Origin of the sequence: Allosphingosinicella sp. (genome assembly GCF_036403745.1) — a bacterium.
GTDB lineage: Bacteria > Pseudomonadota > Alphaproteobacteria > Sphingomonadales > Sphingomonadaceae > Allosphingosinicella.
This window is the reverse complement of sequence record NZ_DASWQI010000031.1, coordinates 55,325-166,804: the sequence shown is the minus strand read 5'-3', so window position 1 is coordinate 166,804 and position 111,480 is coordinate 55,325. Positions and strand designations below refer to the sequence as shown.

Below are 111,480 nucleotides of genomic sequence, written 5' to 3'. Positions count from 1 at the left end.
AGGACTAAATGCCCATCCGTCCTGGGCCTCAGTCCCCGCTCACTCGCCGAGCAGGAAGCTCTTCTCGCGCTCGGCGTCGTCGCCGGTCTCGCCGCCGCCGAAGAGCTTGTTGGCGATTTCGGCGACGTGGCGGCCCTGGAAGCGGGCGCCGTCCAGCTCGTTGGCGCTGGGGCGGCGGGAGCCGTCGCCGCCGGCAATGGTGCTGATGCCGTAGGGGCTGCCGCCGGTCAGTTCGTCGAGCGTCATCTGGCCGGCGAAGCTGTAGGGAAGGCCGACCTGGATCATGCCGAAGTGGAGAAGGTTGGTGTGGATCGCCATCAACGTCGTCTCCTGGCCGCCATGCTGGGTGGCGGTGGAGGTGAAGGCGGAGCCGACCTTGCCGTTGAGCGCGCCGCGCGCCCACAGCCCCCCCGCCTGATCGAGGAAGTTCGCCATTTGCGAGGCCATGCGCCCGAAGCGGGTGCCGACGCCGACGATGATCGCGTCGTAGCGCTCGAGATCGGCGATGGCGGCGATCGGCGCCTCCTGGTCGAGCCGGTAGCCGGACGCGCGGGCGATCTCCTCCGGCACGAGCTCGGGCACGCGCTTTACGTCGACCTCGGCACCGGCGGAGAGCGCGCCCTCGGCAATGGCGTGGGCCATGTCTTCGATATGCCCGTAGGCGGAATAATAAAGGACGAGGACCCGACTCATCGCACTCACCTTTCGCTGTTCGTAAGGGCCAACGACTGCCTCGCGCCCCGGCTCCCCCGAAGAACGCGGTCCGTGCGCCTGATGCGATCAGGCGCTGCCCTCAGGGCAGCTTCTTCGCCGTCACCAGATAGTCGAGGGACTTGTCGTCGGAGAGGTGGAAGCCGCGGGCGGGGCCCCAGGCGAGGCCGTGGCAATCCTCCAGCGCGAGGCCGGCATCCTCGAGGAGGGCGATCAGTTCCTCGGGCGAGAGGAACTTCTCCCAATCGTGGGTGCCGCGCGGGATGCGGCCGGTGCCTTCGCCGACGAGGATCAGCATCAGGCGCGAGCGGGCGGTGCGGTTCGGCGTGGAGAGGATGAGGAGGCCGCCGGGCCTGAGCGCGCGAGCGAGGCCGTCGATGAAGCCGCGCGGGTCGGAGACATGCTCGACCACTTCCAGCGACGTGACGAGATCGTAGACGCCCGGCTCCAGCGCCTCGACGCTGCCGACCCGGTAGTCGATGGCGAGGCCCTGGCCGAGGGCATGGGCGCGGGCGGCGGCGATGTTCTCGGGCGCGGCGTCGACGCCGGTGACCTCGGCGCCGAGGCGGGCGAGCGGCTCAGCGAGGAGGCCGGCACCGCAGCCGACGTCGGCGGCCTTGCGCGCCTTCAGGGGCCGCAGGTCGCATTCGTCGAGGCCCCAATGCTGGTCGATGCGGTCGCGTATGTAGGCGAGGCGGACCGGATTGAGCTTGTGGAGCATCGCCGAGGAGCCCTTCGGATCCCACCAGTCGGCGGCCATGCGGCCGAAATGCTCGGCCTCCTTCGGGTCGATCGTGCCGGTTGCCGTGCTCATCGCCTCCACCTATCAGGACCCCCCTCCCCGCCCAACGCAAAAAGCCGCCGATGGACCATTTCGAATTGCAGGACGGCGTGCTGCACGCCGAGGACGTGCCGCTCCCAATCATCGCCGATGCGGTCGGGACGCCGGTCTATGTCTATTCGAGTGCGACCTTGGTGCGGCACGCGCGGGTGCTGCGGGCGGCGCTCGCGGGGCTCGACGACCCGCTCATCGCTTATGCGGTCAAGGCCAATCCCAACGCGGCGGTGCTGGCGACGCTGGCGGCGGAGGGGCTCGGGGCCGACGTCGTCTCGGGCGGCGAGTATCGGCGCGCGGTGGCCGCGGGGGTGGCACCGGGGCGGATCGTATTCTCCGGCGTCGGCAAGACCGCCGAGGAAATGCGCCTCGCCCTCGATGGCGGCCTCTTCCAGTTCAACCTCGAATCCCTTTCCGAAGCCGAGATGCTGTCCGACGTGGCGGTGGAGATGGGGCGCGCCGCTAAGGTCGCGTTCCGGATCAACCCCGACGTCGCCGCCGGGACCCACGCCAAGATCACCACCGGCACCGCCGACAACAAGTTCGGCATTCCCCTCTCGGAGGCGCCTGCGGCCTATGCGCGGGTGGCGGCGCTGCCCGGGCTGCGGATCCAGGGCGTCGCCGTCCATATCGGCAGCCAGCTCACCAGCCTCGCTCCGCTCGAGGCCGCGTTCCGCAAGGTCGGGACGCTGATCGACGCGCTGCGGCGGGAGGGGCATGCGATCAGTGTCGCCGATCTCGGCGGCGGGCTCGGAGTGCCGTACGATGCCGGGGCGGCCTCGCCGCCGTCTCCGGAGGACTATGGCGCGATGGTGCGGCGGGTCGCCGCCGGCTGGGGCGTCAAGCTGGTGTTCGAGCCGGGGCGGCTGATCGCGGGCAATGCCGGGGTGCTGCTGACGCGGGTGATCCGCGTCAAGCCGGGCGTCACCCATCCCTTCCTCGTCCTCGACGCGGGGATGAACGACCTGCTGCGGCCGACGCTCTATGACGCTTGGCACGGCATCGAGGCGGTGGCGCCGCGCGGCGGGCGCACGGTCGCGAACGTGGTCGGACCGGTCTGCGAGACCGGCGACACCTTCGCGACGGCGCGCGACATGGACGCGGTGGAGGCCGGCGACCTCGTCGTCTTCCGCACCGCCGGCGCCTATGCCGCGGCGATGGCGAGCACCTACAATAGCCGCCCGCTGACGCCGGAGGTGATGGTGAAGGGCGGCGAATGGGCCGTGGTGCGGCCCCGGGTCGATGTCGAAAGCCTGATCGCCGCCGACCGGCTGCCGGACTGGCTGTAGCCTTCACCGGCATCCAGTCCTCCCTGTGAGGCGAAGCCTCATGGGGAGGGGGACCGTGTGAAACGCGGTGGAGGGGCCCCCGGACTCAGCAAGGCCCCTCCACCACCCTTCGGGCGGTCCCCCTCCCCATCAGCTGCGCCGACAGGGAGGACGAGGGCGGTTGCGCCAACCTCACCAGCCGCTAAAGCCGCCGGCAATGGCGCGGATCGTGATGAAGTTCGGCGGGACCTCGATGGCCGGGATCGAGCGCATCCGCCATGTCGCCTCGCTAGTGAAGCGCGAGGTCGAGGCGGGGAACCAGGCGGCGGTGGTCGTCTCCGCCATGGCCGGGGAGACCGACCGGCTGATCCAGTTCTGCCGCGAGGCCTCGTCGCTCTACGATCCGCGCGAATATGATGTGGTGGTGGCGTCGGGCGAGCAGGTGACGAGCGGGCTGCTGGCGATCACGCTCCAGGGCATGGGGCTCAACGCCCGCTCCTACATGGGCTGGCAGCTGCCGATCCGCACCTCCGGCCACGCCACCGGCTTGATAGAGGGCATCGACGCGCAGGTCCTGGAGCGGGTGTTCGACGAAGGGGGCATCGCCGTCATCCCCGGCTTCCAGGGCGTCACCGAGCATGGCGACGTGACGACGTTGGGCCGCGGCGGCTCCGACACGTCGGCGGTGGCGCTGGCGGCGGCGGTGAAGGCCGACCGCTGCGACATCTACACCGATGTCGACGGCGTCTACACGACCGACCCGCGCATCGTGCCGCGGGCGCGCAAGCTTCCCGCCGTGACCTATGAAGAGATGCTCGAACTCGCCAGCGTCGGCGCCAAGGTGCTGCAGACCCGCTCGGTCGGGCTGGCGATGCGCGAGAAGGTGCCGATCCGCGTCCTCTCCTCGTTCGAGGACCGGCCGGGGACCTGGGTGGTCGGCGACGACAGGATTGGGGACTTCGACATGGAACGCCAGCTCATCACCGGCATCGCCTACGACAAGAACGAGGCGCGCGTGACGCTGACCGCGGTGCCGCACAAGGCGGCGTCGGTGGCGGCGGTGTTCGCGCCCTTGGCCGACGCCGGGATCAATGTCGACATGATCGTCCAGTCGGTGCCGCGCGAGGGGCAGGAGAGCGACCTCACCTTCACCGTGCCGACCGCCGCTTTGCCCCAGAGCCGCGCGATTTTGGAAGAGCGGCAGGGGGCGATCGGGTTCGCCGAGCTGCTGAGCGACGTCAACGTGGTGAAGGTCAGCGCGGTCGGCGTCGGCATGCGGTCGAACGCCGGCATCGCCGCGCAGATGTTCGAGGCGCTGGCCGGGCGCGGCATCCAAATCCTCGCCATCAGCACGTCGGAGATCAAGGTCTCGGTGCTGATCCCGGAGGAATATACCGAGCTTGCGGTACGGGTGCTGCACACCGCCTACGGGCTCGACGCGGAGGAGGCCGAATGAGCCGCAACGACATCGATCGGAACGTGGGTGGAAGCGGCGCTCCCGCGGCCCAAGCGCCGGGGAACGCCGCGTCCGAAGGCCATGACCGCCTGCGCCGGCTGATGAAGCGGGGGACCGATTTCCTCGGCTGCGAGGTCGCCGTGCTCGGCGGGGCGATGAGCTGGATTTCGGAGCGGCACCTGGTCTCGGCGCTGTCGAACGGGGGGGCGTTCGGGGTGATCGCTTGCGGGGCGATGAATCCGGAGCTGCTCGACACCGAAATTGCCGAGACGAAGAAGCGCACCGAGCGCCCGTTCGGCGTCAACCTCATCACCATGCACCCGCAGCTTTCCGACCTGATCGACGTCTGCACCCGCCACCGCATCGGCCATGTCGTCCTCGCTGGCGGACTGCCACCGCCCGGATCCATCGACCGGATCAAGGGCAGCGGCGCCAAGCTCATCTGCTTCGCCCCTGCGCTCGCTCTGGCCAAGAAATTGGTCCGCTCCGGCGTCGATGCTCTGGTCATCGAGGGCATGGAGGCGGGCGGGCATATCGGCCCGGTCTCGACCTCGGTGCTCGCCCAGGAAATCCTCCCGCCGCTCGCCGCCGACATTCCGATCTTCGTCGCCGGGGGGATCGGCCATGGCGGGCTCATCGCCGGCTATCTCGAGATGGGCGCGGCGGGCGTGCAGCTCGGCACGCGCTTCGTCTGCGCGAGCGAATGCATCGCCCATGCCAACTTCAAGAAGGCGTTCATCCGCGCCTCGGCCCGCGACGCCATCACCAGCGTCCAGATCGACCCGCGGCTGCCGGTGATCCCGGTCCGCGCCTTGAAGAACAAGGAGATGGAGAGCTTCGCGGCCAAGCAGCGCGAGGTCGCGCAATTGCTGGACGAGGAGAAGGTCGAGATGGCCGAGGCCCAGCTCCAGATCGAGCATTATTGGGCGGGCGCCCTGCGGCGGGCGGTGATCGAGGGCGATGTCGAGAGCGGTTCGGTGATGGCCGGCCAGTCGGTCGGCATGGTGAAGGAAGAGGCGCCCGTCGCCCGCATCCTCGAGCAATTGATGGACGAAGCCGCCCACGCCCTGGAGCGGCGCTCGGTGCACGCCTGAACGGGAGCGAGAAACGAATGGACATGCTGGACCGCCGCCTTTTCCTGCTGACCGGCGCCGCCGGGGGCGCCTGCCTCGCCATGCCGGGATGGGCGGGCGCGCAGCCCGCCGGCCGTTCGCCGGAGCTGGCGCGGCTGTTCGATCAGTTGTTCCAGGAGCAGCTGCGGCTGCGGCCGGAATCGGCGACGCAGCTGGGGCTCGACAAGGGGGCGAATGCGAATCTGCGGGCGAGGCTCACCGACGAAAGCCCGGCGGGGCGGGCGGCGGCGAAGGCGCAGACGCAGGATCAGCTCAAGCGGCTGCTGGCGATCGATCCGAAGACGCTGTCGCCGGCGGAGCGGGTGGATTGGGAGACGGTCGTCTATACCCGCCGCGCGTCCGCCGAGGTGCAGAAGTTCGACTTCGGCGGCTTCGGCTACGGCCCCTCCCCTTACGTGGTGAGCCAGCTGACCGGCGCCTACCAGTCGGTGCCGGACTTCCTCGACACCAAGCACCCGATCGAGACCCGCGCCGACGCGGAGGCGTTCCTGGCGCGGCTGTCGGCGTTCGGCGACCAGCTCGACGCCGAGACCGCGCAGATGCGGCACGATGCCGGCGTCGGCGTCATCCCGCCGGACTTCATCCTCGACACCGCGCTCGACCAGATGGCGAAAACGCGGGTGCCGGCGGCGGAGGCGACTCCGGTCCGGTCGATCGTCCGCCGCGCCGCCGCCAAGGGGCTCGGCGACAGCTACGGGCGCGATGCCGCGCGGCTGTGGGACGGGAAGATTCTCCCCGCGCTCGACCGGCAGATCGCGCTGGCGCGGTCGCTGCGCGCGAAGGCGGTGCACGATGCCGGCATCTGGCGCTTCCGCGAGGGGGCGGCCTTCTACGAGACGGCGCTCCACAACACGACCACCACCCGCCTCAGCCCCGCCGAGGTCCACAAATTCGGCCTCGACCAGGCGCGCGCGATCTCGGCGCGGCTCGACACCTTGCTGAAGGCGCAGGGGATGAGCCGCGGCACGATCGGCGAGCGCATGGCGGCGCTCTACAAGGACCCGCGCCAGCTCTACCCCAACACCGACGAGGGCAAGGCACAGGCGATCGCTTATTGCAACGCGCGCCTGGCGGCGATCCGCCTGCGCCTGCCGACCATGTTCAGCCGGCTCCCGACCTATCAGTTCGAAGTGCGGCGGGTGCCGGTTCAGACCGAGGCGGGCGCCGCCTCCGCCTTCTCGCAGGCGCCGGCGATCGACGGCTCGCGCCCCGGCCTTGTCTATTTCAATCTCCACGACAGCGCGGAGTGGCCGAAATTCTGCCTCGCCACGACCGTCTATCACGAAGGCCTGCCGGGCCATCAGTTTGAAGGCGGACTGGCGCTTTCGAACAAGGGGCTGCCGATGATCCGCAAGGCGGGCGGCTTCTCCGGCTATGGCGAAGGCTGGGCGCTCTACGCCGAGCAGCTCGCCGACGAGATGGGGATGTACGACGACGATCCGCTCGGGCGGCTCGGCTATCTGAAGTTCCAGCTGTTCCGCGCCAATCGGTGCGTCGTCGACACCGGCATCCACCATCTGCGGTGGAGCCGCGAGCAGGCGATCCGCTATTTCGTCGAGCAGGAGGGCGAGGCGCCCGGCTTCGCAACGCGGGAGGTCGAGCGCTATTGCTCCACGCCCGGCCAGGCGTGCAGCTACAAGCTCGGCCACTCGGTGTTCGTGCGGCTGCGCGACAAGGCGAAGGCGGCGCTCGGGCCCCATTTCGAGATCAAGGCGTTCCATGACGCGGTGCTGGGCATCGGCCGCGTCCCGCTCGACATCCTCGAAGCCGAGGGCGATCGCTGGATTGCGGCGCAGCGGACTTAGCGACATCGCCTAAATACGGTAAGCGGCGGAACCGGTAACGGCCGGGGCCGTTACGATCGGGTCGCTCCTCCTCCCGGGGAGGATGGAGCATGGGCGGGCAAGGGCAGATTTTGGCAATCGACAGGACAGACGATTCGCGCTTTCGGCTGCTCATCGACGCGGTCACCGATTACGCGATCTACATGCTCGACAGCACCGGCCGGGTGATCAGCTGGAACCCCGGCGCCCAGAAGTTCAAGGGCTATACCGAGGAGGAAATCCTCGGCGAGCATTTCTCCCGCTTCTACACCGAGGAGGATCTCGCGACCGACCTCCCCACCCGCGCGCTGCGCGCCGCGGCGGAAGAAGGGCGGTTCGAGGCCGAAGGCTGGCGGGTCCGCAAGGACGGCCGGCGCTTCTGGGCCCATGTCGTCATCGATCCGATCCGGACGGCGTCGGGCGAGCTGATCGGCTACGCCAAGATAACCCGCGACTTGACCGAGCGCCGCGCCGCCGAGCGCGCGCTGCGGGAGAGCGAGGAGCGTTTCCGGCTGCTGGTCGAGAGCGTCGCCGACTATGCCATCTACATGCTCGACCCGAGCGGCATCGTGTCGAGCTGGAACCTCGGCGCCCAGCGCTTCAAGGGCTACGATACCGAGGAGATTGTCGGTCAGCATTTCTCCCGTTTCTACACCCCTGAGGACAAGGCGACCGAGCTGCCGAAGCGCGCGCTGGCGACGGCGGAGCGTGAGGGCAAGTTCGAGGCGGAAGGCTGGCGGGTCCGCAAGGACGGCACCCGCTTCTGGGCCCATGTCGTCATCGATTCGATCCGCGACGACCACGGCCGGCTGCTCGGCTTCGCCAAGATCACCCGCGACCTGACCGAGCGGCGCGAGGCGCAGCGAGCGCTGGAGCAGGCGCGCGAAGCCTTCTTCCAGGCGCAGAAGATCGAGGCGGTCGGCCAGCTCACCGGCGGCGTCGCCCACGATTTCAACAATTTGCTGATGGCGATCCTGGGCAGCCTCGAGCTGGTCAGGAAGCGGGTGCCCGAGGATCCACGCGTTACCCGGCTGATCGACAACGCCTATCAGGCGGCGCAGCGGGGCGCCTCGCTGACCCAGCGCATGCTCGCCTTCGCCCGGCGGCAGGAGCTGAAGCTGGCGCCGGTCGACGTGCCCAATCTGGTACGCGGCATGGCCGACCTCCTCGACCGCTCGCTCGGGCCAACGGTCATTATCGACACGCGCTTCCCGCTGTCGATCAGCCCCGTCATGGCCGACGAGAACCAGCTCGAGCTCGCCATCCTCAACCTTTCGATGAACGCGCGCGACGCGATGGGCGACGGCGGCCACATCCTCATCTCCGCGCAGGAAGCGGCGATCGGCGACGATGATCCGGCGGGGCTGCCCCCCGGCCGTTACGTCGTCGTCTCCGTCAAGGACGACGGCCAGGGGATGGACGACAGGACCAGATCGCGCGCCACCGAGCCTTTCTTCACCACCAAGGGCGTCGGCAAGGGCACCGGCCTCGGCCTGTCGATGGTGGAAGGCCTGACCGCCCAATCCGGCGGCAAGCTCACCATCGAAAGCCAGGAGGGCGAAGGCACCAATATCCGCCTCTGGTTCCCCGCCGCGACCGTGAACCGGGAAGCGCAGCGCACCTTCCGCCGCGCCCCGGCCGAAGCGGAGGCGGAGGAGGCGCGGCCGATCGCGATCCTGACGGTCGACGACGACGCGCTGGTGCTTTTGAACACCGCGGCGATGCTCGAAGATCTGGGGCACGTCGTCCATCAGGCCGCGTCGGGCGCCGAGGCGCTCGCTTTGGTCGACAAGCACGACATCGACCTGCTCCTCACCGACTTCGCGATGCCGCAGATGAACGGGGTGGAGCTCGCCGAGGCGGTACGGGCGCGGCGCCCGGACCTTCCGGTTCTCCTCGCCACCGGCTTCGCCGAGCTTGGCGAGGGCGCATCGCCGCACATGCCCCGGCTGGCCAAGCCCTTCACCCAGGCCGAACTCGCCCGCGCCATCGCCCATGCGGTCGATCCCGAGCAATCGGGCCGCGTCGTCGCCCTCCGCGCGAGCTGAGCCGCCCAAAAAGCTCCCGTTCATTTAGCTTGCCAGCGCGCGCTAGGGCGGCTGCCCCATTCCGAAACAGCGGGATAATCTTCGTTGTGCACTCAGACTGGCGTGCTACTCGGCGGATCGCGAGAGCATGTAGCGCATGTGCGTCTCCATCGACGCCCGGCAGCCGGGGAATTAACCTGCCGGGCGTCACTCTTCTCGTTACTTTGGCATTTAAATAACTAGGCCGCGCTCGTCCCGATTGTGGACGGCGAAAACAGGCCACTTGGCGCGCTGCCGAAACTGAGCTTTTTCGATGCATGCCTTCACGGCGCATCAGGAGAAAGACACCATGCGTACTCTCAGCAACATCGAACTCACCGCCGTCAGCGGCGGCTGCTGCTACACGCCCCCGCCCCCGCCGTGCAGCTGCGACTGCGACACGGGTCACGGCAAAGCGAAGAAGGGCAATAACGGCTTCGGCAATGGTGCCGACGCGAACACCGCGGCTCCTGGAAATTCCGGGAAGACGGGTGGCGGCAAGGAAGGTAGCGTCGGCGATTCGCGCGGACCGCGCTAAGCCTGTCTTTCACGTACGGCGAACGCCGCTGGTCGAAAGGCCGGCGGCGTTTTGGCGCTCTAGGTGCGCCATCACGCCGTCTCCTTCCCGTACTAAAATTCTTGTGCCGCGTAGTCGGGCGCGGGGACAGAAAAAGGCGATGCCGCCGGCGCTCCCCTCGCCGACGGCACCTCCCCACCGCTCTCTACCCTGTGAGAGCGCCCTTAGCTCGTGATCAGCGCCGGAGCGCCGGAGAGGAATTGCGCCGCGAGCAGGATCGCGGTGACGAGGGCGAGGCCGGTCATGCCGGTTGCAACGCGCAGGCTGTGCATGGTCCTTCCCCCTTTCCCGATCCGGTTGCATCGAATTCCTTGTCCCTGTTGTGCGCCCGCCGGCGTGTCCGCTCCACGGGAAGGTGCGGCAAATGTCCGCCGCCACGGGCCGCGGCGCGGTTTCGTCGATGCTGAGAGTTGACGGAATGTACGGTTTTGTGCGCACATGCGGGAATGTCGGGGGATCTTCAGAGCGAACACAGCCAGGCCGTCGCGCTTCGCATCCGCGAGGAGCTGGCGCGGCGGCGCCTCTCGCGCCAGTGGCTGGCCGACGAGGCGCGAATCAGCCTGTCCACCCTCGAGAAGGCGCTGTCGGGCCGCCGCCCCTTCACGCTCGCGACGGTGGTGCGGATGGAATCGGCGCTCGGCATCGATTTGAGGACCAACGGCGGCGCCGCGCCGGCTGCCCCGGAACCGTCCGGCCGCGGCATCTTCGCGCCGGAAGAGATGGGCGCCTATGCCCGCCCGGCCGTCGGCTGGCTCGAAGGCGAATATCTCACCCTTCGCCCCTCGTTCAGCGAGCCGGGCGCGATCTATTCCTATCGCACCCAGATCGCCTGGGACGAGGAGAAGGGGCACCTGAGCTTCAGCGAGACCAAGCGGCTCGACAGCGATTTCGAGCAGCAGGGCTTCGTCTCGTTCCCGCATCTGTCAGGCCAGATCTATCTGGTGACGAGCAGCGCCGGCCAGTACCGCGTCGCGATTCTCAACCGCCCCTCGGGCGGCGGCGCGCTCAACGGGGTGCTCACCACGCTCGTCGCCGGTTTGGGCGCGCAGCTCATCCCGGCCGCCGCGCCGATCGCGCTGATCCCGTCGAGCCGCCAGGCCGATCCGGAGCACGGCCTCGTCCGCCCCGGCAGCCGCTGCTACGACGAGTATCGCGCCTGCGTGCACCGGATCGGCGAACGCGGCTACGTCCTGTTTCCCGGCCAGGACCTGTAGAGGCGGCTAAAGCTTTCTGTTAGCGGGTGGGGATGCCGACCCCTTCCGCCTCGTCCGCCCGCGAAATCCTGACGGGCCTCCACGAGGTGATGGCGTCGCGGCTCGGCGCCCAAGCCAAGCTCAACAAGGTCGTGAAGATCATCGCCGAGGCGATGGCGAGCGAAGTCTGCTCGATCTATTTGCTGCGCGACGGGCTGCTCGAGCTTTACGCGACCCTCGGCCTCAACCAGAGCGCGGTGCACGTCACCAAGCTGGCGCTCGGCGAGGGCCTCGTCGGCACGATCGCCAAGGAGGCGGCGGTGCTCAACCTTGCCGAGGCGACCAGTCATCCCGAATTCGCCTACCGCCCCGAGACCGGCGAGGAGCTGTTCCACAGCTTCGCCGGCGTGCCGATCGTGCGGCGCGAGCGGGCGATCGGCGTGCTCTGCGTCCAGCATGCCGATCCGCGGGCCTACGACACGCTGGAGATCGAGGCGCTGCAGACGGTGGCGATGGTGCTCTCGGAGCTGATCGCCAATGCCGGCCTTGCCGACAAGGCGAGCAGCGCCACGGCCGAGGCGCGCGAGCAGGGCTCGGCGCGGCTGCAGGGCCTGCGGCTGGTCACCGGCATGGCCTGCGGCATCGCGGTCTACCACCAGCCGCGCATCCTCATCGAGCATACTGTCGCCGACGACACCGAAGCCGAGCGCGCGCGCGTCTATTCCGCCTTCCGGAAGATGCGCGAGCAGATCGACAGCATGACCAACATGGCCGAGTTCGGGACGGCCGGCGAGCATCACGAGGTGCTCGAGACGTACAAGATGTTCGCCTATGACGAGGGCTGGTCGCGGCGGATCAACGAGGCGATCGATTCCGGCCTCACTGCGGAAGCCGCGATCGAGCGGGTGCGTCAGCGCATGCAGGCGCGGATGCGTGAGATCGACGATTCGCTGCTGCGCGACCGCATGCACGACCTCGACGACCTGTCGAACCGGCTGCTGCGGATCGTCTCGGGCCGCCTCGGCACCGCGGCGCAGATGGGGCTGCAGGAGGATGCGATCCTCATCGCTCGGAACCTCGGACCGGCCGAACTGCTCGAATATGACCGGCGGCGCCTGAAGGGCGTAATCCTCGAGGAAGGGTCACTCACCGCCCATGTCACCATCGTCGCGCGGGCGATGGGCGTGCCGATGCTGGGCCGGGTGCGCGACGTCCGCCAGGTGATCGGCGAGGGCGACGAAGTGCTGCTCGACGGCAGCGACGCGGTCGCCTTCGTGCGGCCGACCCAGGCGATCGAGGATGCGTTCGAGGCCAAGCTCGTCATCACCCGCAAGCGCCGCGCCCAGCTGGCGGAGCTGCGCGACCTGCCGCCGGTGACGAAGGACGGCACCCGCATCGCGGTGATGATGAATGCCGGGCTCCGCGACGACGTCGCCGCGCTGGAGATGACCGGTGCCGACGGGATCGGGCTGTTCAGGACCGAATTCCAGTTCCTCGTCTCCGCCGCCCTCCCCCGCCGCGAGAGCCAGCAGCGGCTGTACAAGGCTGTCCTCGACGCGGCGGGCGACAAGCCGGTCACCTTCCGCACCGTCGACGTCGGCGGCGACAAGGCCCTGTCCTACATGGACACGAGCGACGGAGAGCTGGAGGAAAACCCGGCGATGGGCTGGCGGGCGCTGCGCATCGCGCTGGACCGCGACGCGCTGATGAAGGTCCAGGCCCGCGCCCTCCTCGAAGCCGCCGCCGGGCGCGAGCTCGAGATCATGTTCCCGATGGTGTCGGAGCCGTGGGAGTTCGACGCCGCCCGCGACATCGTCGAGAAGGTCCGCATGTTCCTCCTCGAGCGCAAGAAGCCGCTGCCGACCAAGGTCCGCTACGGCGCGATGCTGGAGGTGCCGGCGCTGGCCGAAGTGCTCGACATGCTGCTGCCGAAGATCGACTTCCTGTCCATCGGCACCAACGATCTGACCCAGTTCCTGTTCGCCGCCGACCGCGCCAATCCCAAGCTCGCCGAGCGCTACGACTGGCTGTCGCCGGCGATCCTCCGCTTCCTGCGCCGCGTCGTCCGCCAGAGCCAGGAGGCGGGCGTGCGGGTCGGCATTTGCGGCGAGATGGGCGGCCGGACTTTGGAGGCGATGGCGCTGATCGGCATCGGCCTCGACCGCTTCTCGATTACGCCGGTGGCGGTCGGCTCGATTAAGGCGATGATCCGCTCGCTCGACCGCTCGGCGGTAATCCCGGCGGTGGAAGCTATGCTCGACGAGCCCTGCGCCAGCATCCGCCCGGCGCTGACCCGCTGGGCCGAGGAGAACGGGGTTGCGATAGGCTGAGGCGCCAGCGTGGCGCGTTCGGTTGACAGGGGCGCACCGGACACGCGACATGACCTTGGGCGACATGTTCAAAGAGGCCGGGACAATTTGATGGCGGATTTGCTTTCCGAGCAGGCGTACGGGAACCCGGTGGGCGAGCGGCTGCGCGTCGCCCGCGAGGAAAAGGGGCTGAGCCTCGACGACGTCGCCCGCCAGACCCGCATCCCGATCCGCCACCTCGAGCATATCGAGCGGGGCGAGTGGGACGCCCTCCCCGCCATCACCTACAGCGTCGGCTTTGCCCGCTCCTATGCGACCGCCGTCGGCCTCGACGGCCCCGCCGTCGGCGCCGAGCTTCGCGAGCAGCTGAGCGGCGCGCGCAGCACCGCAGCGGGACCGGCCGCTTATTACGAGCCCGCCGACCCGGCACGGGTGCCGCCCCGCTCGATCGCCATCGTCGCCGCCATCCTCGCGGTGCTGCTGATCGCCGGCTATCTGTTCTGGCGGCACGAGGCGGTCGGCAACGCGCCCGACGAAGGGCAGATCGCCGACCGCACGACGCCAGCCGACGCGCCCCAGAACCCGGCGCCGCAGCCCAAGGCCGCGCCGGCCGGGCAGCCTGCTCAGCCCGCCGCCGCGCCCACAGGCCCGGTGGTGCTCGCCGCGACCCAGGACGTGTGGATGCGGGTGACCGACGGCAACAACCCTAAGGCGCTGTTCCAGGGCACGCTCAAGGCCGGCCAGACCTATGCGGTGCCTCCGGCCGCGCAGGCGCCGACCGTCCGCACCGGGCGCGCCGACGCCGTCACCGTCGCGATCGGCGGCAAGCCGGCGGGGCCGCTCGGGCCCCCGAACAAGACTTTGTCGGTTAGCCTGCGCGCTGCCGACATCGCCTCGCGCGGCCAGGGAGGCGCCGCGCCTGCGCCGAACGGACCCGCAGCCGCGCCCGCCGGGGGCCGCTGAGGCGAAAAGCCTCTTCAGTTCAGCGCCTTGCCGATCTAGTCTCCGCCCGGGAGTTTAGCGGGGAGAGTTATGCGTATTCAGCTTGTGGCGGCCCTGATGGCTGCGAGCATCGCCGTGCCGGTGGCGGCCCAGCGCCAGGAAACGCCGGAGAAGCGGCTCGACCGGATCGAGCAGCAGCTTCATGCCGTCCAGCGCAAGGTCTTCCCCGGCGGTGCGCCGCAGGAGATGACGCCCGAGGTGACGCCAGGAGCACCGGTCGTGGCGCCGACGGGAGTCCCTGCCACCGCGCCGATGGCCGACATCACCGCCCGCATCGACGCGCTGGAGACGCAATTGCGCCAGCTCACCGGCCAGTCCGAGGAAAACGGCCACCGGCTCGCCCTCGCCGAAGACGCGCTGAAGCAGATGCGGGAATCGACGGCCTCCCGCCTCGCCGCCCTCGAGCAGGCCCAGACGAGCCAGCAGCAGGCCGCCGCGACGCCCGCCCCGGCGGCGGTGGAGCCTCCGCCCGCCGCCAAGCCCACCAGGCGCGCCGCGGCCTCGCCGGTGAAGAAGAGTGCCGCCTCGCTGGGGGACCCGGAATGGGTGTCGGCGCAGGACGCTACACCCGCCGGCGCGGGCAGTGCGGAAGCCGCCTACAATGAGGGCTTCCACCTCTGGGAGCAGAAGAAATATCCCGAGGCGATCGGCAAGCTCCAGGCGGTGACCCGCGCCTACCCGCAGGACCGCTTCGCCAGCTGGGCGGGCAATCTCGTCGGCCGCGCCTATCTCGACGACGGCAACCCGTCCGCCGCCGCCAAGGCCTTGCTCGCCAATTACGAGGCGAACCCCAAAGGCGAGCGCGCCGCGGACAGCCTGTTCTTCCTCGGCCAGGCGCTGGTCGCGCTCAAGAAGCCCGGCGACGCTTGCAAGGCCTATGACGAGCTGAAGGACGTCTACGGCGCCGGCATGCGCGACTGGCTGAAACAGCGCCTCCCCGCCGCGCGCTCCGAGGCGAAGTGCTGAGCGGGAACTAACCCCCGTCCTTCTCCGCAGCGATGCGGTCGGCGCGTATGTCATATTCCTGCGCCATCTGGAGCAGGGTCCGCTCGACATCCTTGGCGGCGACGCGGGCGGCGAGCCAGCGGCATTTCTCGGCCTGCGTTCGCAGGAATTCGACATCTTCCGGCATTGCATATCGGCCCCGCCTTTCCCTCTCAGGCGGCCGCTCCCTTGTTCCGAAGTGCAAAAGGGCGGAGACGCCCGACGTTGCCACCGTTTCCCACCCGTAGCGGTAAGCCGTTCCACTGCCGCCGATAAGGCGAGCCGGTTTCGTGACCGTCGCTTCTCCTCTAGGCTGGAAGCCATGACCCGCCTCCGTCCCGATCCAGCGCTGCTGGAGCGCTTCACGCGCGATCTCGCCGCGCTGGGCGCGGTCGAGGGGCCACTGGCGGTGGCGGTGTCCGGCGGACCTGACAGCCTCGCGTTGCTGCTGCTCGCGGCGGCGGGGCCGATGCGCGTGCTCGCGGCGACGGTCGATCATCAGCTGCGCGCGGAAAGCCCCGCCGAGGCTGCGTTCGTGGCGGGAGTCTGCCGTGCGCTGGGCGTCCCCCACGCAACCCTGACCGTCGCCGTGACGAGGGACGGCGACGGGCTGCAGGCCGCGGCGCGGCAGGCGCGCTATGCGGCGCTTGCGCCATGGATGGACCGGCAGGGCGCGACGGCGCTCCTCACCGCCCACCATGCCGACGATCAGGCCGAGACGCTGCTGATGCGCCTGCAGCGCGGCTCAGGCGTGGGCGGACTGGCCGGCGTGCGAGCGCGAGGGGGCCTGCCGGGAAGCGGAGGGCGGCTCACTGTCCTGCGGCCGCTGCTCGGATGGCGGAGAGCCCAGCTGGCCGCCATCGTCGCGGCGGCGGGGCTGGAGGCGGTGGACGATCCGAGCAATTCCGACTGCGATTTCGACCGCGTACGCATGCGGGCGCACATTGCCGGCGCCCCGTGGCTCGACATTCCAGCCCTCGCCCGCAGCGCCGCCGCTCTCGCCGAGGCCGAGGACGCGCTCGAGGCGACGGCGTCTGCGCTGTTCACCGAGCGGGCGCGGCTGGATGGCACGCTTTGCTTCGACCCGACCGGGCTGCCCCCTGAGTTGCAGCGTCGCCTCACCCTGCGCTGCCTACGTTCGCTTGTGCCGACTGCGGCGCCACGTGGGGAGCAGCTCACGGCGCTCCTCACGGCTTTGACGAAGGGTGAGGTCATGACGCTCGCGGCGGTCAAATGCAGCGGCGGAGATAGGTGGCGGTTCGAACTGGCGCCGCCGCGCAAATCCTAAGCCGCGGCGGAGAATTTCTCGGTACAGACCGTGGGCGCGCCGCAAATGTCGGAGGGCTTGGGCGGGCGCTCGCCGTGGTCGGCGAGATGCGCGAGCGCCATCTCCATGACGAAGGTGGCGCGGAACAGCGCATCCTCCTCGTCGTCGCCCTCGCAGACCGCCTGCGGCAGGTCCGGGAAAACGATGCGGACCTTGCCCTCGCGGGTCGGCACCATGCGCACGGGGTAGCTCAGCATGCGGCTGCGCCCGCGGTCACAATGCGGTCGGACACGTCGATCCCGCCGCCGCGGGCGTTGAAGACATAGACAGCCATGGCACTCCTTGCGTGTGCCAGAACCGCTAACCTGCATTAAGGTTGCGGAAGAAACGTCCGCGCAACAAGGGCTTGGCCGCGTCGCGTCCGGAGGCCGGGTCCGGGAAGGGCGGCCGCAGTTGCGCCGGCCCCTGTTGCGCAGCATGAAGGCGGGGCCGCGCTGAACGATTTCGGAGATACGAATGCGCCCTGCTCTTGCCGCCGTCGCCGCCCTCCTCCTCGCCGCCGCCGCCGCGCCGGCCGCCGCCGCGCCAGTGGACGATTTCCACCGGCTGATGGCCGACCATTATGCCTGGCTGCTCCGCGAGAGCCCGACCTACGCCACGTCGCTCGGCGTCCACGATTACGACACGCAGATCGAGGATCTGAGCCTCGCCGCCTCCGACCGCCGCGCCCGCGAGGCGGGGGCGCTCCTCGCTCGGCTCGACGCGATTCCCGAGGCCGGCCTCAGCGCCGAGGACCGGGTCAACCGCGCAATCCTGCGGCGCATGCTAGCCGAGGGGATCGAGGGTAACCGCTTCGGGCAGCGGATGATGCTGTTCACCACCTATGCCGGGTGGCACCAGAATTTCGCCGGGCTGGCCGAGAACCTGCCGTTCCGCGGGCGCGGCGATTATGAGAGCTACCTCGCCCGGCTCGAAGCCTATCCGAAGATGAACGACACCGCGCTCGACATCACGGGGCGGGCGGTGCGGGAGGGCTATGTCCTCCCCTGCTCCGTGCTCGGCAACACCGAGAAGAGCATTTCCGGCGTCATCGCGCAGGACCCGGCGCAGTCACGCTTCTACGAGCCCTTCACCCGCCCCCGCCCCGCCGACATGAGCGAGGCGGAGTGGGCGGCGATGCAGGCGCGGGCGCGGCGGATCGTCACGGACGTGCTGAACCCGGCTTATGCCAAGCACCTTGCCTTCTACCGCACGCAATATGCGCCGAAATGCACGAAGGTCGACAGCGTCTCGGCGCAGCCGGGCGGGCGGGACTATTACGCATATCGGGTGCGGGCGGAGACGACGACCAACCTGACGCCCGACGAGATCCACGCAATCGGCCTTCGGGAGGCGGCGCGCATCCGGGGCGAGATGGACCAGGTCGCCAAGGCGGCGGGCTTTGGGAGCCGCGAGGCGTTCATCCGCGACCTCCACAGCAACCCGAAATATTTCGTCACTACGCCCGAGGCGCTGCTCAAGGAGACGGCCTTCGTCAACAAGACGGTCGACGGGAAGATGCCGCACTTTTTCGGCCGCCTCCCCCGCCTCTCCTACGGCATCCGGGCGATCCCCGCCGAGACCGCCGAGGGGACGACGACCGCTTATTACAGCCAGGGCTCGCCGGCGAGCGGCATTGCCGGCACCTATTATGTCAACACCTCGAAGCTCAACCAGCGGCCGCTGTGGGAGATACCGGCGCTGAGCCTCCACGAGAGCGTGCCCGGCCACCACAACCAGATCGCGCTGCAGCAGGAGCTCGACCTCGCCCCCTTCCGCCGCAATTTCACCTCTTTCACAGCCTTTACCGAAGGCTGGGGCCTCTATGCCGAGAGCCTCGGCGAGGAGATGGGCCTCTACGACACGCCGGCGAAGAAGATGGGCCAGCTCTCCTACCAGGCGTGGCGGGCGGCGCGGCTGGTGGTCGACACCGGCATCCATTCGAAAGGCTGGACCAAGGCGCAGGCGGTGCAGTTCATGCGCGAGAATACCGCGCTCACCGACGCCAATATCGACGCGGAGGTGAACCGCTACATCAGCTGGCCCGGGCAGGCCTTGGGCTACAAGATCGGCGAGCTGAAGATCCGCGAGCTGCGCACGCGCGCGGAACGCGCGCTGGGGACGAAGTTCGACATCCGGCGCTTCCACGATGCGGTGCTCGCGCAGGGCTCGGTGCCGCTCGACGTGCTCGAGGCGCAGGTCGACGGCTGGATCGCCGCGGAGAAAGCGCGGTGACGCTCGACCGCCGCGCGCTGCTCGCCGGGGCGCTGGCCGCGCCGCTCGCCGCGGGTGCCGCCAGGGCCGATGTGTGGGAGGATTTGAACAAGCGCGGGCTCCTCACCGATCCGGCGGGCCTCGGGCGATACCGGGAGGAAAATGCGCGGCTTCTGGCGAGCCGGGCGCCGGTCGACATCGTCTTCATGGGCGATTCGATCACCGAGAGGTGGAAGGCGAAGCGGCCGGGCTTCTTCAGGTCCGGCCGGGTGTGCCGCGGGATCAGCGGCCAGACGACGCCGCAGATGCTGCTGCGGATGATGGCCGACGTCATCGCGCTGAAGCCCCACGCGGTCCACATCATGGCGGGGACAAACGACGTCGCCGGCAATACGGGGCCGATGACGGCGGAGATGAGCGAGGACAATTTCCGGGCGATGACCGCCATCGCGCGGCAGTACCGGATCCAGGTTCAGCTCGCGTCCATCCCGCCGGCGGGGAGCTTCCCGTGGCGCCCCGCTGTGGAGACGCGGCGTCCGATCGCAACGCTCAACGCCTGGCTGCGCGGCTTCGCCCACGAGACGGGCGCGACCTGGGTCGATTACGGCGCCGTGCTCGACGACGGCCGCGGCGCGATGAAGCCGGGCCTCGCGTATGACGGCGTTCACCCGACCGAAGCCGGCTACGACGCGATGGCGGCGGTCATAGAGCCGATCCTGGCCCGCCTGCCCCACGCCCGCCGACGCCGCTGAGCGCGCTTCCTACCGCCCCGGCTCCGAATTGTTGCGGGCGCGTTCGCCGCGGGCGGTGCGGACGAGTTCGGACCAGCAGCCGGTGAAGCCGCCGGGCCCGACCGTCGAGCAGCTCTGGATGCCGGTGCGGCCGACATATTCGAGGCTTTGGGCGCGCTCGGCCCAGCTAACGTTTTCGGGATTGTCGCTCGGCGTCTGGTCGCGGAGTTCGCGGGGGATGCGATAGCGCTCGGTCTCCGGCCGGCGGGCGCAGATGACGATCTCCTCGCCGGTGCTGGCGGTCGGGCAGCGGTCGTTGCCGTAGATGACGACGCGGGCGATGCGGCCGGTGCCGCCCTGGGCGGGCGCCGATGCGGGAGTAAGCGCGGCGGCCGCAGCGGCGGCACCGGCAAGGATCGAGAGGTTCAGCGCGGCTTTCATGTCCGCCTCCTTTGCTTTCACGAAAGAAGGTGCGGCCGCGGGCTTTGTTCCCTTATTTGGGCGGCGGACCGCCCTCCTCCTCCGCCCTGGCGGCGGCGTCGATCTTGCCGAGCCGCTCCTGCCGGGCCTGCTCGATCAGCCGGTTCCAGTTGACGTCGTCGGCGTGGGCGCGCTCGTCGCGGGCCTGGCGGACCATCTGGTTGAAGCAGCCGGTCCAGCCGCCGGGGCCGGTCGCGCTGCAACTGCCGATGCCGGAGCGGCCGGCATATTCGAGCGCGGTGGCCTGGTTGGCCCAGCTCTGGTTGTTGCGGTCGTTGGGGTCGTCGCGCAGCCGCTCGGGGATGCGGTAGCGCTCGCGCTCGGGCTTCCTCGCGCAGACGACGATCTCGTCGTCGCTGCCCTTGGGGCATGGATCGCTGCCGTAGACGACGAGCTGGTTGATCTTCTCCTCGCCGGACTTGGGGGCCGCCGCGGCGGGTGCGGCGAGAAAGGCGCCGGCGGCGAGCAGCACGGCGGCGAGAACGGTCTTCATGCGCGTCAGATCCTTTTCGAGAGCGCGATGGCGAGGCGGCAGCCGGCGCGGATCGCAGCCGACAGCAAGGGATAGCCCAAAGTATCCTCGGCGCCCGAGGCGATCGCGGTGTCGCGATGCTCGAGCTCCTCCGACTGGAAGCGGGAGATGGTGGCGGACAGGTCCGGCTCCTCGGCGCCGAGCCCGGTGACCTGGGCGCCGTAATGGCGGTCGATCTCGGTCTCGACGGCGGCGGTGCAGGCCATGGCCGCGCCGGGGCTCATCAAGGCGGTGGCGGCGCCGAGCGCGTGACCGGCGACCCGCCAGACGGGCTGGAGCAGGGTCGGCCGGACGCCGCGCTCCACCATCATCTCGTCGAAGGTGCGGAGATGCTGCGCCTCCTGCGCCTGCATGCGGGCGATGAGGCCGGAGGCAGGCTTGTGCGAGCCGAGCACGGCGAGTTGGCCGCAATAGATGCGAGTAGCGCCATATTCGCCGGCCTGATCGACCCGGATCATCGAGGCGATGTCCGGCCGCTCGTCGCCGGGCCGCCAGCGTGGGCCCTTCGCCGCAATCTCCGTTCCGGTCATGCCGCGCGCGTCCGCGGTTTCTTGAGGCTCAGCCATAGGATCAGGAGAGCCGACGCCGTCGAGACGAGGAAGTTCCAGCCGGCCATCGATATCCCGAACAGCGACCATTGCACGTCGTTGCAGCGGACGATCGGCGCGTCCATGACCTGGCGGAAGATCTCGTCCGCCGTGCCGTGCGCATCCGCGGAGCAGGCGGTGAAGCCGGTGAACACCTTCATCTCCACCCCGGCATGGTAGAAGCCGATGCCGCCCGAGACGAGGATGGCGAGCGCCGCCAGCCAGACGAAGCTGCGCCCGCGGTCCGGAAAGCTCCTCAGCGCGTAGGCGAGGATGGCGGCGACGAGCGCGGCGAAATGCGCATAACGCTGCCACCAGCACATCTCGCACGGGAACAGATGGCCGAAATATTGCGACCCGTAGGCGCCGGCGAGCAGCGCCGCCGGGACGGCGAGCGCCAGCGCCTTGGCGCGGTCGAGATCGGTCATCGCAATGCCCCCGCCCCCATGCTCAGCGCCGCGAGGCCGACTTACCGCCGCCGCCCGGCGCCGCCGCAGCGCTGCGGGTCTGCAGGCGCGCCAGGGTCTGGACGGCATAATGGAGCTGATAGTCGTCGATGCCCTTCTTCTTCAGCTCGTCGGCGGTGCCGGCGAAGCGCGGATCGGGCTTGGCGTCGTCCTCGATCACGTCGTTCTTCACGCTCGCCTCGTTGATGAGGTGGCGGCGCAAATCCGCCTCGCGCAGCCGCGGCCGGTCCTTGTAATCGGGATCGGTGAGCTGCGGCACCTCGATGTCGGGAGCGATGCCGCCCTCCTGCACCGAGCGGCCAGACGGCGTGTAGTAGCGCGCGGTGGTGAGGCGCAGCGCAGTGTCCTTGCTGAGCGGCAGCAGGGTCTGGACCGAGCCCTTGCCGAAGCTGCGCTGGCCCATGACGACGGCGCGGTGGTGGTCCTGGAGCGCACCGGCGACGATCTCCGCGGCCGATGCGCTGCCGGCGTCGACGAGGACGATCATCGGCGCGCCGCGGGTCGCGTCGCCCGGCTTGGCGTAATAGCGCTCGATGTCGTTCTTGCTGCGCCCGCGCTGGCTGACGATCTCACCGCCTTCGAGGAACACGTCGGAGAGGCCGACCGCCTGGTCGAGCAGGCCGCCGGGGTTGGAGCGCAGGTCGAGGATGTAGCCGGCCGGGGCGTGGCCAAGCGCCTTGTTGATGCTGTTGATCGCCGCCAGCGCCTCCTGCGTCGTGGTGCGGCTGAAGGTGTTCACGTTGATGATGCCGACATCGTCCTTCACCTTCCACTTGACCGCCGGAAGGTCGATCTTAGCGCGGGTAAGCGTCACGTCGAACGGCTTGTCCCGGCCCGGGCGGACGATGGTGATCTTGATCGTGCTGCCGGGCGCGCCGCGCATCTGGTCGACCGCCTCGTCCAGCGTGCCGCCGTAGATGAGCTTGCCGTTCAGGTGGGTGATATAGTCGCCCGACTTGAGGCCGGCCTTGGCGCCCGGGCTGTCCTCGATCGGCGCGACGATCTTCACCGCGCCGTCTTCCATCGTGACGTTGAGGCCGAGGCCGCCATATTCGCCCTCGGTGGTCGTCATCAGCGCGCGATAGCCGCGCTCGTCCATGTACGAACTGTGCGGATCGAGGCTGTTGAGCATGCCGTCGATGGCGCCGCGGATCAGCTTCTGGTCGTCGACCTGGTCGACATAATCGGCGCGGACGCGCTCGAACACGGCGAGGAACTGGTCCATCTCGCGATAGGTCCTGACGTCGACGGCGGCGAACCCGGCCGAGGCGGCGGGAACGATGGCGACGGCGGTGACGAGGAGGAGGGAGCGGAGAAGATTGCGGGCGGCCATGGCGGGTGCAGAATCCTGAAGGGAGGGTCGGCGCGAAGCTTAGACCTTTTCTTAGCCGGGGAAAAGAAACCGGAGGTGAACGGCGCCTGAGGGAGACGGCCCTAGCGCATCGCCCCAGTCGAAGGGTTACAGGAGCGGCGCGATGGCGACGGGGCGGCCGTCGCGGCGAAGCTCGACCGAGACGGTGGCGCGGGTGGGGCCGGTGCGGCCGAGGCTCGCGCCGCGGGCGACCCGGTCGCCGGCCTTCACGGCGAGTGTGCCGAGGGCGGTGATGGTGGTGGTGAGGCCGCCGCCATGATCGAGGATGACGACGCGGCCGTAGCGCCGGAACGGGCCGGCGAAAACCACGCGCCCGGCGGCGGGGGCGATCACCTCCGATTCGGGGCTCGCCTCGAGGGTCAATCCGCGGGCGTGGACGCCGGCGTCGGACAATTCGCCGGTGCCGCTGAGCAACCGCCCCTGCACCGGCAGGCGGTAGGCCGCCGCGCCGGCCGCCGCGCCCGCGTTGACCGGCCGCGCCGGCGGTTCGGCAAGCTGCTCCAGGCGGGCACGGAGCTGGGCCTGGAAGGCGCGGGTGCCCTGAAGCTCGGCGAGGGCGCGGGCTTGCTCGCCGAAGGCCAGTGCCTTGTCGGATTCGGAGATGGCCGATTGCGCCAGCCCCTCCGAGCGCGCGCGCTGCTGTGCCTCGAGTGCGGCCAGAGCCATGCGACGCCCGCGCAGATCCTCCTCGCTGCGGCGGAGCGCACCGACCGCGAGCGCCGCCTCGCGCCGCAATTCGTCCCCCCGCGCCACTTCGGCCCGCACCCCGGCGGTGCGGGCGCGGATGACGGGGACGCTGGTCGCCAGCAGCGCGCGGACGTGGACGAGCTCGCCGAGCGAGCCGGGCTGGACAAGGGCCAAAGCCGGCGGGCGGCGCGCCAGCGTCTGGAGCGCGCCGGTGAGGCGGATGAGCGGCCCCTGCTGCTCGGCGAGCCGCGCCCGCTGCGCGCGCCGCAGATCTTCGATCAGACGGAGGCGCGCCTGCCCGGCGGTGATGTCGGCCTCGGCGGCTTCGATGCGCGCGGCGACGGCGTCAGCCTCGGCACGCGCCTTCTCGGCGGCGCCACCCGCACTTCGCGCCGCCGCTTCCAGCCGTTCGGAGCGAATCCGCGCCTCCTCGGCCTGGCGCTTGGCGGTGACGAGATCCTGCGGCGCCCCCGCCTCCTCTCCGCCCGCCGCCGCCCACGCGCCGGCCGCGGCCATCGCGAGAACGGGAAGGAGGAGGAGCCGGCGCCGCATCCCCCTACCCTTCGCGATGATAAGGATGGTTCGCAAGGATCGATGTGGCGCGGAACAGTTGCTCGGCGAGCATGGCGCGGGCGAGGAGGTGGGGCCAGGTCGCCTTGCCGAAGGCGAGAAGGAGGTCGGCCCCTGCCCTCTCCGCCTCGCCGAAGCCGTCGGCGCCGCCGATCAGGAAGCGGGCCTCGCGCCGGCCGTCGTCGCGCCAGCGCTCGAGCCGCCGCGCCAGCTCCAGGCTCGGCAGCTGCTCGCCTTTTTCGTCGAGGAGGATGGTGACGCTGTTCTCCGCCGCGGGCGGAACCCGGCCGCCGCTCTCGGGAAGCTCACTGGTCTTCACCGGCCAGGCGATGCGCTTCAGATAGCGGTCGACCAGTTCGGCCTCGGGGCTGCGGCCGATCTTCCCACGTGCGACGATGTGGAGGAGCATCGCCGGTCAGTCGACCAGGCGGCAGAGTTCGTCGCGGTGACGCCGGATGTACCCGCCCACATATTGCCTCGAGGCAAGCCTGGTGTCGTCGCGGTAGAGCCAGTCGTCGAAGGCCTCGGCCTCTTGGGTCGGGCGCTCATCGAAGGCGATGTCGGGTTCGGGCTCGGGCGCGAGTTCGCCTCGTCCCACGGCCGCATCGCGCAGCGTCCTGAGTACGTCGTCCGATAACGCCTCGAACCGCGCCCTCTCGCGCCCGCGCGCCCACGGCCGCCAGCGGCTGTGCCGGGCGGCGAGATGCTCGACGACGGCCTCGCGGTCGATCGCGAAGGGATCAAAGGTCGGCCAGCGATCGGGCTGCGGATCGTCCGGGCCGCCTGCCTGCTCCCGGAAGGCGCGGTCGAAATGCTCAAACAGTTCCGGCCACTCGAGCCTGGCGATCAGCCTGTGCGCGAGCGCGAGCGACGCGGCGAGATTGTCGACGAACTGGACGAACCCACCGTTGGACGTCTGCCCGACAAGGTCGGACCACATCATCAGCACCCGTTGCGGCTCGGTCAGAAGCGCGTTTCCGGGGTGGCCGTAGAGGTTCCATCCCTCGACCTGCATCACGGCAGGCACGTGGAGAAAGACATCCTCCCCGGTGAGCCACCACCGCTCGTGGGCAAATTCGGCAGCGGCCTCGAACCGGTCGCGCGTCATCTCGGGCCGGGTGTCGACGGCGCCGGTCACCGGCGGACGCCCTAGACGGCCGCGGAGGCAGGCGCCGCCTGCTCCTCGAAGCCCCACATCCGCTCGAGATTGTAGAAGCTCCTGACCTCGGGCCGGAAGATGTGGACGATGACGTCGTCGGCATCGATCAGCACCCAGTCGGCGACCGGCAGCCCCTCGATCCGCACATGGCGGCCGAGTTCCTGCTTGATGCGGTCCTGGAGCTTCTGCGCCATCGACGCGACCTGGCGGGTCGAGCGCCCGGAGGCGATCACCATGTAGTCGGCGATGTTGGATTTGCCCGTGAGCGGGATCGAGACAACGTCCTGCGCCTGATCGTCGTCGAGCGAGCGAAGCACCAGTTCGTGCAAAGCGTCATGGCCGTGCAGGACTGCGGCTTCGGCGGATGCTCCGGTCTGCGCCGGAGCGGTGTCGGGTGTGGGCAATGTGCCTCCTTATCCTATCGGTCTTCGCGTCACGCCGTCGCGAAGTGCCTTCGGGTTGAACGAATAATGTGGGGTTTCGTGCCAGCGGGGCAAGGCGGCGCGAAGGCCGGTGGCGGAGGTCGGATCGGGCGGCAGCCTCAGGAACACGAGTGCCGGCGGTCTCCAATCATCCCAGTCCATTGCCCCGGCTGCGGGCCGGACGAAGCGCCGCAACCAGCCCATGGCGCGAGCCGCCCGGGCCGTGCCATCATATCCCGGCCTCGTAACGACCGCAATCGGAACCGTAGCCGCGATCCGCCGCCAGTGCCGCCAGCGATGGAATTGCGCCAGATTGTCCTCGCCCATGATCCAGACGAAGCGGCGGTTCGGGAAGCGGCGGACGAGCGCCGCGATCGTGTCGGCCGTGTAGGGCGAGCCGAGCTCCCGCTCGATGGCGCTCACGCGAATGCGCAGGCCCCGCGCGGCGCGGCGGGCGGAGGCGAAGCGGGCGGCGAGCGGTGCCATGCCCTCGTCGGGCTTGAGCGGATTGCCCGGCGACACCAGCCACCACATCTCGTCCAGCCCGAGCGCCTCGATGGCACGCGCGCTGATCGCCCGATGCCCGCGATGCGCCGGGTTGAACGAGCCGCCGAGGAGTCCGGTGCGGATCAACTTGGGAACCAGTTCTCGCGCACGTGCCGGACACGCAGGATCTGGATCCGGTCCACGGCAAGGCGGTACAGGAGGATGTACGGCGTCGCTACGATCGTCTTGTTGCGCGTGCCGAAGCCGACCGCGGCACCGGAGTTCGGCCATTGCGCCAGGAAGCGCGCCGCCCCGATCGCAGCGGCGCCGACACGATCCGCAAAGCCGGGATCGATCTCCGCCAGATGCTCGTCTATTCTCGCCAGGTCGGCCTGTGCGGCCCGCGCCCATTCGACGATGATCACTCGGCCGCCGCGGAACGCCCGCGCGTGTCGACGCGGCGGGCGAACCATTTCTCCATTTCCTCCTGGCTGACGACCTCGCCGCGTTCGATGCAATCTTCACCTACCTTGATGAAGGCAGCGAAAGCGCGTGCCGCTTCTTCCCCGGCCCGGTCGAGCGCCAGCCCCTCGGGCGTGGGGTCCCGATAAGGCGGAAGGTTCACCAACGGATCGCCCGGCTCGGGCGGAAGGCACGCCGACTCCTCGTCGACGAACCGCAGCACGGCGGTGGCAACCGGATGATCGCGCGTGGTCTTCAGACGCTTGGCGAGGCGGTCGAGATCGGCCAGTGTCCCGCCTTCCAGCGAGACGGTCACCGGCTGCCGATCGGCGGACGCGGCCTTGCCTTTGGTCATGCGGCAAACCTAGGACATTCCAGCAAAAGGTTCAACGCGGGGCGCAGATGAACGGGGCCGAGGCAATTGGGGAAGCGGTGAGCGGCGGGCTCGCTGCGCGGGCTTTCGAGCCGGGTTCCGGCGAAGGCGTCGGCGAGGGTGGCGGCGCCTGCCTCAATTGCACGACGCCGCTCGTTGGGCCGCACTGCCATCAATGCGGTCAGGCGGCGCATGTGCATCGCACCATCGCCGCCTGGTGGCACGATCTGGCCCATGGCGTCCTCCATCTTGACGGCAAGATCTGGCGGACGCTGCCGCTGCTGGCGTGGCGGCCGGGCGAGCTGACGCGGCGCTACGTCCGCGGCGAGCGGGCGAAGTTCGTGTCGCCGCTGGCGCTGTTCCTGTTCTCGGTGTTCCTGATGTTCGCGGTGTTCAGCGCGCTGGGCCCCGAAGTCGGCGGCATGCGGCTGACGCCGGGAGCGAAGCGGAGCGCGGAGGAGCAGCTGCGCTCGTACGACAGCAGGATCGCGCGGCTGCAGGCGCGGCGCGCCGAGCTTGCCGCCCGCCACGCGAGCAGCGAGACTGTCGACGAGAATTTGGCGGAGGCACAGCAGGAGCGGAAGGCGCTTGCCGTCGCCATCGAAACGGCGGCGCGAACGCACAAGCCGCTCGTGACCAGCAATTTCAACACCGGTCTGCCGGGGCTCGACCATGCCCTCGCCAGGGCGAATGAGAATCCGGCTTTGCTGTTCTTCAAGCTCCAGTCCAACGCCTACAAGTTCAGCTGGGCGGTGATTCCCATCTCGCTGCCCTTCCTGTGGCTGCTCTTCCTCCACCGGCGGCGCTACCGCCAGTATAAGGGCTACGACCACCTCGTCTTCGTCACCTACTCGATCGCCTTCATGAGCCTTACCGTCATCGCGGCGGTGCTGCTGGCCAGCGTCGGCATGCCGGCGGCGGTGCTCGCAATCGCGATGATGCTGATCCCGCCAGTCCATATCTACCGTCAGCTGCGCGGCGCCTACGCACTCGGCCGGCTGAGCGCGCTGTGGCGCACCCTCGCCTTGCTCTGCTTCGCGACGGTGGCGCTGACCCTGTTCCTGATCCTGCTCCTCACGCTCGGCGTGATGCATTAGGCTGCCGGCTTGGCGGGGACGCCATCGTTATGGCGGAATCAAGTCGGGCGCATCTTCTCGTCAGGGCAACCGCGTTAACGGCAGGGATATTTATGCGCGAGGAAGGTGCGCAGGGCATCCTTCACCTGCACGTGGCTGCGCTGCGCAGGGGGGATGGTGCGGAACGAGGCGAGAAGCTCATTGCTGTTGATCGCCGCTCTGTCGCCCGGCGCGCAGAAGGCAGTTCGCCTGCCGGCGGCCCTCGCGGCCTTGATTTCGGCCTCTAGCCGGGTGCCGCTCTCCTGAATTTCGGCCTTGAGCACCTTCAGGTCGCCGGAAAAGAGCGCCATCATCCCTTTCTTCTGCAGGGCATCCGCCTTGGCCAGGAAGGTTGCGACATCCATGGCGTGGGCCGACGCCAGCGGCAGGAGCGCAAGCACGGCGCCCGCGATCACGTGTCTCTTCTTCATCGCCGAAACCCTCCCCTCACGCCCGGTGCGCGCGAGTGGAAGGGTTTTGCGCTGAACCGCGCTTGAACGGCTTTAGGCGCCTTGCGGCGCGGGATCGCCGAAGCCGCCGCCGCGGGGCCGGCGGGTGGAGGGGATCGAGGTGCCGGACGCCGGGATGAGCGGGCGCCGGTTGTTCGGGTCCTCGCGGCCGATGTCCTCGCCGCGGATCGCCTTTTTCGACTCCTCGCCGTTCAGCGTCTCATATTCGAGCAGCGCGCCGGCGAGCCGGTGAAGCTCGTCGATATGCTCGGTGAGGACGCCGCGGGCGATGCCTTCCGCTTCCTCGATCAGGTGGCGAACCTCCTGGTCGATCAGCTGAGCGGTCTGCTCCGAGACGCTCTGGCTGCGCGCGACACTGTGGCCGAGGAACACCTCCTCCTGGTTGTCGCGGTAGCGCAGCCAGCCCAATTTGTCCGACATGCCATATTCCATGACCATCGAGCGGGCCATTTCGGTGGCCTGCTGGATGTCGTTGGAGGCGCCGGTGTTGAGTTCGTCCTGCCCGTAGATGAGCTGCTCGGCGATGCGGCCGCCGAAGCAGAGGGCGAGCCGCGCCTTCATCTGCTTCATCGTCATCGAATAGCGGTCGCGCTCCGGCAGGTTCCAGGTGACGCCGAGCGCGCGGCCGCGCGGGATGATGGTGACCTTGTGCAGCGGGTCGCAGCCCGGGACGTGGAGCGAGACCAGGGCGTGGCCGGCCTCGTGGTACGCGGTCGCCTTCTTCTCGTCCTCGGTCATGACCATGGACTTGCGCTCGGCGCCCATCATCACCTTGTCCTTGGCCTCCTCGAGCTCGCGCATGGCGACGAGGCGCTTGCCCTTGCGGGCGGCCAGCAACGCCGCCTCGTTGACGAGGTTGGCAAGGTCGGCGCCGGAGAAGCCCGGCGTGCCGCGAGCGATGGTGCGCGCGTCGACGTCCGGCGCCAGCGGCACCTTCTTCATGTGCACGGCGAGGATCTTCTCGCGCCCGTCAATGTCGGGCCGGGGCACCACCACCTGGCGGTCGAAACGGCCCGGCCGGAGCAGCGCCGGGTCGAGCACGTCGGGCCGGTTGGTCGCGGCGATGATGATGATACCTTCATTAGCCTCGAAACCATCCATCTCCACCAGCAACTGATTCAGCGTCTGCTCGCGCTCGTCATTGCCGTTACCGAGCCCCGCCCCGCGATGCCGCCCAACCGCGTCGATCTCGTCGATGAAGACGATGCAGGGGGCATTTTTCTTGGCTTGCTCGAACATGTCGCGGACGCGGCTGGCGCCGACGCCGACGAACATCTCGACGAAGTCCGAGCCCGAGATGGTGAAGAAGGGCACGTTCGCCTCGCCGGCGATGGCCCGCGCCAGCAGCGTCTTGCCGGTGCCCGGAGGGCCGACGAGCAGCGCCCCCTTCGGGATCTTCCCGCCGAGCCGCGCGAACTTCGTGGGGTCCTTCAAAAAGTCGACGATCTCCTGCAGTTCCTCGCGCGCCTCGTCGATGCCGGCGACGTCGTCGAACGTCACCCGCCCCGATTTCTCGGTCAGAAGCTTGGCCTTGGACCGCCCGAACCCCATCGCGCCCGAGCCCGCATTCTTCTGCATCTGCCGCATGATGAAGAAGGCGATGCCCAATATCAGCAGGAACGGCAGCGACTGCATCAGCAGATAGACCCAGATCGACGTCTGCTGCTCGGGCTGCCCGGCGAACTGGACGTTCTTGTCCCGCAGCCGCTTGGTCAGCTCCGCGTCCGGAATGGCGTTGGTGCGGAAGCTCTCGCCCGAGGCGAGCTTGCCGGTGATCGTCTCCTTGCCGATCGCGACCTCGCGCACCGACCCGTCGTCGACCTTGTTCAGAAACTCCGAATAGGGAATCCCCGCCCCCGAAGCCGCCCGCCCGCCGCCGTCGACGATCTGCACGAACAGGATGAGCGCGAGCAATATCCCCGCCCAGATGAACAGCGACTTCATCCACGGGTTGGACGACCCGCCATTGGGGTCCTTGTCGGGCTTCTGGTTGGGGTCGTTGGCCATGATCTATCCCATGAAAGTGGTCGCTCGACGGGGACCCGGAGAAGGGGGAGCGCCCGTCGGCGGCCACTCAGTGCGTGCGCTGCCTCCTAAATAGGATTTCGCGCGGCGTTGGCAATGTAGGGGGCGGAGGTGAATGGGGGCTTACGGATTCGAATCGAAGTGGTACTTCGATCCGGCTAACGAGGGGCCCTTGCGCTTATGCCGAGGCGGGAAATGCCACCCCAACCTTTGTTTCGAGACCTGCGACGCCTTGCGCGAGAGCTCAAAGGATCAGCGGTGTATCGCGTCTTCGTTGAGCGCGTGCGCCGGTATGGCGATGCGATGTCCATCCTTGGCGACCTTGCAGAGGCCAAGCGCATGCTCGTCGCGCTGGCGCGGCACCATTCTCTCGCGAATGCGGACGCCGCAGGAGACGAGGACCGATACGTAACCTTGAGTGCTTTACTGAGTCAGGCAGTCATCCTCTACGCTCGTGCGGCCAAGTCGAAGGCAAACCATCGAACCTTTGTCCCGCTGCAGCGAAACCTACCTCCGGAATTACGGGCTGTTCACGACAATGTGGTGCAACTCCGCGACGACGCCATCGCGCACTTCGGACCCGGAGACGGTCCTGGAGGACGCCACTGGGCGCAAGAAACTGTGGTCCTCCGGATAGACGGAACGGTAGCGACCCTTGCCCTCCCCTTCTCCCACTCCGTCTATCAGGAAGATCTGGCAAAGCAGCTTGAGGTGCTGGTTGACCATTGCATCACTGCGATGTGGGGCATTTGCGGCGAACGGGCTGACCTCCTCCTTCAGGAGTGTACGCGCCTGCTTCATACCCAGCCACATTTCCAAGCACAGCTAAGTGAAGCAGAGTTCGACCTCGCTGAATTTTTTCACCATGACAAAGCCTCGATTGAGCGTTTTGTAAGCGGCCGCTCATCGGCCGGGACGCTGCCGGCACCAACCTACGCCCCGGTGAAATACCCTACCAGCTAGCAGTCTCTCCCGATCTACAATCGTGCGGCGAAGCGATGCGCATCGCGGCGGAGGGCGGCGATGCAGAGGTCGCTGCCGGTGAGTTCCCAAGCTTCGTGCTCGACGAGGAGGTCGAGCTTGGCCGCGAGAGCCGCCGGGTGCGGGGCCGGCGTGCGAAGGAGTCGCCGAAGGGCGCTGTTCAGGCGGCCGAGGCGACGGTCGTAGACGTCGTCATCTTCCGTGTGGGCGACTTCCTCAAGCTGGGCTTCAGCGCGGCGGTAGCGCGTTAAGGCGCGGTGCCATAACTGGTCGTCGGCCCGTGATGGAGCAGTAGCCTCAGACGCTGGGGCGCATGCGATGATCGGGGCCGCGCACGCGGCGCCTAGCAGCGCGCGGCGCGACAGCTTATGCTGTGCGGCAGCCATGTTTCGCCTCCTCTAGCAGGCGTGACGGGTCAGAGCCGGGACAAGGCTGCAACCTTGCCTCGGCTCGCCTTTCAGATACCTGAAATGTGGGGACAGCGCAATAGCCGGAGAAAAGAAAAAGAAGCTTGGGCGGCCGCCGACCGGGATCGGGCCGAACGTCGGGTTGCGGCTTTATCCAGAGATGGATGCGGCGATTGACGCGTGGATTGCGCGGCAGCCGGAGCCGAAACCTTCTAAGCCAGAGGCGATCCGCAGGTTGGTGGCACTGGGATTGAACAGCCCAACCTTCGAAGAGACTTGAATTCCACTCAAACGCCGGGCCGATAATTGCAAGAGCCCGGGCAGTACAGCGGAAACGGGCGTCGGGGGCCTCGGACGAGGGATACCGTCACGTTTGCTATTGCACCCCAAAAGCAATGCGACCATCGTAACGAAGCTCTTGCGTGGTCGCCGGAGGGGAGGCTGATGAACGCTCCTGACGTGGACACTGTTGCCGCAGCGCTGAGCTCGCAGAACCCGCCTACTCCATGGCAGATTGTTTTCCTACGTATCGTGGCACTCGTCGGGCTCGCCGTAGCGAATTTTTACGGTTGGATCATGATCCGTGCCGGTTTTGTGAACACCCAATATCTTCCCGATAACGGACTATTCCCTACACCTCTTGTAGCTGCGATTGTCGCTGCTTTCGTTCAACTGGGAATATTCGGGATATACTTCGCAATACCCTACCTGCGCTTTGCCGGCATCGTTACAAGGCTTCTGCTTCCACTTTCGTGGGCAGTCCTATTCTCGCTCGGCATGATATTGTCGTTCTACTCAATCACGCTGTCATCAGACAAAGGTCGGGTGTTCTCATTTGAAACGGGTCAATTAGGTGCACTGAATAAGCGGATCGTCTCACTCGATGACTCGATATCCAAGAATTTCGCCGGGTTTGTATCGAGGCAGGAGGAGCTTCGGGATGCCGCCTGCAACGGAAAGGATCAAAGCGGTATACGATACTGCGGGCGAATCTCGCGCTCGTACGCTCAGAGGCACAACGACGCCATTGACCTGTATGGTTCTTCTTTCCAGCCAGTCTCCTTCGACTCGATTGGCAAGGAGGTCGGCGTTTTTGAAGCCTGGACGCTCATCGAGGGAAACCTCGCCAAGGTCGCCCCGAAAGTAGACGCCTTCAAATCGTTCGCGAGGTGGGGCCACCTGCAATCTACCGTCTCCGCGAACGAATTCGAAGCGATCAAAAGGGAGAGCTCTAGCTACGGACAAAAATTCGACGGCAGAGCACCCGATGCGCGCTCGCTCGTCCTCCAGAGGACATTCGACAATCTCCGTGCCGTCGTTCGTAGAAATGCCAGCGCGGATGTGTATACCGGAGCTATCATATCGATACTGCCTGATGTCATGTCAGTGGTGTTTGCGTTGCTCCTGACCGTATGCGCGGCGGTCGAAGCTGGCGGCGGTCTCCAGAAGGCCATTCGCGACACAGAGAGTAGGACTAGGCTTCTCAGGCAGTGGTGGATGTCTCTAAGAGCGCACTTTCGCGAGCAGATGCGGGCATGGGAGGAATCGATCAAAGTAGACACAGCTAAACCATTTTCAGACCCGAAATAACGCATGGCCTTTCACGTAGAGGAGAGCAGGGATGGGTGCCGACAACGCCGATGACGGTCCTAAGCCGATTGACCCGGATGAAATCCTGGGCCCCGACTCAGATTCTCCAGTCGATGACACTGCCGACCGGTCTTGGGTAAGGAGGAGATCTCCCGGGCCAGACGCCGGGCCGGTGGGATCCCAGGCCATGGACGGTAATTTTGACGCCGCGGTAAGTGTGCCGCAGCACATTGAACGAGTGCGAGAACAGCTGGGAACCATTAACAGGTTTATTCAGGGAAGAGCGATCCAGAGGATACAACGCGAGCACGTAATTAAATTAGCTAGGGCCCTATTCGATTATCAGTATCAAGACATGCAACACCTTTTGTTGTTAGGGATGGACGTTCAGAAAAAACGGCGATTTGCGCAGTATATGTCTGCGACGAAGGACATCCAAGATCGAATACAGAGACAGAGCGCTGAGGCTCAACTGTCTCTTCTGAACACGATGTTTGACATGAGGCTGAAGGCGTTCGAAGCACAGCGAGATCGCGATAGTAGGATCCGGAGCGCGTATAAGCAGGGGGGAATGAGCAAAGAGCAGCATGATCGAGCGTTGGCGGACAGTAAGCAGATGACCGATGAACATGAGCAGCGCCTCAACGAGACTATGGAGGCCATGATTGAGCGGCATTCTCAGTTCCTCTTCCATACGCTGTCTCTGTTCAAGACAGATCTACTTACCAACGGGAAACTGTAACGCCGTGCAGTGTTGCCCCAGGCAGCAGCGCAGAGCACCATGAGATTCTGCAAATGTTCTTGACAGCGTCACGCTGGTGTGCCATGTTTGTGCCAGCGTCGGTAGGTGCGAGTCGCGCATGGGGGTGTAGGGGATCCCCCTCTGAAGATGCGGTTCGGCGGGGGTCGCCGGAGGGCCGAATCGGGCGGTTTCAGATTTATTTGACGGCGGTTTTGCGCAGGCGTGAGGCTGCATCGCGTCTTAGGGTTGGCGCTTCCGATTGGATGCGCTCAGAGCCTGACAGGGCAGCTCAGCGAATACGAGTTCAATCCTTGGAGCGCGCCCCTGGCAGGTGGGGCGGTTTGAAGCTTGGGTTCATTGGGTGACACCTGCGCGACCAGGTGAGGCAGGCGCGGCCGACGTAACAGGCGAGTACGAATGCCGCCGAAGCGGTTATGACTGCAGCTATGCCGAGCAGGATGATCATGGCCCTCTCATACTGTCCCTAATCGTGAGCCGCTTTTGAACCTTTGGCGCCGTGGGTTGAATCGCAGAGCGACGTCGCCCTGGTGAGGGAACGACTTACGGTACACCCTCAGTAGCTGATCCCGACGCAAGTTTGAGTTAGCCCCTTCGTCCGACCATGTGACGAAGAGAAGGTAGATGCCGGATCAATGGCGTGACGTGGCCATGCCTCGGCGGCGAGCGCATGGACCGGCTTTAGTGAAGCGGGTGGTGGTTTTCTTACCAACTGAGGCTGAGGCGGGCGCTGGGCCCCCTCCACCATGCTTCGCATGGTCCCCCTCCCCGTCCCGGGGAGGATCAAGATTTGGCAGCCGCTCCTGACCGGGGCGGCTTTTTCTTTTTTCGTGGTGGGAGGTGAGCATGGACATGGCTGAGGGGGAAGGCGTGGGCGGAGGTTTGTCTCGGGAGGAGATTGCCGCGGAGGCGGGGGATGGGGGGCGGTCGGCTGCGTCGGAGCCGGGGGCCCCTGCCCTGCCGCGGATCATTCGGAACAAGGGGCGGCTTGTGCAGGTGGCGCCGACGACACGGCGGCTGTTCGACAAGGGGGCGCGGCGGGTTTTTCTGGAGTGGTTTGCGGGGACGGGCAATCTGTCGCTGTCGGCGCGCAAGGCCGGGTTTCATTACCGGACGGTCCTGCGGCACCGGGCTGAGGACGATGTGTTTCGCGGCGAGTTCGACCTGGCGCTCGAGCAGAGCGAGGTGCGGGTGCAGGCGTGGCTCGCCGAGGCCAAGGATGCGGGGCTCGATGCCGGCGAGGCCTCCGGGTTCGATCCTTCCGGGCCGGACGAGATGGACGGGCATGCGCCCGCCAATCTGACGGCCGAGATGGCGATGCAGTGGCTGCGGGCGAACGGCCAGCGCAGGGCGCATGCGGCAGCGTTGGCGGGCGGCGGCCCTTCGGCAGGCTCGGGACGGGGGCTGAAGCGGGGGCGGGCGCCGTCGGCGGCTTCCAATGAAGAGGTGCTGGAAGCGCTGCTCAAGGGGATGCGGGCAATGCAATCCCATCGAAGTGGTACTTCGATGGGGGCCCTGGAGGAGGCATCCCACCCAAGCGGCACGGCGATCGGGAGTGGCGAGGAGCAGGGGGGCGGTGCGGCGCCTCCGGAGCGGGAGGCGGGGCTATGAGCAAGCGGACGAGGCGCGGGCGGGCGCCGGTGACGGACGCCGAGGTGGCGGCGGCGGTGCGGATGGCGGTCGCGGCGGCGGCGAATGACAATGATCCTTATGCGCTGGAGCGGTTCGTGCGGCGGCTGACGGCGCCGGTGCGGCGGGCGCTGCTGCAGATTTGGGATTGGCAGCGGCATCCCGGGCAGGTGCCGCCGGATGAGTTGGTGGGCGGGGCCGCGGCCGGGGCGCCGTGCGGGCCTCCTGGCTACTGCCCGGACTGGCGGACGTGGCTGCTGATGGCGGGGCGCGGCTTTGGGAAGACGCGGGCGGGGGCGGAGTGGGTGAGCGCGCTGGCGCGGGCGGAGCCCAGGGCGCGGATCGCGCTGGTCGGCGCTTCGGCCGAGGATGCGGCGCGGGTGATGGTCGAGGGGGTGAGCGGGCTGCTCGCGGTGGCGCGGCTGGGCGAGGCGCCGGTGTGGCTCAGGGGCGAGGGGCAGCTGGTGTTCGCGTCGGGGGCGCGGGCGTTCGTCTATTCCGGCGCCAATCCGGAGGGGCTGCGCGGGCCGGAGCATCATTATGCCTGGTGCGACGAGCTCGCCAAATGGGCGCGGCCCGACGCGGCGTGGGACAATCTGCGGATGGGGCTGCGGCTTGGGGCGCGGCCGCGGGCCTTGGTGACGACGACGCCGCGGCCGGTGGCGGCGCTGCGGGCGATCCTCGCGCATCCGGGGACTGCGGTGACGCGCGGGCGGACCGCGGACAATGACGCGCATCTCGGCGGCGGGTTCGTCGCGGACATGGTCGAGACTTATGGCGGGACGCGGATCGGGCGGCAGGAGCTGGACGGGGAGCTGCTCGAGGATGTGGCGGGGGCGTTGTGGCCGCGGGATCTGATCGAAGGGTCGCGGCAAAGTGGTACTTTGCCGCGGGAAGGGTTGAGAAGGGTCGTGGTGGGGGTGGATCCGCCGGGGTCGGTGGACGGGGATGCGTGCGGGATCGTGGTGTGTGGGGAGGATCGTGAGAAAAGGCTGTTCGTGCTGGCGGATTGCTCGGTCGCGGGGGTGCGGCCGGAAGGATGGGCGCGGGCGGTGGCGGCGGCGGCGCGGGAATGGGCGGCGGACCGGGTGGTCGCGGAGAAGAATAATGGCGGGGAGATGGTCGGGTCGGTGCTGCGGTCGGTGGACGAGCGGCTGCCGCTGAGGCTGGTGGCGGCGGTGCGGGGCAAGGCGTCGCGGGCCGCGCCGGTGGCGGCGCGGTTCGAGGCCGGGAAGGCTTTTTTGGCGGGGCGGTTTCCGGCGCTGGAGGACGAGATGGCGGGGCTGAGCTGGGGCGGGGACTATGAGGGGCCGGGGCGATCGCCGGACCGGCTCGATGCGATGGTGTGGGCGATGACGGCGCTGATGGAGGGCCGGCGGGAGGCGCGGATCACCTTTCTCTAGAGCTTGAGGGCGATCACCGCGGCGGCGATGGCGAGGAGGAAGGCGAGGATCTGGAGGAGGTGCCAGGGGGCGTAGCCGGGGCGGTCGAGGTTGGCGCGGCGGGCGCGGCGGCGCTCGGCCCAGGCGGCGAGGAACGCGAAGGCGAAGAGCGCGGCGCTGAGGCACCAGAGGAGGGTCGAGGGGGCGGGGTCCATGGGTGTTCGTACTTGGGTTGTCGCGGCGGGGCCCCTGCCCCTCCCGCGAAGGATCTAGCGGACGAGCTTGTCGACCTTGGCCTGGAGGGCGGCGAGCTCTTCGCGGAGGCGCGTGACCTCGTCGTCACGGCCGGCTGCCGGAGCGGGCGCGGGGTCGGCGGCGGCGGGCTTGGGCGCGCCGGCGGCGGCCTGGAACATCTCCATGTTGCGGCGGGCGAGGTCTGCGAAGGGGTTGGCGGTGAAGGCGCCGGCGAGCGCGTCCCTGAGCTGCACCTGGTTGCGCTGCAGCGTCTCGAGGCTGGCTTCGAGATATTGCGGCACCAGCCCCTGCATCTGGCCGCCGTAGAGGCCGATCAGCTGCCTGAGGAAATTGACCGGCAGCATGGTCGCGCCGCGCGATTCCTCGTCCATGATGATCTGGGCGAGGACGGAGCGGGTGATGTCGTCGCCCGACTTGGCGTCGACGACCTTGAACTCGCGCTTCTGGCGGACGAGCTCCGCCAAACGCTCGAGCGTGATGTAGGACGAGCTTTCGGTGTCATAGAGCCGCCGGTTGGCGTATTTCTTGATGATGATCGGATCATCGCCCGAGCCCGACGCGGCCATGGATCGTCCTCCCGATGAGCAGGCGAGCGCCCTAGCAGCAAAGCTTGCCGCACCGCAACACAGGCCGCGCCCGCTGCCGCTCTTCCTCTCTATGCTGCGCAGCGAAACCGGCGGCGATGCGGCGCGGATGCAGCGGGCGCTGGACGGGCTGCGGCGGTATCAGGAGGCCACGCGCGAGGCGGGGCCGGAGGCGCCGGCGGGGATCGCCGAGCTGATGGGGGCAACGCTTCGGGATTATGGCGAAGGGCCCCTCACCCACCAAGGGCCCCTCCACCACCCTGCGGGTGGTCCCCCTCCCCATGCCACCGGCATGGGGAGGAAGAGGATGCCCGTGGTGTTCGTGCCGTCGCTGATCAACCCGCCGTCGATCCTCGATCTGGCGCAGGACAATTCGCTGCTGCGCTGGCTGGCGGCGGAAGAGGGTGTGCGGCCGCTGCTCGTCGACTGGGGCTCGGACGTCGCGGCGCGGCGGGACCTGTCGGTGGCGGGGCATGTGACGGAGATCCTGCTGCCCCTGCTGGAGACGCTCGGCGAGCCGGCGGCTTTGGTCGGCTATTGCCTCGGCGGGACGATGGCGCTCGGCGCGGCGGCGCGGGCGCAGGCCAAAAGCGGGCCGGGCGTGCGGGGGGTTGCGACGATCGCCGCGCCGTGGCGCTTCACGGGCTTCCCGGACGAAGCGCGGGCGATGCTGGCGCAGCTGTGGTCGGCGACGCGCGAGACGGCCGAACGGCTCGGCATGCTGCCGATGGAGGCGCTGCAAAGCGCCTTCTGGAGCCTCGACCCGGCGCGCACGGTGGCGAAGTTCGAAGCTTTCGCCGGCATGGCCGAAGGCAGCGCCGAGGCGCGCGCCTTCGTGCGGCTGGAGGATTGGGCGAACGATGGGCCTCCCCTCCCCTATGCGGCGGCGAAGGAACTGTTCGAAACCTTCTTCCAGGCCGACGCGACCGGCGCAGGCGACTGGCTCCTACGGGACCCGCGCGCCCTCCCCTGCCCAATGCTAGAGATCGTCTCGACCACCGACCGCATCGTCCCCGCCGCGACGGCGGTCGGCGCGGGGGACCGGATCGAGACGGCGCGCGGGCATGTCGGGATGGTGGTGGGGGGATCGGCACGCGAGGTGCTGTGGGGGCCGCTGGCGGGGTGGCTGGAGGGGGTTGGCCCGTGATGTTCAATAGCCTTGCCGGCCAGGACCAGAGGCAGCGCGTGGTGCTGCTGCTGGGGATTGCGCTCGGCTCGATCCTGCTGTGGCAGACAACGCTCGGCAGCCTGCTGCTCTATCCCTTCACGATATTGGCGACCTGGTTTCATGAAATGGGCCATGGCATCGCCGCGATGCTCTCGGGCCGGGCGTTCGAGCGCCTGCTGATTTTCGCCGACGGTTCGGGCGTCGCTTTGTCGCTGCGCCCCGCCGATGGGTTCAGGTCGACCGATGCGCTGGTCGCGGCGAGCGGGCCGCTCGGACCGGCGATCGCGGGAGCGCTGCTGATCCTCTCCTCGCGCTCTCCCACCGCCACGCGGGGCGCCCTGACGGTGCTGGGCGTCGCCCTGTTCGCGTCCACCGCAATCTGGGTGCGGTCGTTGACGGGCTGGCTGGTCCTCCCTGCGCTGGGATTGGCGATCACCGGGCTGGCGCTGCGCGGATCCCTGCCGCTGCGGCGCTTCGTCCTCCAGCTCCTCGGCGTCGAGGCGGCGATCAGCGCGTGGCAGCAGTTCGACTATCTGTTCAGCCCGGGCGGAAATGTCGGCGGCGAGCTGCACCGATCCGACAGCGGCGCCATCGCGGACGTCCTGCTCCTGCCTTACTGGTTCTGGGGCGCGGGCATCAGCGCGGCGATCATGGCCTTGCTGTGGTGGAGCTTCAGGATGGCGTTCCGGCGGTGAAGTAGGCGCGAGGAGGAACCAATCAGCCATCTTAAAGCCTGTCCTCGATGGCGCCAGGAAGTTCCCGCAACGACGTCACGATGCGTCGGCGATGTTCCGGCAGGGCTTGCTTCAGAAGGTGCCCAAACCTCCGATCCCCCCGCCAGATGTCAGTGAACGGTAGATAAAGCGCGTGGATGAGGTCGCCCGCCGCACTCCGTTCAGGCTGATGCCCGCCGCCCTGCAGGCCCATGTTTTGCAGGATGAATGGCTCCAGGATTCTCGCGAAAACGTCCCAACTGGGTAGCCTTCGCGCTAGCGCTTCGTCGTTCTTGAACAACTCCACCAAGTCCTGCGTAAGCCCGAGATTTTCTCCGTCGTGCTCCACGTGGTTGAACAAGAGGTTCGCTGAATCGCGTGCCATCTCTCGTACCCGTTCACGAAACCAACGCTTTTCCGAGGCGTGCAATAGCGGAACAGTGGAGAGGTCGCTGCGTACCTTCAAGAAGGTGGCTTGCAGACGGCGTCCTGGCTCAGTCATGAACGCTGGAAGATCCTTGGGGCCGTCATGCTGCACAAAGTAGGCGTGAACGAACTTAGTTGGCTGGGCGACCGCCGAGAAGAGCCTCTTCGATGCGATCTCCGGCGTGATTTCATCACGAAGGAGAGCGCCCATGGATAGGTCAACATCGGTTTCCTCTAAGCCCCAAAGCTCGGCAAACTCGGCAATGCTCTCTTGAAGCCCCGCCGCCAGGTCGACCTTGCGGGCATGGGCCTTCATTTTCCTGCGCTCGGCCCGATTGCGGCTACGATCAGCGATCGTTGAGTCGAGTTGTGACCTCAGGTCATCCTTGAACGAGACAAGCGCGCCCGAGATATCGGGGTACCAGCCGTAGCCGCGCTCCAGCACCGCCACTGGCGGCTGCGGCTGTCTCAAACCTTCCGTAGCGGCAGCGCTCTGAATCTGAATGGCGAGCAGGCGCGCAAGGTAGATGAACGCATAATCGCCGCAGAGACGTTCGATGGCCTCGGCTTTTGCCATTGTCGTCTCGGGATGGCGCTCGTCGTACTGAAACAGCTCGGATAGGGTGCTCATCGAATAGCCGAAGCGGACGTGGCCCGTCTCGCGAAGCGAAATCAACCGCTCAAAGATTTCGGGAACACCCTTCTCTCCCTTTCTGCGGATTACGTCTCCGAATCTTGAGAGGTCAGCCGCGTCGAGGTAGACCGTTACGTCGCGCTTTGAAGACATCGTCATCTTATGTGGGGAGGGGAAGTCCGGCGCAACCGTGCTCGGCGGTGGTCCTTCGGTCAGATATGAACCGTGAAAACAGTAACAGTTCACATTTCTGGCCCACCCCCGAGCAGCCACCAACGGAAAAATGGATGCTGTCGCCCTTTTCAGTGAGGGATGCTCTTCACGTCTCCTGGTGTTGCAGGCATAGGAGCGCCTGAAGGGGGAAACATGCCCGTCGAGAGAGAACAATGGGCCAGGCGCCTGCCACACCTGCCGTCTTGGCGATGCCCTACCTGCAACAAGGGCAACTACTCGCTTATGCCGAACATGCCGGTCTTAGAAGAAACCGGCCCCTCCAAGCTGGGTCATAGCCACGAAGCCTGGGACCCCGATTGGATAGAAAATCGGTTTGTTGCTCTGATGCAGTGCAACCTATCGTCCTGCGGCGAAATCGCATCAGTCAGTGGTACCTCGCCCAGCGACTATTGGGAGGACTACGAAACCGGCGAAGGTGACATCCTCCACCGGTATGTACCAGCCTCCATCGACCCTTCTCCGGTACCCATTCTCATTCCAAATGGGACACCCGAGGGCGTCAGCCGCGCCATCTCGGAAGCGGCTAAGGTCCTGTGGCAAAGCGATGAGGCCGCCGCAAACAAGATTCGTTCTGCGGTTGAGCACTTGCTTGATGCAAAGAAGGTAAAAAAGATCAGCACCAAAAACACCAAGAAGACAAAGCTCAGCTTGCACGATCGGATCGTCCAGTTCCAGAAACAGGATAAAGAGAATGGGGACGTGCTCCTCGCCATCAAATGGCTTGGAAACAGCGGCAGCCATACGAGCAGCCTATCTCGCGACCAGGTGCTCGACGCCTTCGACATGGTGGAACTGGTGCTTGAGAACCTCTACGGGAAAACCAAGCAGATGATTATGAAGAAGGTCGCTGCGGTGAATAGGAACAAGGGTCCTGTTAAGCCGAAGAAGAAACCGTTCGGCTTCTGAGGTAGGCGACACTGGTGCCGGCTACCTGTCAGCTACGTGCCTCGCGCCGTGAGGGTATAAAGATCTGGCCTGAAGCCCTGCTCGGTCAGGCGCCTCGGCCTGACCATCAGCAGCGCTGCGTCTTCACGTTCCCCGCCTCGCCATAAGCGAGGATCTCGGCGTCGCGGGTCAGCAGCGGGACGTTCATTTCGCGGGCGGTGGCGACGAGGAGGCGGTCGGCCGGGTCGCTGTGAAAGGGTTCCGGGAGGAAGGAGGCGGTGATGGCGATCGCAGCGGTCAGGGGTGCGGACTTGATGATCGGTTTCGCCATCAGGGCGGAGAACCAGCCGGCGGGATCGGGACGAAATTGCACCGACGGGCGGCCGCCGGCCTTCGGACGCGCGAGCAGGCCGATCTCCCACGCCGAGATGGGGGATACGAACACGCCGTCGGCCAGGCCCGCGAAGACGATCCTCTCCACCGTCTCGTCGGCCAATTGGCCTTCGGCCAGCCAGATGGCGGCGTGCGTGTCGAGGAGGAGGGCGCGCGGCCAATCCCTCATCGGTGAAGGATCCCCTCGTCGGCATCGAGCCGCTCGTCGAAGACCGGCCGGGTGAGGTCCACGCCCGGGGAGAGGAGCACCATTCCCGCCATCGAGCCATGCAGCGCCCTCGCCTCCGCTTCCGCCGGTGAAACCGGGCTGACCACCGCCACCGGCTTGCCGCGGCGAGTGACCGTCACCTTGCTCAGCTGCCGCTGGTTGAGACGGTCGAACAGTTCGAGGCAGCGGGCCTTGAACTCCGTGACGGTCAGCGTTTCCTCGAGCCTACTCATGGTCATCTCCGATAACCAGTCATTTAAGATGACCATTTTGTCTGGTCAAGCAATGTCGATCGGAAATCGGGTGTACTTGTTCGGCCGACGCGGGAAGGCAGTCCTGCAGAATCCGGTGCCAGGCACGTAGCTGGCACGTAGCTGGCACCGTGAAGGCTGTCCTCAATGTCCTGGGCCTCCTCGTCGATCTGGAGCCGCGACAGGCCGACCTGCTCAAGCGCATCGTCGATAGTCCGCTGGTGACGCCGGATAAGCTGAAGGTCTGAAGCGGCTCGGCGGGTGTTCATATCCTGAAGATCTTCATCACTTCCGAGCTCGTCACCGTCACGCGAACGGCCGCTCGCGCCATCCATACGGGTTGGGGCTTACGGCTGGCGCAACGAACTGCGGCGCGAAGATCGCCAGGGGTTGAAGTTGACTGAGGGCCTCCCCCACCTACTGTGAAGCAATGAAAAACGTCACAGTTTCACTGGACGACGACACCTATCGCGCCGCCCGCGTCAAGGCGGCCGCGGCCCGGCGCTTGCTGGGTCGGCATCAGGTCCGATCTCGACCGATTGCGGACATTAGAATCGCCTGACATTATGGAACGATGAGCAGGCTGATCGTCGCGGGCATTGCCGCACTGGTGTGCTTCGCAGCCCTTGGATCCGCCGGCACGGGTCAGCAGCGGCGGCCGCTGAAGCTGGATCGGCGCGGCGAACCTTATGCGGAGACCGCAACGAGCTTCGATTGCAGCAAGGCGACGGGCAGGGTCGAGCGCATGATCTGCGGTGACCGGATTCTCGCCATGCAAGACGGCGCCATGGGTGAGAGTTTCGGGCTCTTGAAGCGAAACCTGCCGGCAGCGCAGCGGAGCGCAGTCGTGCAGTCGCAGCGGGCGTGGGTTGCGGGCCGCGACCGGTGCGCCGAGCGGCAGTGCGTCGAGGATGCGTATGAGCAAAGGCTGAAGGAGCTTGGACGCATGTCGGACGCGCGCCTGCGGTACTTGCGCAGGAATGTCGTTCGTGTCGGGCAGTGCGAGACGACGCGGATTCAGTCGATCGGGCCGCGACTGCAGCGCACGGAGGGCGATCCGCCAAGCGGCACGTCGGTAACCCTGACCGATGGAGTATCCGTCGTTTCCTACGACAGAATTGCCGCCATTATCTCCTCCCACGTCGGCGATCCCGCGCTTGTGTGCCTGATGTCCGTGCCTCAGGGGTGCCCGCCGGGCGACGCGCGCGGCCGGGTGTACCGCGTGACCAACCTTCGCACCCGACGACAATGGCAGCTGCCCGACGCGGAGCATGAATGCGGGGGCGCTTAAGGAGCGGCCGGGCAGGAGACGAGGCTCGCCTTGCTGGACCTCGGGACCGAGACCGAAGCGCGCCACCGCTTCAGCTTCTGGGACTGCATGATCCTCGCCGCCGCCAGGGCGCAAGGGTGCGACATCGTCTGGAGCGAGGACATGCAGGACGGCCGGATCGTGGAGGGGATGCGGGTGGGTAACCCGTTTGGGTTAGGGCGCCGATGTCCAGCAGCCTGTTACGGTGACGTACGGTGACAACGCACTTAACCCGCTGCCGCGCAGGGTACGTCTTGGCGGCGGCTCCGGGCTGGTTTGCATCGCCAGCGTCATCTCGAACTGAGTGCGCTGTCACCGAAATATCTAACCGACGCCGCGCGCGCGGGCGACGAAGGAGAAGCGCTTGCGCATCCGGAGAATGGGTTTCTCGACCAGGTGCCAGGAGAGCGCCGCGAAGAGAGCGATCACCGCGATCGCGATGGCAAGGTAGGCAGCGCCGTTGTCGAGGTTCGGCAGAGCGGCCCGCACCGCCTGCTGCAGCGGCGCCCCGTAGAGGTAGATGCCGTACGAATAGTCGCCGCTTCCGAAGCCCGGTGGAAGCGGTATCCGGCACAAGGACACATACATTACCAGGTAGGTCAGCGACACAGCCAGGAATGGGAATAGAATGGGGTAGCGGCCTATGTCGCCTCTGATGATCAACAGCATCGCCACGGGAACAAGCGCCGCGAGCAGCGCCGGTCTGTTGAAGCTTATTCTGTATCTATAGACGTAGCCCAGCACGCCCATCACGAAGGGTATCAGCAGCCCCAGACCGGATGTGGTAAGATATTTGATCGTTGGCTGGAAGATATGGAGGACTGCGGAGATACGGGGGCCGTTGATGTAGAGCACAGCTATGGCGGCGCCGAGGATGAGGCAGAAGAGGATCACCCGGCGCGTCGAGGCCAGGACATCCAGCCAAATGATCGCCGACATGATTGCGTAGCATGTGAGTTCGCAGGGAATGGTCCAGATGGACCAGTTGACCGTGCTGCTTGGGTTGGAGGTGAACACGCCGGGAAGGGTGAAGTTGATGAGGCCGATGCAGTTGGTCAGATAGCGATATGTCCCCGGGCTCGAAAAATAGTCCTTGAGGGGCAACGCCGTGAAGATCGATCCGAGCAGCACGGCACACAGGAGGACCTCGACGCAGAGGGCGGGGAATATCCGGAGGCTGCGATTGACGAGGAATTGCCGCAGGCTGAGCCGCTGCGCGCTGGCGCAAATCAGAAAGCCGCTGAGCGCGAAGAACATCGGCAGGATCGTCGGACCAAGCAGGCTGATGACGACATTGCGCGCGTCCGGCCGCCCGAACATGATCTCCCGTTCGTGCCAGAGGACGACTCCGATCGCCAGGGCCAACCGCAGGAAATCGGATCCAGGGGCCAGGCCCTTGAAAGCATCCAACCTGCTGCCGATCGTGGCCACGACGATTCCCATGCTGTTGGCGTGGATACCGCCGGAACGGGGGACTAAGTGCACTGTCCCCGAAGCCTGGCGCCGAAACCGGGTGCTCGGCGGTGCCGCCTCCTATTGCCCCATATTCCGATCAAGCCAAGGCCGTGCGTGCGGGCGGATCGTGCAGCAGGTCAGGCTGGCCACGACCGCCCCCGCCCCCGCCCCCTACGCCCTGCCGTTGGCGAAGGCGCCATCCCCGCCGCAAGCGCGCCCTGCAAGAGCTCGGTGAGGCTGCTGGCGTCGCCGGTGCGATGCTACCGCGGCTTCCGCCTATCGGAGGCAAGTGCTAGGGGCGCCGCATTCCCTCACCCCCGGCCATGGGGGTGGGGGTCCTCCCCCCGGGAGGACCCTGACAACCACCCCCATCCCCTGCAGGGAGAGGGGGGAAGATACGGAGCCTCCCATGACCGCAGCCGCCGACGACGTCGTCATCACCGCCGCCAAGCGTACGCCGGTGGGAAGCTTTCTCGGGGCGTTTGCCGCCGTGCCGGCGCATGAGCTGGGGCGGACCGCGATCGTCGCTGCCCTGACGCAGGCCGGGGTGGCGCCGGAGGAGGTTTCCGAGGTGATCCTCGGGCAGGTGCTGACGGCGGCGCAGGGGCAGAATCCGGCGCGGCAGGCGGCGATGGCCGCCGGCGTGCCGAAGGAGGTGCCGGCCTGGGGTGTGAACCAGGTGTGCGGATCGGGGCTGCGGGCGGTGGCGATCGCCAGCCAGATGATCCGCACCGGCGATGCCTCCGTCGTGGTCGCGGGCGGGCAGGAATCGATGAGCCTTTCGACGCATGCGCAGGCGCTGCGGGCGGGGACAAAGATGGGCGGGCTCGAGCTCATCGACACGATGATCAAGGACGGGCTCACCGACGTCTTCAACAACTATCATATGGGCATCACCGCCGAGAATCTGGCCGAGCAATATCAGGTGACGCGCGAGGCGCAGGACGCGTTCGCGGCCGCCTCGCAGCAAAAGGCGTCGGCGGCGCGGGCCGAGGGGCGGTTCGCCGACGAGATCGCGCCCGTGACGGTGAAGGGGCGCAAGGGGGACGTTATCGTCGAGCATGACGAATATATTCGCGACGGGGTCGAGGCGGCGGCGCTGGCGGGGCTGCGGCCGGCGTTCAAGAAGGACGGGACGGTGACGGCGGGCAACGCGTCGGGGCTGAACGACGGCGCGGCGGCGCTCGTCGTCATGCGGCGGGACGAGGCGGAGCGGCGTGGGGCGGCGGTGCTCGGCCGGATCGCGAGCTGGGCCTCGGCCGGCGTCGACCCGTCGATCATGGGGATCGGCCCGGTGCCGGCGAGCCGGCGGGCGCTGGAGAAAGCCGGCTGGGCGATCGGCGACCTCGATTTGATCGAGGCCAACGAGGCGTTTGCCGCGCAGGCGCTGGCGGTCGGCAAGGAGCTTGGGTGGGACGCGGCCAAGGTCAACGTCAACGGCGGCGCCATCGCCATCGGCCATCCGATCGGCGCCTCGGGCGCGCGGGTGCTGACCACCCTCCTCTACGAGATGGGCCGGCGCGACGCGAAGCGGGGGCTGGCGACCCTGTGCATCGGCGGCGGCATGGGGATCGCCGTCTGCGTGGAGCGGTAGGGCGCGATAAACCATTGTCGCGAAGGCGCTTCGCTGCGAAAGTGGGGGGCATTTTCCGAGGGAAGGTCCGATGCGCTTTGCCGTCCGTGCCGTACTTGCCGGCGCCTGTTTCGTGCCTGCCGCTCCAGCGCTTGCGCAGGTGCCGCCGCCAGCCTCTTCGTCGTCCGACATCGTCGTCACCGGGCGGCGGGGGCAGGAGCAGCAGGTGCGCGACTTCGTCGCCGCGCTGACGCCGGCCGAGGCCGGGGCGATCCCGCGCTTCGTCGACGAGGTCTGCCCGGCGGCGGCGGGGCTGCTCCCGGCGCAGAACGAGGCGGTGGCGGCGCGGCTGCGGCAGGTCGCCGCGGCGATCGGATTGAAGGCGGCGGCGGAGGGGTGCTCGCCCAACGCCTTCATCGTGGTGGCCGACAGCAAGCGCGCCTTCCTGGAGGCGGTGGCGAAGAAGCACCCGCAATCGTTCGGGCTGATGACTGCGCGCGACATCCGCCGGCTCGCCGCCGCGCCGGGACGGGCGGCGGCGTGGCAGATCGCCGGCGCCGTCGACCGCAAGGACCAGCCCCAGCGCTATAACGACATCTTCTCCGGCTCGCCGAGCGAGGCCTGGGAGACCGCCGCCCGCGCCCGGGGCAATCCGCGCGGCTTCGACGCCGCAGTGCTGGTGGTGGAGATGCGGGGCGTGCACGGCCTCACCGCGGGCCAGGTCGCCGATTATGCGGCGATGCGGCTGTTCGCCCACCTCGATCCGGCGCGGCTGCCCTCGGGCTCGCCACCGACCATCCTCACTGCGCTGGACGCGCCGATGGGCAGCGACGTGCCGGTGACGCTGACCGCCTGGGACGCCGGCTTCCTGCGCGGGCTCTACGCGACGTCGATCAACCGCCGCACAGCCACGCAGCGCGCCGAAATCGCCGGCAAGATTACAGAAGGACTAGCGGCGCCGGGACGCTAGCGCGCGCGCGCTCAATCCGGCCGGGGAGACTGGGCGGTGAACACCGCAAGCTGGTCCGCAAAGGCGCGCCGGTAAGCGGGGCGGGCTTCGCCGCGGGCGATATACGCTTCGAGGTTCGGGTAACTGTCCAGCAGGTCCGCTGCGGCGGGGCGGCGCAGCACCGTGACCATGAGGAGGTCGGCGGCGGTGAACGAACCGTCGAGCCAGTCGGCGTCGTCGAGCCGTGCGGAGAGGTCGGCGAGGCGGCGGCGGGCGCGCTCCTCGAGGAGCGGCGCGCGGGCCTCGAACCAGGGCTTGTCGCGCTCCATCAGCATGGCGGCTTCGCGTTCGACGATCGGCGGCTCGACGGTGTTCAGGGCCGCGAACATCCAGGCAATCGCGCGCGCGCGGGAAGTGGCCTCCTCGGGCAGGAGGCCGCGGTGCTGCTGGGCGATGTGGAGGACGATGGCGCCCGTTTCGAACAGGGCCAGGTCGCCTTCCTCGTAAGTCGGGATCTGGCCGAACGGGTGGAGCGCAAGATGGGCGGGCTGCTTCATCTCGGCGAAGGAGACCAGGCGGACGTCGTAGGGCTGGCCGACTTCCTCCAGCGCCCAGCGCACGCGCATGTCGCGGGCATGGCCGCGCCCGCGATCGGGCGAGGCTTCGAAGGCGGTGATGGCGGGGATCAAGGCGGGCTCCGGATCGGCTTGGGGTGGCATGGCAATGGCTTAGCGCGGCGGGCCGGGGACCGTCACGGCCCCTTGCGCCGCGTCGGGCGGAAATGTGCGGGGCGCGGCTGAAGATTGCGGACATGTCCCGGTGGTCCGCCGCGGCAGCATGCGGCAATTGCGGCGGCACTTCGGGGGCCGGAGTGGCGCCGCCGTGCGCCCCCGCCCCCCGCTTTTTCGGGAGGGACATATGGCGAGTTTGGCGGGCGCAGCGCCGCGGCGGAGCGCGGGCGCGGAGGAACGGTTCTTCATGACGGCGGCGGTGGCGATGGCGATCGTCATCGTCGCGGGCTTCTCGTTGAACGCGGCGATGGGGCGGTCGAGCTTCGCGGCGCCGATTTCGGTGCACGTCCACGCTTTGCTGTTTATGGGCTGGCTCGGCCTCTACCTCGTCCAGAACATGTTGGTCGCGACCGGCAACGTCGCGGTGCACCGCCGGCTCGGCTGGTTGTCGGCGGTTTGGATACCGGCGATGGTGGCGGCGGCGCTGTACGTGATCGTCGCGATGGTGCGGCGGGGCGGCGTGCCGTTCTTCTTCACCCCGCTCTATTTCCTGGTGATGGACGTGCTGATCCTGGCGACCTTCGTCGGGCTCTCGGTGGCGGCGATCCGGCTGCGGCGGCGGACGGACTGGCACCGGCGCTTGATGTTCTGCGCGATGGCGGTGTTCACCGGTAACGGGCTCGGCCGGCTGCTGCCGATGCCGTTGCTCATCCCGTGGGCGGGCGAAGCCGCGGTGGCCGCGTCGTTGGCCTTTCCAATCTGGGGGATGCTGTCCGACCGGCGCCGCAGGGGGCGCGTCCACCCGGCGTGGCTGTGGGGAATCGCCGCCATCGTCGGCGGTCAGGTCGCCGGCGAAGCCTTCGTCAGGACGCCGCTCGGAACCTCGCTTTACGCGTGGGTGGCGGCGGGGTCGCCGGGGGCGAAAGTGCCGGCCACAGCCTATCCGGCGCCACCCTTGGCCTGACCCCGCCGATACCAGCCGAGCGGGCTCAAAGTCGCTGAGGACAAGGCCTTAGGCCGGCCCCGCCCACTGTGTGTGACCATGTTGCAAACGGGTTACACCGCCTGAACTTTCGATGAACGAAGGGCCTGCAACTCTTGCACTGGCGGGCGCTATCGTCTCTCGATCAATCAGCGGCCGCGCGTGAAGCGAAGGCCGGGATAAGAGGGAATCACTCGGGATGAACAAATTAGGCCTTCTGGGCTCGAGCGCGCTGCGTTCGGCACTCTTTATCGGCATGGCGGTCGCTGGCGCGCCCGCCGCCTTCGCACAGGGCAATCCGGCGCCGAATCCGTCGCCGACCGTCCCCCCCGCTTCCGGTTCCGCTTCGGGCCAGGCCAGCCAGGTCAACAGCCCGACCCAGGCTCCGGATACGCCGACCACGACGGATCTGCATAACGGCACGGAGAACAAGGCCAACAATAACGGCAATCCGGCCGACGACACGGGCCCGGCCCAGACCATCGTCGTCACCGGTTCGCGCATCGCGCGTCCGACCCTCGAGTCGCCCGTCCCGGTGACCACCGTCAACGCCGACGACATCCTCGCGCGCGGCCAGATCAACGTCGGCGACGCCCTCAACGAGCTGCCGGCCCTTCGCGGCACGTTCAGCCAGGCGAACTCGACCCGCTTCATCGGCACCTCGGGCCTCAACCTCCTCGACCTTCGCGGCCTCGGCACCTCGCGCACCCTGGTGCTCGTCAACGGCCGCCGCCACGTCACCGCGTCGCCGGGCGACTATCTGGTCGACGTCAACACCATCCCTGACGAGCTGCTCGAGCGCGTCGACATCGTGACGGGCGGCAGCTCGGCGGTGTACGGTTCGGACGCCATTGCGGGCGTCGTGAACTTCGTGCTCAAGCGCAATTTCGACGGCATCAAGATTGCGGGCCAGGGTGGCATTTCCAGCCGCGGCGACCGCGGCGCCTACTTCGCCAGCATCACCGCCGGCCACAATTTCGCGGACGGCCGCGGCAACATCGCCGTCGCCGCGGAATATTCGCGCAACAACGCGCTGTATAACGTCGACCGCGACTATCTGACCGGCGCCTTCTCCGGCCGCAACCAGTTCAATCTTGCCGAGAACACGGCGAGCGAGACGGCGGCGGGCAACGGGATCCCGGACAACCAGTTCTTCCAGGGTGTGCGTAACGGGTCGCTCTCTAACGGCGGCCTGCTCAACGCCGTGTGCGGCATAAACGACCTAACGAACCTGGCGCGATGCCGTCAGTCGACCGCCCCGGCGACGACCACGGCGACGAACGACCCCACGGGTGCCAACCGCTTCACCACGAGCCGCGGCCAGCACTACGTCTTCCTCCCGGACGGCACGCTCGTGCTCAGCAATCCGTCGCTCGACTTCCGTGACATTACGGGCAACCTCAGCTCGAACACCGTCGGTGGTCTCGGTTCCACGCTGGAGGACACGGGTCAGCTTGAGCCGATGCTCCAGCGTATGTCGGTGAACGTCCTCGCCCACTACGATATTTCGGACGCCTTCCGTCCGTTCGTCGAGGCGAAGTTCGTTCGCATCCGCGCCAACCAGGAAGGGCAGCCGAGCTTCTTCCAGGGCTCGCTCGTGAGCTTCCTGGGTTCGCCTACGGAACTGCGGTGCAACAACCCGTTCCTGCAGGCTCAGGCACTGGCGACGCTTCAGTCGATCGGCCGCTGCGCCAACCCGGCGACCAGCACGTTCACGATGAGCCGCTTCAACGTCGACTTCGGCGGCCGCGGCGAGCTCCACAAGCGCGACACGTTCCGCATCGTCGGCGGCGTGGAAGGCAATTTCAACAACGACTGGCACTACGAGATCTCGGCCAATTACGGCCAGCTCGATACGCACCTGACGTCGACCAACAACCTGTATTTGTTCGACATCAACGGCAATTATGCCGGCTTCAACAACGCCATCGACGCCGTGCGCAATGCGCAGGGCCAGATCGTGTGCCGGATCAACGCTGTCACCGTGACCGACCCGCGCTGCGTACCGCTCAACGTGTTCGGCCAAGGCGCTCCCTCGGCGGCGGCACTCGCCTACATCAACACGACGTCGACCCGCGTCGAGCGGGCCACCGAGCTCGATCTGACGGCGAACCTTACCGGCAACACCTCGAAGTTCTTCGAGCTTCCGGGCGGTCCGGTCCGCTTCGCCATCGGCGCCGAGTATCGGCGTGAGACAGCGCGGTCGGTGTTCGACCCGCTGACGGCGAGCGGCGGTACGTTCCTCAACGCGATCCAGCCTTTCCTGCCGCCGGCTCAGACGGTGAAGGAGGCCTATGGCGAAATCGAAATCCCGCTGCTGAAGGACGTTCCCTTCTTCAACGAGCTGACGGTTTCGGGTGCGGCCCGCTACTCGGACTACAACACGTCGACAGGCGGCGTGTGGTCGTACAACGGCAACGTCTACTGGGCTCCGATCCACGACGTCCGTATCCGCGGCGGTTACTCGCGCGCTGTCCGGGCGCCGACCCAGAGCGATCTCTACTCGCCGTTCTCGCAGAACTTCGCGTTCATCTCGGATCCGTGCGACCTGGGTAATATCAACGCGGGTCCCAACCGCGCTGCGAACTGCCTCGCGGCCGGCGTCCCCGCGGGCTTCACGAACCTCCCGGCTCGCACCGCCTCAACCGGCTACCAGTCGGGCGGCAATCCCGACCTGAAGGCCGAGAAGTCGGACGGCATCACGCTCGGCGCGGTGTTCGAGCCGCGTGCCCTTCCCGGCATGTCGTTCACGGTCGACTATTACCGGATCCACGTGAAGCAGCTGATCGCCACGCTCTCGGCGCAGACGATCATCAACTCGTGCTACGATCTGCCGTCGATCAACAACCCGTTCTGCCCGCTGATCAACCGCAATCCGACCACGCACGAGTTTGTCTACCCGGCGGTCAAGTCGGGCCCGGTGAACTTCGCGCGTCAGGAGACGGAGGGCGTCGATTTCGACCTTGCATACAACCGCAAGTTCGACGGCGGCTCGCGCATTGCGATCCGCGGTATCGTCAGCCTGGTTCTCCAGCGGACGAACTTCATCTCGCCGACCGACCCGAACTTCGCCGACCGTCAGCTCAGCGAGCTCGGCGATCCGCGCTGGAGGGGTTCGTTCACGATCAGCTACGAACTGCCGAACGGCATCAACTTCCGCTATGGCCTGCGCTATATCGGCAAGCAGACGATCAGCACCTACGAAGCCCAGAACAGCTTCCAGGGCCGTCCGCCGACGAACCCGGACGTTCTGCCGGTGGTCTACTACCCGCAGGTCGTGTATCACAACTTCCGCCTCGGCGTGAACGTCGCCAAGAAGTTCGAGTGGTACATCGGCGTCGACAACGCATTCGACAAGAAGCCGCCGTTCGGCTCCCTCGGTGTGGGTGCCGGCAGCTCGATCTTCGAGAATGTCGGCCGCTACTTCTACTCGGGTTTCAAGGCGAACTTCTAAGCCGCCAAGATCCGAAACCTTCAGGGCCGCTCCTTCGGGAGCGGCCCTTTTCTTTTGCCTCGAGCCGGTGGCGCACCGCCCCTTCGCGGCCTTGCCCGGGCCGCACTTCATGCTATCGCCCCGCGGTCGCCGTCCTTCCGAGGAGCCCCCATGCGCCGTTCCGCCGTCCTGCTTGCCGCCGCCCTCCTTACCTCCGCCGCACCCGCCTGGGCCGCGCCGGCGACGCTGCGCCAATATGCCGCGCTTGCGATGGCGCCCGCTGGGGATCGCATCGCCGCCGTCGAGAGCGATGCGGCCCCCGATTCTACGGCCGCCCATCACGCCCGCATCGTCGTGCGCACGGCGTCGGGCGCCGTCGTCGAGACGATCGACCCGTGCGCAGCGTGCAGCTATTCGGGCCTCACCTTCGGCCCGGACGGCGCCCTCGCCTTCTTCGGCCGCGACAAAGGCACGACCCGGCTGCTGCTGGCGCGCCAGAGTGGGCCGGCCACCATTCTCGCCACCATCGCCGGCATCGCGCAGAGCCCGCGCTTCTCACCCGACGGGCGCCGGATCGCGCTGCTCGTCACTCTTGGCGCGCGCAAGGAAGCGGGCGCGACCCAGGCCGGCGTGCGGCAGGTCGGCGAGATCGGCGAACAGAATGACGAGCAGCGGATCGCCACCGTCCCCACGGCTGGCGGCGCCCTGACCCCCCTCTCCCCCGCCGACCGCTATGTCTACGAATATGATTGGACGCCCGACGGCGGCGCCTTCGTCGCGACCACCGCGCTCGGCAACGGCGACAACAATTGGTGGGTGGCGGAGCTCGACCGCATCGACGCCCGCACCGGCGCCGTGTCGCGCATCGCCGCGCCGAAGCTGCAGATGAATGCGCCGCGGGTGTCGCCGGACGGCCGGACCGTCGCCTTCATCGGCGGGCTGATGAGCGACTTCGGCTCGGTCGGCGGCGACGTCTATGCGGTCTCGATCGGCGGCGGCGAGCCGCGGAACCTGACCCCCAATTATCGCGGCAGCTTCACCTCCCTGCTGTGGGGCCGGGGCGGCCTCACCGCCTCGGCGCTGATCGCCGACCGGATGGCGATCGTGCCGCTCGACCCCGCGCGCGGCGCGGAGCCGCCTTCCTGGTCGGCGCCGATGTCGATCGCCGCGGGAGAGGCGAAGTTCGCGCGCTCCGAGGACGGCCGGATCGTCGCGTTCGTCGGCCAGGATTACGAGCACGCCCCTGCCCTCTTCGCCGGAGCCGCTGCCGCGCCGCGTCCCGTCAGCCACGACAATGACGGGTGGGCGCCGCTGGTCGCCGCGCGCAGCCTGTCGTGGAGCAGCGGCGGGCATGAGGTGCAGGGCTGGCTGCTCGCGCCCCGCACGGCGCCGCCGGCGGGCAAGGCGCCGATGGTGACGGTCGTGCATGGCGGACCGGCCGCGGCGAGCGTCCCGGGCTTCGTGTGGCAGGGCACCAACGCCGATCTCGCCCGCGCCGGCTATTACCTCTTCCTCCCCAATCCGCGCGGCAGCTACGGCCAGGGCGAGGCCTTCACCCGCGGCAACATGCGCGATTTCGGCGGCGGCGACTTGAAGGACATCCTCGCCGGGGTCGACGCGGCCGAGCACGCCGCGCCGATCGACGACGCCCGGCTCGGGCTGATGGGCGGCAGCTATGGCGGCTTCATGGCGATGTGGGCCAACACCCAGACCCACCGCTTCAAGGCGATCGTCGCCGGCGCGGGCCTCTCGAACTGGATCAGCTATTACGGCACCAACGGCATCGACCAGTGGATGATCCCGTTCTTCGAAAAGTCCGCCTATGACGACCCCGACGCCTATTGGGCGGTGTCGGCGATCCGCACCATCAAGGCGTCGCGCACCCCCACATTCATCTATGTCGGCGAGCGCGACATCGAGGTGCCGCCGACCCAGTCGGTCGAATATTGGCACGGCTTGCGAGAGATGAACGTGCCCACCAGCCTCGTCATCTATCCGGGCGAAGGGCACGGCATTCGCGGGCCGGAAAATGTGCTCGACCTGCGCAAACGGACCGTGGCGTGGTTCGACCGCTGGCTGGGCACAGGCGGGCGCTAGATACGCAAAAGCCGCCGGGGTGTCCGGCGGCTCGCGAAGACCTCGAAGGTCGGGAGCGGCTCTCTCTTAGAGGAGCACGGTCGCGACGATGAGGATCTGGGCGGCGATGGCAACGAGGCTCACCGCGGCCGTTTCGGCGATACGCATTTCAATTTCCTTTGGTCTTAAACGAACGCGGCAGCCGTAACGCCGCCGCAACGGACATGTGGCGGAAGCAGCAACCATTCTCAACTGCAAAGGTAGAGATAGCGAGTGCAGAAAATGCAGTTGGTTCGCGCAGAGGCGCAGAGGCGCAGAGAGGCTGCCGCGGGTGAAGACGCACTGCCCAACAACATGGCGATCAGCCCGCAAAGCGGGCTGCTCAAATGGGTGATCGGAGAATCCGTCGCTGCGACATTGACAGAAGCGGCCCCTCTGCGTCTCTGCGTCTCTGCGCGCTAACAGTGACCGAACGCCGCGCGCCGGAGCCCGAAGTGAAGTCACGCGCGGATCAGATGCTGGTGGAGCGGGGGCTGGCGGAGAGCCGGGCGAAGGCGCAGGCTTTGATCCTCGCGGGTCTGGTTTTTTCGGGCGAACGCAAGGTCGAGAAAGCGGGGCAACCGCTCCCGCCCGAGGCGCCGCTCGAGGTGCGGGGGCGGGAGCATCCGTGGGTTTCGCGGGGCGGGATCAAGCTGGCGCACGCGCTGGAGCATTTCGGGTGGGATGTGACGGGTGCAGTCGCGCTGGATGTGGGAAGCTCGACCGGGGGGTTCACCGACGTGCTGCTGCAGGGCGGGGCGGCGAAGGTCTATGCGGTCGACGTCGGGACCAACCAGCTCGCGTGGAAGCTGCGGAGCGATCCGCGCGTGATCGTGCACGAGCAGACCAATGCGCGCTATCTCACGGCCGAGACGGTGCCGGAGCCAGTGGACATCCTCGTCTGCGACGCAAGCTTCATCGCGCTGGCGAAGGTGCTCGACACCGCGGTCGACCTGGTCCGGCCGGGCGGGCGGATGGTAGCCCTGGTCAAGCCGCAGTTCGAGGCGGAGCGGCACGAGATCGGCAAGGGCGGCGTGGTGCGCGACGCGGCGGTGCACGAGCGGGTGACGGCGGCTGTGGCGGCGTGGATCGAAGGGCGCGGCTGGATCGTCGAGGGCATCACCGAGAGCCCGATCACCGGGCCGGAGGGGAACCGTGAGTTCCTGCTCGCCGCGCGCAAGCCTTGATCCGCCCCCCTGCCCGCGGCGACCGCGAAGCGGAGGCGTCATGGCCGTTGCCGATTATGAGTCCAGACCCTATCCCCGAGGCGTAATGACCGCCCTCGCCTCCCGCGGCCAGCTCAGGATGTCGTTCCTGCGCTACGCCCTCGTCACCGTGCCGGCGGTGCTGCTGCTCGGGACGCTGTCGGGCGTGCTGTCGAACTCCGGCTACGGCAACGGCTGGTTCGCCGCCCTCGCCAAGCCCGGTTTCATGCCGCCGGGCTGGGCGTTCCCGGTGGCGTGGACGATCCTCTACATCTGCCTCGGCCTCGCCCTCGCCCAGATTCTCCACGCCCGCGGCGCACGCGGGCGCGGGCTGGCGCTGGGGGTGTTCCTCGCCCAGCTCGTGCTCAACTACGCCTGGTCGCCGGTCTTCTTCGGCTTCCAGCTGATCTGGCCGGCCTTCGCGATCATCGCGGCGATGTTCGTGCTCAGCGTCGTCGCCGCTTTCCTGTTCCTGAGGATCCGCAAGGGTGCGGCTTTGCTCATGCTGCCCTATCTCGCCTGGCTGTGCCTCGCCGCCGCGTTGAACTACCAGATCGGCCGGCTGAACCCCGATGGCGGGCGGGTTGCACCGGACGCGTCGAGCACCGATATCGCCCTCTGAAAGCATTCGAGGAGACGCGGCCATGCAGTCCGAAAACCGGCTGTTCGACGATTTCGTCAAGGTGATGAACGGCGCCGCCGGCACGCTCGCCGGCATGGGGCGCGAGGCCGAGGGCGCGTTCCGGGAGCGGATGCGCGACTGGATGGGCGGTATCGACATGGTGAGCCGCGAGGAATTCGAGGCGGTGAAGGCGATCGCCGTCGCCGCGCGCGAGGAGAATCAGGCGCTGAAGGCCCGCCTCGACGCGCTCGATGCGGCGGCGGCGGCCAAGCCTGGAAAGAAATCCACAGCTTCCGGCGGTCCGGACGCTTAATCCACAACATATTGCGAACATTTGCCGTCCCCGCCCTTGCGCCTGTACAGGGCGCCGGGCAGATTCGCGCGTGAACATGGGTGGGGCAGGACGAGAGTGATGGACGTCGAGGATTTCGAGCTGGATGAGCGGGAGACAGGCTCTCCCATCGACATGCTCGAACATTATTTCGCCGCGCACGGCTGGACGTCCGAACGCTCGGGCGACGAGGAGATCGTCGCCTCGTTCCAGGGCAGCTGGGCGCAATATGAGCTGCGCGCGATCTGGCGCGACGACGACAACGTCCTCCAGTTCCTCGCCCTCCCCGACATCCGCGTCCCCGCCGACAAGCGCAACGCGGTCTACGAGACGATCGGCCTCATCAACGAGCAATTGTGGCTCGGCCATTTCGAGCTCTGGGCGAATAGCGGCCTCGTCCTCTTCCGCCACGCCGCCTTGCTCGAGGCCGAGGAACGCGGGACGCTGACGCTCGCTCATGCCGAGACTTTGGTCGAGGCGGCGATCGAGGAATGCGAGCGCTTCTATCCGGTGTTCCAGTTCGTCCTGTGGGCCGGCAAGACCCCCCACGAAGCCATCGCCGCGGCGCTGATCGAGACGCAGGGCGAGGCGTAGCCCGTCGTCCGCCGTGCCTTACGCGCAAGGCCGGAATTTTGGGCGCGCAGAGACGCAGAGGCGCAGAGAGGCCGGCGCGAATCCGTTGTCCGAGACTTCGCGACTTTTTGAGCAGCCCGCTTGCGGGCTGATCTACGGCAGCCCTGCGGATTCTAATGCATCTTCCCTGGCACAGCCCCTCTGCGTCTCTGCGTCTCTGCGCGAACCCCCTCCAATTGCCTTGATCAGCTTAAGGCTATGAGAGAGACGCACGGAATGACCCTCTCCCTCCCCGGCCCGTTCTGGCTGATCGGCTGCGGCAACATGGCCGGGGCGATGCTGGCGCGGTGGCTTGAATGCGGGCTGGATGCAGCGGACGTGACGGTGGTGCGGCCGAGCGGGGTGGCGCCGGCGCCGGGCGTGCGGACGCTGACGGCGGCGCCGGAGGACGAGGTGCCGGCGATGGTGCTCCTCGGCGTCAAGCCGCAGAAGCTCGATGAGGTGGCGCCCGCGCTCGCGCCTGCGCTCGATCCGGCGACCATCCTCGTGTCCCTCCTCGCCGGCGTCGAGATCGCCAGCCTTCGCGCCCGCTTCGCCGCGCCCAAGGCCATCGTCCGGGCGATGCCGAACACGCCGGTGCGGCTCGGCAAGGGTGTGGTCGAGCTGATCGCCGAGGGCGCCGACGCGCGCGCCCGCGCCGCGATCGACGCGCTGGTCGCGCCGCTCGGCCATGGCGAGTGGTTCGAGGACGAGGCGCTGTTCGCGCTCGCCGGCCACCTCTCGGGAGCCGGCCCCGCCTTCCTCTTCCGCTTCATCGACGCACTGGCCGGGGCGGGCGCGGCTTTGGGCCTGCCGCCCGAGCAGGCGGCGCGGCTCGCCAAGGCGATGGTCGAGGGCGCGGGCGCCCTCGCCGCCGCCGCGCCCGAAGCCCCGGCCGAACTCGCCCGCCGCGTCGCCAGCCCCGGCGGCACCACCGAGGCGGGGCTCAAGGTGCTGGATGAGGCCGAGGCGCTCCAGGCCCTTGTGCGGCGCACTCTCGACGCCTCACGCCGCCGCGGCATCGAGATGGCCGCCTCCGCGCGCGCCGCGCCGCCCCCAGCCTGACGCTCCCGCCGCGGATCAGTGCGGTGACTGGGCCCCGATGAAGGCAATCCCCGCGGTGTCTCCCTTGGCCATTGCCGATTTGATCAGCGGGAGGATGATCTCGCTCTGTCTGGGCGTGCTCTGCTTCAGCAGGGTCTCGGTCAGGGCCTGGCACTTGCGCCCCAGCGGCGACGTATGGAACAGGGCCTCCTCGCGCCGCTCGGCCGCCGTCGCCCCCGCCTCGATAGCCTTCGACGCGCGCTGCAGCGCCTCGAGGACCTTCTCGCCCGGGCGGACCTCGACGGGGATATGGGCGCTACGCTGCGGATAGGGACGGCGCAGATAGGCCGCGAAACGGGCGCGCTCGGCGACCGTGAGGTTGCTCGCGAAGAACGAAGCGGCGTCCTCCTGAAGCGTCGCCGTCAGCCCCGGCACGCCGCTCAGCGCCGCGTCCCGTGTCGCGTCGAGCGTGACCTTCGTCAGCCCCGGAAACTTGCGCTCCAACTCCTGCCACTCCGGATCGCGCTCCCGCTTGGTGCGGAGAACCACGTCGATGCCCTGTTCGACGATCGCCCGCAGCGAATGCGCAGGCGCAAAGGATTCCGCGATCGTCCGCAGATCCGCGTCGCGCAGGATCGATGCAGACGGCTCAGCGGACGGCGGCGCTGCGCTGACGGGCGCGGCAGCCGTCAATGCGATGATAAGACACGACAGCGTGCCTAAATGTCGAACCATTGGCCGCCCCCTTCTCCTGCCGCTGGCACCAAGGCTAGCAGCCGGATCGGGCGGCGGAAAGCGGCTCTTCCGGCGCGGCGCGCAAGGGCGGCGGAGGCTCGCCGGGTGCTGCCGGCCCGCGCAAGAATTGACCGGCGCCGCCCCGCGCCCTACGTCGCCTTTTGCGCGGTGCGGCCCCGTAGCTCAGCAGGATAGAGCATCAGATTCCTAATCTGAGGGCCACAGGTTCGAATCCTGTCGGGGTCACCACCGCCATCCTCGAAAGGCGCGCATGGACGAAAGACCCGATCCCGCCGACGGCGATCTCGTCGGTCCCTCGCCCAAGATCGCCGTCCCCGACGCGGTCGCCGAGGCGGTGCGCACCCTCATCCGCTGGGCCGGCGACGATCCGGACCGCGAAGGCCTGCTCGACACGCCGGCGCGCGTCGCCCGCGCCTGGAAGGAATATGCCAAGGGCTATGAGGAAGACCCGTCGCACCATCTCAGCCGCACGTTCGACGAGGTCGGCGGCTATGACGAGATCGTGCTCCTGAAGGACATACCCTTCCAGTCGCATTGCGAGCACCATCTCGCGCCGATCATCGGCCGCGCCGCCATCGCCTACCTTCCCAACGAGCGGGTGGTCGGCATCTCCAAGCTCGCCCGCGTCCTCCACGGCTTCGCGCGGCGGCTGCAGGTGCAGGAGCGCCTCACCGCTCAGGTCGCCGACTGCATCTGGGAGCATCTCCAGCCCCAGGGCGTCGCGGTGGTGATCGAAGCCAGCCACGCCTGCATGACCGCCCGCGGCGTCCAGACCCCCGGGGTGATGATGACCACCAGCCGGATGATGGGCGTGTTCCGCGACGACGAGCGCAGCCGGCGGGAAGTGCTCGCCCTGATGGGCTACTGACGCCGCACGCTTCCGATCCGCCCTACTTCCTGGCGCCGGCCCCGCCTGCCCCGGCCCTACGCGGGGGCGGAGGGGTTCCCGCACGGTTGGGAAGAGACCATTGGAAGTCGGTCTTCACGAGATCGGCGAAGATCGGATTATTAGGAGCGAGGACCCCGATCGGCCCGGGATCGTCGGTGTTCTTGGTGGTGAGGTAGGTGGCGTTCCCGGACGAGCCCGTCGGAACGAAGGCGCCCCGCATGTGGCAGTTCATGCAGTTGGTCGAGATCGGATGGCCGGCGGCGAGCTCGATATAGGGGTTGAAGTGAACGCCCCAGACAGGCGGCCGCCCGCCGTAGCTCGCCTCGGGAATGCCGTAGGTCGCCGCCATCAGATAATTCCGCCACGGACCCCTGGCGGCGGGGAGGGGCGGCCGGTCGGCGCTGTTCGCGCCCTCGTTCGGCCGGTCGCTCCAGTAGACGGATTGGAACGTCCACGCCGGCTGCTCCTTGGTGGCGATGTGCATCGCCACCATCACGAGATAGTCGCCGCTCCGGAAGCTGCGGCCGTAGGCGGCGTTGGCGGACTGATCGAGGATCGCCTTGTCGCACGGATCGAGGGATCCGACATCGGGCTTGTAGGCGTAGAACCGGTCTAGCCCGACGACCTGGGCGTCGTAGGTGTTTGCGCCCCAAAGCGTCCCGTCGGGCCTTTTCACGCCGGTAAGCGGCAGCTGGACCTTGACGATGCTCGGCCCGCCTGCGCGGTCCGGAGTGACGGCGACCGCGCGGTTCCAGATGTCCTTACGCTCGTAGCCCGCATAGCGGCCGCCGTCCTGCTGCTTGCCGGTCCAGACCGGCAGCGCCGTATAGCCGGTGGCCTTTACCGGCCACATCATCGGCTTCAGCACGACCGAGCCGGGGGCGAGCTCGACATTGCCGATCCGGTTCGGGCCGGTGAGCGGCGTACCGTTGAGGGTCTTCTTCACATTGAGTTGCTGGTTCACGATCGAGGCATAAGCGATTGGATTGTAGATCACGCCGGCGACGAGGATGTCGGTGTTGTTGGCGAACGAAGGGCCGTCGCGAAGCGTCGAGCCGGTCTTCGTGGGAATGACGCACCGCGCCGGTGCGCTTGGCACGGGATAGCTCGGCCCGGCCAGATTGATCGACGGGTCCGACGCCGCGGTGAGGGCGGCGCGCCGGGCGCCGAGCGAGGCCAGGCCGTCTCCCGTCGCGGGCCGCGCCTTGGCGCTGGCGCTCGGATCATATTGATAGGGGTATGCCTGGGTGGAGGTGCACCAGTTGCGCCACAGCGGCTCGCCCTGCACCACCTGGTTGAGCGCCGCCCACAGCGACCAGCCGTGGACGCGGGTGCGGACGACGTTGCGGCGCGCCACCCAGCCCTCGACCGTGGCGGCAGCCTGGGGGTAGTCCCAGCCCTGCGCCGGAATGTTTGCGGCCTTTGGACATGCGGCCGGATTGAAGGTCAGGGACAGCAGGGGAAGCTGGCCGCCCGCCACGCTGCCGTCGGCCCGGCCCGGACTTGTCAGCCAGAAGCCGGCCACGGCCGCGCCGATGAGGAGAAGAACGACAACGATGAGCGGCAGACGTCTGCCGCGCGCGGACATGGTTCCCACGGTCCAATCCCCCCAAACCCTGAAGGAGAAGGACTATAACATAAATTTATAACGCGCAAGGAACTGCGCGGAAGCGCCTGATCAGGCCGGGGAACAGGGGGTTTCATGAGTGCCGGGCAAACACTGCCGGTATCACGGTGCCGCCTCTTCGAAGCTCAGGCGTGCATTACCGCTTCGAGCACGGCGCGGCGGAGTTCTTCCATGCCGAGGCCCGTCTCGCTCGATGTCGCCAGCACGTCCGGATGCGCCGCCGGGCGCTTCCTCGCCTCGGCCTCGGTCGCCGCCGTCACCGCCGCCAGTTCGGACGCCTTCACCTTGTCCGACTTGGTCAGCACCAGGCGGTAGCTGACCGCCGCGTCATCGAGCATCTTCATGATCTCGCGGTCGACGTCCTTCAGCCCGTGGCGCGCATCCACCAGCACCAGCGCGCGCTTCAACGCCGCGCGACCGCGCAGATAGTCGTTCACCAGGAAGCGCCACTTCTTGACGACGTCCTTGGGCGCCTTGGCGAAGCCGTAGCCCGGCATGTCGACCAGCCGGAAGCGCAGCGGCGCGCCGACGTCGAAGAAATTGAGCTCCTGCGTCCGCCCCGGCGTGTTCGAGGTGCGGGCCAGGCCGGTGCGGTTGGTGAGCTTGTTCAAGAGCGACGACTTGCCGACGTTCGAGCGCCCGGCGAACGCCACTTCCGGCGCCGCCATGTCGGGCAGGAACTGGAGGCTCGGCGCCGATTTCAGGAACGCGATGGGCCCGGAAAACACCTTCCGGGCCAGCACGTCCAGATCCTCGTCGCCAGCCTCGTGGGGAGCCTCGGTCATCAGCGGGTGATGACCTTGGCTTCGATCGTGTCGCTGTCGCGGCCCACCCCGTAGCGCCGATTCAGCCAGCTCTGCTGCGCAAGACCGAAGAGGTTGTTGCAGACGTAATAGAGCTGCAGCCCGGCCGCGAACGGCGCGAAGATGAACATCATGAACCACGGCATGATCGACATCATCTGCTTCTGCACCGGATCGGCGGGCGGCGGATTGAGGCGGGTCTGGAGGAACATGGTGACCCCGAACAGGATCGGCAGCACGCCGATGGCGAGATAGCCCGGCGGCGTGAAATGGAGGAAGCCGAACAGGTTCACCGGCGACATCGGGTCCGGCGCCGACAGATCCTTGATCCACAAAGCGAACGGCTTGTGCCGCATCTCCACCGAGACGAGCAGGGTCTTGTACAGCGCGTAGAAGATCGGGATCTGGATGAGGATGGGGAGGCACCCCGCCACCGGATTGACCTTCTCCTCCTGGTAGAGCTTCAGCATCTCCTGCTGGAGCCGGCCCTTGTCCTCCTTGTGGCGGTCCTGCAGCACCTTCATCTTGGGCTGCAGCACCCGCATCGCGGCCATCGAGCGGAACTGCTTCTGGGCGATCGGGAACATGATCGTCCGCACGATGAGGGTGAGGCAGATGATCGCCACGCCGAAATTGCCGATATGCTCGTAGAGCCACAGCAACAGCGAGAAGATCGGTTTCATGAACCAGCGGAACCAGCCCCAGTCGATCGCCCGCTCGAGCGGCGTGCCGAGCGCTTCGGAATAACGGTCCAGCAGCCGCACCTCCTTCGCGCCGGCGAAGAGGTGGGACGTGTAGGTGAGCGCCTTGCCAGCCTGAACGACGGTGGGCGCACCCGCATAATCGGCCTGGAAGCTGCCGCTAGGACCGGGACGGAGCGCAGCCTCGACACTGCTCTTCTGGTCCGGGATCATCGCCGTCAGCCAATATTTGTCCGTGAAACCGGCCCAGCCGCCACTGGTCTGGAAGGTCTGCGGTCCCTTCGACTGGAGGTCGGAATATTTCCAGCTGTAGTTGGCTGTGCCGTTGAACACGCCCATCGGGCCGACATGCATCGTGTAGGAGCCGACATCCTTCGAGGCGCCGGCGCGGCTGACCAGCCCGTACGGCCGCACCGCCACAGCGCTCGCGCTGCCATTCGCGATCGTCTGATCGACCGAGAAGAGATAGCCGTCGTCGATCGAGATGCGCACGTCGAAGCGCTGGCCGGTCGGGTTCGTCCAGGTGAGGGTGACGGGCGTCGACGGCGTCAGCCGCGTCCCGCTCGCCGTCCAGACGGTGTTCGCATCCGGCACGGCGACGCCTTCGCCGGTCCAGCCGATGCGGGCGAAATAGGCGTCGGGGCCGCCGGCGGGGGAGAGGAGACGGATCGGCGGTGAATCCTTGGCGATCGATTCGCGGTGCTGGGTCAGCACCAGATCGTCGATCTGCGCGCCCTTCAGATTGATCGAGCCGTGCAGCCGCGGCGTGTCGATGGCGATGCGCGGCGTCTCGCCGATCACCGCGTTCCGGTCCCGCACCACCGCAGCGGCCGGCGTCGCCGACGGGCTGGCGTTCGGCTTGGGCAGCGGCACCTGCTTGCCGTTCACCGTCTTCGTTGCGGGCGGGTTGGCAGTCGGCAGCCACTTCTGGGCGAAGAAGCTCCAGCCGAACAGCACGAGCGCCGACAGCACGATCGCGAGCATCAGGTTGCGCTGCTGATTCACCTAGACTTCCTCAAAATTCATGGAACTGGTTCGAAATTCACGGGACGGGATCATAGCCCTGGCCGCCCCAGGGGTGGCAGCGGGCGATGCGGCGGGCGGCGAGCCACGACCCGCGCAGCGCTCCATAGCGCCGAAGCGCGGTGATTGCATAGGCGGAGCAGGACGGCTGGTAGCGGCAGCTCGGCGGCAGCACCCGCGAGGGGCCCTTCTGCCAGATTGTGGTGACGAGGATCAGGAGGCGGGCGATCATGCTGCGCCGAGCTTCCGCAACGCCTTGCGAAGCTCCTCGCGGAGCGCCCCATAATCGCGCTCGACACCCCCTGCCCGCCCGATCAGCACATGGTCCGCGCCGGCGATGCCCGCCTCCGGCAGCAGCTCGCGCGCCAGCGCGCGGAAGCGGCGCTTCATCCGATTGCGGATCACGGCATTGCCGATCTTCTTGGTGACGGTGATCCCGAGCCGCACGCTCGCATCGTCATCGCCCCGATCCCGGACCAGGAGGACGAAGCCGGGCATGGGGGCGCGCCGGCCGGCGTTGGCGGCCAGGAAATCGGCGCGGCGGGTGAGGATCGTGTAGGGCTTGTTCAGCCCCGGATCCGGGGAGGGCGTTACGCCGAGAGGCTCTTGCGGCCGCGGTTGCGGCGCGCGGCCAGCACCTTGCGCCCGCCGACCGTCGCCGACCTGGCGCGGAAGCCGTGGCGCCGCTTGCGCACGAGCCTGCTGGGCTGGAAGGTCCGCTTCATCGCTCATTCCTCGAAAACTGGAACTAAAAGGGCCACCCCACAGGAGGCGGCCGCCGTTGCGGGTGCCGATATGGCAGGCGCCCTCGAAAGTCAATTCCCGCCGTCCGCTCCGGCCGCCTGTTCGAGCGCCTTCCGGCGCTCCTCACGCCGCTTCGCGCTGCCGCGCCGCAGCCCCCAGTCGGCCCACGCCCCTTTCTTGGGATGCTTGCGCTTGAAGTGGACATATTTCTTCTTCGCCCAGTCGCTGTAGCGCAGCACCAAAGTCAGCCCCGCCGCGAACACGATCACCCCGCCCGGCCCGGGGATCGGCCCCACCACCGGCGTCAGGCAAATGAGCAGGCACCCAATGACGACGAGCCCCGCCCGCACCGCCGCGATGTTCGTGAGATTGCGCCACCAGCTCTTCATGGAAGGGATGTGGGGCGGCTGTATTAGCGATGCAAGACGCCTCGTCAGCCCATGTCGAACTCGCCGCCGAACGCGCTGCTGAGCACCTCGCCCAGTGCGCCCCGATTCCCGGGAAGGGTGCTGAAGCAGAGGTGGGGCCGGCCCGGCTGGACGTGGAAATGCTCCAGCGTGTCATCGCTGAGCACGGTCAGCGCCTCGGCATTGGTCTGGCCGGTGAGTTTGTCGACCTCCGCGCGTGCCCCCTCCGGCGTGCCGCAATTCACCATGTAGAAGCCGTTAGTCCCCCCGAACCAGCTCTTCACCATATATCCGCTCATCGGTCCGTCCCCCTGTTGGCGCCCAAAGTGGGCCTTGTTCAGCGGCCGGTCAAATCGCGCGACGCCCGGCATGCCTCGGCGACTGGTGCGGTTTCCGCGCGACAGGTTTCCTTCAGCGAACGGACTAAGGTCCGGATCGGTGTCCGTTCCGGATGGCCGGAGAGTAAGCGGGGGCTCGATGGTCGCGCATGTCGCCACGGTGGCGTTTCTCGGGCTTGAGGCGCGGGCGGTGGAAGTGCAGGTGCAGATTTCGGCCGGTCTGCCGAAATTCCTGGTCGTCGGCCTGCCCGACAAAGCGGTGGCGGAGAGCCGGGAGCGGGTGCATGCCGCGCTCGCCGCGATCGGGCTGTCGCTGCCGCCCAAGCGGATCACCGTCAATCTGTCGCCCGCCGACCTGCCGAAGGAGGGCTCGCATTACGATCTGCCGATCGCCCTCGGCCTGCTCGCCGCGATGGGGGCGATCGACACCGAGACGCTGGCGGGGTTCGTCGCGGTCGGTGAGTTGGGGCTAGACGGCCGCGTGGCGCCGTCGCCGGGCGTGCTGCTCGCCGCCATGCACGCCTCGGCGCGCAGCCTCGGCCTGATCTGCCCCGCCGCCCAGGGGCCCGAGGCCGCTTGGGCCGGCGACGTCGAGATCGTGGCGGCCCCCGACCTCATCGCCTTGCTCAATCATTTCCGCGGCAGCGCCGTCCTGCGCCCGCCCGAGCCGGGCGAGGCGATGCTGAACGGCATCGGCCCCGATCTTGCCCAGGTGAAAGGTCAGGAGACCGCCAAGCGCGCCCTGGAGATCGCCGCCGCGGGCGGGCACAACCTGCTGATGACGGGACCGCCGGGCGCGGGAAAGTCGCTGCTCGCCGCCTGCCTGCCGGGCATCCTTCCCGAGCTGACCCCGCCCGAGGCGCTCGAAGTGTCGATGATCGCCTCGGTCGCCGAAGCACTGACCGGCGGCAGGCTGATCCGCAACCGGCCGTTCCGCGCGCCCCACCACAGCGCCTCGATGGTCGCTTTGGTCGGCGGCGGGCTGCGCGTCCGGCCGGGCGAGGTCAGCCTCGCCCATCTTGGCATCCTGTTCCTGGACGAGCTTCCCGAATTCCAGCGCTCCGCCCTCGATTCGCTGCGCCAGCCGCTCGAGACGGGCAGCGTCCAGGTCGCGCGCGCCAACGCCCACGTCACCTTCCCCGCCCGCGTCCAACTCATTGCGGCGATGAACCCGTGCCGCTGCGGCCATCTCGGCGATCCCGCCCTCGCCTGCTCCCGCGCGCCCCGCTGCGCCGCCGACTATCAGGCCAAGGTGTCCGGCCCGCTGCTCGACCGCATCGACCTCCATGTCGACGTCCAGGCCGTCGCCGCCGCCGATCTCGTCCTGCCGCCGCCCGCCGAGGGCTCGGCGGAAGTCGGCGCCCGCGTCGCCGAAGCCCGCCGCATCCAGACCGAGCGCTACGCAGCCCACCCCGTTCGCACCAACGCCGAAGCCGACGGCGACCTCCTCGACGCCGTCGCCACCCCGGATGAGCCCGGCCGCCGGCTGATGGGCCAGGCCGCCGAAGCGATGCGCCTCTCCGCCCGCGGCTTCCACCGCGTCCTCCGCGTCGCCCGCACCATCGCCGACCTCGCCGGCAGCGACGGCGTCGGCCGGGTGCACGTGGCGGAGGCGTTGAGCTACAGACGGCAGGCGCCGCGGGCGTGAGGGGCCGCGTCGGCACTCAGGGTTTGGAGGGGGGAAGCATGAGCCGGGTTCCACGCGCCGCAGCCGTCCCCAGCGAGATGCAGGGGCGCTGGGTCGACGAAGAGGAGCCGTCCTCTGAGCTGATCATCGACGGCGGCGAGGTCACGTGCTTCGGGGCACGCGTCGATTATGACTGGAAGGAGATCCAGCATATCGACGGCGCTCTCACGGTCACCCTCGGCGTCGACGGCGAGGCGCGTCAGGACAGCTTCGCGAGAGCCAACATCACGGACCTCGTCATCGCGCCGGACGGAGCCTTCTACGGCTACAACGTAAAGTTCTCCTGCCGCTTCATTAGAGCGGAATGACCGGCGAAGCGCTGCGCCTGTTCCCCCGGCTTCGACCAGGGCATCGCCGTGGAAGCGGGTAAAGCCTGTTTCTGACGGTCTGCTTTCAACCGATTGCGGACGTCGGACTTCCATTAAGCTATCGCCGATCGAGCCCCTCTACCCCCTGGGAGCCCATATGCCGCCGCGACAATGGATTTCAGATCGCGTGGCCAGCCTTCGCGAAGACATGAGACGTCAGGGGCATGATTTGTCGCCCCTGCAGCAGGGCATCATCGAACGTGTTGCTGCGTGGGACCCGGCGTATGAACCGGCTGCGGGCAAGGACCTTGAACTGATCGAAAGTGCGATAGAGGCCGATGGTCGCTGGGCGGTGCAAGAAGAGTGGCGGATTTCAACGTGCTTCGATTCGAGCATCACGCGGTCCACTCGGAATTGCAAAGAGGTATACGAGGTGTGCGTCGAGTGCGACGGACAAAGGCTCGCATGTGCCTGTCCCACACTTGAAGGCGCTTACGCATTCATGCGCCTCTACCAGGCTTTTATCGTCGACCAATTCTACTCGCTGGGACCGCCTTGGGCCGCGACTGACCTCTTCAAGTGATGTCCGCTTCCCGCCCATTGCGGACGTTCCCGCGTCTGCCTCAGGTCCCACCGAAAGCGGAAGGATTTCTCATGATCGATCAACCTCCTGAGGAAGAGCGATCGCTGCCTTCCCTCTCTGGCTGATGGTGCGCGGGGTGAGGCGCGGCGTTTGGAATGGACGAGGGCAAGACGTTATCCGAAGCGAGCGCCCGCGGGCGTTCTGGTTGGGTATCGTGATGTTCGGCGTCATTGGCGTCACTGTCCTGACGTTCCCAATCTACTTGCTCTGGGACACCTACATGCGCCCGTAAGCTGCAAAGCGGAGAGCCGCTTGCTACGCCATTGCCGACATTGGATGACTGCGCCTTGGTTACGGCTTGCGCGGCAGGGTCGGACGCGAACATAAGGCTTGGTGTGCACGCGGGAGCGGGCGTTGAGGGTGCCGAGAAACGTCGTGACTCGAATTGCCATCTCGGCAGGTGGACCGTGACACGCTCTCGCTCGGGCAATTGCGACAAGACGCGCTTTCAGCGTCCACAGCAGCGGTTCAAGCGCTGGCGGTGGCCACCGCTTATTTCACTTGCGACGCTGCCGCCCCCTGCGTCGGAGCGCGAGGTGGCCGCGCATATTGGCGTGCTGGTGCCCCCGGACGTCTCCTGGCCGTAGCCTGAGCTCTTCCCGTAGCGGGAGGGGCTGCCCGGCTATGATCAGCGAATTGCCTTAGGCTTTCTGAAAGCGCATGCTCCCGTAATAAGGGCGCATACGGCGTGCCAGGAGATTCGATTTGGCACGGTGGAAATTGTGTCTCATGGCAGCGGGATTAGTTGCGGCGCCCATCTCCTCATCAGCTTTCGCGCACGGCGCACCGAATGATCCGGATGCGCTAACCGACGCTTCTCGAGTTCCTGAGACAGGCGTCTCACTCGCCAGACAACAAATTACCGACAACGACCTGCTTGCGGCCGCCGCGACACTGGAACGCGTGCTGCTGCTGCACCCGGACGCTGCGACTGCGCGACTGCTATATGCTTCGATATTGTGCCGCCTCGACGACAGGGCAGGCGCTGAGTTCGAAATCACCCTCATGAAGGGCCGTGCTGCGCCGGATGAAGCACGAAATGAGGTGGCGGGTGCTTGCGGGTCGGGGGCCCTCAGTTCGCCGCGTGGCGGGGCGAAAAGCTGATCATGGTCAGGACGGTCCGAATTGCCGGCCACGCCTTCGCGGCGGCGGCTGCCTTCGGCCTCATCTTCACACCAACAGTGATCGCTGCCGAGCCAAGGCCGGTGGGGATCAATGCTGCGATCCGCAATCACGTTGTGATCCGGGGCGCCGGCACAACTCAACCTCATCCCGCGATCTTGAAAGCTCGCGTGATGCTCAACGATGAGGTCCGGACCAGCCAAGCGAGCCAGCTGCAAATTTTGATGATCGATCATTCGACGTTCACCGTCGGGAGCAATGCGCGCATCTCCGTTGATCGGTTCGCCTTCAATACCGCGACGAACCTGAGGACCCTGGGGATCAGCGTCGCCCAGGGCGCATTCCGCTTCATGTCGGGACGCGCATTGGGACACCCCGGCGGTGCCGCCAGCGTGCGGACCCCAGTCGCCTCGATCGGAATTCGCGGGACGATTTTCGAAGGCGCAGTGGGCCCTGACGCAGTCCGCTTGGCCAACCAGCAGCCAGGGCTCGTCGCCATGAACCTTCACCCAAGTCTTACGAAGGCGACGTTCGTCATCCTCCGCGGGCCTGGGCCCATGAGCCAGGGCGACACCCGCGCAGGCGTGATCGACGTCATCGCCGGCGGCCGTAGGGTGACCCTCGACCGTCCGGGATCCGCCGTCTTCATTCCCGGACCCGGCGCAGAACCTATCGGTCCGTTTGAGGTGACACCGGGCACGCTGAACACCCTGCAGCGTTTACTCCGGACCACACCTGCGATCGCTGCGGAAGCCGCGGTAGCGCTCAACCAGGCCCGAACGAATGATTCGCCTCTGCCGGACGAGGGGGGAAGCCACTCCAGGAACTCGTCAAAGGGCCCTCAGGATCGCGGTCGCGGCTTCTCGACCCTGCTCCTCGGCGCAATCCCGGCCTTTATCCTCGGCCTATTTGCGCTTGGATCAGGCAACAACAACGACGTGCCGGTTAGCCCGTAGCGGTGGCCATCATGTGAGGTACAAGGTCTGCTTTCGACCTATCGCGGACATTCGCGGCAGGGCGATCGAGGAGCAGGAGGTTAGCCGACGTACAATTCTACACGCCGGTTCCGCGGCTCCGCTGTGCCCTCCGCTGTTTCGACCAGCGGCCGCGTATCTCCGTGAGCCCCGATCGTGATGGGCACGGTCACACCACGCGCCCTGAGGTAGGCCTCAACGGCCTTGGCGCGGCGGCGCGACAGCTCCAGATTGGCGCCGTCCGGACCCACCCTGTCCGCATGGCCCACGATGATCAGGTGACAGTGGGGCGGCGCCTGAACGTATCCGGCAAAAGCGTCGAGTATGGCGGCGCCGCGTTCGTCGACGCGCGCGCTGCCGCTCTCAAAAAAAACGAGGGCCATCTGGTCGATGAAGATGACTTTGCCTTCGGGCGTCCTCATCGACGAGCAGTCAAGCCAGTGGGAAGCCGGGGGCGGCGATGCTGCCTGAGCAAGGGACGCCAGCAGTAGAGCCAAAGCCTCCGTTGCCATTCGTCCCTCACTTCCCTGCTGCTCGCATGCGGTAGCGTTTGGAATGTCCGTTTTCCACCCAAAGCGGACATTCACGCGGCGAGGTCGGCGCGTCCGCTATGCGCCATAGTCGTTCATTCGAACCACTCCCTTATGCGACGGAGAGCGGACATTCTCCCGAGGGCGATCCGAACCGTCAGCTCAGGCAGTCATCGTGATAGAGGTTGGCCGACATCGGCGGTCGCCTTGTTGCCCGAGCACGATCCGCCGCGGTCTTGCGAAGATCGCGGTCTTCATCATAGCGGTCGCGCGATCATCGCCAGCGACTTCCTGCTGCGAGCTCTCCACAGGCGCGGTAAATGCTTGAGAGTTGCCGGTATTAAACGAACCGTGCCATAGCTCTTTCGCGTCGACGGGCGCAGGCGCGATAGGCCCGGTGGCAGAGCGGTGGAAGGAGCAGTGATGCCGACGACGACAGGGACGACCGCAAGCGACACCCTGACCGGCACCCCTGGCGACGACGTCATCGACGGTCTCGGCGGCAACGACACGATCTACGGCGGCGACGGCTCGGACACGATTTACGGCGGCGACGGCTACGACGTCATTCGCGGCGAGGGCGGCGACGATTTCCTCTACGGCGGCGCCGACGGGGATTATATCCTCGACGGGGCCGGCAACGACCATGTCGAAGGCGGCGAAGGCAATGACTCCTTCTACTCCGATCAGGGTAACGACCTGATCGACGGCGGCGCCGGCGACGACAGCTTCCAGGTGGAGCGCCGCAGCACCGGCGACTCAGTGACCTTGCTGGGAGGCGCCGGGGGCGATCGCTTCGACCTGCTCCAGATCGGGACGGGCGGCCTCACCGTCGATGCCGGCGACGGCGACGACGACATCTCGCTTCGGTCGAATGACGGGCATTACGCACTGACCCTGGGCGCCGGACGCGACATTCTAAGGCTTGCGGGACAATCCGTGTACAGCCCCCAAGGCGGGGTCGTCGTCGCCGATTTCGAGACGGGGGCGGGCGGCGACCGGATCGATCTTAGCGCCATCCTGACCTACGGGGTAACGGGCTGGAACAGCGACCTCAGCCCGTTCGCGACCGGGCATCTCCGGCTTCTGCAGAGCGGGAGCAACGTTCTCTTGCAGATCGACGCCAACGGCGGCGGCGATGCCTATGTGACGGTGGTGACGTTCAGCGACAGCAATGCCGCCGCCTTCACCTTCGAAAATCTCGACGGCTTCTCGCCCGATGGCACCATCCCCGCCGGCCAAGCCTTCGATGGAACGGACGTCGCCGACCAGCTGATCGGCACGGCCGGCGACGACACGATCGACGGCCTTGGCGGATCCGACACGATCTGGGGCGGCACCGGCGCCGACCATCTAAGCGGCGGCGCGGGCGACGATCAGCTCTACGGCGAGTGGGGCAACGACACGATCGACGGCGGCTCGGGCCAAGACTACATCGTCACCGGCAACGGGAACGACGTCGTCCACGGCGGGGACGGTAGCGACTTCATCAGCAGCGTCGGCACCGGAAGCGCGACTCTCGACGGCGACGGCGACGATGATTCGATCAACATCCAGCGCTGGTACGAGACCTTTGCCCAGACGGTCGTCGCGCGCGGCGGCGCGGGCAACGACAGCCTGACCGTCAACGCCTACGGCCCCAGCAATGTGTTCCTGCTGGACGGTGGGACCGGCGACGACGTCGTCACCATCGGCTGGCTTCAGGGAACTGCCGACGTCACGCTCGGCGACGGTTCCGATACGATCGCGTTCACCGATAGCCAGCAGGTCCTTCGTGACTATGGATCGGTGATCGTCCGCGACTTCCAGGCGGGGGCGGGCGGCGACAAACTCGACATGGACGGCTGGCTGGTCAGCGCCCTCACCGGCTGGGACCAATCGAGCAACCCGTTCGGGAACGGTTACCTTCGCCTCGTCCAGAGCGGCTCCGACGTGCTCTTCCAGCTGGATCGGGATGGCCCCGGCGGCGGCGCCGCCTTCCGCACCATCGTCACGTTCAAGAATGCCGACGCGTCCACCTTCGTCCCGGCGAATCTCGACGGCTTTGCCCCGGACGGATCTGCGCCCCCGGGCGTGACGATCATCGGCACCTCGGCCAGCGAAACCCTGGTCGGCACGTCAGGCGCCGACCATATCGAGAGCGGCGGGGGATATGACACCTTGCGGGGGGAGGGCGGCAACGACATCCTCATCGGCGGCGCGAGCCGGTCGTCCATCTACGGCGGCTCCGGCAACGACACGCTTTACGCCGGCGATGCCGGCGACGGGCTGAACGGCGACGGAGGCGACGACGTCGTCCACGGCGGCGCGGGCGCCGACACGATCAATATCGGCTTTGGTACCGACATCGCCTACGGCGCCGGCGGAGGCGACACCTTCTACCTCTATGCCAATCCCGGTACGTCGGTAGCTTCGGCTTACGGCGAAGCCGGCAATGATTTCTTCGACTTGCACTCCTATTATGTGGCGACCTTTTCCGCCGATGGAGGTGAGGGCGACGATCGGTTCAACGTTGGGGGCGTCAGCGGCACCACCACCCTTATTCTGGGCGCCGGCCGCGATTCGATCGGCTTCGACGGCGACCGGTTCAACAATGCGGCGGGGATTCTTCTCGTCACCGACTTCGTCGCGGGCGAAGCGGGCGACACCCTCCTCCTCCCCGCGTCGCTCGGCAAGCTGCTGACCGGCTGGTCGGGCACCGACAATCCGTTCGAGACCGGCTATGTGCGCCTGGTCCAGAGCGGCGCCGACACGATCGTCACGATCGACCAGGATGGCGGCGCCAATTGGTTCGTGCCGCTCGTCACGCTCCAGAACCTTCATGCGACCACCCTGACCGCGGCCAATCTGGGGTACGACCCTGGCTTCGTTTACGGAACCAACGCGAACGACCTGCTCGACGGAACCGGCGGGCCGGACCGCCTGGCCGGCTCCGCCGGGGATCAGTTGAGGGGCGGCCTCGGCGACGACATCTACCTCGTCGAGAGTCCCAGCGCGACCGTCACAGAGTTGGCGGGGGAGGGCATCGACACGGTATGGACTGCTCTTGGCACGATCGCCTCGATCTTCGGCCTTCCCGCCAATGTAGAGAATCTGGTCGGCACTTCGGCGGCCGGCCAGACGGTGGCGGGCAACGCCTTGGACAATTTGATGACGATGGGCGCCGGCAACGACGTGCTCGACCTGAGCTCCGGCGGCAACGACACGGCGAGCGGCGGCGGCGGGAACGATTATTTCTACTTCGGCGCGGCCTTCACCGCGGCGGACACGATCGTGGGCGGCGCGGGCGTCGATACGGTCGCGTTGCTCGGCAGTTACAATTTGACGCTGGGCGCCAACACGCTGTCCGGGGTGGAGACGTTCAGCCTGCTGAGCGGCACGGCGGCCGGCGGCACTCAGCATGTCACCTACTCGATCACTACGGTGGATGAGAACGTACCCGCCGGAGGCCGCCTCACCGTCTATGCCGGCGGGCTGCTGGCGGACGAGAGCCTGTTCTTCAACGGCTATGCCGAGACCGACGGAGCGCTCAGCGTCTACGGCGGTGCCGGGAACGACACGTTCGCCGGCGGTCCCGCCAACGACGCGTTCGTCGGCGGAGCGGGCGACGACACGATGTACGGCCTTGGCGGAATGGATTGGCTGGAGGGCGGGCTCGGCGCCGACACGATGCGCGGGGGCCCGGGCAACGACCTGTTCGTCTACAAGTCGGCCGCCGAATCGACGGCGGCGAAGACCGACCACATCCTCGACTTCGAATATGTGTCGGACCACTTCTCGCTGACCGCCATCGACGCCAACACGAACCTGGCGGGCGATCAGGCTTTCACCTTCATCGGCTCCGACCCCTTCAGCAACACCGCAGGCGAGCTTCGGGCCTACCAGTCTGGCGCCAGCTGGTTCATCGAAGGCGACGTTGACGGCGATGGCACCGCCGACCTCGTCATCCAGGTCGACACCTTCGGTCACGCGCTGGGGGCGAGCGACTTCCTGCTGTGAGGCTCGGCGGCAAGGCCGCCTATCGAGCTGCGAGGATCGGGCGCTTGCAGAGCCCAGCTGTAATGTCCGCTTCCCACCCATAGCGGACATTCGGCAATAGCGGGCCAGAGCGTCCACCGCGTCCTGCGCGTCGTCCGTACCCTCGCAGGCCTCGCGGGGAGCGACGGGTGCACGTGGCGGAGGCTTTAAGCCAGAGACGGCAGGCGCCGCGGGCATGGGCACCTTGGCTGCCCACCTTAGTGACCTCGTGCTTCGCGAGTGATAGAATGCCCCGCCGGCCGTCCCGGGCCGCGCCTGCCGCCCGGGAGCCGCAGGGGGAGAGATGCCATGGAGACGCCGCAGCCGACGCCCGTAGAGATGCCGCATGCCGAGGGCGGCATGGTGGGACGCATCAAGCGCATCCTGCTCGAACCCAAGGCGGAATGGGCGCGGATCGATGCGGAGCCGGAGACGGTCGCCGGCATCTTCACGAAATGGGTACTGATCCTCGCCGCCATTCCCGCCGTCGCCGGGCTGATCGGCGCTTTGGTGTTCGGCTACGGTGCCTTCGGCTTCGTCTACCGGCCGGCCGTGGCGGTCGCGGTCGGCGGCGCGGTCCTGCGCTATGTGCTGACCCTCTGCGGCGTGTTCGTGCTCGCCCTGATCATCGACGGCCTCGCGCCGCAATTCGGCGGGACGAAGAACCGGGTGCAGGCGATGAAGGTCGCCGCTTATTCGGCCACCGCCAGCTGGCTCGCGGGCGTGTTCGGGATCGTCCCGGCGCTCGCCATCCTCGGCCTGCTCGGGCTGTACAGCCTTTATCTCCTCTATCTCGGCCTGCCGCGGCTGATGCGGGTCGCCGAGGACAAGGCGCTGCCCTACACGTTGGTGACGCTCGGCGCGGCGCTGGTGCTGGGGCTGGTCGTCATGGCGGTCGTCGCCCCCCTCTCCGCCATGTTCATCGGCCGCTCGGTCTACGGGCCGGCGGCGGTCGCCGCGGGCGGCGGCACGGTGGCGGTGCCGGGCGGCGGCTCGGTCGACCTCACCAAGCTCCAGGAAACCGCGAAGAAGCTCGAGGCCGGCCAGCAGGCCAAGGCGGTCGCCCCGTCGGCGCTGCAGGCGCTGCTCCCCGCGGCGCTGGGCGACTATAAGCGGACCGAAATCTCCAGCGCGGGCGCCAATGCCGGCGGGATCGGCGGCTCCGAGGCCGAGGCGCGCTACGAGAATGGCGGCAATTCCATCCGCCTCAAGGTCACCGACATGGCCGCCGCCGGCGCCATCGCCGCTCTGGGAAGCGCGCTCAACGTCGAATCGAGCCGCCAGACCGCCACCGGCTACGAGAAAGCCGGCAATGTCGACGGGCGCATGACCAGCGAGAAATGGGATTCGAAGTCCCGCGACGGCAGCTACAGCGTCGTCGTCGCCAGCCGCTTCATGGTCGAGGCGGAAGGCATTGTCCCGAGCGTCGACGCCCTGAAGCAGGCCGTCGGCGCCGTCGGCATCGACCGGCTGGAGGCGATGGCGAAATAAGCGGGGGCGCCTCGTCCTCCCCGTCGCCAAAGCCGATGGGGAGGGGGACCGCGTGCAACGCGGTGGAGGGGCCTTACGGAGTCCGAGACGGCCCCTCCACCAGCTTCGCTGGTCCCCTCCCCATCGCCGGAGGCGACGGGGAGGACGAGAAGGTCAAAGCTCCCGCACCCATTCGGCCAGTTCCCAGAGGCTCGCCAGCTCGCGGTAGCGCGGATGGTCCTCGGGGGCGTCGGCCAGCTCGTGGCTCCAGGCGAGTTCGAACGGCACGTAGGCGGCCCATGCCCCAGCCTCGAGCGCCGGCAGCACGTCCGAGCGCATCGAATTGCCCGCCATCACCGCCTCGTCCGCCGCGACGCCGTAGCGGGCGAAGATGCGGCGGTAGGTCTCGGCCTGTTTGTCGCTGACGATCTCGACCCCGTCGAACCGCTCGCCTAAACCGGAGGCGGCGAGCTTCGCCTCTTGGTGGTGGAGGTCGCCCTTGGTGACCAGCACCAATCGGCCGAGCGCCACGAGCTGCTCCAGCGCGTCGGCGACCCCGTCGAGCATCTCGACAGGATGCGCCAGCATCTCGCGCCCCAGCGCCAGAATCCGCGCCACGGCCGGCGCCGGCAGCGCGTCGCCGCCAAGCTCCAGCGCCGTCTCGACCATCGACAGCACGAACCCCTTGGCGCCGTAGCCATAGGCGCCGAGGTTCCTGTGCTCGACCGCTTCCAGCCGCGCCTGCACGGCCTCGGGCAGCGCGAACTCCGCCAGCAAACCCGCCAGCGCCGCCTGCGTCCGCTTGAAGTAGGTCTCGTTGTGCCAGAGCGTGTCGTCCGCATCCAGGCAGATGAGGCGGATCGGCACCTACTGGATCCGCACTGCCTTCAGCCCCCGCGCCTTGAGCATCGCGATCACCGAATCCTGCCCGGCGAGATGCCCGGCGCCGACGGCGACGAACACCGTCCCCGGCTTCGCCATCCGCGCACTCAGCCACTCGGTCCAGCGGGCGTTGCGCTTCTTCATCAGCACGTCGCGCAGCTCCGCCGACATCTGCGTCTCGTCGTCGAAGGTGGCGGCGATGCCGGCGACGTCGCCCGCCTCCCACGCCTTGAGCATCGCGGCGAACTGCGTCTTCGCCTCGGCGGGATTGTCGGCGGCGGCTTCGAGGAATTTGTTCTGGCCGTCCTGCGAGACGCTGTCGAGAAAGCCGAACTGCTGTGCCGCGGTCTCGAACCCCTCCACCTTGCCGCCCTTCTCCTTCCACTGCGCGACGAGGTCGCGCTCGGCGCCCTTCTCGGCGTCGAGGCCGATCTCCTTCATCGTCACGTTCAAGAGGATGACCGCGGCCATCCAGCTCTTCATCCGGTCGAAGGCGACGGCCGGGACGCCGCTGCGCGCGATCGCCGCCTCGAGCGCGGGACGCTTCGCCGCCGGCACCCGCTCGACCAAGGGCGGCAGGCCCGGCGCCAGGCCGACCTTCATCAGCTCGCCCGCCACCGCCTGCTGGTCGTCGATATTGCCGACCTCGATCATCAGCTCGCCGGCCGACCCGAACGCCTTGTCGAAGGCGGGCGTCCGCCACTTCACCGCGTCGGGCAAAGCATGGATCGTCCCGAACAGATAGATGGTCGTGTCGGCATCCGCGACCTTCCACAGCGCCGGATGGGCCAGCGTCGGTGCTGCCACATGGGCGACCGGCGCCGGCGCCGGCGCCGCGCCGATCAGCCCCAACCCCGCAAACGCACCGGCGACGCGGCCGAACCATTTCCTCAACAGCATCTGTACACTCCTCGATCCTGCCCGCGTGGCGGGCTTGCCTCTCTTTGCCCCATGCGCCAAAGCGGCGCGACCCTTTGTTGCACCTGCGAAAGCCTGCACGCCGCTCCCGCCTTGGTTTTGAGATGATGCCCGATCCGACGCCGCTCAGCTTCCAGCGCCTGATCCTCACCCTCCACGATTATTGGAGCCGCCAGGGCTGCGTCATCCTCCAGCCCTATGACATGGAGATGGGGGCCGGCACCTTCCACCCCGCCACCTCACTTCGCAGCCTCGGGCCCGATCCGTGGAAGGCGGCCTACGTCCAGCCTTGCCGCCGTCCGACCGACGGCCGCTACGGCGAGAACCCCAACCGGCTCGGCCATTATTACCAATATCAGGTCATCCTGAAGCCGAGCCCGCCGGACCTCCAGGCGCTCTATCTCGGCTCGCTCGCCGCCATCGGCATCGACTTCACAAAGCACGACATCCGCTTCGTCGAGGACGATTGGGAAAGCCCCACATTGGGCGCCTGGGGCCTCGGCTGGGAAGTCTGGTGCGACGGCATGGAAGTGACCCAGTTCACCTATTTCCAGCAGGTCGGCGGCTACGATTGCAAGCCGGTGTCGGGCGAATTGACCTACGGCCTCGAACGCCTCGCCATGTACATCCAGGGCGTCGACAACGTCTACGATTTGAAGTTCAACGATGCCCCGGAAGGCGGCGCCGCCGTCACCTACGGCGACGTCTTCCTTGAGAATGAGCGCGAATTCTCCGCCTACAATTTCGAATTGGCCAACACCGACACCCTGTTCCGCTGGTTCAAGGACGCCGCCGAGGAATCCGGCCGCTGCATCGAGGCGAAGCTCCCCCTCCCCGCCTACGACCAGGCGATCAAGGCGAGCCACATCTTCAACACCCTCCAGGCCCGCGGCGTCATCTCCGTCGCCGAACGCCAGGCCTATATCGGCCGCGTCCGCGACCTCGCCAAAGGCGCCTGCCAGTCCTGGATGGAAAAGAACGGATGGGCGGCGTGAGGTTTGGTTCGCGCAGAGACGCAGAGACGCAGAGAATCCTCCGCCCTATCCCGGCGCGGAGCGCCTATCCTGCCAACCTCATTGAAATTGAAGGGCCGGCAAGCCGGCCGCAGCCTCTCTGCGCCTCTGCGTCTCTGCGCGAACCCATAACAGCCTCCGTCACGGCCGCAGCGCATGGCTGATTTCCTCCTCGAGCTCCTTTCCGAGGAAATTCCCGCGCGGATGCAGGACAAGGCGCGGGCGGATCTCGCGCGATTGTTCGAGGCGGAGCTCGGCAAGGCCGGGCTCAAGGCCGAGGCGCTCGAAACCTACGCCACGCCCCGCCGCCTCGCCCTCATCGCCCGCGGTCTGCCGCCCGAGACCGCCGCGGTGCGCGAGGAGACCAAGGGGCCGCGCGCTTCGGCGCCGCCCCAGGCGCTGGAAGGCTTCCTGCGCAAGACCGGCCTGACGCGCGAGCAATTGGAGGAGCGCGACGGCATCCTCTTCGCCATCGTCGAGAAGCCCGGCCGCGCCACCGCCGCCGTTCTCGCCGAGGCCGTGCCCGCCATCGTCCGCGCCTTTCCGTGGCCCAAATCGATGCGCTGGGGCGCCGCCTCCGCCTCGACCGAGAGCCTGCGCTGGGTCCGCCCGCTGCAGGGCATCGTCGCTTTGTTCGGCGAGGCGATCGTGCCGTTCGAGATCGCGGGCGTCAAAAGCGGTGCCGCCACCGTCGGCCACCGCTTCCACCACCCGGGCGCGATCACCATCGGCAGCGCCAACGATTATGTCGAGAAGCTCCAGGCCTGCCACGCCCTCGTCGACCAGGAAGAGCGCAAGCGCCTCATCCGCGAAGGCGCGGCCGCCGCCGCGGAGGGTGCCGGCCTGGCTTTGGTGGAAGACGAAGGCTTGGTCGCCGAAAATGCCGGCCTGACCGAATGGCCGGTGCCTTTGCTGGGCCGCTTCGACCCCGCCTTCCTCGACGTGCCGCCCGAGGTGATCCAGCTCACCATGCGCACCAACCAGAAATATTTCGCGCTCACCGTTCCTCCCCATCCCCAGGATGGGGAGGGGGACCACCCGAAGGGTGGTGGAGGGGTCTTGGCCCCGAACTTCCTCTGCACCGCCAACATCCTCGCCTCCGACGGCGGCGCCGCCATCGTCCAGGGCAACGAACGCGTCCTTTCCGCCCGCCTCTCGGACGCCAAATTCTTCTGGGAGCAGGACCTCAAAATCCCGCTCGAAGAGCAGGCGAAGAAGCTCTCGCAAATCGTCTTCCACGAAAAGCTCGGCACCGTCGCCGACAAGGTGGAGCGGGTGGCGAAGCTGGCACGCTGGCTGGTCGAGGAGGGCATCGTTAAATCCTCCCCCAGCTTGCTGGGGGAGGGGGACCATGCGCAGCATGGTGGAGGGGCCCCTCCACCGTCCGCTCGCGCGGCCGGTCCCCCTCCCCGAGACAAGCTCGGGGAGGATCGGGAGCAGCTCGCCCACCTCGCCGAACGCGCCGCCCGCCTCTCGAAGGCCGACCTCGTCACCCAAATGGTCGGCGAGTTCCCCGAGCTGCAGGGCATCATCGGCGGCCATCTCGCCCGCGCCCAGGGCGAGCCGGACGAAGTCGCCGACGCCATCCGCGACCATTACAAGCCGGTCGGCCAGGGCGACGAGGTCCCGACCGCACCGGTGACGGTGGCGGTGAGCCTGGCGGACAAGCTGGATACCATTGCTTCCTTTTTCGGCGTGGGAGTGACACCGACAGGGTCAAAGGATCCGTTTGCACTCCGCCGAGCCGCGCTTGGCGTGATCCAGCTCTTGATCGTCAATCAGTTGAGAGTCTCTCTTGAAGCCGCAATTTATAAAGCGGAGGAAACGGTCGGTTTTCAAAGAGTAAATGCTCGGGTCCAAGCCTACGCTAAGGCGGCCAAGGAAGCTCGCCGAGCGCTTGGATTGCAGTACGCCGACAAGACCATCCAGGAGGAACACGCTGGCCGACGTGAGTTTCGCGATGCCTTCAATGAGTTCTTTCTAAATGAGAGCGGTCTCCTCGACTTCTTCGCAGACCGCCTGAAGGTCCAGCAGCGCGAGGCGGGGGTTCGCCACGACCTGATCGACGCCGTGTTCGCGCTGGGCGGGGAGGACGATCTCGTGCGCCTGCTCGCCCGCGTCCGCGCGCTGCAGGCGTTCGTCGAGACGCCCGAGGGCGCCGACCTCCTCGCCGGGTACAAGCGCGCGGCGAATATCCTCAGGAAGGAAAACTGGGAAGGCTCCGGAACGGAGCAAAAACAACTTTCCTACACCCCTGAGGATGAGGAACAAAAGCTGATCGCTGCGCTCGATTCGGCTGAGCCGAAGGCCCGCGCGGCGGTCGAGGCGGAGGATTTCGAGGGGGCGATGGGCGCCCTCGCGAGCCTGCGCGGGCCGGTGGATGCATTCTTCGACAAGGTGACCGTCAATGACCCCGATCCCGCCAAGCGCGAAGCCCGCCTCGCCCTCCTCGCCCGCATGCGCGACGCGGTGCACCTCGTCGCCGATTTCTCGCGGATCGAGGGCTGAGGCCAGTCCGGGTGGGCCGGCGTGGCGGGAGAGCCGTCCCGCTGCGCGCCACGGGCATTCCTCCTGGTGTGACCTTGCTGTGACCTTAGCGCTTCGTCTCGGCCATTCGGAGGTTCTTGCGTGACCCAATACGTCTACCGCTTCGGCGGCGGCATTTCGGACGGGGCCGCGGGGGACAAGAATCTCCTCGGCGGCAAGGGCGCGAACCTGGCCGAGATGGCGTCGATCGGGCTGCCGGTGCCGCCGGGCTTCACCATCTCGACCGAAATGTGCGCCCGCTATTACGCGGAAGGGGAAGCGTTCCCGGACAGCCTGCGCGAGGAAGTGGCGAACGGCCTCACCCATATCGAGGGGCTCACCGCCAAGAGGTTCGGCGATGCCGGCGATCCGCTCCTCGTCTCCGTCCGCTCCGGCGCCCGCGTGTCCATGCCGGGGATGATGGACACGGTCTTGAACCTCGGGCTCAACGACGGGACGGTGGAGGGCCTCGCCGCCATCTCCGGCGACGCGCGCTTCGCCTGGGACAGCTATCGCCGCTTCATCCAGATGTATTCCGACGTCGTCCTCGGCCTCGACCATGGTCGCTTCGAGGAGGCGCTGGAGATCGCCAAGGAGGATAAGGGCGTCCATCTCGACACCGATCTCGAGGCGGAGGACTGGCGCAGGCTCACGGGCGAGTACAAGGTCCTCGTGGAGGAGCTGTGGGGCCGGCCCTTCCCGCAGGACGTCCATGAACAGCTATGGGGCGCGGTCGGCGCGGTGTTCGGCTCCTGGCAGTCGGACCGCGCCAAGGTCTACCGGCGGCTCAACGCGATCCCGGGCGACTGGGGCACGGCGGTCAACGTCCAGGCGATGGTGTTCGGCAACATGGGCGAGACCAGCGCCACCGGCGTCGCCTTCACGCGCAACCCCTCGACGGGAGAGCGGGCTTATTACGGCGAATATCTGATCAACGCCCAGGGCGAGGACGTCGTCGCGGGCATCCGCACGCCGCAATATCTGACGAAGTCGGCCCGAGAAGCGGCCGGCGCCAAAGCCGCGTCGATGGAGGAATCGATGCCGGCGGTGTTCGCCGAGCTGGCGCGGGTCTTCGACCTCCTCGAGCGCCATTATCGCGACATGCAGGACATCGAGTTCACTGTCGAACGCGGCAAACTCTTCATGCTCCAGACCCGCAGCGGCAAGCGCACCGCCAATGCGGCGCTGCGGATCGCCGTCGACATGGCCCAGGAAAAGCTGATCTCCGAGGAGGAGGCGGTGCTGCGCATCGATCCGCAGGCGCTCGACCAGCTCCTTCACCCGACCCTAGACCCCAAGGCCGAGCGCCACGTCATCGCCCGCGGCCTTCCCGCCTCGCCGGGCGCCGCCTCGGGCGCGGCGGTGTTCGACGCCGACACCGCCGAGAAGCGCGCGGGCCTCGGCGAGAAGGTCATCCTCGTCCGCATCGAAACCAGCCCCGAGGATATCCACGGCATGCACGCCGCGCAGGGCATCCTCACCGCCCGCGGCGGCATGACCAGCCACGCCGCCGTCGTCGCGCGGGGCATGGGCCGGCCGTGCGTGTCCGGCGCCGGCTCCGTCTCCATCGATTACAAATCGCGGCGGATGCGGGTTGGGGCGCAGGAGGTGCGCGAGGGCGAGACGATCACCATCGACGGCACGAGCGGCGAGGTGATGCTCGGTGCCGTCGCCACCGTCCAGCCCAAACTGGCCGGGGATTTCGGCACGCTGATAGCCTGGGCGGACAAGGTCCGGCGCCTGCGCGTGCGCACGAACGCCGAGACGCCGCTCGACTGCCGCACCGCCCGCGAGTTCGGCGCCGAGGGCATTGGCCTGTGCCGGACCGAGCACATGTTCTTCGACGCCGAGCGGATCACCAACGTGCGCCAGATGATCCTGGCGGAGGACGAAGCCGGCCGCCGCGCCGCCTTGCTCAAGCTCCTCCCCGCCCAGCGCGGAGACTTCGAGGAGATTTTCCGGATCATGGCGCCGCTGCCGGTGACGATCCGGTTGCTCGACCCGCCGCTCCACGAATTCCTGCCCCATAGCGAGGAGGAGTTCGCGGAAGTCGCCTCCGCCGCCGGCGTGCCGATCGAGACGCTGCGGCGCCGCGCCAATGAACTGCACGAGTTCAACCCGATGCTCGGCCACCGCGGCTGCCGGCTCGGCATCACCTATCCCGAAATCTACGAGATGCAGGCCCGCGCCATCTTCGAGGCCGCCGTCGCGGTCGCCGCCGAGAGCGGTGCCGCGCCGGTGCCCGAAGTGATGGTCCCCCTCGTCGGCACCCGCGCCGAGCTGGCGATCATCAAGGCGCTGATCGACCGGACGGCGGCGGCGGTGTTCGCAGAGCAGGGGCGCACCCTGGACTATCTCGTCGGCACGATGATCGAACTCCCCCGCGCCGCCCTGCGCGCCGGCGACATTGCCGAGGAAGCCGAGTTCTTCAGCTTCGGCACCAACGACCTCACGCAGACCACCCTCGGCGTCAGCCGCGACGATGCCGGGCGCTTCCTCACCGATTATGTCGACAAAGGGATCTTCGCCCGCGACCCGTTCGTGTCGATCGATGAAGAGGGGGTGGGCGAACTCATCGCGATGGCCGCCGAGCGCGGCCGCGCCGCCCGCCCCACCATCAAGCTCGGCATTTGCGGGGAGCATGGCGGCGACCCCTCCTCAATCGCCTTTTGCGAGCGCGTCGGCCTCGATTATGTCAGCGCTTCGCCCTACCGCGTGCCCATCGCCCGTCTCGCCGCGGCGCAGGCGGCCCTGAAGCACCGGGCGCAAAGGGAGCGGACGGGGCCCTGAGCCGGCGCTGAGCCGGCCTCAAGGGGCCGCCAATTTGCTATTTCGGGCCCGCGAGCGTACATAGGAGGACGCTACCAGTCGCAAATGAACGGTCTTTGGCGCTTTGCGGCTCCTTTTTCCTTCTCGCCTCTCGCAGCTCCGGCGGGCCGAACCTCGGTCCGCCCCAACGAAGGAAAAATCGCCATGATCACCGGCACCGTCAAATTCTTCAACGCCGACAAGGGCTATGGCTTCATCGCTCCCGAGGGCGGCGGGCCCGACGCGTTCGTGCACATCTCCGCCGTCGAGCGCGCCGGCATGCGCACCCTCGATCGCGACCAGCGCGTCTCCTACGAGCTCGAGACCGACCGCCGCGGCAAGACCAGCGCGGTCAATCTCCAGGCGGCCTGATCCGTCTCCCGTCCGCGGCTCCGGCTGCGGACGGAACCCGGCCTCCCGCTCCCCTGGGGCGGTGAGGCGGGGCGCTTGCAACGGGGATTCAGGGGCCAGACGAAGGAGCATCCATGTCCGTCCAGCATGATTTCTACACCGCCCGCGCCACCGAAGCCCGCGCCGACGCCGACAAGGCCAATCTCGCCAACGTCAAGGAGCGCTGCCTGCGCGCCGCCGAGGCCTGGGAGGCCATGGCCGCCCGCGCCCAGCGCACCGACACTCACCGCGCCACCGCCGCCGCCGCCAAGGCCGCCGGCGCCGAAGCCGCCGCCTGAGCGGCCGCTAGAGCCGCGTCACGGGCGGAATCGGCCGGCGGTGATCCAGCGCCGGCACCCGCGCGCGGACGCGGTCTACCTCCGCAAGGTCGATCTCCGCAAAGGCGAGCCCGGGCTCGCTTCCCATATCCAGCAGCACGTCGCCCCACGGCCCCACCACTAGGCTGTGGCCATAGGTCTCCCGCCCGTCCTCGTGACGGCCGGCCTGCGCCGCCGCGACGACGAACACCCCCGCCTCGATGGCCCGCGCCCGCATCAGCACGTGCCAATGCGCCTCTCCCGTCGGAACCGTGAAGGCGGCCGGGATGGCGACCACCTTCGCGCCGGCGTCCGTCAGCGCCCGGAACAGGTCCGGAAAGCGCAGATCGTAGCAGATGGAGAGGCCGAGCGGCCCCACCGGCGTCTCCGCCACCACCGCCGCCTCGCCCGGCGCATAAGCGGCGGACTCGCGCCAGCTCTCTCCGGTCGCCAGATCGACGTCGAAGAGGTGCAGCTTGTCGTACGTGGCTCGAACCGCGCCCGGATCGTCGATCAGGAAGGCGCGGTTGGCGAGGCGCGGCTCGTCGCCGCGGCGCACCGCGAGCGAGCCGAGATGCACCCAGAGGCCCGCGTTCGCCGCCGCCTCGCGCACCGCGCCGAGCACCGGATCCTCCTCGGGCAGCCTGAGGTTCGCCGCCGCGCGGGTGCGGTCGCGGTCGAGGAGTCCGCTCATCTCGGGCGTGAACAGCATCGCCGCGCCGCCGGCCGCCGCTTCCTCGACGGCGGCGACGAGCGCCCTTGCGTTCGCGTCTGGATCGATGCCGGTCCGCGCCTGAAGGAGCGCGATCCGGGTCATGCGGCCTGGAGCATCCCGTCCAGCTCTCCGGCCCGCTCGAGCGCGGCGAGATCGTCCGAGCCGCCGACGTGGCGGCCGTCGATGAACACCTGCGGCACCGTGTGGCGGCCGCCCGAGCGCTCCATCATCTCGTCGCGCTTCCCGGGCACCGAGTTGATCTCATATTCCTCATACTCGACCCCCTTCTCGCCGAGCAGCGCCTTGGCGCGGGCGCAATAAGGGCAGCCGAACTTGGTGTAGATCTCGACGCGGGCCATGTGATGCTCCTCGTGGGGTTGGGGGCGAGGTGGATTGCGGCTGGGCTGTTGTCAACGCCCGGCGGAGGCGGCGCGGCCGTTCTCGTGCAAAGCCGCGTCGCCTTTGCCCTGGGCGTCGGCGATCTTGCGCTGGGTCTTCTTGTCCGCGATCCAGCGCAGCACCATGCCGAGGATCGACGTCGCCGCGCCGGCGATCAGGCAGGCGAGGAGCAAGGGCTGCTCCTTGGCGGACTTGAGCGAGGGGATGGCGAGCAGGAAAACGCTCAGAATCGAGAGGAGGTAGCCGTTCGATTTGATCTGATGTGCCGTCATGATGCCGCACCAACGACGCTACCGGCTTTTGGATCAATCCGGCTCGACCCGGACCACCCGTGCCCAGGTCAGCACCGCCACCGAGCGGGCGCCGGCACGGCGCAAGGTGCGGGCGCAGGCGCCGGCGGTGGCGCCGCTGGTGAAGACGTCGTCGACGAGGATGACATGGCGGCCCTTGAGGCGGGGGCGATCCTCCTTGGCGACCGCGAAGACGCCCCTGACGGTCAGCGCCCGCTCGCGGCGCCCGAGCCCCTTGAGCGGCGGCGTCGCGCGGGTGCGGCGCAGGAGATCGAGCTCGGCGGGGATGCCGCTGCGGCGCGACAAAGCGGAGGCGATGAGCGCGGCCTGGTTGTAGCCGCGCTTCCAGATCCGCCATCGGTGGAGGGGAACGGGGACGAGCAGTGCCTCCCCCTCCCCGCTCCCCAGCCAGGGCAGCTGGCGGGCCATGAAGTGCGCCAGCGTCTCCGCGACGCCGGGGCGGCCGCTATATTTGAGTTTGAGCGCCACCTTCCGCGCCGTGTCCCCATAAGCGACGGCGGCGCGCAGGCGCTCGAAGGGCGGCGGATCGGCGAGGCAGCGGCCGCATTCGGCGTCGGCATCGGTCTCATAGTCGAACGGCAGGCCGCAGCGGGCGCAGCAGGGTTCGCCGAGGAAAGCGAGGCTCTGCCAGCAGGGCAGGCAGAAGAGGTTGGGCTCCGGCACGATGATGCCGCACGACGGGCAGCGCGGCGGCAGCGCGAAATCGACGACGTGCCGAAGCGCCGCGCGCCCGAGCCGCGGCAAGGTGTGAGTGACCACTTCGCGTCTCCGCCCCTGGAGAGGCCGCGACGGTAGGCTGCATCTTCGCAGGAGTGAAGGGGGTCGAGCGTCCTCGCCTCTCCCCGAAAATGGGCGAACTGACGTTAGCCGTGCGCGAGACTGCTACTTTCTGCCTCCCCATCGCCAGATGGGGAGGGGGACCATGCGAAGCATGGTGGAGGGGTAGCTGCCGCGGCATCAGCGTTTCCCGTGCGAGACGGCGAGGGCGTGTGCGCTTACCCCTCCACCACCTTCGATGGTCCCCCTCCCCGCCGCTGCGCGGCAGGGAGGCAGGGAGGGCCCCGCGCCCTCGCACCTGATCAGACGTCACTGCGGCCGAGGACGTGTCCCCTCAGCGGGGGACGAGCGCCTCGTGGATCGGTTTCACCCAGCCGTTCGCCTTCATGTCCCAGACGATGAAGTCGCTGTCGAACTGCCAATAGGCCCAGCCGAGGCCCCTGCGCTCGGCCCCGCGGGCGACAGCGGCGGTGTAGGCGGCGCGCAGGTCCATTGGCGTGCCGCCGCCGGCATAGGCGCCGAACTCGCCGAGCAGCAGCGGCCGCCCGGTGCGGCGCGCCCAGGCGGCGGCTTCGTCGAGATCCTTGTCGAGCCGCCCGCGGTCCTCGGCGCTTCCCCAGCCGACGCCGTGGACGTCGCTCAATTTGGCCCAGGACGCGCCCTGGTGGGTGAAACGGAACGGCTCGTAATAATGGAAGGTGACGAGGATGTTGCGGTCGTTCGCGGGCAATTCGAGCGTGGGGAGCTGGGAGAGGCTGTTCCACTGCGTCGGCCCGATGACCACGGTGCGGGTGGGGTTGGTGCGGCGGACGACCGCCAGAATGTCCTTCAAAAGCGCGTTCCAGCCGGCGGCGTCGAGCTTGTCGTGCGGCTCGTTGAGGAGCTCGAACAAGACAGTGCGCGGCGCGGCTCGGTAGCGCGGTGCGACCTGGCTCCAGAAGGCGCCGAGGCGGGTGCGGCACATGATTGGATCGGCCGAGCAGGGCTCGAAATCATGTTCATCCAGAATGACGGAGAGGCCGGCGGCGGTCGCGCCCTTGACCACCCAATCGAGCCGCTTCAGCCAGGCGGGGTCGAGCCGGTTCTGCGCGTCCATGTGGCGGAAGGCCTGGAGGTTGACGCGGACGAAGTCGAAGCCGCCCTTCCTGATCTCGGCGAAATGGCGCGCCTGGAAGCGGGCCTTGGCGGGATCGCGCCAGATCGGGTCGTAGCCGAGGATGTTGACGCCCCGATGGAGCGTGGGCCGGTGGAGCGCGGGCGCGGGCGCGGCGGACGCGGCGATGGCGGGCAGGAGCAGCGCGAGCGCCGCGGCGAGAAACCGCAAGAACATGTTTCGGCAAACCCCTCGGTCGAAAGCGGAAGCGCCCGAGCCATAGCGGGCGCTTCCGGATTTCGCGAGAGGGTTAGAGGCGGCCCATCAGGACGAGGATGATGATGATCAGCAGCACGAGGCCGAAGCCGCCCGACGGGAAATAGCCCCAGCCGCGGCTGTAGCCCCAGGAGGGCAGCGACCCGATCAGCACGATGATCAGGATGATGATGAGGATAGTGCCAAGTCCCATGATAGAACTCCATCGATACGCGCAGCGTCAGATGCTACGGGGGTGTAACGAGCTTGTGCCCGCCGGGTTTCCTAGCCCCGCGCCCATTCGGCACCTTCGCGCACCATCGTGAGGAGCGCGCCCGGGGCGTAGGGCTTGGTGAAGAACAGGGCCGATTCCGGATAATCGCCGCCCGCGGGGCGCACGTCGCCCGAGACGATGACGATGCGGATATGCGGCCAGCGCTCGGCGACCTGGCGGGCCAGCGCGATGCCGTCGGGCCCGTCGGAAAAACGGATGTCGGTGACGAGCACGGAGGTTTCCGGCGCCGCCGCTTCGAGCCGCTCCAGCGCCTGCTGATAGCCTTCCGCCTGAACGACCTCGTAGCCGTCGTCGGCGAGAATTTCGGCCGTGGTGCGCAGGACGAGGGGATCATCGTCGACGATCACGATCCTTCGCGCCGCTTCGCCCATCGCACTCTCCCTGGCGGTCTGAAACGCGGCCGCCCTTGAGCAACATAAATCAGGAGAGCGCGGTTTCTGTTCCGCGCGCGCCGCCGCGGCTTCAAATAAACTTGTGGATCGCCGGCCACCCCAATCAGGACCCCGGTGCGGAGGTTTCACGGTGGCATCACAAACCATTGCTTAACCTCGATCCGCCAGAAGGGACGGGCCGCGCAGGGGCTGCGGCGGGGGCGGCAACGGCGTGAAGCCCGTGTCCCCTCGAAAACACTGAGCGGGAGTAGCGGCGGCTTTGCTGCATTTCGACCCCGAAACGCTGGAGGGCGCCCTCGCCTTCGCAGCCGTGCCCGGCGGACCGCAGGATCCGTTCGTGCGCGCCGCGCTGGAAGCGGCACGGGTCGGTACGTGGCGGATCGACATGCAGACGGGCCGATCGAGCTGGGACGCGGTGACGAGCGCGGTGTTCGGGCTGGAACCGGTGGCGCGGATAAACGCCGAGCCGATGCAGTCCGTTCATCCCGACGACAAGCCGTGGGTCCGCGACAGCCTCGAACGCTGCTTCCGGCACGGCGAGCAGCACGACGTCGTCTTCCGCACGATGCGCGGCGACGGCGAAATACGCTGGGTGCGGGCGGTGGCGCAGCCGGTCGCCGCGGGCGAAGGCGAAGCGCGCTGGGTGTGCGGCACCGTCACCGACGTCACCGAGCGCAAGGCGGCGCAGGACGCGCTTGGCGAGAGCCAGCGGCGCATCGCGACGCTCCTCGGCAACCTTCCCGGCATCGCCTATCGCTGCCAGATCGAGCGGCCGTGGCGGCTCGATTTCGTTAGCGAGGGCGCCGAGGCGATCACCGGCTGGTCGGCCGGGGAATGGATGAACCACGCCATTAGCTGGGCCGACATCACCCATCCGGAAGACCGCGCCGCCCTCGTCGCAGAGGTGAAGCGTGGGGTGCGCGCCCGCAGCCGCTTCTCCGGGACATACCGCATCATCCGCCGTGACGGCGCGGTGCGGTGGGTGCACGAGACGGGCGTCTCCGTCTTCGACGCCGGCGGACGCGCAATGGCGCTCGAAGGCTATATCGCCGACGTCACCGAGCAGAAGGCGCTCGAGGAAAAGCTGCGGGCGAGCACCGAGCAGGCGCATCGCATCCTCGATTCGGTACCGCAGATCATCTGGTCCTGCGACGCCGAGGGGCGCACCACCTATATCAGCCCGCAATGGGAGGCCTTCACCGGCGTCGTCGGCAGTTCGACGAGCCTCGAATGGTCGTCCGCCATCCACCCCGACGATCTCGCCCGCGTCGAGGCGGACTGGCCGGTCAACATCGCCGCCGGCGAGCCGATCGATTATCTCTACCGCCTCCGCCACAGCTCGGGCGAATATCGCTGGATGCTGGCAAGGGCCGTGCCGCAGCGCGATGCCGACGGGCGGGTGGTGCGCTGGTTCGGCACCTCGACCGACATCCACGAAGGCGTCATGGCCGAGCAGGCGCTCAAGGAAAGCGACGCGGTCACCCGCTCGATTCTCGAATCGAGCGCGGACTCGATCAAGCTCCTCGACCTTCACGGCCGCATCCTCTTCGCCAACCGCCTCGGTCGGCGCGCCGTCAGGGTCGACGATCCCGAGGGGCGGCAGGGCATATTCTGGGTCGAGCAATTGCAGCCCGAAAACCGCGCGGCGGCGAAGCGGACGCTCGCCCGCGCCCGGAAAGGCGAAACGGCGCAGCTCGCCTTCCGCGACACCGGTCCCGACGGCGAGCCGCGCTGGTGGGACGCGGTCGCGACGCCGGTGCGCGACGGCGAGGGCAAGGTCAGCCGGCTGGTCGTCGTCTCGCGCGACATCAGCCACCAGAAGCAGTCGGAGGAGCAGGTCCGCTGGATCGCCAACCACGATTCGCTGACCGGCCTGCCCAACCGCCTGCTCTTCCAGGAGCGGCTCGACCACATGGTGCGGCCCGACGAGGGGCAGTCGCATTTCGCTTTGCTCCTCCTCGACATCGACGAGTTCAAGCGGGTCAACGACACGCTCGGCCACGATGCGGGCGACGCTTTGCTCTGCGCCTTTGCGGAGCGGCTGAAGGAAGCCGGGCGCAAGGACGACCTCGTCGCGCGGCTCGGCGGCGACGAGTTCGCCGTGATCCTGAACGGCGTCGAGACCGAGGACGAGGTCACCTCCGCCGTCGATGCGGCGATGAAGGCGCTGCGGCGGCCGTGGGTGCATGGCGGCATGGTGCTCGATTGCGACGCCAGCATCGGCGCCAGCCTCTTCCCCAAGGACGGCGAGACCCGCGCCGAGCTGATGAAGCATGCGGATATCGCCCTCTACGTCGCCAAGGCGTCGGGGCGCGGGAACCTGAAGATGTTCCACGCGCGGATGCGCGCCGAGATGCAGAACCGCATCTCGATGCTCGCCCTCGCCCGCGACGCGATCGACAAGGACTGGATAGTGCCTTTCTACCAGCCCAAGGTCGACCTTCGGACCGGCGAGATGGCCGGCTTCGAGGCGCTGCTGCGGTGGCACCATCCGGGCAAGGGCATCCAGAGCCCCGACACCATCTCCGCGGCGTTCGAGGACTTGACCATCGCCGCCGGCATCAGCGACCGGATGATCGACAAGGTCATCGCCGACATCGGCCGGTGGCGCGCCGAAGGGGTCGATTTCCGCCATGTCGCGATCAACGCCTCGGCGGCGGAATTCCACAGCGGCGACTTCGCGGAGCGGCTGCTCGATCGCCTCGCCGAGGCCGCGGTGCCGCCGCACTGCCTGCAGCTCGAAGTCACCGAGACCGTCTTCCTCGGCCGCGGCGCCGATTGCGTCGAGCGGACGCTGAAGCTGCTCAGCGCGGCGGGAGTCACCATCGCGCTCGACGATTTCGGCACTGGGTACGCCTCGCTCTCGCACCTGAAGCAATTCCCGGTCGACCTTTTGAAGATCGACCGCAGCTTCGTCCGCGACCTCGGCCACAATCCGGACGCGGCGGCGATCATCCGCGCCGTCATAAACCTCGGCCACAGCCTCGAGATCGAGATCGTCGCCGAGGGGATCGAGACGGCGGCGCAGGAAGCCCGTCTCGTCGCCCAAGGCTGCGACTATGGCCAGGGCTACCTCTATTCGCGCGCCGTCCCCGGCGCGGAGATCCCGGCGCTCCTATCGCGCCGGAACGCGCCGGAGGCCCTGCCCAAGGCGGGGTGAGCCCCCTGCCTCCCCATCGGAACGATGGGGAGGCAGAGTAGCCTCAATGCGGGATCATGCCGCCGATGGCGCGGTCGAAGAGGGATTTCTTCTTCTTGGGCGCGGGCGGATTGCCGTTCTGGTCGCCCCTCTCCTCGCCTGCCATCTGCGGCATGTCGACGCCGAGCAGGCCCATATAGGTCGACTTGGTGCGCAGCTTCACCACCCAGTCCGGATGCCAGCCGGCGGGCGCGCGGGCGGGACGGACGGGGCTGCTGAAGTTCGACTCGCCGCCGAACGCGGTCAGCGTCAGCATCGCCCCGCGGCCGCCATGGGCGACTTCGATGGGGACGGTGCAGCGATCGGTGCTGCCGGGCATGAGGACGCGCTGCTGGACCAGCCGGGCGATCTCGCCGTCGGACATATGATCCATGCCCATCGCCATCGCCTGCGTCTCGCTGGAGGTCCACATCACCATGTCGCCCCCAGCGCCCGCGCCCATCGCGGTGGCGAGCCAGGCGCGCGCGCCGGGGACCGGTCGCCAGACGAGCGGCACGGCGGCCGAGGGCGCGGCGGCGCTCGAGGTCAGCGTCACCGGCGCCAGGAAATCCTGATTCGGGCCGACGGTGAAGCGGATGTCGGGGGTGTAATTGCCCCGCACGACATGCTCGCCGACTAGCGAGCCGCCGGGCTGGATGCGCGTCGAATTGCGCTGGTTCGGCCAGTCGCCATAGGTGGCGAAGCGGCTTGGCGAGGGCGGCATGGCGGTGCGCATTGCCGCGAGGTTGGCGAAGGCGGGCGGCAGGCGGCCTTGCGAGATCGACTCGAAGTCGATCACCACCGGCTGGCCGGGCCGGGCATGCTCGCCGCAGCCCCAGTAGATGAGGATGCGGCCCTTCGGCCGCTCCATATTCTTGGGCCATGCGGTCGGCGCCTCCTCGACCGCGCGCGCCGCCTCCGGCGACACCAAAGGGAGGCTCTGCCCGGCCTGGAGACCTGCGGGCGGCAAATGCTCGGCCTGCGGCGTTCCGGCGGCGCGGCGGCTGGAGCCGAGCTGCAGGCGCAGGGTCCGCGCCGTACCGCCCATGCTGCCGCCGCGCATCATCGCGCCGATCATCGAGCCGGCGCCGCGGCCCATCATCCCGCCCATCCCGGACATGGTGTCGGCCGTCATCCAGTAGACCGCGGTGGCTTCGCCGCCGCCCGGCTGGGCCAAAGCCGCCGCGCCCGCCAGGGCCATCACGCCCGCGCCGGCCAGAATCATCCCTGATTTCCGCATCCTGTCCCCCTATTCTTAGACTCGAGTCGCTATACCATTTCGGAGGCGATCCAGAAAAGCTTTCGGCGGGGTGGAGAGAGGCGCATGATGCGGCGATGACGGCCCCGTCCTGGATCGCGGCGCTCCTCCTCCTGGCCCCACCCGCGCCAGGACCCGCGCCCGCGCCGGACCCTGTCGGACGCTACCGGCTTCAGGGCGAGCACGACGTCGCCTCAGAGCTGATCATCGCCCGCGACGGCCATTTCGAATATGCCCTCGCCGCCGGCGCGCTCGACGAGGAGGCGACCGGCCCGTGGCAGCGGGTCGGGAACGAAATCCGCCTGACGACACGGCCCAGACCGGTGCCGCCGGCCTTTTCCGCGGGGGCCGCGAAGAAGGTCGCCTTCGCCCCGCTCACCCTCCACGTCACCTGGCCGGGCGGGCGCGATGCGGTCGGGACGGACCTGCGCATCGACTTTGAAACGGGGCCGCCGCTCGTCACCTACATTGGCGGCCCGGACGGCTGGACGATGCCGGAGGAGGAGACGCGCAAGGCCGTGGCGGTGACGTTCGCGCTCGGCATGTTCGGCGTCGAATCGCAGCGCTTCCCGATCGACGCGGCGAAAGCGAACGACCTCAGCTTCCTCATCACCCCGCACGATCTCGGCAAGGTGGATTTCCAGGGGCTGGTGCTCGACGTCGAGCCGGGCCGGCTGGTGATGCACCGCGGCGAGGCGCGCATGACCTACGTCAGGGAGCATTGAGGGCTCGTCCTCCCTGTCGGCGAAGCCGATGGGGGGCATTACGGACTCCGAGCGGCCCCTCCACCATGCTTCGCATGGTCCCCCTCCCCATCGCTGCGCGACGGGGAGGACGAGGAACTCACGCCGGGAGGCCGAGCCTTTCCGCCACCGCCTTCGAATAGTTGGGCCCGACCTGGACGATGGCGCCGTCGCCCAGCACCAGGGCATTGATCGTCTTGCCCAGCCGCTGGACCTCCACAACGCCGGACGGGCGGGCGAAGGCGGAGCGGTGGACGCGGATCAGCGCCTTGGGGTCGAGCTTCTCCTCCAGCGCGCGCATCGAGATGCGGACGATGTGGCTGCGCGTCGCGGTGTGGAGCATCACGTAATCGCGCTGCGCCTCGACCCAGTCGATCGTCTCGATGGGGACGAACAGCGCGCCGGCGCGGGTCGGGACCCATAGGCCGTCCTCGTGGCGGCTTTCGGGCTCGGCCGCCAGCGCCTCGGCGCGCCCCGCCATCGTGCGCAGATACTTGCGCCGCTTGGCCCGCTCGACCGCCTGCCACAGCCGGTCGAAGCGGACGGGCTTGAGCAGATAGTCGGCCGCGTCGACCTCGAACGCGTCGGGCGCATATTGCTCGAAGGCAGTGACGAAGACGACTTCCGGCCGCTCCTCCTCCGGCAGGGTGGCGGCGACGCGGAGGCCGTTCTGCTCCGGCATCTGGATGTCCAGGATGGCGAGATCGGGCTTGAGGCGCGCGATCGCCTCCGCCGCTTCCTTGCCGTCGCGGGCGGTGCCGACCACCTCGGCCCCCTCGATGTCCTTGAAGAAGACCGCGAGCCGCTCGAGCGCCAGCGGTTCGTCGTCGACGAGGATGGTGCGCAGCATCGCTCAGGCCGCCGCGACGAGGCCGAGCCACGAGCCGAGAGTCGCCCGCTCGGCGATGGGGAGGCGGATGACAGCCGTGAAGCCGTCGTCGAACGCGATCGTCTCCAGCCGCGCCTTGCGGGCGTAGAGCACCTCGAGCCGGCGGCGGATGTTGTCGAGGCCGACGCCGGTGCCGGTCGGCTTGCCCGAGGCGGCCGAGGCGGCGCTGCGGCCATTGTCGCTGACCGACAGGATCAGCTCGCCGCCCTCCCTGCGGGCGCCGACGCGGACGATGACCGGCTGGCTGGTCGGCGCCACCGCATATTTGACCGCGTTCTCGACCAAAGGCTGGAGGATGAAGCTCGGCACGGGCAGGTCGACCACCTCCTCGCCCGCCGCGAACTCGACGGAGAGCCGGTCGCCGAAGCGGATCGCCTCGATCTCCAGATAGGTCTGCAGTGTCTCCAGCTCCTCGCCGACGCTGTTGGTGCCGTTGGTCTCGGCGGTGAGCGCGGTGCGCAGGAAGTCGCACAGCTTCGACAGCATCGCCTCCCCCTGTTTGTTGCGGCCGGTGACGATCAGCGAGGAGATTGCGTTCAGCGTGTTGAACAGGAAGTGCGGATTGAGCTGGAGGCGCAGCGCCGTCAGCTGCGCCGTCTGCGCCAGCGAGCGCGCCTCGGCGAGCTGCAGCTCGCGGTCGCGCATCGCGGCATGGGTGTGGAGGATGACGTAGATCGTGCCCAGGAGCCCGTAGAGCCACGAGAAGCTGATGAAATTGGAGACGGTGCGGTTGAGGACGTCCGGCGGAATGTGATGCTCGGCCATGAACAGCTGGATGATGTGGCCGCCGTTCACCGCGTCGAACAGCGAGAACAGGAAGGCGCATACGCAGACGGCTGCGAACACGCCGGTCACCTTGAGCCAGCTCGGCGCCTCGTTCAATCGCGCCGCCGTCCAGTAGAGCGGCAGCGACATGAAGATGCCGAAGGCGATGCACAGCAAGGTGATGCCAACCGCCAGCGGCGGCAGGTGCCCCGTCGCGACGATGATCGGCATGACGAACAGGATCGAGGTGAAGAACCAGACGCCGAGCGTCAGCTTCACCGCCTGGCGCAAGATTTCGGGGTGGCGGATCGGTTCTGTGTCCATGCTGGTCATGTCTCCAGGCTCGGCCGGCCCTTATGTCCGTGGCCGTAACATTTAGCGGGTTTGCGCCCTCTGCGCGCCCGCTTTCGTCGCACGGGAAGCGGGCTTTGCAGACAAAGGCCACCCGAACCGCCCGAAAGCGGCCGGGCGGCAGGCGCGGGGGCGACGGAAGCACGCCCCCGTTGTCGAGATCAGCCGCCGGCGCTGGGCGGGGTTGGGGCCGGAGTCGGGGGCGGAGCCGCGGGCGGCGCGGTCGCCTGGTCGACGACGAGGCGCCAGCCGCCGGCGCGGCGCTGCCAGAGGCGGAGATAATGGCCGTTGCGGTCGCCCGAGGCGTCGCGCCACGCGGCGGTGCCGTAAGTGTAAGCGAGGTCGCCCGCGGCGGAGGCGGCACCGCCGAGCGGGGCTGCGGCGATCCGGGTGGGGCCGGCGGCGAGGATCGCTCGCACAGCTATGGCGGTGGTTGCGGGCGGCGGGCCGTTGCGCAGCAGCCTGCCGTCGGGGGCGAGCGCGGCGAGGAAGGCCTTGGGTGCGTCGACCGCGAGGCCGCGGGAGAGCACCGCCTCGGCGGCGGCCACCTCGTCCCAGCCCTTGGCGCCCTTGCCGGCGCGCGACGCGGGAAGCGCGGCGACCGGGGCGTCCTTGTCTTGCGGCGAGGGCAAGGCCTGGGGGATGCCCTTGTCCATGATGAACCGCCAGCGGCCGTCCGGCTGCCGCTTCCAGACGGTCAGGAAGACGGCGTAGCGTGTCTCCTTGCCCTCGCCGGAGATAGCGGGGCCGGTGGTGAAGCCGAGGTCTCCGGAGGCGGCGACGCCCGCGTAAACCGGCCACCAGCGGATCGGCCCGAAGTCGATCTTCCCGGCCTCGATCAGCGGCTTGGCCCGCGTCGGCGCCGGCAGGAACATCTGGCCGTCCTCGCCGATGAAGGCGCCAAACGCCGCCTGCGTGCCCTTGTCCTGCGCGAGCTGCGCAAAGGCGCGCTCCGTCTCGACCAGCGACGCCACCGAAGCCGGGGCCGGCGGCGGGGCGGGCGCCGCCACGGCGAGAAGCGAGGCGGCAAAGAGGCTCTTCACTATCTGCACGGCGCGCTCCGGCGTCAGTCGAGGAAAGAGGAAAAAGGGAAGGTGACGCGGGGGATGTGCACCACCTTCCCTCCACCGCGGCCGGCGTCAGCGCGTGCCGGCAACGGCGGTGTCCTGGCGGGCGAGCGCGAGGCTGACCCGGCCCTCGGCGGCGCGGGCGAAGCCAGCGCGGCACTGGGCGATCTGGGTCGCCTCGGCGAGCGGCGCGACCTTTTCGTCGCCGCAGGCCTGGGCCGCCCCGGCGTGGACCCGGCCGCGGAAGGTGGCGAGGCCGCCGGGGCTGGCGAGATTGAGATCGCCGCTGCGGATGGCGACGCTGTACGTACCGGCGGCGGCCTGGCCCTGGGCCTCGGACGCCGTGCCCGCGAAGGCCGCGGCGAGCGCGGCAACATTGATGAGCTTCAACATGGGAAGTTCCTTCTCTGGCCGGCCTTCTCTGGCCGGAATATCCGGACCGCGTCATGCGGCGATCACCGGCCTAACCGCCCGGCCGGCAAAGGCGCGGCGGCTGCGACGGCGCCTGCGCGTGGGGCTGCAAACCCTCGCCTGTCGCGACGAAGCCACCTCTCCGCGCGACGAGTTTTCGTTTCGGGTGAGGGAGCTTTTTTGGAATCCCTTCGTACAGGAGGTGTTCAGGGTGGGTCCGGCAGCCGCCGCCCCCGATTGCTCGTCATCAAAACAGGGTTGTACGCGTGAGATTGAAGCTGTTGACCGCGGGCCTGATGGCCGGCGTCGCCACCACCCCGGTCCTTGCCCAGGCGCCCACCGCGCCTGTTCCTCGCCCCGCGCCCGCTCCCGCTCCGGCGGGGACAGCGGCGCCCGCCGCCGCCGGTGCGCCGGCCCCGGCGCCGCGTCCCGGCGCGACGCCTGCGCCGGCAGCGGCCGACACGGCCGATGACGAGGAAGATCCGGGCCAGGCGATCGTCGTCACCGGCACGCGCGAGCGCGGCGCTGTGATCAGCGACATCCCGCCGGAACTGCAGCTCGACCGCCGCGACATCCGCGCCACCGGCGCCAGCAGCATCTCGGATCTCATCTCGATCCTCGCCCCACAGACCTCGAGCACCCGCGGCCGCGGCGGCGACGGCCCCGTCATCCTCCTCGACGGCCGCCGCATCTCGGGCTTCGGCGAAGTGCGCGACCTGCCGCCGGAGGCGATCGACCGGGTCGACATCCTCCCCGAGGAAGTCGCGCTGCAATATGGCTATCGCGCCGACCAGCGCGTGGTGAACATCGTCCTGCGCCGCCGCTTCAAGGCAATAACCACGGAGCTTGGCGCCGGCATGGCGACGGCCGGCGGCCGCGACACCGAGAATGCCGAAGTCAACATGCTGCGGATCCTGAACGGCGGCCGGTTCAGCATCGACGCGCAATATCAGCATAGCGGGCGGCTGCTCGAAAGCGACCGGGACATCATCGAGACGACCCCCTCGCGTCCCTTCGCGCTGGGCGGCAACGTCGTCGGCGTCCCGTTCGGCGCCGCAATCGACCCGGCGCTGAGCGCGCTTGCCGGCCAGCCGGTCACCGCCGCCGGCGTCCCGGTCGCGGCGGGCACGGCCGGCGTGCCGCTTGGCGCGTATAACGATCCGATCAACACCACCGGCCTCGGCCGCTACCGCACCCTGTCGCCCGACAGCCAAACCTTCACCGTCAACACGTCCGTCAAGAAGAACCTCTCCGACAAGGTCCAGGCGACGGTGAACGGCCGTTTCTCGGTCGGTTCGAGTTCGAGCCTGCTCGGCCTCGGCACGGGAACGACGTTGGTGCCCCGCGGCAATCCCTATTCGCCGTTCGGCAGCGACGTCTCGGTGCTGCGCTATCTCGCGCCGGGGAGCCCGCTGGAGCGCCTCAACGACACGCAGAGCGGCCATGTCGGCGTCACCGTGAACGGCGACCTCCTGCCGTGGCGCTGGTCGTTCACCGGCAATTACGACATCGGCTATAACCTTATCCGCACCGACACCGGCTTCGACCTCACCGACTATCAGGCGCGAATCGCCGCCGGCGACCCGAACGTGAATCCGTTCGGGCCGGTGCCGCAGCGTTACCTGAATGCCTTGCCGGTAGACCGCGCCACCACCAAAACCAATGACGGCACTGCCGACCTCCTGTTCAACGGGCCGTTGGTCTCCCTGCCGGGCGGCAAGGTCAACGTCGCCGCCCACGCCGCCTTCGAGACCCACCAGCTCGACACCGACGTGCTCCGCGCCGGGCTCACCACCGCCGGCCATTTGTCGCGCGACATCGAGCGCACGCAGCTCAACATCGACGTACCGATCGCCAGCCGCCGCCTCGGCGTCTTGAGCGCGCTCGGCAATCTGTCGCTGAACGGCAACGCCCGGTTCGAGCATCATTCGGATTTCGGCACGCTGCGGACGCTGGGCGGCGGCATCAACTGGTCGCCGGTCGTGCCCCTGTCGCTGATCGCCTCGATCACTGACGAGCAGGGGCCGCCGTCGATGCAGCAGCTCGGCAATCCGGTGCTGACGACGCCGAACGTGCGCATCTTCGACTTCACGCGCGGCGAGACCGCCGACGTGACGGTGATCAGCGGCGGCAATCCGGCGCTGCGCTCCGACCATCGCCGGCTGTGGAAGCTCGGCGGCACCTTGAAGCCGATCAAGGACAAGGAGCTGTCGATCACCGCCGAATATACCAACGAGCGGATCAACGACCCGATCGCCTCCTTCCCGATCGCCACCCCGGCGATCGAGGCGGCGTTCCCGAGCCGGTTCACCCGCGATGCATCGGGCCGCCTCGTCCGCATCGACCAGCGGCCGGTCAATTTCGAGCGTTCCGAGCGCCAGCAGCTGCGCTGGGGAATCAACTTTATGGCCCCGTTCGGCAAGGCGCGGCGGCCGAACTTCGGCGGCGGCGCGGGCGGCGGCGGCGGGGGCTTCGGCGCCTTCGGCTTCGGCGGCGGCGGCGGCGGCGGTGGCGGGCGTCCGCAGGGCGCCGGCGGCCAGGGTCAGCCCACGGCTGGCGGCCAGACGGCGCAGGGGCAGCCCGCGACCGGCACGGCCACCACGGCGCAGGCCACACCTGCCACGGGTGACGCGGCCGGCGCAGGCGGCGGACGCCGCGGCGGCGGCGCTGGTGGCGGCGGCGGCGGTGGCCGCGGCGGCTTCGGTGGCGGCGGCGGCGGCGGTGGACGCGGCGGCTTCGGCGGCTTCGGTCAGGGCCGCCTGCAGCTCGCCGTCTATCATACGTGGACGTTCAAGAATGAGATCCAGGTCCAGCCGGGCCTTCCCGCGCTCGATCTCCTCAACGGCTCGGCGGTCGGCAGCAGCGGCGGCGCGCCGCGCCACCAGATCGAGTTGCAGGCGGGGCTGTTCCGCAACGGCCTCGGCGCCCGGCTCACCGGCAATTGGCAGAGCGGCACGACGGTGCGCGGCGCGGCCGCCCTGGGCGGCGTCAACAGCACGGACCTGTTCTTCTCGCCGCTGGCGACGCTGAACCTGCGCCTGTTCGCCGACCTCGGCCAGCAGGTCCAGCTGGTGCGCAAGCATCCCTGGATCCGCGGCGCTCGCATCACGTTCGCCGTCGACAACATCTTCGACACGCGCCTGCGCGTGCGGGACGCGACGGGCGCAACCCCGCTCAGCTACCAGCCCGGCTATATCGACCCGGTCGGCCGGACGGTGCGGATCAGCCTGAGGAAGATGTTCTTCTAGCCCGCAACGCGCAGGCCCGGCGCGCAATTCATGCGGCGGACCTTTACACCAGGGCGCCGCGGGGCGACGGGGACGGCGTGAGCCCGGACCTCCCCTTCGATCGCACCCTGCGCAGGCTGCGGCGCGACCGCGCAGCCATGGCGGGCGAGGAGGCCGATTATCTCTTCCGGCGCGCGGCCGACGAGATGCTGGAGCGGCTCGACCTCGTTACGCGCAGCTTTTCACGGGCGCTCGATCTCGGCACCGGCCGGGGATACCTCGCCCGGCGCCTGCGCGATCGGGGACTCGAGGTGGTGCAGGCGGACGCCGGCGTCCGCTTCGCCGCGGCTTCGAGCGGGATGCAGGGGGACGAGGACCGGCTCCCCTTTGCCGATAGCGCATTCGACCTCGTCGTCTCCGTGGCCGCGCTCGACAGCGTCAACGACTTGCCCGGCGCCCTCATCCTCGCCCGCCGCGCGCTGGCGCCCGACGGTCTGTTCCTCGGCGCCTTTGCAGGAGCGGGGACCCTTCCGCGTCTCAGGGAGGCCATGGCCGCCGCCGACGAAGCGGAGGGCGGCGCCGCACCTCGCATCCACCCGCAGATCGACGTCCGCGCCGCCGGCGACCTCCTCCAGCGCGCCGGCTTCGCCTTGCCGGTGGCCGATTCGGAGACCGTGGAGGTGCGGTACAGCGGCCTTCGCACCCTGGTCGGAGATCTGCGGGCGATGGGCGCGACGAACATCCTGGCCACCCGATCGCGGAAGCCGCTCGGCCGCCGCGCCTACGCCGCCGCCATCGCCGCCTTCGCCGCAGAGGCCGAAGCCGACGGCAAGACCCGGGAGCGGTTCGAGATTCTGCACCTGCTCGGCTGGGCGCCGGGCCCCGATCAGCCGCAGCCAGCTAGGCGCGGCAGCGCGACGGCGTCGCTCGCCGAGGCGCTGAGGCCGAAGTAGCTACAGAAGCCGCTCCAGCGCTTCGACCAGCGGCACGTCGGCCGGCGGCATGGCCAGCGCGCGCATCTCCGCCGGAGTTGCCCATTGGAGAGCCGCTGCGTCGAGCGGCCGCGGCTCTCCTTCCCACCTCCGGCACAGAAAGAGGAGCAGCAGCAGGTGCCGATCGCCGAGCGGTGCACTCGCAAAGGCGGCGGGGGCGAGCGCCGCCTCCTCCACGCCGATGCCGAGTTCCTCGCGAAGCTCGCGCACCAGCGCCTGCTCCGGCCGCTCGCCCGGCTCGACCTTGCCGCCGGGGAATTCCCACAGGCCCGCCATCGCCTTCCCCGCCGGCCGTTGCTGGAGGAGCACGCGCCCGTCGGGCCGGGCCAAGGCGGCGGCCACGACCATGAGTGTCGGATTTTTTTCCATCTTAACGCCCGATGCTAGGAATCCCTTAACCGTGCCAGCCTTATTCCTCGCTCCACTGGGTACATTGCGAACCAGGGGGATGCGAGAAGATGAGGATGCTTCGAAGGCTTCTAGGGGACCGCAAGGCCGCGACCGCCGTCGAATACGGCCTCATCCTCTCGCTCATCGTGATCGCGATCATCGGCGGCCTGTCGATGTTCGCGAACACGACGATCGGCATGTGGAACAACGTGTCGACCGCCGTCGTGACCGCAGGGTGACCCAGCGCGTGCGTGATAACCTTTTGGAAACACCCTCCCCCTAAGACGGGAGCAGCCTCGAGCGAAATGGACAGCGCGAAGGGCCGGGAGCGTGGGCTTCCAAAGCTTTGGAAACAGGAGACCAGATCATGATGAATTTCATTCGCAAGATTCGTAAGTCCGAGAAGGGCGCCACCGCCATCGAGTACGGCCTGATCGCCGCCCTCATCGCCGTTGCCGCGATCACCGCGATGCAGGGCGTCGGCTCGAGCCTCAACAAGACCTTCTCGAACGTCTCGACCTCGATGAGCAGCTAAGAGCTGATCGTCGAATAGAACGCGAAGGCGGGCGGGGCGAGCAATCGCCCCGCCCTTTTCGTATGTGCGGGGGTGGCCACTAGCTCCTCCCCGGGACGGGGAGGATCTAAGGGGTTCGTTAACCATCCGTCGCTACGCCTCAGTCCGATCCGAGGAGACGCACGTTGAAACCCTTCCCCGCCGCCGACTTCGCCACCGCAAAGCCGCGGCTGACCCGCACGCTCGCGCTGGATTTCGCCGAGCGGGCGCTGGTGCTGGCGATGGCGACGATCTTCTTTGCGCGCATGGCCTCGACGATCGGCGCCGGCAACGTCATCAATCTCCTCATCTGCGTGTCGGAAGGCCTGACCGCGGTCTTCGTCCTCATCCGCCGCCCCGGCGAGATCGCGACGGCGCCCTATGCCTGGACGATCGCCTTCATCGGCACCTGCGCGCCCTTGATGGTGCTGCCGCAGGGGATGCAGCTCATCCCGAATGCCGCGTCCGTCGCCTTGATGGTCGCGGGCCTTTGCCTCTCCATCGCCGGCAAGGCGTCGCTGCGCCGCAGCTTCGGCATCGTCGCGGCCAATCGGGGCGTCCAGAAGGGCGGCCCCTACGCCCTCGTCCGCCACCCCATCTATGCCGGCTATCTCCTCGCCCACGCCGGCTATCTCGCGGCAAATTTCTCGGCCTGGAACGTCGCCGTCTACGCCGCCACCTGGGGCGCCCAAATGCTCCGCATCCGCGCCGAGGAGGCGATGCTCGGCCAGGACGAGGCCTATCGGACCTACACGCAGTCGAGCCGCTACCGCCTCATTCCCGGCCTGTGGTGAGCCGCCCTGGCGCGCGTGTTTTACAAGGTTAACACACTTCCCCCTTGCGCGGAGCCCCTCCCCTGCCCCATTTAACCGGCAAAGATCCGGAGAATTGGGGACCATGGCCAGCACCGCCACAGCTACCGCGACCGAAACCAAGCTGACGCTCGACGCGCCGGAGCCGGTCGCGATCGTCGCGCCAGAGCAGGCGGCCGGGCTCGTGCCGATCGAGGAGGGCGTGAAGTCGAAGCTCGACGGCGTCGTCGACAAATATGTCGCCGAGCTGGTCGCCGCCGACACCAACAGCCCGGAATTCGGCAAGAAGGTCGACGAATTGACCAACATGGGCCGCAAGCAGATCGCCGAGGCCGCCAGCCATTCCAACCGCTTCCTCGATCGCCCGGTCCGCGCGATGGACAAGGAGTCCGGCATCGGCGCTGACCTCACGCAGCTGCGCCGCACCGTCGAGGAACTCGACCCGGGCAAGCAGGGCAATCTCTCCAAGCCCAAGAAATTGTTCGGGATCATCCCGTTCGGCAATCGCCTCCGGGGCTATTTCCAGAAGTACCAGACCGCCCAGACCCACATCTCGCAGATCCTGAAAAGCCTCGATAGCGGCAAGGAAGAGCTGCAGATGGACAATGCCGCCATCGCCACCGAGCGCGCGTCGATGTGGAAGACGATGGGGCAATTGGAACAGATGATCCACATCTCCAAGGCCCTCGACGCCAAGCTCGAGGACAAGGCCAACGAGCTCGACGCCACCGATCCCGCCAAGGCCAAGGCGATCCGCGAGACGGCGCTCTTCTACACCCGCCAGCGCACCACCGACCTCCTCACCCAGATGGCGGTGACGGTGCAGGGCTATCTCGCCCTCGACCTCGTCAAGAAGAACAATGTCGAGCTTATCAAGGGCGTCGACCGCGCCTCCACCACGACCGTCTCGGCGCTGCGCACCGCCGTCACTGTCGCCGAGGCGATGGCGAACCAGAAGCTGGTGCTCGACCAGATCACCGCGCTCAACACCACCACCGCCAACATCATCGACCGGACCGGCGAGATGCTGAAGGCCAATACCGGCGAAATCCACAAGCAGGCCGCCTCCTCGACCATCCCGCTCGAAACCCTGCAGCGCGCGTTCCAGAACATCTACGACACGATGGACATGATCGACACCTTCAAGCTCGAAGCCCTGGGCAGCATGAAGCAGACCGTCGACACGCTGACCGGCGAAGTCGAGAAGAGCCGCGGCTACATCGCCCGCGCCGAGGGCGTCGAGCAGAACCGCCTCGCCGCCGGCGGCGGCAGCGCCACGTCGACGCTCCTGTCGCCGATCGGAAGCTGAGACGGATGGCGAAGGAGCCGCGAAGCGTCGAGGAAACGCTGGCGAGGGCGGGCGAGCTGTTCGCGCGCTACGACCAGCGCGCCGGCGACTACGTCCAAACCGCCCGCCGGCGCTACGGCGGCAGCGCCCGCTCGGCCGGCAAGAAGCTCGCCAACATCGGCATGGCGCTGGTTGCGCTCGTGGTGGCGACCATTGCCTTCGGCCTGTTCGTCGGTCCGATCGGCTGGACCGGCCTGTTCATCGTCTCAGTGCTCACCCTCGCCATCCTCGTCCTGTTCGCGATGGTACCGGTCGAGCCCAAGCGCGTCGTCTATAGCGAGGAGCTGCCGACCAAGACTGTGGTGCGCCAGCTGAGCGCGATGCTGAACCGTGAGCGCACCGCCCTCCCCGCTCCCGCCGCCCGCCGCATCGACGCGATCGGCGCCACCCTGCCGCTCCTCGAGCAGCGCCTGACCGAGATCGACCCCTTGGACCCGCTGGCACAGGACGCGCGGCGGCTGATGGGCAAGCACCTCCCCGACCTCATCGACCGCTACGAGCGCGTCCCCGCCCCCTACCGGCAGGAGAAGGATGGCGAGGGGATGACGGTGGACGAACGTCTCGTCGCCAGCCTCGACGCCGCCCGCACCGCGTTGGACGACATGGCCGACCGCCTCTCCCGCTCCGACCGCGAGGCGTTCGAGACCCAGGGCCGCTTCATCGAAAGCCGCTATAAGGACCCCGCCGCGGGGGCGTAGGCCGCCGGCACGCGTCAGCCGTCACCCGGACTGGATCCGGGGTCCACCTTCTTTTTCCCAATCGAAAGGGAGAAGGTGGATGCCGGATCAAGTCCGGCATGACGAGCCCCGGAATAGCCGCCTTCACCCCCACCGCCGGATCGCCAGCACGAAGGCGACGAACGCCGCCGCCGGCACGAAGAAGGCCCAGGGCAGCGGCAAAGCGAAAATCCCGATAAGGCCGAGCAGCACCACCGCCGTCTCCAGCGCCGCCGGAAGCCACGGCCCCGGCGCGCCGCACGTCCCGCACGTGGGCCGCGTCGCCAGCCACGACAGCCATGGCACCGCCGGCAAGGGGCTGAGGCTGGCGCCGCACCGGCGGCACAGACGCCCGGCAAGCGCGCTCGCCCCCCGCATCCACCCCGCCAGCGCGCCGCCGAGGCCGACGCCGAACAGGAAGCCGATGGCGGTGACGAGCTTCGGCTCGAGGTCGCTCACTTCTGGGCGGCGGCGGCGAGGATGCGCTGGGCCTGGACGAGGTGCGGCCGGTCGATCATGCGCCCGTCGAGCGACAGCGCCCCGGCCTGCGGCTGCGCCTCGAACGCCGCGACCACCGCCCGCGCATGCGCCACTTCCTCGACGGACGGGGTGAAGGCGGCGTTGATCGCCGGCACCTGCGCCGGGTGGATCGCCATCATGCCGGTGAACCCGTCCCGCCGCGCCCGCGCCGCATAAGCGGCAAGCCCGTCGAGATCGCGAAAGGCCGGATAGACCGTCTCGATCGGCGCCACCCCGGCCGCCGCGGCGCCGAACAGGCACAGCGCGCGGACCATCTCATAGGGCGGCGTGTAGGACCCATCGGCCTCGCACGACGTCGCCGCGCCGACCGCGGCCGGCAGATCCTCCGCCCCCCAGGTGAGGCCGGCGAGGCGGCGCTGACCGCCATAGCTGCCGAGCTGGAAGACCGCCGCGGGAGTCTCGGTGGCGATGGCGAGGATCTGCGCCGTCGCATTGCCCGCCGCCGTCAGCCGCCGCGTCAGCTCCGCGACCGATGCCCCGCCCTCGGCCTTGGGAAGCACGATGCCGTCGGGGTGGGCGGAAAGGATGGCGGCCAGATCCTTCTCGCTCTCCGGCGTGTCGAGCGGGTTGATCCGTACCCAGAGGGGGACGGTAGCGTTGCGGTCGAGAAAGGCCGCGACGTGCCGCCGCGCCTCGTGCTTGGCGGCGGCGGCGACGCTGTCCTCGAGGTCGAGGATCAGCGCGTCCGCCCCGGCGCCGAGCGCCTTTTCCATCCGGTCCGGCCGGTCCCCCGGCACGAACAGCAGGGAGCGCAGCCTCAATGTCCCCGCCTCTGCATCAGCGCCGTCCGCTCGCAGGTGCAGACGATCTCGCCGCGCTGGTTGAGCATGCGGTGCTCGAAGGTGACGATGCCCGCGTCGGGCCGCGACTTCGAATCCTTGAGGCCGATCACCTCGGTCTCGGCGCGCAGGGTGTCGCCGATGAAGACCGGCTTGGGCATCCGCACCTTGTCGTAGCCGAGATTGGCGACGAGCGTGCCCAGCGTCGTATCCCCCACCGACAGCCCGACCATCAGCGCGAAGGTGAAGGTGCCGTTGACGACGACGCGGCCGAATTCGGTGGCGGCGGCATATTCGGCGTCGAGGTGCAGCGGCTGCGGATTGTGGGTCAGCGCCGAGATGAGGAGGTTGTCCGTCTCCGTCACCGTCCGGTGCGGCTGGTGCTCCAGCCGGTCGCCGATCGTCCACTGGTCGTAATAGCGGCCGGGCATCAAATCCTCCCCCATCTCGCTGGGGGAGAGGGACCATGCGAAGCATGATGGAGGGGCATGCTGCAGACGCGCCCCCCGCGGCCCCTCCACCACCGCCTGGCGGCGGCGGTCCCCCTCCCCGAGGCAAGCTCGGGGAGGATTTGAGGCGCGCTCCTCATACCTTCTCCACCCTAGCCAGCATCGTGCCCTCCGTCACCTGCGCGCCCTCGCGCGCGTCGAGTTCGGCGACAATGCCATCGAAGGGCGCGGCGAGGCTATGCTCCATCTTCATCGCTTCCAGCGTGACCAGCTTCTGGCCCTTCGAAACCGTGTCGCCCTGCCGCACGTCGACGGCGATGACGCGCCCCGGCATCGGCGACAGCAAGGTCCCGTCGGACGCCGCGCCACCCGCCGCGCAGCCGGCGGCGCCGGGCAAAGTGAAGGCAAAGGCCTGGCCGCCGGAGAAGACCAGCACCTTGTCCCCTTCCGCCGTCGCGACGCCCTCGAGCGGAGGATCGCCGGCCGTGTCGACCAGCTGTGTCGTCCCGCCGTGCGAGAGCGCGACGCTGCGATCCGGGGCGGCATTCAAACGAAAGCCCTGGAGCGAGACCCAAGGCTCGCCTTCCCCGTCGGCGCCGAAGTCCGACGCCAGCACAGCCGTCGCTGCGAGGTTCCACACCCCTTGCGGCGGCGCAGTGTCCGGCACCAGCCGGTCGATCCGCGCGGGAATGAAGCTCGTGTCGACGTCGCCGCTGCGGAAATCGGCATCGTCGGCTGCGCGGGCGAGGAAGGCGGCGTTGGTCCTTACCGGCCACACCTCGACGGCGTCGAGCGTGTCGACCAGCCGGTCGATCGCCTCCTCGCGCGTCGCGCCGCGGGCGATAAGCTTGGCGATCATCGGGTCGTAATAGGGGCTGATCCGGTCCCCCTCCTCGACCCCCGTGTCGATCCGCACCCCGCGGCCCAGCACGAAATGATCGAGCCGTCCGGTGGAGGGCAGGAATTCGTGGGCCGGATCCTCGGCATAGAGCCGTGCTTCCATGGCGTGGCCACGGATCGCGAGCTGGTCCTGGCGCAGCGGCAGCGGCTCGCCCGAGGCGACGCGCAGCTGCCATTCGACGAGGTCCTGGCCGGTAATCTCCTCGGTCACCGGATGCTCGACCTGGAGCCGCGTGTTCATCTCCATGAACCACACCCGGTCCGGCCGCAGTCCCTCGGACGCGTCGGCGATGAACTCGATCGTCCCCGCGCCGACATAGTCGACCGCCTGCGCCGCCTTGACAGCCGCGTCGCACACCGCCGCCCGCGTCGCCGCGTCCATGCCCGGCGCGGGCGCCTCCTCGATCACCTTCTGGTGGCGCCGCTGCAGCGAGCAGTCGCGCTCGAACAGGTGGACGACGTTGCCGTGGCTGTCGCCGAACACCTGCACCTCGATGTGGCGCGGCCGCTCGATATATTTCTCGATCAGCACCCGGTCGTCGCCGAACGAGGCTGCCGCCTCGCGCTTGCAGCTCGCGAGCATGTCCTGAAATTCGCCGGCCGAATTGACCCGCCGCATGCCCTTGCCGCCGCCGCCCGCCACGGCCTTGATCAGCACAGGGTAGCCGATTGCGTCCGACTCCGCCCGGAGCCGCTCCGGCGCCTGGTCGTCGCCGAGATAGCCGGGCGTCGTCGGAACCCCCGCCGCGTCCATCAGCCGCTTGGCCGCGTCCTTAAGCCCCATCGCCCGGATCGACGCCGCTTTGGGTCCCACCCAGACCAGCCCCGCCGCCTCGACGGCCTCGGCGAACTCCGCATTCTCCGACAGGAAGCCGTAGCCCGGATGAATCGCCGCGGCGCCGGTCTGCAGCGCGGCCGCGAGAATCTTCTCCCCAACGAGATAGCTCTCCCGCGCCGGCGACGCGCCGATATGCACCGCCGCATCCGCCTCCCGCACATGCAGCGCATGCCGGTCCGCATCGGAATAGACGGCGACCGTCCGCACCCCAAGCCGCCGCGCCGTCCGAACGATCCGGCACGCAATCTCGCCGCGATTGGCGATGAGGAGGGATCTGATCATTCTAAAATCCTCCCCGAGCTTGTCTCGGGGAGGGGGACCATGCGAAGCATGGTGGAGGGGCAACCGCAATGTTCAAGAACATCGCGCCGCGCGGCACTGGACGATCCGTTCGAAAGGCGCGCCGCCTCCGCCGAGAATTGAGCCTTCCGGAAGTTCTCCTCTGGCAGGTGCTTCGAGCCAGACCGG

The 111,480-nt window shown here is 68.1% G+C and carries 111 protein-coding genes and 1 tRNA gene (1 of these 112 running past the window's edge); 58 read left to right on the top strand and 54 right to left on the bottom strand.

Going from position 1 to position 111,480, the window contains the following annotated elements; genetic code table 11:
- Nucleotides 1-39: 39 nt before the first annotated feature.
- Together wrbA and ubiG are read right to left on the bottom strand one after the other, a co-directional pair.
- Nucleotides 40-693, bottom strand: a complete 654-nt coding sequence (gene wrbA / locus VGC56_RS04630; protein ID WP_464123536.1) for an NAD(P)H:quinone oxidoreductase — start codon at nt 691-693, stop codon at nt 40-42.
- Between the two features lie 100 nt (nt 694-793).
- On the bottom strand, nt 794-1,525 hold the full coding sequence (ubiG, locus tag VGC56_RS04625) for a bifunctional 2-polyprenyl-6-hydroxyphenol methylase/3-demethylubiquinol 3-O-methyltransferase UbiG (RefSeq protein WP_464123535.1): 732 nt from the start codon (nt 1,523-1,525) through the stop codon (nt 794-796).
- A 50-nt stretch (nt 1,526-1,575) separates the two neighbouring features.
- Between ubiG and lysA the strand changes: the two genes are divergently transcribed.
- The 10 genes from lysA (at nt 1,576) to VGC56_RS04575 (ending at nt 15,339) form a co-directional block, all read left to right on the top strand.
- On the top strand, nt 1,576-2,835 hold the full coding sequence (gene lysA / locus VGC56_RS04620; RefSeq protein WP_464123534.1) for a diaminopimelate decarboxylase: 1,260 nt from the start codon (nt 1,576-1,578) through the stop codon (nt 2,833-2,835).
- 196 nt (nt 2,836-3,031) lie between these two features.
- Nucleotides 3,032-4,270 carry an aspartate kinase gene (locus tag VGC56_RS04615; protein WP_464123533.1) on the top strand — a complete coding sequence of 413 codons (1,239 nt, stop codon included), beginning with the start codon at nt 3,032-3,034 and terminating at the stop codon, nt 4,268-4,270.
- Between the two features lie 101 nt (nt 4,271-4,371).
- Nucleotides 4,372-5,364, top strand: a complete 993-nt coding sequence (locus VGC56_RS04610; RefSeq protein WP_464123554.1) for an NAD(P)H-dependent flavin oxidoreductase — start codon at nt 4,372-4,374, stop codon at nt 5,362-5,364.
- 17 nt (nt 5,365-5,381) lie between these two features.
- Nucleotides 5,382-7,208 carry a DUF885 domain-containing protein gene (locus VGC56_RS04605; RefSeq protein ID WP_464123532.1) on the top strand — a complete coding sequence of 609 codons (1,827 nt, stop codon included), beginning with the start codon at nt 5,382-5,384 and terminating at the stop codon, nt 7,206-7,208.
- 89 nt (nt 7,209-7,297) lie between these two features.
- Nucleotides 7,298-9,274, top strand: a complete 1,977-nt coding sequence (locus VGC56_RS04600; protein WP_464123531.1) for a hybrid sensor histidine kinase/response regulator — start codon at nt 7,298-7,300, stop codon at nt 9,272-9,274.
- Nucleotides 9,275-9,602: 328 nt separating this feature from the next.
- Complete coding sequence (locus VGC56_RS04595) at nt 9,603-9,830, top strand: hypothetical protein (RefSeq protein ID WP_464123530.1); 228 nt, start codon at nt 9,603-9,605, stop codon at nt 9,828-9,830.
- 485 nt (nt 9,831-10,315) lie between these two features.
- Nucleotides 10,316-11,083 carry a helix-turn-helix domain-containing protein gene (locus VGC56_RS04590; RefSeq protein WP_464123529.1) on the top strand — a complete coding sequence of 256 codons (768 nt, stop codon included), beginning with the start codon at nt 10,316-10,318 and terminating at the stop codon, nt 11,081-11,083.
- A gap of 32 nt (nt 11,084-11,115) precedes the next feature.
- Complete coding sequence (gene ptsP / locus VGC56_RS04585; RefSeq protein WP_464123528.1) at nt 11,116-13,392, top strand: phosphoenolpyruvate--protein phosphotransferase; 2,277 nt, start codon at nt 11,116-11,118, stop codon at nt 13,390-13,392.
- 90 nt (nt 13,393-13,482) lie between these two features.
- Entirely contained in the window at nt 13,483-14,334 is an 852-nt protein-coding gene (locus VGC56_RS04580; RefSeq protein ID WP_464123527.1) for a helix-turn-helix domain-containing protein, read from the top strand.
- A 69-nt stretch (nt 14,335-14,403) separates the two neighbouring features.
- Nucleotides 14,404-15,339, top strand: a complete 936-nt coding sequence (locus VGC56_RS04575; protein ID WP_464123526.1) for a tetratricopeptide repeat protein — start codon at nt 14,404-14,406, stop codon at nt 15,337-15,339.
- Nucleotides 15,340-15,346: 7 nt separating this feature from the next.
- Here VGC56_RS04575 and VGC56_RS04570 read toward each other — a convergent pair whose 3' ends face one another.
- A complete protein-coding gene (locus VGC56_RS04570; RefSeq protein WP_464123525.1) occupies nt 15,347-15,505 on the bottom strand; it encodes a hypothetical protein in 159 nt (52 codons plus the stop codon).
- 174 nt (nt 15,506-15,679) lie between these two features.
- On the opposite strand from VGC56_RS04570, the gene tilS reads away from it, so the two are divergent.
- On the top strand, nt 15,680-16,645 hold the full coding sequence (gene tilS / locus VGC56_RS04565) for a tRNA lysidine(34) synthetase TilS (protein ID WP_464123524.1): 966 nt from the start codon (nt 15,680-15,682) through the stop codon (nt 16,643-16,645).
- On the opposite strand, the gene VGC56_RS04560 is transcribed toward tilS, so the two are convergent.
- On the bottom strand, nt 16,642-16,881 hold the full coding sequence (locus tag VGC56_RS04560; protein ID WP_464123523.1) for a type II toxin-antitoxin system HicB family antitoxin: 240 nt from the start codon (nt 16,879-16,881) through the stop codon (nt 16,642-16,644). The genes tilS and VGC56_RS04560 overlap by 4 nt on opposite strands.
- A 259-nt stretch (nt 16,882-17,140) precedes the next feature.
- Here VGC56_RS04560 and VGC56_RS04555 point away from each other — a divergent pair, with 259 nt between their 5' ends.
- Both VGC56_RS04555 and VGC56_RS04550 read left to right on the top strand, forming a co-directional pair.
- A complete protein-coding gene (locus VGC56_RS04555) occupies nt 17,141-18,898 on the top strand; it encodes a DUF885 domain-containing protein (RefSeq protein WP_464123522.1) in 1,758 nt (585 codons plus the stop codon).
- A complete protein-coding gene (locus VGC56_RS04550) occupies nt 18,895-19,629 on the top strand; it encodes a GDSL-type esterase/lipase family protein (protein ID WP_464123521.1) in 735 nt (244 codons plus the stop codon). Before VGC56_RS04555 ends, VGC56_RS04550 begins: the two co-directional genes overlap by 4 nt.
- 9 nt (nt 19,630-19,638) lie before the next feature.
- On the opposite strand, the gene VGC56_RS04545 is transcribed toward VGC56_RS04550, so the two are convergent.
- The 12 genes from VGC56_RS04545 to VGC56_RS04490 form a co-directional block, all read right to left on the bottom strand.
- Nucleotides 19,639-20,049, bottom strand: coding sequence for a hypothetical protein (locus tag VGC56_RS04545; RefSeq protein WP_464123520.1), 411 nt, complete (start codon nt 20,047-20,049; stop codon nt 19,639-19,641).
- 52 nt (nt 20,050-20,101) lie between these two features.
- Nucleotides 20,102-20,581: a hypothetical protein gene (locus VGC56_RS04540; RefSeq protein WP_464123519.1), complete on the bottom strand. Its 480-nt coding sequence runs from the start codon at nt 20,579-20,581 to the stop codon at nt 20,102-20,104.
- A 5-nt stretch (nt 20,582-20,586) separates the two neighbouring features.
- Entirely contained in the window at nt 20,587-21,150 is a 564-nt protein-coding gene (locus tag VGC56_RS04535) for a demethoxyubiquinone hydroxylase family protein (protein WP_464123553.1), read from the bottom strand.
- Nucleotides 21,147-21,635 carry a disulfide bond formation protein B gene (locus VGC56_RS04530; protein ID WP_464123518.1) on the bottom strand — a complete coding sequence of 163 codons (489 nt, stop codon included), beginning with the start codon at nt 21,633-21,635 and terminating at the stop codon, nt 21,147-21,149. Before VGC56_RS04530 ends, VGC56_RS04535 begins: the two co-directional genes overlap by 4 nt.
- Before the next feature lie 22 nt (nt 21,636-21,657).
- Nucleotides 21,658-23,007: a S41 family peptidase gene (locus VGC56_RS04525; protein ID WP_464123517.1), complete on the bottom strand. Its 1,350-nt coding sequence runs from the start codon at nt 23,005-23,007 to the stop codon at nt 21,658-21,660.
- A 126-nt stretch (nt 23,008-23,133) separates the two neighbouring features.
- Nucleotides 23,134-24,285 (bottom strand): murein hydrolase activator EnvC family protein, encoded by a 1,152-nt coding sequence (locus tag VGC56_RS04520; protein WP_464123516.1) that lies wholly within the window; start codon nt 24,283-24,285, stop codon nt 23,134-23,136.
- A gap of 4 nt (nt 24,286-24,289) precedes the next feature.
- Complete coding sequence (locus tag VGC56_RS04515; protein ID WP_464123515.1) at nt 24,290-24,712, bottom strand: 23S rRNA (pseudouridine(1915)-N(3))-methyltransferase RlmH; 423 nt, start codon at nt 24,710-24,712, stop codon at nt 24,290-24,292.
- 6 nt (nt 24,713-24,718) lie between these two features.
- Complete coding sequence (locus VGC56_RS04510) at nt 24,719-25,441, bottom strand: DMP19 family protein (RefSeq protein WP_464123514.1); 723 nt, start codon at nt 25,439-25,441, stop codon at nt 24,719-24,721.
- Nucleotides 25,442-25,452: 11 nt separating this feature from the next.
- Nucleotides 25,453-25,809, bottom strand: a complete 357-nt coding sequence (gene rsfS / locus VGC56_RS04505; protein WP_464123552.1) for a ribosome silencing factor — start codon at nt 25,807-25,809, stop codon at nt 25,453-25,455.
- 66 nt (nt 25,810-25,875) lie between these two features.
- Nucleotides 25,876-26,517, bottom strand: a complete 642-nt coding sequence (locus VGC56_RS04500; protein WP_464123513.1) for a nicotinate-nucleotide adenylyltransferase — start codon at nt 26,515-26,517, stop codon at nt 25,876-25,878.
- Nucleotides 26,514-26,795, bottom strand: coding sequence for a type II toxin-antitoxin system RelE/ParE family toxin (locus tag VGC56_RS04495; protein WP_464123512.1), 282 nt, complete (start codon nt 26,793-26,795; stop codon nt 26,514-26,516). Before VGC56_RS04495 ends, VGC56_RS04500 begins: the two co-directional genes overlap by 4 nt.
- Nucleotides 26,792-27,187, bottom strand: a complete 396-nt coding sequence (locus tag VGC56_RS04490) for a hypothetical protein (RefSeq protein WP_464123511.1) — start codon at nt 27,185-27,187, stop codon at nt 26,792-26,794. The genes VGC56_RS04495 and VGC56_RS04490 overlap by 4 nt, the downstream gene beginning before the upstream one ends.
- 77 nt (nt 27,188-27,264) lie before the next feature.
- Here VGC56_RS04490 and VGC56_RS04485 point away from each other — a divergent pair, with 77 nt between their 5' ends.
- Nucleotides 27,265-28,302: a DUF3667 domain-containing protein gene (locus VGC56_RS04485; protein WP_464123510.1), complete on the top strand. Its 1,038-nt coding sequence runs from the start codon at nt 27,265-27,267 to the stop codon at nt 28,300-28,302.
- 74 nt (nt 28,303-28,376) lie between these two features.
- Here the strand turns inward: VGC56_RS04485 and VGC56_RS04480 are convergent, their stop codons facing one another.
- Together VGC56_RS04480 and ftsH are read right to left on the bottom strand one after the other, a co-directional pair.
- Entirely contained in the window at nt 28,377-28,736 is a 360-nt protein-coding gene (locus VGC56_RS04480; protein WP_464123509.1) for a hypothetical protein, read from the bottom strand.
- Nucleotides 28,737-28,823: 87 nt separating this feature from the next.
- Nucleotides 28,824-30,797: an ATP-dependent zinc metalloprotease FtsH gene (gene ftsH, locus VGC56_RS04475; protein WP_464123508.1), complete on the bottom strand. Its 1,974-nt coding sequence runs from the start codon at nt 30,795-30,797 to the stop codon at nt 28,824-28,826.
- A gap of 276 nt (nt 30,798-31,073) precedes the next feature.
- On the opposite strand from ftsH, the gene VGC56_RS04470 reads away from it, so the two are divergent.
- From VGC56_RS04470 to VGC56_RS04445, 6 genes are all read left to right on the top strand, one after another.
- Nucleotides 31,074-31,778 (top strand): hypothetical protein, encoded by a 705-nt coding sequence (locus VGC56_RS04470; RefSeq protein WP_464123507.1) that lies wholly within the window; start codon nt 31,074-31,076, stop codon nt 31,776-31,778.
- A gap of 35 nt (nt 31,779-31,813) precedes the next feature.
- Nucleotides 31,814-32,047: a hypothetical protein gene (locus VGC56_RS04465; RefSeq protein WP_464123506.1), complete on the top strand. Its 234-nt coding sequence runs from the start codon at nt 31,814-31,816 to the stop codon at nt 32,045-32,047.
- 600 nt (nt 32,048-32,647) lie between these two features.
- Entirely contained in the window at nt 32,648-33,793 is a 1,146-nt protein-coding gene (locus VGC56_RS04460; protein WP_464123505.1) for a hypothetical protein, read from the top strand.
- A 31-nt stretch (nt 33,794-33,824) separates the two neighbouring features.
- On the top strand, nt 33,825-34,535 hold the full coding sequence (locus VGC56_RS04455; protein ID WP_464123504.1) for a hypothetical protein: 711 nt from the start codon (nt 33,825-33,827) through the stop codon (nt 34,533-34,535).
- Nucleotides 34,536-35,549: 1,014 nt separating this feature from the next.
- Nucleotides 35,550-36,164: a hypothetical protein gene (locus tag VGC56_RS04450; protein ID WP_464123503.1), complete on the top strand. Its 615-nt coding sequence runs from the start codon at nt 35,550-35,552 to the stop codon at nt 36,162-36,164.
- Nucleotides 36,165-36,226: 62 nt separating this feature from the next.
- Nucleotides 36,227-37,585, top strand: a complete 1,359-nt coding sequence (locus VGC56_RS04445) for a DNA-packaging protein (RefSeq protein WP_464123551.1) — start codon at nt 36,227-36,229, stop codon at nt 37,583-37,585.
- Here the strand turns inward: VGC56_RS04445 and VGC56_RS04440 are convergent.
- Both VGC56_RS04440 and phaR read right to left on the bottom strand, forming a co-directional pair.
- Nucleotides 37,582-37,779 (bottom strand): hypothetical protein, encoded by a 198-nt coding sequence (locus tag VGC56_RS04440; RefSeq protein WP_464123502.1) that lies wholly within the window; start codon nt 37,777-37,779, stop codon nt 37,582-37,584. The two genes, VGC56_RS04445 and VGC56_RS04440, sit on opposite strands and share 4 nt — an antisense overlap.
- A gap of 54 nt (nt 37,780-37,833) precedes the next feature.
- Nucleotides 37,834-38,385 carry a polyhydroxyalkanoate synthesis repressor PhaR gene (phaR, locus tag VGC56_RS04435; protein WP_464123501.1) on the bottom strand — a complete coding sequence of 184 codons (552 nt, stop codon included), beginning with the start codon at nt 38,383-38,385 and terminating at the stop codon, nt 37,834-37,836.
- 91 nt (nt 38,386-38,476) lie between these two features.
- Between phaR and VGC56_RS04430 the strand changes: the two genes are divergently transcribed.
- Nucleotides 38,477-39,550 carry a thioesterase domain-containing protein gene (locus VGC56_RS04430; RefSeq protein WP_464123500.1) on the top strand — a complete coding sequence of 358 codons (1,074 nt, stop codon included), beginning with the start codon at nt 38,477-38,479 and terminating at the stop codon, nt 39,548-39,550.
- Nucleotides 39,550-40,266, top strand: coding sequence for a M50 family metallopeptidase (locus VGC56_RS04425; RefSeq protein ID WP_464123550.1), 717 nt, complete (start codon nt 39,550-39,552; stop codon nt 40,264-40,266). Before VGC56_RS04430 ends, VGC56_RS04425 begins: the two co-directional genes overlap by 1 nt.
- Before the next feature lie 31 nt (nt 40,267-40,297).
- On the opposite strand, the gene VGC56_RS04420 is transcribed toward VGC56_RS04425, so the two are convergent.
- Complete coding sequence (locus VGC56_RS04420; protein ID WP_464123499.1) at nt 40,298-41,503, bottom strand: hypothetical protein; 1,206 nt, start codon at nt 41,501-41,503, stop codon at nt 40,298-40,300.
- Nucleotides 41,504-41,800: 297 nt separating this feature from the next.
- On the opposite strand from VGC56_RS04420, the gene VGC56_RS04415 reads away from it, so the two are divergent.
- On the top strand, nt 41,801-42,484 hold the full coding sequence (locus VGC56_RS04415; protein WP_464123498.1) for a DUF4145 domain-containing protein: 684 nt from the start codon (nt 41,801-41,803) through the stop codon (nt 42,482-42,484).
- Between the two features lie 106 nt (nt 42,485-42,590).
- Here VGC56_RS04415 and VGC56_RS04410 read toward each other — a convergent pair whose 3' ends face one another.
- Nucleotides 42,591-43,025, bottom strand: a complete 435-nt coding sequence (locus VGC56_RS04410; protein ID WP_464123497.1) for a type II toxin-antitoxin system VapC family toxin — start codon at nt 43,023-43,025, stop codon at nt 42,591-42,593.
- Nucleotides 43,022-43,297, bottom strand: a complete 276-nt coding sequence (locus tag VGC56_RS04405) for a type II toxin-antitoxin system Phd/YefM family antitoxin (RefSeq protein ID WP_464123496.1) — start codon at nt 43,295-43,297, stop codon at nt 43,022-43,024. Before VGC56_RS04405 ends, VGC56_RS04410 begins: the two co-directional genes overlap by 4 nt.
- A 592-nt stretch (nt 43,298-43,889) precedes the next feature.
- On the opposite strand from VGC56_RS04405, the gene VGC56_RS04400 reads away from it, so the two are divergent.
- Nucleotides 43,890-44,606, top strand: a complete 717-nt coding sequence (locus tag VGC56_RS04400) for a lysozyme inhibitor LprI family protein (RefSeq protein ID WP_464123495.1) — start codon at nt 43,890-43,892, stop codon at nt 44,604-44,606.
- Nucleotides 44,607-44,636: 30 nt separating this feature from the next.
- Nucleotides 44,637-44,843 carry a hypothetical protein gene (locus VGC56_RS04395; RefSeq protein WP_464123494.1) on the top strand — a complete coding sequence of 69 codons (207 nt, stop codon included), beginning with the start codon at nt 44,637-44,639 and terminating at the stop codon, nt 44,841-44,843.
- A 105-nt stretch (nt 44,844-44,948) separates the two neighbouring features.
- Here VGC56_RS04395 and VGC56_RS04390 read toward each other — a convergent pair whose 3' ends face one another.
- Nucleotides 44,949-46,067: an acyltransferase family protein gene (locus VGC56_RS04390; protein WP_464123493.1), complete on the bottom strand. Its 1,119-nt coding sequence runs from the start codon at nt 46,065-46,067 to the stop codon at nt 44,949-44,951.
- Between the two features lie 421 nt (nt 46,068-46,488).
- On the opposite strand from VGC56_RS04390, the gene VGC56_RS04385 reads away from it, so the two are divergent.
- A complete protein-coding gene (locus VGC56_RS04385) occupies nt 46,489-47,673 on the top strand; it encodes an acetyl-CoA C-acetyltransferase (protein WP_464123492.1) in 1,185 nt (394 codons plus the stop codon).
- A 70-nt stretch (nt 47,674-47,743) separates the two neighbouring features.
- Nucleotides 47,744-48,622 carry a hypothetical protein gene (locus tag VGC56_RS04380; RefSeq protein ID WP_464123491.1) on the top strand — a complete coding sequence of 293 codons (879 nt, stop codon included), beginning with the start codon at nt 47,744-47,746 and terminating at the stop codon, nt 48,620-48,622.
- Between the two features lie 11 nt (nt 48,623-48,633).
- Here VGC56_RS04380 and VGC56_RS04375 read toward each other — a convergent pair whose 3' ends face one another.
- The gene (locus tag VGC56_RS04375) at nt 48,634-49,320 is read right to left on the bottom strand and encodes a glutathione S-transferase family protein (protein ID WP_464123490.1); all 687 of its coding nucleotides are present in this window, start codon (nt 49,318-49,320) and stop codon (nt 48,634-48,636) included.
- A 199-nt stretch (nt 49,321-49,519) separates the two neighbouring features.
- On the opposite strand from VGC56_RS04375, the gene VGC56_RS04370 reads away from it, so the two are divergent.
- From VGC56_RS04370 to VGC56_RS04335, 8 genes are all read left to right on the top strand, one after another.
- Nucleotides 49,520-50,296 carry a hypothetical protein gene (locus tag VGC56_RS04370; RefSeq protein WP_464123489.1) on the top strand — a complete coding sequence of 259 codons (777 nt, stop codon included), beginning with the start codon at nt 49,520-49,522 and terminating at the stop codon, nt 50,294-50,296.
- Between the two features lie 274 nt (nt 50,297-50,570).
- Nucleotides 50,571-53,768: a TonB-dependent receptor domain-containing protein gene (locus VGC56_RS04365; RefSeq protein ID WP_464123488.1), complete on the top strand. Its 3,198-nt coding sequence runs from the start codon at nt 50,571-50,573 to the stop codon at nt 53,766-53,768.
- A 150-nt stretch (nt 53,769-53,918) separates the two neighbouring features.
- The gene (locus tag VGC56_RS04360) at nt 53,919-55,844 is read left to right on the top strand and encodes a S9 family peptidase (protein WP_464123487.1); all 1,926 of its coding nucleotides are present in this window, start codon (nt 53,919-53,921) and stop codon (nt 55,842-55,844) included.
- A gap of 494 nt (nt 55,845-56,338) precedes the next feature.
- On the top strand, nt 56,339-57,049 hold the full coding sequence (locus VGC56_RS04355) for a TlyA family RNA methyltransferase (protein ID WP_464123549.1): 711 nt from the start codon (nt 56,339-56,341) through the stop codon (nt 57,047-57,049).
- An 85-nt stretch (nt 57,050-57,134) separates the two neighbouring features.
- Nucleotides 57,135-57,689, top strand: coding sequence for a TspO/MBR family protein (locus VGC56_RS04350; RefSeq protein ID WP_464123486.1), 555 nt, complete (start codon nt 57,135-57,137; stop codon nt 57,687-57,689).
- 22 nt (nt 57,690-57,711) lie between these two features.
- A complete protein-coding gene (locus tag VGC56_RS04345; protein WP_464123485.1) occupies nt 57,712-58,002 on the top strand; it encodes an accessory factor UbiK family protein in 291 nt (96 codons plus the stop codon).
- A 99-nt stretch (nt 58,003-58,101) separates the two neighbouring features.
- Nucleotides 58,102-58,614 carry a type III secretion system chaperone family protein gene (locus tag VGC56_RS04340; RefSeq protein ID WP_464123484.1) on the top strand — a complete coding sequence of 171 codons (513 nt, stop codon included), beginning with the start codon at nt 58,102-58,104 and terminating at the stop codon, nt 58,612-58,614.
- Between the two features lie 255 nt (nt 58,615-58,869).
- Nucleotides 58,870-59,697: a pyrroline-5-carboxylate reductase family protein gene (locus VGC56_RS04335; protein ID WP_464123483.1), complete on the top strand. Its 828-nt coding sequence runs from the start codon at nt 58,870-58,872 to the stop codon at nt 59,695-59,697.
- A gap of 15 nt (nt 59,698-59,712) precedes the next feature.
- On the opposite strand, the gene VGC56_RS04330 is transcribed toward VGC56_RS04335, so the two are convergent.
- Nucleotides 59,713-60,411, bottom strand: coding sequence for a hypothetical protein (locus VGC56_RS04330; RefSeq protein ID WP_464123482.1), 699 nt, complete (start codon nt 60,409-60,411; stop codon nt 59,713-59,715).
- A gap of 172 nt (nt 60,412-60,583) precedes the next feature.
- Here VGC56_RS04330 and VGC56_RS04325 point away from each other — a divergent pair.
- Together VGC56_RS04325 and folE are read left to right on the top strand one after the other, a co-directional pair.
- Nucleotides 60,584-60,660 (top strand) — tRNA-Arg (locus tag VGC56_RS04325).
- Between the two features lie 22 nt (nt 60,661-60,682).
- Entirely contained in the window at nt 60,683-61,300 is a 618-nt protein-coding gene (gene folE, locus VGC56_RS04320; RefSeq protein WP_464123481.1) for a GTP cyclohydrolase I FolE, read from the top strand.
- Nucleotides 61,301-61,322: 22 nt separating this feature from the next.
- Here the strand turns inward: folE and VGC56_RS04315 are convergent, their stop codons facing one another.
- The 8 genes from VGC56_RS04315 to VGC56_RS04280 all read right to left on the bottom strand — a co-directional run bounded on the left by VGC56_RS04315 (nt 61,323) and on the right by VGC56_RS04280 (nt 66,925).
- Nucleotides 61,323-62,918, bottom strand: coding sequence for a hypothetical protein (locus tag VGC56_RS04315; protein ID WP_464123480.1), 1,596 nt, complete (start codon nt 62,916-62,918; stop codon nt 61,323-61,325).
- A gap of 155 nt (nt 62,919-63,073) precedes the next feature.
- A complete protein-coding gene (gene yihA, locus VGC56_RS04310) occupies nt 63,074-63,733 on the bottom strand; it encodes a ribosome biogenesis GTP-binding protein YihA/YsxC (RefSeq protein ID WP_464123479.1) in 660 nt (219 codons plus the stop codon).
- Nucleotides 63,733-65,457, bottom strand: a complete 1,725-nt coding sequence (yidC, locus tag VGC56_RS04305; RefSeq protein ID WP_464123478.1) for a membrane protein insertase YidC — start codon at nt 65,455-65,457, stop codon at nt 63,733-63,735. The genes yihA and yidC overlap by 1 nt, the downstream gene beginning before the upstream one ends.
- 37 nt (nt 65,458-65,494) lie before the next feature.
- Nucleotides 65,495-65,707 (bottom strand): membrane protein insertion efficiency factor YidD, encoded by a 213-nt coding sequence (gene yidD, locus VGC56_RS04300; RefSeq protein WP_464123477.1) that lies wholly within the window; start codon nt 65,705-65,707, stop codon nt 65,495-65,497.
- Complete coding sequence (rnpA, locus tag VGC56_RS04295; protein ID WP_464123548.1) at nt 65,704-66,027, bottom strand: ribonuclease P protein component; 324 nt, start codon at nt 66,025-66,027, stop codon at nt 65,704-65,706. The genes yidD and rnpA overlap by 4 nt, the downstream gene beginning before the upstream one ends.
- 38 nt (nt 66,028-66,065) lie before the next feature.
- Entirely contained in the window at nt 66,066-66,200 is a 135-nt protein-coding gene (gene rpmH / locus VGC56_RS04290) for a 50S ribosomal protein L34 (RefSeq protein ID WP_464123547.1), read from the bottom strand.
- Nucleotides 66,201-66,290: 90 nt separating this feature from the next.
- The gene (locus VGC56_RS04285) at nt 66,291-66,608 is read right to left on the bottom strand and encodes a hypothetical protein (protein WP_464123476.1); all 318 of its coding nucleotides are present in this window, start codon (nt 66,606-66,608) and stop codon (nt 66,291-66,293) included.
- Between the two features lie 44 nt (nt 66,609-66,652).
- Complete coding sequence (locus VGC56_RS04280) at nt 66,653-66,925, bottom strand: hypothetical protein (protein ID WP_464123475.1); 273 nt, start codon at nt 66,923-66,925, stop codon at nt 66,653-66,655.
- A 178-nt stretch (nt 66,926-67,103) separates the two neighbouring features.
- Between VGC56_RS04280 and VGC56_RS04275 the strand changes: the two genes are divergently transcribed.
- From VGC56_RS04275 to VGC56_RS04260, 4 genes are all read left to right on the top strand, one after another.
- Nucleotides 67,104-68,612 carry a YifB family Mg chelatase-like AAA ATPase gene (locus VGC56_RS04275; RefSeq protein WP_464123474.1) on the top strand — a complete coding sequence of 503 codons (1,509 nt, stop codon included), beginning with the start codon at nt 67,104-67,106 and terminating at the stop codon, nt 68,610-68,612.
- Between the two features lie 38 nt (nt 68,613-68,650).
- Nucleotides 68,651-68,959 (top strand): hypothetical protein, encoded by a 309-nt coding sequence (locus VGC56_RS04270; protein ID WP_464123473.1) that lies wholly within the window; start codon nt 68,651-68,653, stop codon nt 68,957-68,959.
- A 157-nt stretch (nt 68,960-69,116) separates the two neighbouring features.
- Nucleotides 69,117-69,542: a hypothetical protein gene (locus VGC56_RS04265; RefSeq protein ID WP_464123472.1), complete on the top strand. Its 426-nt coding sequence runs from the start codon at nt 69,117-69,119 to the stop codon at nt 69,540-69,542.
- Between the two features lie 1,166 nt (nt 69,543-70,708).
- Nucleotides 70,709-71,680, top strand: a complete 972-nt coding sequence (locus tag VGC56_RS04260) for a FecR family protein (protein ID WP_464123471.1) — start codon at nt 70,709-70,711, stop codon at nt 71,678-71,680.
- Nucleotides 71,681-71,760: 80 nt separating this feature from the next.
- On the opposite strand, the gene VGC56_RS04255 is transcribed toward VGC56_RS04260, so the two are convergent.
- A complete protein-coding gene (locus VGC56_RS04255; protein WP_464123470.1) occupies nt 71,761-72,120 on the bottom strand; it encodes an OmpA family protein in 360 nt (119 codons plus the stop codon).
- Between the two features lie 531 nt (nt 72,121-72,651).
- Here VGC56_RS04255 and VGC56_RS04250 point away from each other — a divergent pair.
- Complete coding sequence (locus tag VGC56_RS04250) at nt 72,652-76,227, top strand: beta strand repeat-containing protein (protein ID WP_464123469.1); 3,576 nt, start codon at nt 72,652-72,654, stop codon at nt 76,225-76,227.
- Between the two features lie 327 nt (nt 76,228-76,554).
- Nucleotides 76,555-77,736: a Yip1 family protein gene (locus VGC56_RS04245; protein WP_464123468.1), complete on the top strand. Its 1,182-nt coding sequence runs from the start codon at nt 76,555-76,557 to the stop codon at nt 77,734-77,736.
- Between the two features lie 153 nt (nt 77,737-77,889).
- On the opposite strand, the gene VGC56_RS04240 is transcribed toward VGC56_RS04245, so the two are convergent.
- Nucleotides 77,890-78,582 (bottom strand): HAD family hydrolase, encoded by a 693-nt coding sequence (locus tag VGC56_RS04240; protein WP_464123467.1) that lies wholly within the window; start codon nt 78,580-78,582, stop codon nt 77,890-77,892.
- On the bottom strand, nt 78,583-79,497 hold the full coding sequence (locus tag VGC56_RS04235) for a TraB/GumN family protein (protein WP_464123466.1): 915 nt from the start codon (nt 79,495-79,497) through the stop codon (nt 78,583-78,585).
- Between the two features lie 122 nt (nt 79,498-79,619).
- Between VGC56_RS04235 and VGC56_RS04230 the strand changes: the two genes are divergently transcribed.
- The 5 genes from VGC56_RS04230 (at nt 79,620) to VGC56_RS04210 (ending at nt 86,551) form a co-directional block, all read left to right on the top strand.
- The gene (locus VGC56_RS04230; protein WP_464123465.1) at nt 79,620-80,510 is read left to right on the top strand and encodes a glycine--tRNA ligase subunit alpha; all 891 of its coding nucleotides are present in this window, start codon (nt 79,620-79,622) and stop codon (nt 80,508-80,510) included.
- A 174-nt stretch (nt 80,511-80,684) separates the two neighbouring features.
- Nucleotides 80,685-83,036, top strand: a complete 2,352-nt coding sequence (glyS, locus tag VGC56_RS04225; protein WP_464123464.1) for a glycine--tRNA ligase subunit beta — start codon at nt 80,685-80,687, stop codon at nt 83,034-83,036.
- A 120-nt stretch (nt 83,037-83,156) separates the two neighbouring features.
- A complete protein-coding gene (gene ppdK, locus VGC56_RS04220) occupies nt 83,157-85,844 on the top strand; it encodes a pyruvate, phosphate dikinase (protein WP_464123463.1) in 2,688 nt (895 codons plus the stop codon).
- Between the two features lie 183 nt (nt 85,845-86,027).
- Nucleotides 86,028-86,234 (top strand): cold-shock protein, encoded by a 207-nt coding sequence (locus VGC56_RS04215; protein ID WP_464123462.1) that lies wholly within the window; start codon nt 86,028-86,030, stop codon nt 86,232-86,234.
- A 113-nt stretch (nt 86,235-86,347) separates the two neighbouring features.
- On the top strand, nt 86,348-86,551 hold the full coding sequence (locus tag VGC56_RS04210; protein WP_464123461.1) for a hypothetical protein: 204 nt from the start codon (nt 86,348-86,350) through the stop codon (nt 86,549-86,551).
- Between the two features lie 7 nt (nt 86,552-86,558).
- Here VGC56_RS04210 and VGC56_RS04205 read toward each other — a convergent pair whose 3' ends face one another.
- From VGC56_RS04205 to VGC56_RS04175, 7 genes are all read right to left on the bottom strand, one after another.
- The gene (locus tag VGC56_RS04205) at nt 86,559-87,386 is read right to left on the bottom strand and encodes a carbon-nitrogen hydrolase family protein (protein WP_464123460.1); all 828 of its coding nucleotides are present in this window, start codon (nt 87,384-87,386) and stop codon (nt 86,559-86,561) included.
- A complete protein-coding gene (grxC, locus tag VGC56_RS04200) occupies nt 87,383-87,643 on the bottom strand; it encodes a glutaredoxin 3 (RefSeq protein WP_464123459.1) in 261 nt (86 codons plus the stop codon). Before grxC ends, VGC56_RS04205 begins: the two co-directional genes overlap by 4 nt.
- Nucleotides 87,644-87,694: 51 nt before the next feature.
- Nucleotides 87,695-87,955, bottom strand: coding sequence for a hypothetical protein (locus tag VGC56_RS04195; protein WP_464123458.1), 261 nt, complete (start codon nt 87,953-87,955; stop codon nt 87,695-87,697).
- A 33-nt stretch (nt 87,956-87,988) separates the two neighbouring features.
- On the bottom strand, nt 87,989-88,753 hold the full coding sequence (locus VGC56_RS04190; protein WP_464123457.1) for a double zinc ribbon domain-containing protein: 765 nt from the start codon (nt 88,751-88,753) through the stop codon (nt 87,989-87,991).
- Nucleotides 88,754-89,105: 352 nt separating this feature from the next.
- Nucleotides 89,106-90,101, bottom strand: coding sequence for a glycoside hydrolase family 5 protein (locus VGC56_RS04185; RefSeq protein ID WP_464123456.1), 996 nt, complete (start codon nt 90,099-90,101; stop codon nt 89,106-89,108).
- A 73-nt stretch (nt 90,102-90,174) separates the two neighbouring features.
- Complete coding sequence (locus VGC56_RS04180; protein ID WP_464123455.1) at nt 90,175-90,333, bottom strand: DUF3309 family protein; 159 nt, start codon at nt 90,331-90,333, stop codon at nt 90,175-90,177.
- A 71-nt stretch (nt 90,334-90,404) separates the two neighbouring features.
- Nucleotides 90,405-90,785, bottom strand: coding sequence for a response regulator (locus VGC56_RS04175; protein WP_464123454.1), 381 nt, complete (start codon nt 90,783-90,785; stop codon nt 90,405-90,407).
- Between the two features lie 280 nt (nt 90,786-91,065).
- On the opposite strand from VGC56_RS04175, the gene VGC56_RS04170 reads away from it, so the two are divergent.
- Entirely contained in the window at nt 91,066-93,966 is a 2,901-nt protein-coding gene (locus tag VGC56_RS04170; protein WP_464123453.1) for an EAL domain-containing protein, read from the top strand.
- A 43-nt stretch (nt 93,967-94,009) separates the two neighbouring features.
- Here VGC56_RS04170 and VGC56_RS04165 read toward each other — a convergent pair whose 3' ends face one another.
- Complete coding sequence (locus tag VGC56_RS04165; protein WP_464123452.1) at nt 94,010-95,209, bottom strand: hypothetical protein; 1,200 nt, start codon at nt 95,207-95,209, stop codon at nt 94,010-94,012.
- Between the two features lie 110 nt (nt 95,210-95,319).
- Between VGC56_RS04165 and VGC56_RS04160 the strand changes: the two genes are divergently transcribed.
- Nucleotides 95,320-95,967, top strand: a complete 648-nt coding sequence (locus tag VGC56_RS04160) for a hypothetical protein (protein WP_464123451.1) — start codon at nt 95,320-95,322, stop codon at nt 95,965-95,967.
- Nucleotides 95,968-96,085: 118 nt separating this feature from the next.
- On the opposite strand, the gene VGC56_RS04155 is transcribed toward VGC56_RS04160, so the two are convergent.
- From VGC56_RS04155 to VGC56_RS04140, 4 genes are all read right to left on the bottom strand, one after another.
- A complete protein-coding gene (locus VGC56_RS04155) occupies nt 96,086-96,835 on the bottom strand; it encodes a LytR/AlgR family response regulator transcription factor (protein ID WP_464123450.1) in 750 nt (249 codons plus the stop codon).
- 3 nt (nt 96,836-96,838) lie between these two features.
- Entirely contained in the window at nt 96,839-97,972 is a 1,134-nt protein-coding gene (locus VGC56_RS04150; protein ID WP_464123449.1) for a sensor histidine kinase, read from the bottom strand.
- A 179-nt stretch (nt 97,973-98,151) separates the two neighbouring features.
- A complete protein-coding gene (locus tag VGC56_RS04145) occupies nt 98,152-99,042 on the bottom strand; it encodes a nuclear transport factor 2 family protein (RefSeq protein ID WP_464123448.1) in 891 nt (296 codons plus the stop codon).
- An 87-nt stretch (nt 99,043-99,129) separates the two neighbouring features.
- Nucleotides 99,130-99,450, bottom strand: a complete 321-nt coding sequence (locus VGC56_RS04140; protein ID WP_464123447.1) for a UrcA family protein — start codon at nt 99,448-99,450, stop codon at nt 99,130-99,132.
- Nucleotides 99,451-99,749: 299 nt separating this feature from the next.
- Here VGC56_RS04140 and VGC56_RS04135 point away from each other — a divergent pair, with 299 nt between their 5' ends.
- Complete coding sequence (locus VGC56_RS04135; protein WP_464123446.1) at nt 99,750-102,716, top strand: TonB-dependent receptor; 2,967 nt, start codon at nt 99,750-99,752, stop codon at nt 102,714-102,716.
- Between the two features lie 77 nt (nt 102,717-102,793).
- Entirely contained in the window at nt 102,794-103,648 is an 855-nt protein-coding gene (locus VGC56_RS04130; protein ID WP_464123445.1) for a methyltransferase domain-containing protein, read from the top strand.
- Here the strand turns inward: VGC56_RS04130 and VGC56_RS04125 are convergent, their stop codons facing one another.
- A complete protein-coding gene (locus VGC56_RS04125) occupies nt 103,649-104,056 on the bottom strand; it encodes a (deoxy)nucleoside triphosphate pyrophosphohydrolase (RefSeq protein WP_464123444.1) in 408 nt (135 codons plus the stop codon).
- 95 nt (nt 104,057-104,151) lie between these two features.
- Between VGC56_RS04125 and VGC56_RS04120 the strand changes: the two genes are divergently transcribed.
- The 5 genes from VGC56_RS04120 (at nt 104,152) to VGC56_RS04100 (ending at nt 107,488) form a co-directional block, all read left to right on the top strand.
- Nucleotides 104,152-104,316: a Flp family type IVb pilin gene (locus VGC56_RS04120; protein WP_464123443.1), complete on the top strand. Its 165-nt coding sequence runs from the start codon at nt 104,152-104,154 to the stop codon at nt 104,314-104,316.
- A 131-nt stretch (nt 104,317-104,447) separates the two neighbouring features.
- On the top strand, nt 104,448-104,612 hold the full coding sequence (locus VGC56_RS04115; protein ID WP_464123546.1) for a Flp family type IVb pilin: 165 nt from the start codon (nt 104,448-104,450) through the stop codon (nt 104,610-104,612).
- Nucleotides 104,613-104,776: 164 nt separating this feature from the next.
- A complete protein-coding gene (locus VGC56_RS04110; protein ID WP_464123442.1) occupies nt 104,777-105,424 on the top strand; it encodes a methyltransferase family protein in 648 nt (215 codons plus the stop codon).
- 103 nt (nt 105,425-105,527) lie between these two features.
- Nucleotides 105,528-106,751 carry a toxic anion resistance protein gene (locus VGC56_RS04105; RefSeq protein WP_464123441.1) on the top strand — a complete coding sequence of 408 codons (1,224 nt, stop codon included), beginning with the start codon at nt 105,528-105,530 and terminating at the stop codon, nt 106,749-106,751.
- Between the two features lie 5 nt (nt 106,752-106,756).
- A complete protein-coding gene (locus VGC56_RS04100; protein ID WP_464123440.1) occupies nt 106,757-107,488 on the top strand; it encodes a hypothetical protein in 732 nt (243 codons plus the stop codon).
- 123 nt (nt 107,489-107,611) lie between these two features.
- On the opposite strand, the gene VGC56_RS04095 is transcribed toward VGC56_RS04100, so the two are convergent.
- The 4 genes from VGC56_RS04095 to VGC56_RS04080 form a co-directional block, all read right to left on the bottom strand.
- Nucleotides 107,612-107,965, bottom strand: a complete 354-nt coding sequence (locus VGC56_RS04095) for a prepilin peptidase (protein WP_464123439.1) — start codon at nt 107,963-107,965, stop codon at nt 107,612-107,614.
- Entirely contained in the window at nt 107,962-108,807 is an 846-nt protein-coding gene (locus VGC56_RS04090; protein ID WP_464123438.1) for an HpcH/HpaI aldolase/citrate lyase family protein, read from the bottom strand. Before VGC56_RS04090 ends, VGC56_RS04095 begins: the two co-directional genes overlap by 4 nt.
- Entirely contained in the window at nt 108,804-109,256 is a 453-nt protein-coding gene (locus VGC56_RS04085; protein ID WP_464123437.1) for a MaoC family dehydratase, read from the bottom strand. The genes VGC56_RS04090 and VGC56_RS04085 overlap by 4 nt, the downstream gene beginning before the upstream one ends.
- Before the next feature lie 154 nt (nt 109,257-109,410).
- Nucleotides 109,411-111,294: an acetyl/propionyl/methylcrotonyl-CoA carboxylase subunit alpha gene (locus tag VGC56_RS04080; RefSeq protein WP_464123436.1), complete on the bottom strand. Its 1,884-nt coding sequence runs from the start codon at nt 111,292-111,294 to the stop codon at nt 109,411-109,413.
- Between the two features lie 68 nt (nt 111,295-111,362).
- Here VGC56_RS04080 and VGC56_RS04075 point away from each other — a divergent pair, with 68 nt between their 5' ends.
- Nucleotides 111,363-111,480, top strand: partial view of an endonuclease domain-containing protein gene (locus VGC56_RS04075; protein ID WP_464123435.1) — the 5' end (the start) only. It continues 314 nt past the right edge of the window; the window shows 118 of its 432 coding nt (coding positions 1-118); its start codon is at nt 111,363-111,365; the stop codon falls past the right edge of the window.

What these genes read in the sequence shown, in the direction of transcription:
- wrbA (WP_464123536.1), bottom strand. Translation starts at nt 693, where the DNA reads ATGAGTCGGGTCCTCGTCCTTTATTATTCCGCCTACGGGCATATCGAA.
- ubiG (WP_464123535.1), bottom strand. Translation starts at nt 1,525, where the DNA reads ATGAGCACGGCAACCGGCACGATCGACCCGAAGGAGGCCGAGCATTTC.
- lysA (WP_464123534.1), top strand. Translation starts at nt 1,576, where the DNA reads ATGGACCATTTCGAATTGCAGGACGGCGTGCTGCACGCCGAGGACGTG.
- VGC56_RS04615 (WP_464123533.1), top strand. Translation starts at nt 3,032, where the DNA reads ATGGCGCGGATCGTGATGAAGTTCGGCGGGACCTCGATGGCCGGGATC.
- VGC56_RS04610 (WP_464123554.1), top strand. Translation starts at nt 4,372, where the DNA reads ATGAAGCGGGGGACCGATTTCCTCGGCTGCGAGGTCGCCGTGCTCGGC.
- VGC56_RS04605 (WP_464123532.1), top strand. Translation starts at nt 5,382, where the DNA reads ATGGACATGCTGGACCGCCGCCTTTTCCTGCTGACCGGCGCCGCCGGG.
- VGC56_RS04600 (WP_464123531.1), top strand. Translation starts at nt 7,298, where the DNA reads ATGGGCGGGCAAGGGCAGATTTTGGCAATCGACAGGACAGACGATTCG.
- VGC56_RS04595 (WP_464123530.1), top strand. Translation starts at nt 9,603, where the DNA reads ATGCGTACTCTCAGCAACATCGAACTCACCGCCGTCAGCGGCGGCTGC.
- VGC56_RS04590 (WP_464123529.1), top strand. Translation starts at nt 10,316, where the DNA reads ATGTCGGGGGATCTTCAGAGCGAACACAGCCAGGCCGTCGCGCTTCGC.
- ptsP (WP_464123528.1), top strand. Translation starts at nt 11,116, where the DNA reads ATGCCGACCCCTTCCGCCTCGTCCGCCCGCGAAATCCTGACGGGCCTC.
- VGC56_RS04580 (WP_464123527.1), top strand. Translation starts at nt 13,483, where the DNA reads ATGGCGGATTTGCTTTCCGAGCAGGCGTACGGGAACCCGGTGGGCGAG.
- VGC56_RS04575 (WP_464123526.1), top strand. Translation starts at nt 14,404, where the DNA reads ATGCGTATTCAGCTTGTGGCGGCCCTGATGGCTGCGAGCATCGCCGTG.
- VGC56_RS04570 (WP_464123525.1), bottom strand. Translation starts at nt 15,505, where the DNA reads ATGCCGGAAGATGTCGAATTCCTGCGAACGCAGGCCGAGAAATGCCGC.
- tilS (WP_464123524.1), top strand. Translation starts at nt 15,680, where the DNA reads ATGACCCGCCTCCGTCCCGATCCAGCGCTGCTGGAGCGCTTCACGCGC.
- VGC56_RS04560 (WP_464123523.1), bottom strand. Translation starts at nt 16,881, where the DNA reads ATGCTGAGCTACCCCGTGCGCATGGTGCCGACCCGCGAGGGCAAGGTC.
- VGC56_RS04555 (WP_464123522.1), top strand. Translation starts at nt 17,141, where the DNA reads ATGCGCCCTGCTCTTGCCGCCGTCGCCGCCCTCCTCCTCGCCGCCGCC.
- VGC56_RS04545 (WP_464123520.1), bottom strand. Translation starts at nt 20,049, where the DNA reads ATGAAAGCCGCGCTGAACCTCTCGATCCTTGCCGGTGCCGCCGCTGCG.
- VGC56_RS04540 (WP_464123519.1), bottom strand. Translation starts at nt 20,581, where the DNA reads ATGAAGACCGTTCTCGCCGCCGTGCTGCTCGCCGCCGGCGCCTTTCTC.
- VGC56_RS04535 (WP_464123553.1), bottom strand. Translation starts at nt 21,150, where the DNA reads ATGACCGGAACGGAGATTGCGGCGAAGGGCCCACGCTGGCGGCCCGGC.
- VGC56_RS04530 (WP_464123518.1), bottom strand. Translation starts at nt 21,635, where the DNA reads ATGACCGATCTCGACCGCGCCAAGGCGCTGGCGCTCGCCGTCCCGGCG.
- VGC56_RS04525 (WP_464123517.1), bottom strand. Translation starts at nt 23,007, where the DNA reads ATGGCCGCCCGCAATCTTCTCCGCTCCCTCCTCCTCGTCACCGCCGTC.
- VGC56_RS04520 (WP_464123516.1), bottom strand. Translation starts at nt 24,285, where the DNA reads ATGCGGCGCCGGCTCCTCCTCCTTCCCGTTCTCGCGATGGCCGCGGCC.
- VGC56_RS04515 (WP_464123515.1), bottom strand. Translation starts at nt 24,712, where the DNA reads ATGCTCCTCCACATCGTCGCACGTGGGAAGATCGGCCGCAGCCCCGAG.
- VGC56_RS04490 (WP_464123511.1), bottom strand. Translation starts at nt 27,187, where the DNA reads ATGACCAAAGGCAAGGCCGCGTCCGCCGATCGGCAGCCGGTGACCGTC.
- ftsH (WP_464123508.1), bottom strand. Translation starts at nt 30,797, where the DNA reads ATGGCCAACGACCCCAACCAGAAGCCCGACAAGGACCCCAATGGCGGG.
- VGC56_RS04465 (WP_464123506.1), top strand. Translation starts at nt 31,814, where the DNA reads ATGCGCATCGCGGCGGAGGGCGGCGATGCAGAGGTCGCTGCCGGTGAG.
- VGC56_RS04460 (WP_464123505.1), top strand. Translation starts at nt 32,648, where the DNA reads ATGAACGCTCCTGACGTGGACACTGTTGCCGCAGCGCTGAGCTCGCAG.
- VGC56_RS04455 (WP_464123504.1), top strand. Translation starts at nt 33,825, where the DNA reads ATGGGTGCCGACAACGCCGATGACGGTCCTAAGCCGATTGACCCGGAT.
- VGC56_RS04445 (WP_464123551.1), top strand. Translation starts at nt 36,227, where the DNA reads ATGGCGGTCGCGGCGGCGGCGAATGACAATGATCCTTATGCGCTGGAG.
- VGC56_RS04440 (WP_464123502.1), bottom strand. Translation starts at nt 37,779, where the DNA reads ATGGACCCCGCCCCCTCGACCCTCCTCTGGTGCCTCAGCGCCGCGCTC.
- phaR (WP_464123501.1), bottom strand. Translation starts at nt 38,385, where the DNA reads ATGGCCGCGTCGGGCTCGGGCGATGATCCGATCATCATCAAGAAATAC.
- VGC56_RS04430 (WP_464123500.1), top strand. Translation starts at nt 38,477, where the DNA reads ATGCTGCGCAGCGAAACCGGCGGCGATGCGGCGCGGATGCAGCGGGCG.
- VGC56_RS04425 (WP_464123550.1), top strand. Translation starts at nt 39,550, where the DNA reads ATGTTCAATAGCCTTGCCGGCCAGGACCAGAGGCAGCGCGTGGTGCTG.
- VGC56_RS04420 (WP_464123499.1), bottom strand. Translation starts at nt 41,503, where the DNA reads ATGACGATGTCTTCAAAGCGCGACGTAACGGTCTACCTCGACGCGGCT.
- VGC56_RS04415 (WP_464123498.1), top strand. Translation starts at nt 41,801, where the DNA reads ATGCCGAACATGCCGGTCTTAGAAGAAACCGGCCCCTCCAAGCTGGGT.
- VGC56_RS04410 (WP_464123497.1), bottom strand. Translation starts at nt 43,025, where the DNA reads ATGAGGGATTGGCCGCGCGCCCTCCTCCTCGACACGCACGCCGCCATC.
- VGC56_RS04405 (WP_464123496.1), bottom strand. Translation starts at nt 43,297, where the DNA reads ATGAGTAGGCTCGAGGAAACGCTGACCGTCACGGAGTTCAAGGCCCGC.
- VGC56_RS04400 (WP_464123495.1), top strand. Translation starts at nt 43,890, where the DNA reads ATGAGCAGGCTGATCGTCGCGGGCATTGCCGCACTGGTGTGCTTCGCA.
- VGC56_RS04390 (WP_464123493.1), bottom strand. Translation starts at nt 46,067, where the DNA reads ATGGGAATCGTCGTGGCCACGATCGGCAGCAGGTTGGATGCTTTCAAG.
- VGC56_RS04385 (WP_464123492.1), top strand. Translation starts at nt 46,489, where the DNA reads ATGACCGCAGCCGCCGACGACGTCGTCATCACCGCCGCCAAGCGTACG.
- VGC56_RS04380 (WP_464123491.1), top strand. Translation starts at nt 47,744, where the DNA reads ATGCGCTTTGCCGTCCGTGCCGTACTTGCCGGCGCCTGTTTCGTGCCT.
- VGC56_RS04375 (WP_464123490.1), bottom strand. Translation starts at nt 49,320, where the DNA reads ATGCCACCCCAAGCCGATCCGGAGCCCGCCTTGATCCCCGCCATCACC.
- VGC56_RS04370 (WP_464123489.1), top strand. Translation starts at nt 49,520, where the DNA reads ATGGCGAGTTTGGCGGGCGCAGCGCCGCGGCGGAGCGCGGGCGCGGAG.
- VGC56_RS04365 (WP_464123488.1), top strand. Translation starts at nt 50,571, where the DNA reads ATGGCGGTCGCTGGCGCGCCCGCCGCCTTCGCACAGGGCAATCCGGCG.
- VGC56_RS04360 (WP_464123487.1), top strand. Translation starts at nt 53,919, where the DNA reads ATGCGCCGTTCCGCCGTCCTGCTTGCCGCCGCCCTCCTTACCTCCGCC.
- VGC56_RS04355 (WP_464123549.1), top strand. Translation starts at nt 56,339, where the DNA reads ATGCTGGTGGAGCGGGGGCTGGCGGAGAGCCGGGCGAAGGCGCAGGCT.
- VGC56_RS04350 (WP_464123486.1), top strand. Translation starts at nt 57,135, where the DNA reads ATGACCGCCCTCGCCTCCCGCGGCCAGCTCAGGATGTCGTTCCTGCGC.
- VGC56_RS04345 (WP_464123485.1), top strand. Translation starts at nt 57,712, where the DNA reads ATGCAGTCCGAAAACCGGCTGTTCGACGATTTCGTCAAGGTGATGAAC.
- VGC56_RS04340 (WP_464123484.1), top strand. Translation starts at nt 58,102, where the DNA reads ATGGACGTCGAGGATTTCGAGCTGGATGAGCGGGAGACAGGCTCTCCC.
- VGC56_RS04335 (WP_464123483.1), top strand. Translation starts at nt 58,870, where the DNA reads ATGACCCTCTCCCTCCCCGGCCCGTTCTGGCTGATCGGCTGCGGCAAC.
- VGC56_RS04330 (WP_464123482.1), bottom strand. Translation starts at nt 60,411, where the DNA reads ATGGTTCGACATTTAGGCACGCTGTCGTGTCTTATCATCGCATTGACG.
- folE (WP_464123481.1), top strand. Translation starts at nt 60,683, where the DNA reads ATGGACGAAAGACCCGATCCCGCCGACGGCGATCTCGTCGGTCCCTCG.
- yihA (WP_464123479.1), bottom strand. Translation starts at nt 63,733, where the DNA reads ATGACCGAGGCTCCCCACGAGGCTGGCGACGAGGATCTGGACGTGCTG.
- yidD (WP_464123477.1), bottom strand. Translation starts at nt 65,707, where the DNA reads ATGATCGCCCGCCTCCTGATCCTCGTCACCACAATCTGGCAGAAGGGC.
- rpmH (WP_464123547.1), bottom strand. Translation starts at nt 66,200, where the DNA reads ATGAAGCGGACCTTCCAGCCCAGCAGGCTCGTGCGCAAGCGGCGCCAC.
- VGC56_RS04285 (WP_464123476.1), bottom strand. Translation starts at nt 66,608, where the DNA reads ATGAAGAGCTGGTGGCGCAATCTCACGAACATCGCGGCGGTGCGGGCG.
- VGC56_RS04280 (WP_464123475.1), bottom strand. Translation starts at nt 66,925, where the DNA reads ATGAGCGGATATATGGTGAAGAGCTGGTTCGGGGGGACTAACGGCTTC.
- VGC56_RS04275 (WP_464123474.1), top strand. Translation starts at nt 67,104, where the DNA reads ATGGTCGCGCATGTCGCCACGGTGGCGTTTCTCGGGCTTGAGGCGCGG.
- VGC56_RS04270 (WP_464123473.1), top strand. Translation starts at nt 68,651, where the DNA reads ATGAGCCGGGTTCCACGCGCCGCAGCCGTCCCCAGCGAGATGCAGGGG.
- VGC56_RS04265 (WP_464123472.1), top strand. Translation starts at nt 69,117, where the DNA reads ATGCCGCCGCGACAATGGATTTCAGATCGCGTGGCCAGCCTTCGCGAA.
- VGC56_RS04260 (WP_464123471.1), top strand. Translation starts at nt 70,709, where the DNA reads ATGGTCAGGACGGTCCGAATTGCCGGCCACGCCTTCGCGGCGGCGGCT.
- VGC56_RS04255 (WP_464123470.1), bottom strand. Translation starts at nt 72,120, where the DNA reads ATGAGGACGCCCGAAGGCAAAGTCATCTTCATCGACCAGATGGCCCTC.
- VGC56_RS04250 (WP_464123469.1), top strand. Translation starts at nt 72,652, where the DNA reads ATGCCGACGACGACAGGGACGACCGCAAGCGACACCCTGACCGGCACC.
- VGC56_RS04245 (WP_464123468.1), top strand. Translation starts at nt 76,555, where the DNA reads ATGGAGACGCCGCAGCCGACGCCCGTAGAGATGCCGCATGCCGAGGGC.
- VGC56_RS04235 (WP_464123466.1), bottom strand. Translation starts at nt 79,497, where the DNA reads ATGCTGTTGAGGAAATGGTTCGGCCGCGTCGCCGGTGCGTTTGCGGGG.
- VGC56_RS04230 (WP_464123465.1), top strand. Translation starts at nt 79,620, where the DNA reads ATGATGCCCGATCCGACGCCGCTCAGCTTCCAGCGCCTGATCCTCACC.
- glyS (WP_464123464.1), top strand. Translation starts at nt 80,685, where the DNA reads ATGGCTGATTTCCTCCTCGAGCTCCTTTCCGAGGAAATTCCCGCGCGG.
- VGC56_RS04215 (WP_464123462.1), top strand. Translation starts at nt 86,028, where the DNA reads ATGATCACCGGCACCGTCAAATTCTTCAACGCCGACAAGGGCTATGGC.
- VGC56_RS04210 (WP_464123461.1), top strand. Translation starts at nt 86,348, where the DNA reads ATGTCCGTCCAGCATGATTTCTACACCGCCCGCGCCACCGAAGCCCGC.
- VGC56_RS04205 (WP_464123460.1), bottom strand. Translation starts at nt 87,386, where the DNA reads ATGACCCGGATCGCGCTCCTTCAGGCGCGGACCGGCATCGATCCAGAC.
- grxC (WP_464123459.1), bottom strand. Translation starts at nt 87,643, where the DNA reads ATGGCCCGCGTCGAGATCTACACCAAGTTCGGCTGCCCTTATTGCGCC.
- VGC56_RS04195 (WP_464123458.1), bottom strand. Translation starts at nt 87,955, where the DNA reads ATGACGGCACATCAGATCAAATCGAACGGCTACCTCCTCTCGATTCTG.
- VGC56_RS04185 (WP_464123456.1), bottom strand. Translation starts at nt 90,101, where the DNA reads ATGTTCTTGCGGTTTCTCGCCGCGGCGCTCGCGCTGCTCCTGCCCGCC.
- VGC56_RS04180 (WP_464123455.1), bottom strand. Translation starts at nt 90,333, where the DNA reads ATGGGACTTGGCACTATCCTCATCATCATCCTGATCATCGTGCTGATC.
- VGC56_RS04175 (WP_464123454.1), bottom strand. Translation starts at nt 90,785, where the DNA reads ATGGGCGAAGCGGCGCGAAGGATCGTGATCGTCGACGATGATCCCCTC.
- VGC56_RS04165 (WP_464123452.1), bottom strand. Translation starts at nt 95,209, where the DNA reads ATGATTCTGGCCGGCGCGGGCGTGATGGCCCTGGCGGGCGCGGCGGCT.
- VGC56_RS04160 (WP_464123451.1), top strand. Translation starts at nt 95,320, where the DNA reads ATGACGGCCCCGTCCTGGATCGCGGCGCTCCTCCTCCTGGCCCCACCC.
- VGC56_RS04155 (WP_464123450.1), bottom strand. Translation starts at nt 96,835, where the DNA reads ATGCTGCGCACCATCCTCGTCGACGACGAACCGCTGGCGCTCGAGCGG.
- VGC56_RS04150 (WP_464123449.1), bottom strand. Translation starts at nt 97,972, where the DNA reads ATGACCAGCATGGACACAGAACCGATCCGCCACCCCGAAATCTTGCGC.
- VGC56_RS04140 (WP_464123447.1), bottom strand. Translation starts at nt 99,450, where the DNA reads ATGTTGAAGCTCATCAATGTTGCCGCGCTCGCCGCGGCCTTCGCGGGC.
- VGC56_RS04125 (WP_464123444.1), bottom strand. Translation starts at nt 104,056, where the DNA reads ATGGAAAAAAATCCGACACTCATGGTCGTGGCCGCCGCCTTGGCCCGG.
- VGC56_RS04120 (WP_464123443.1), top strand. Translation starts at nt 104,152, where the DNA reads ATGCTTCGAAGGCTTCTAGGGGACCGCAAGGCCGCGACCGCCGTCGAA.
- VGC56_RS04115 (WP_464123546.1), top strand. Translation starts at nt 104,448, where the DNA reads ATGAATTTCATTCGCAAGATTCGTAAGTCCGAGAAGGGCGCCACCGCC.
- VGC56_RS04105 (WP_464123441.1), top strand. Translation starts at nt 105,528, where the DNA reads ATGGCCAGCACCGCCACAGCTACCGCGACCGAAACCAAGCTGACGCTC.
- VGC56_RS04100 (WP_464123440.1), top strand. Translation starts at nt 106,757, where the DNA reads ATGGCGAAGGAGCCGCGAAGCGTCGAGGAAACGCTGGCGAGGGCGGGC.
- VGC56_RS04085 (WP_464123437.1), bottom strand. Translation starts at nt 109,256, where the DNA reads ATGCCCGGCCGCTATTACGACCAGTGGACGATCGGCGACCGGCTGGAG.
- VGC56_RS04080 (WP_464123436.1), bottom strand. Translation starts at nt 111,294, where the DNA reads ATGATCAGATCCCTCCTCATCGCCAATCGCGGCGAGATTGCGTGCCGG.